Origin of the sequence: uncultured Phocaeicola sp. (genome assembly GCF_948499155.1) — a bacterium.
GTDB classification, from domain to species: Bacteria; Bacteroidota; Bacteroidia; order Bacteroidales; family Bacteroidaceae; genus Phocaeicola; species Phocaeicola faecalis.
The window spans coordinates 134,285-229,327 of the sequence record NZ_CAOOSE010000004.1 but is presented as its reverse complement, the minus strand read 5'-3'; the positions used below and the strand labels follow the sequence as shown (position 1 = coordinate 229,327).

The window sequence follows — 95,043 nt, the reverse complement described above, 5'->3', positions numbered from 1 at the left end:
TATAATATATATTCTCCGAAGGAGATCCCCCGGAAGGGGGAAACCATCCGGATGGGTATACATTCGCGTTGCAAAATTTGCAACTGGAATTGCTGATTCAGCAACTGAATTTGCTGAATCGGCAACTGAATTTGCAGCTGTTTTTTATTCTTCGTTCGCAAACATCGGGTCCCATGCCGGCAGACGAATCGGTTTTTGCTTGAGAATATCCAGCACTTTGGCAGGGACATATTTCTTTTCAGCCACCACACGGAACATATATTCATCAAACCATTTATCCGTCATGATGAGATGGCCTTTGTATCCGTTGGTGCTCCCCCAACTGTTTTCCACCATCCATTTTTTCGGTTTCCCGGCTTTGTCCAAGTCCACTGCCATCAGCGTCATGGCATGGCTGCTGCCACTGGCAAATGTCTGGATACGTTGTTTCTTATCCATGCCGAAAGTCGTCCCCATCAATGACTCGTAATCATAATTGTCGGGGTCCAACAGTCCGCGTTTACTGTCCAAAAACTTACCCACATCGCAAGAGAAATACATCATCGTGCTGTCTTTGATGGAAGCGACAGCTATCTCTTTGATATCTTCTATGGGCAGATTGACATAGGTCCAGTTCTTTCCGTCATAGCGGTGGCGGTCATAGTCTATCTCGTAGCATTTGTAAAACTCACGGCTGGGGTCATTCATCAGCATCACGTAGTTGTCGGTCAGGTCATTGCCCAGAAATTCCTTGTAGAACGACAGCGGAGTATATTCTTTCGCTTCGCCTCCCTTCAAGCTCCAAGTGAATGTAGACACCGGTTCGCCGAGTGTCAGCACCAGCATGCGATAGACCGTAGCGAGCATTTCAGTTTTTTTCTTTTCCAGTTCGGCAGGCTTGGCTCCGGCAGCGGCAGCCTCACGGAGTTGTAAGCCGAATTCTTTCAGTTTCAGTCCTATCAGATTACTCATTTTCCCGGTGTTGTCACTGCTGAAAGTCTCTGTCATCACGCTCTTCGGCACAAGTCCATACTTACCTATAATATCCGATACACCAGTAAATTGTCCTCCATCGCTCAAGGGATTCTTGAAGAGCCATTCCACCATCTTGTCGCTCATCGGTTTTTCACGCGTATCAATGATTCCCTGTAAGAAAAGATTCGATTTTTCCAACTGGTCATAGAAGAAGCAGTAATTCTGCGAGAATTCCATTTCATCCAGTCCGTATTTGGCTATCATCTGACTGCGAAGTACATTCAGCCCCGTAAACAGCCAGCAACGTCCTGACGAGCGTTGATTGGTAATGCCTTTCGATAAGACTTTATGAGAGAAATGAGTGTCAAATCCTGCCTGGTTTTCCTGATTGAGCGCCAAGGTATTGATACTTGTTCCGCCTAAGGCATTGCGGATTGCCTTGTCTGCGGGAGTGGCCTGATAACTCTGTCTGATTTGATTCAGCATCTCGCTTGAAATGCCTCCTTGTTGTGCCTGCGCGGTCAATGCTGCCGCAAAAAGCAAGGCAAAAGTGATGTGTTTCTTCATATAGAACAATATGTTTTAATGTAATTCTCTGAATATAAAGTGAATATATAGAGCTTATAAGATGCAGGTAACGATTTGGCTATGGAAGTCCTGCTTCGGGTTACACTGCTTTGCATAGTCTCCAATAACTCATGTACAAAGGTAGGCAATATTGGGAATATAGCAAATATTTTCCCCAGTTTGTCAGGATTCAATCCAAGTTCGCGGGAATAAACTATTTTATAGCGTAAAAAACACAAAGTTTGCTATTTTTCCCGCCAAATGGGAATCGATTGCCAATATTGGGGAAATCCCATATCTTTGAGTTCGAGCAAGCGGCAATCAGATTTGAGTAATTTCTTGATATTCTTTTTGAAGTCGCTTCCGGGACTAATAATGTCAAGGATATATGCAATACAAGAAAGTATGGCAAACAATTTGTTCGTGCGTATTTGTCCTATTGTAGTTCTATCCATAAATGGGTAAAGGGTATTGTACGGTAAGGTTACACTAACCATAAAACGGCGATTCCACACTCGGCTATGGTGGGCACAACAGTTGCGAAGGTTGGAAATAGCATGTAGCCAATTTTCCAATATTGCCACTTTTTTCAACCCAAATTGTTCGGTAATGTATTCTTTATGGTTATCTAACTTTAAGGCTTGGAATAAACGGCTCAATGTAGCAAACGACACAACTTCGAGTGCCATCCAACTTGGCGGCATCAAAGGATTGTCGTATTTTGAATTGTAATGCTTGATAAAATCTTCGTTGCTACGTTTGACATCAGCATTAATATGTTCCATTAAGTCAGCATATCCGAAACGATATAAAGCTTCGTCATCGTACCAATGGCTGTTACCTGTGCTTTCGGCATAGACTTGTACAATCTTCGTGCGTACTGCAACTTCAATCTTTTCAATGGCATTGAAAACGAGAGAACGCAATCTGCGGTCGAAACAATAAAGGTCGATGATGTCTTTGAAGTGAATATCTTTACGAGTGAAGTTGTGATTGGAATCCTCACCGTTCTCTTGAAACGGATAAGTGTAAGCACGAAGTCGGTAGTAGCTGACATTAAACAAATAAGCGGTTGCTTCGCTTTCATCATCAAAAACAAGCCCCCGTTGTTTTAGCCGTGCAACTTGCTCGGCGAGGTTCAACGGCTTCTTTGTATAATCAATTTTATCAGTCAATTCTATTAGAAGCTACTATATAAAAACTCGAAGACCTCCCCGGGTGCGCTGTTCTATGGGAAGCGTGGGAGGTCATATCAATTGCAAAAGTAATACTTTTATTTGGTCCTGCAATGGCTGTGCAAAGAAAATATTTGTAGCGTTACATTTTTTCTCTAATAGACAACAACAATATACGCTTAAAAACACATGTGACGAACATAAAAATCCGTCTGAAACGGATTGAAATACATCTGTCGTTTCAATGCTGACGCAATGAGGTTTTAGCCGGCTATTTTCTTCTTTATCTTATAACCGGCAACTGCCACCGTGATGCTCATCAGCGGACTAATCAGATTGAAGAATGAATACGGAAGGTAGGTGAGTGTGGGCACACTCAGAATAGTTGCCTGAGTCATGCCACAAGTATTCCAAGGAATAAGTGGCGATGTGACTGTAACGGCATCTTCGGTGGTACGGCTCAGCAACCGGCTTTCGTACCCGTTTGCCGCATAAATATCCTTAAACATATTTCCGGTCAGAATAATGGAGATGTATTGGTCGGCAGTTGCCAAATTGAGGAACAATCCCGACGCAACGGTAGAAGATACCATTCCTACACGTCTCTTGGTGAAGCGGACAAATACAGAAGTGATACTGCCCAGCATGCCTCCTGCCGTCATAGCTCCTCCAAAGCACATGGCACAGACAATCAGCCAAATGGTGTTCATCATCCCCGACATTCCGCGGGTGGCTACCAGTTCGTTTATCTCCGCACTGCCTGTCTCCAGTTGGGTGCCGCCGAAGAGCATGCCCATGCCTCCTTTGAAAAGTGCAGTAAGTCCGGCCTGCCCCTGCCCTGCTATCTCGCACAGCAAGTCCGGTTGGAAGATAAGTGCAAAGATGGCAGCCAATGTGGTGGAGATGAACAAAGTTATGACTGAAGGAACCTTGCGGGCAATCAGGACTCCCGTTACGATGGGGACAATCATCAGCCACCAGGAAATATTGAATTTGGAGTCGAGTGCCTGCATATATTCGGCAATATGGCCTGTGTCTGTCGCCTCATGGGACAGCCCGGCAACAGTGAAAATTATCAATGTGATGACCAATGACGGAATAGTGGTTATCATCAAATAGCGTATGTGTGTAAACAGCGGTGTGTCTGTCACGGAAGACGCCAAGATAGTGGTATCCGACAGCGGGGATACCTTGTCGCCGAAATAGGCACCCGAAATGATGGCGCCCGCTATCCAGCCTTCGCTGAAACCTTGTGCTTTGCCGATTCCCATCAGTGCAATGCCGATTGTGGCTATTGTGGTCCACGAGCTGCCGGTCATGACTGAGACAATGGCACAAATCACACAGGTAGACACGAGAAAAAAGTGGGGGTGTATCACCTGAATGCCATAGTAAATCAATGTGGGAACCACACCGCTAATCATCCATGCCCCCGACAAGGCACCGATAATCAGCAAAATAATCAGTGCCGTACTTACTCCGGCTATATTGTTTGTAATAGCCAGTTCAAAGTCTTTCCACGCCCTTCGATATCCGGCCATCCCTACCAATACGCAAACAGCCGTGGCCGTAAGAAGGCAAACCTGACTTCCGCCTGCCAATGCATCGCTGCCAAAGACACGGATGGTGGCAAACAATAATAGAATAAGCACAAATACAGGTAACAAAGAAATAAACGGAGAAGGAATTCTGTTATCTTTCATTCTTTTTTTATTCAGTTTTTATTCAAAATGCTAATAAAGCAAACCTTTTTGCTTTCACCGTGCAAAGTTCGGAATATTTTTTGAGTTCTAAAAGTCAGGTGCAGCTATTTAAATACTTTTTTTGTATTTATGGGCAAACATTTTCGTATAGGGGGCGTTATTAGTTGAAATTATAACCTAAAACTTAACAAATATGAATGAATTAGTTGGTGGCTTGGGCTACGCCGTAAAGAACTGGTGGATGTCCCTATTGCTGGGACTGCTTTACATTGCAGTAGCATTATGCCTTTTGTTCGCTCCCGTGAGCAGTTATGTGGCACTGAGTGTCATTTTCAGTATTTCAATTCTGGTCAGCGGTATCCTCGAAATCTTCTTTGCCGTCGGCAACAAGAAGATTATCAACAGTTGGGGATGGTATCTGGCAGGCGGTATCATTGACTTGCTGATAGGTATCTACCTGGTATTCTATCCGTTGGTAAGCATGGAACTGATTCCGTTTATCGTCGCATTCTGGCTCATGTTCAGAGGATTCACCCTTTGCGGTTACTCCACCGACCTGAAACGCTATGGCACCAAAGACTGGGGCTGGTATCTGGTCTTCGGCATTCTGGCCATTTTGTGTTCCATGGCTATCATTTGGCAACCGGGCCTCGGAGCTGTCACTGTGCTCTATATGCTGTCCATTACTTTCCTCATTATCGGTTGTTTCCGTGTCATTTTCTCGTTTGAGTTGAAAAGATTGCATAAAAACAAGTAAAAATCCAAGTTTATTTTGGGCTACTTCGGACGTATTTCGTACCTTTGTTAGCCCAAAATAAGCAATGATATCAAGTAAAAGTCTTAAATACACAGTCCGCATATTGCTAGGTATTCTCTTTGGGGTTTATCTGGGGATAATTGTGCTTCTGAACATTCCATACGTTCAGGGCAAACTGTCATTTATAGTGGGGAGAGAGTTGCGTAAGGTGCTCAATACGGAAGTTTCTGTGGGAAGAATCGACATGGGGCTGCTGAACCGTATCATTGTAGAAGATGTATTGCTGGAAGACCGCCAAGGCACGGAAATGCTGAAAGTGGCGCGTCTGTCCGCCAAATTTGAAATACTCCCCCTGCTGAAAGGGAAAATCACCATTACCAGCGTCCAGCTTTTCGGCTTCTCGGCCCACATGAAGCGGGAAACACCTCAGTCCCCCCCTAACTACCAATTTGTGCTGGATGCCTTTGCATCCAAAGACACGGTGAAGACACAGACGAATCTGGACTTGCGCATCAACTCTTTATTGATAAGGCGCGGACGTATCACGTATGATGTCTTGTCCGAACCCGAGACACCCGGACAGTTCAACACCAGTCACCTTGCCGTGAAGAATTTCGCAGCTACCGTTTCACTGAAAGCGCTTCGCAATGACTCGTTGAACGCCTCTATCCGTCGTCTGAGCTTTGAAGAACAATGCGGTTTCGCTCTACAGAAGTTCTCAATGAGAGTCACTGCCAACAATAAGCGACTGAATATAAAGGATTTCTCCCTCGAACTTTCGAATTCTGCTTTAAGCATTGACAGCCTTTCCATGCGTTACGACAGTTTGCCGAATCTTCCCAGACTGACAGCCAACGTGCAATATCAAGGGCGGGTCAACGCCTCTGTCGTGCTAAAAGATATAGCCCCTTTTGTTCCGGCTTTGGCCAAATTCGAGACTCCGTTACATTTCAACATGGATTTCTCCGGCAAAGGGAAAAATATAGACTGCCCTACCCTGCGGCTGACCGACAACCACAGCCTGATGATTAACGGAGAAGCATCCGTAGCCGACTGGGATGCGGGAAGAAATATGTATATCATGGGCAAGCTGACAAACGTAAATCTGAATAAAGAAGGCATCAGCACCGTGATGAGCAATGTGGCAGGAAAAGTGCCCCCTCTGTTTCAGCAGTTGGAGTATGTACGTTTTAGCGGTGACGCCACCGGATACCTTCATGATTTGATTGTAACGGGACTTCTGCGTACAGGTGTAGGTACAGTGAAAGCCGATGTAATGATGAGCATCGACGAACAGCAAAACCGTACCTATTCGGGAAGCATCGCCAGCGCCGACCTGAATGTGGGTAAACTGCTTGACAACGAAAAGAAATTCGGTACAGCGGACTTCAACGTGGAACTGAAAGGATTCAACTACAAAAACCACTATCCCGAATCTTATATCAAAGGAACTATTTCTTCGTTCGAATACAGCCAATATAAATATGAGAATATAGCCCTGGACGGCGTGTATAAAGACGGAGGGTTCAATGGTAAGCTGGCAATGGATGATGACAACGGCTCCGTTCAGATAGACGGTAGCTTCAATGTGGCATGTGCCATACCCGAATTCAACTTGAAGGCCGCCCTCAGAAACTTCAGGCCGAACAACCTTCATTTATCCGATAAATATAAAGATACGGACATTTCCCTGAACCTGACAGCAGACTTTACCGGAAAGTCCATCGACGATATGAACGGAAGAATCCGTTTGGACAGCTTGCTAATGAACGCTCCCGAAGGGAATAACTACTTCCTTGACAACCTTACCATTACAGCAGGACAGGTAGAAGGACAAAAGGAATTGCAAGTACTTTCCTCGTTCATGACGGCCGTCATACGCGGAGATTATTCTTATAACACAATTCCGGCCAGTATATTACAAACCGTTCAACGCTACATCCCTTCCCTGCTCACGCTGAACGAAAATATGCCGGTTCCTCACAATAACTTCAATTTCGACATCAGAGTAGACAATACGGAATTCTTTCAAAAGCTCTTTCAGCTACCGTTGGAACTAGAATTCCCCGCCTCCGTCAGAGGATATTTCAACGACCGTGAAGAAAAGCTGCGCGTCGAAGGGCATTTCCCGGCTTTCAAATATAACGGCACCCATTATGACTCGGGGGTACTCATCTGCGAAAATCCGTCAGACTGGTTCAAATGTTCCCTCAGAACCGGTATGCTGATGAACAGTGGTGCAATGGTAAACCTTACCGTCGACACCCAAGCCAAAAACGACCGGCTGGAGACAACCGTCAATTGGGGAAATAACACAAACGTCACTTATGGAGGTAAATTCGCTGCAGTGACCCAATTCTATAAGACAGAAGGAAAACACCCCATCTTACAGGCTGACATCAATATCAAGCCCACAAAGGTAGTGTTGAACGATACGATTTGGAATATACATCCTTCGCATATCGCCGTAGACTCCGGACGTGTCTATATTGACAACTTTTTGTTTGAGCATAAAGACCAGCATTTACGTATTGACGGCAAATTGACAAAGAGCAAGGAAGACTCCTGCCGTATCGATTTAAAGAATATCAATTTGGAATATGTACTGGATATAGTGCATTTTGACGATGTAGCATTCAACGGCCTGGTCACCGGAATGGTCAACCTGAAAGGGGTGATGAAAGAACCTGCCATGCACACCAGGCTCAATGTACATAATTTCTGCCTGAATAAAGCACTATTGGGTGAAGCTGATATCACAGGTGTATGGGATGCGGAGCTGGGTGGAGTGCGTCTTGATGCAAAGATTGCGGAAGAAGGCATCTCGGCTACGCATGTCACAGGATATGTATCTCCGAAAATGAAAGGGCTGGACCTGATGATTAAAGCGGACAGTACCAACATCGGACTCATCCAACCCTTTGTAGAAGGCATATTCAGCGATTTAACCGGACGTGTCAACGGTCATATCAGACTCTATGGAGACTTCAAGCATCTGGATTTGGAAGGAGAGGCACGTGCCAATATAGATACCAAGATTGATGTACTGAATACCTATTTCCAAATACGCAATGATTCGGTGCATATCTCCTCCGGGCAACTACTGTTTACCGACGTACACGTGTACGACCGTGAAGGAAACAGTGGAATAGTCAATGGCTATCTGCATCACACCAAACTAAAGAACCTGATGTATCATTTTAATATCAGCGGCAATAATCTGTTGATGTATGACACCCACGAAGCCGGCGATATGCCCTTCTACGGCAGAGTGTACGGTTCGGGAAGCGTCATATTGGACGGAGGAAACAACGCCATGACCGTAGATGCCTCACTGACAACAGGACGCAACACCTCTTTTACTTATATCACAGGTATCACGACAGAGGCTACCAATACCCAGTTCATCACCTTTGTGGACAAGACCCCCAAACGTATCCATGATAATGTGGAAACCAATCTGTATCATCACTCGAACGTGCAGAAAGAAAAAGAGGAAGAAGGCCCTCCCATGGATTTGCGCATCAATATGCTGATTAACGCTACTCCCAATGCTACCATGAAAATCGTGATGGACCCGGTGGCAGGAGACAATATTACAGCGACAGGCAACGGAAATCTGCAGGTGAACTACTTTAATAAAGGAGACTTTAAGATGTTCGGCAACTACATTATCGACCAGGGAATGTATAAGCTCAGCATGCAGGAAGTGATTCGCAAAGATTTTACATTGAAGTCTGGCGGCACAGTCACTTTCACGGGTGACCCCTATCAGGCCAATCTGGACCTCCAGGCAATCTATACAGTAAACTCCGCCTCATTGAGTGATTTAGGTATCGACACTTCTCTTTCACAGGGACAAAGCACCGTGAAAGTCAATTGCCTGATGAACCTGACCGGAAACTTGTCCAGTCCCGATATTAAATTTGACTTGGACTTACCGACTGTCAAGGAAGAGGACCGCGATGTGGTGCGCAGCATCACCAGCACAGAAGAGCAAATGAATACACAAATCATTTATCTGTTGGGGATCGGTAAGTTCTACACCTACGATTATGCCAACAACGACCAGTCCTCCAATGCCACCAGTTCATTAGCTTTCAGCACATTATCCGGTCAGCTCAATAATATGCTCTCCCAATGGATGGACAATAAGAACTGGAATATCGGCGCCAACCTGAGCACAGGAGACAAAGGATGGACAGACGTAGAAGCCGAAGCTGTCCTTTCCGGCAGATTATTGAATAACCGACTGATTATCAACGGCAATTTTGGTTATAAGGACAATGCAATGGCAAACACCAACTTCGTGGGTGATTTTGAAGCCATTTGGCTGCTGACCAAAAACGGCGACTTCCGTTTACGAGGATACAATCAGACCAACGACCGCTATTTCACTAAATCAACCCTGACCACACAAGGTATCGGTATCATGTATAAAAAAGATTTCGATAAGTGGAATGACCTGTTCCGTTGGTTCTTGTGGAAAAGAGCCCATAAAAAAGAGGAAAAAGAAGACACCTCCTCTTCCTCCCCAGCTTCGCAAACAAAGCGAAACGACCACTAATTAAATTAAAGAATATGAAGAAAACTTATTTGCCGGCAGAATGGCACAAACAAAGCTTGATACAATTGACATGGCCCCATATAGACACTGATTGGGCCTATATGTTGGAAGAAGTAGATACTTGCTTCCTTAATATAGCTTACGAAATTTTGGAACGTCAGCCTTTGCTGGTAGTAGCCCCGGAGCCTCATCGAATCGGGGACAGAATCTATGAACACGGATGCAATGTGAAGAATCTCACCGTTTCGGCCGTGAAGACTAACGATACATGGGCACGCGACCACGCCTTTATTACCATGCTGAAAGAAAACGGAGAACCGCTCTTGTTGGATTTCTGCTTTAACGGTTGGGGAATGAAGTTTGCCGCCAATTATGATAATATGATAAACTCCAATCTATATTATCGCTGCAAGACATTGACCGGAGAATATGTCTACCAAAGAAATTTCATTTTAGAGGGAGGCTCGATAGAAAGTGATGGAAAGGGAACGCTCCTCACCACAGAGAAGTGCTTGCTGTCTCCCAACCGAAACGAGAAAACAAAAGAAGAAACGGAACAATATCTGAAAGAAATATTCAACTTGAAACAGGTGTTATGGCTGAAGCACGGTTATCTGGCCGGAGACGATACAGACAGTCATATCGACACGCTGGCACGTTTCTGTCCCGACGATACCATCGTATATGTGCAATGCACAGACAAAAAAGACGAGCATTATGAAGAGCTGGCGGCAATGGAGGAAGAGCTGAAAGCTTTCCGGACACCGGAGGGAAATCCCTACCGCTTACTCCCCCTCCCTATGGCCGATGCCATTTATGATATAAATGAAGAACGGCTGCCGGCAACCTATGCCAATTTCCTGATTATGAATGAAGCCGTTCTGCTTCCCACATACAATCAGCCCAAGAACGATACTCGTGCTAAAAAAGTGTTGGAAAAAGCTTTTCCAGGAAGAGAGATTGTCTGTGTGAATTGCACGGCACTGATTAAACAACATGGCTCACTTCATTGTGTCACCATGCAATATCCTGAAGGTGTATATTAATAAGATGTTTACAATATGAGAAGAACAATTAAAGTAGGACTCATTCAGCAGTGTTGTACAGGCAGCCCGGCTGAAAACATGGATAAACTGAAACGCAGTATAGAGGATGTAGCATCCAAGGGCGCAGAACTAGTGGTGTTGCAGGAATTGCATAACACGCTTTATTTCTGTCAGACAGAAGACACCTCCCTGTTTAATCTGGCAGAAACGATTCCCGGCCCTTCCACCGAATTCTACAGTGGGATTGCATCCGCCAACGGCATCGTACTAGTCACTTCTTTATTTGAGAAACGTGCTCCGGGAGTCTATCATAACACAGCCGTTGTATTTGATAAAGACGGCAGCATGGCCGGAAAGTACAGAAAAATGCATATCCCGGACGATCCTGCATATTATGAGAAATTCTATTTCACTCCGGGAGACTTGGGGTTCGAGCCTATCCAAACCTCAATAGGAAAATTGGGCGTACAAGTTTGTTGGGACCAATGGTATCCTGAAGGAGCACGTCTGATGGCTCTGAAAGGTGCTGAAATTCTAATCTATCCCACTGCCATCGGTTGGGAAAGTACAGATACCCCGGAAGAAAAGGCCCGCCAACTGGAGGCATGGGTCATTTCCCAACGAGGACATGCCATAGCCAACGGATTACCCGTAATAGCAGTCAATCGCGTAGGACATGAACCCGACCCCTCGAAACAGACAAATGGAATTCAGTTTTGGGGAAATAGCTTTGCAGCAGGCCCTCAAGGTGAAATTCTGGCACAGGCCGGCAACATGGAAGAGCAAAACATAGTAGTGGAAGTAGACATCACGCGAAGCGAAGAAGTTCGCCGTTGGTGGCCATTCTTCAGAGACCGCAGGATAGACGAATTTGACAAATTGACCAAACGATTTATTGACTAAAAGACGAATAAGTAGAAACGTTATCGTTATATAAATTCACATATTCGTTAAACAAATTGCGATTGAAGCTGTTTTGTTATCAGATTATCTAAAAGATATATTGATTAACAAAACAGCTTTAATTATGAAAAAAGTATTATTCTTAGCAGCATTGTTACTTGTTTGCTTCAGCGGAGTAACGAATGCACAAACCAGAAAACAAAGAGAAGATGCCAAACGCGAAGCATGGAAAAAAGAACGTCAGGAAAAGAAGGCTTTGGAAGCGCAACAGGATTCCGTGTCTTTCATGAAAGCTATCGATGCCTTGAAAAACGGTTCTTTTGTTTTGGAAGCCGACAACGTAGTATTCCGTAATGGTATCATGCGTTTCGTGTCCTCAAACACCAACTATGTGGAAGTAAACGACGGACAAGGAATTATTCAGACTGCCTTCACTAACTTTGTGTATAACTGGAGTCCGAACGGCCTGGGCGGTGTCACAGTACAGGGTAGCGTAAACGGTATAAGTATGCGCCAAGATAAGGATGGTAATGTGTATTACAACTACGGCATCAACGGCATTGCTGTATCAGCCACCGTCTCCATTGTATTGACCGGTGGTACTAATCAGGCCAGTGTAACCGTCAACCCGAATTTCTCCGGAAATACGTTGACCATGAACGGTTATTTGGTTCCTTACAATGAAAGCGACGTGTTCCAGGGAACAACCTGGTAATGCTTACCGAAAGACAATATAAAAAAACTCCTGAGAGCTATCTTTCAGGAGTTTTTTATGTATCTGTTACTTTTATTCTTTAATATCGACAACCAGATTCAACTCATCCAACTGTTTTTGGTCCAAAGCAGCAGGAGCATCCAACATCACATCACGTCCACTGTTATTCTTCGGGAATGCAATGCAGTCACGGATACTGTCAAGACCGGCAAACAACGATACCCAACGGTCGAGGCCGTATGCCAAACCACCATGAGGAGGAGCACCATATTTAAATGCATTCATCAGGAAGCCAAACTGCTCTTGTGCCTTTTCAGGAGTAAAGCCCAGAATCTCGAACATCTTGGCCTGCAGCTGAGAGTCATGGATACGGATAGACCCCCCTCCTACTTCTACACCATTTACAACCATATCGTATGCATCGGCACGAACAGCCGCCGGGTCTGTATCCAACAAGGGAATGTCTTCATCTTTCGGATGAGTAAACGGATGGTGCATTGCCATCAAGCGGTTTTCTTCTTCGCTCCACTCAAACATCGGGAAGTCAACAACCCACAGGCAAGCAAACTTATTCTTGTCACGCAAGCCCAATTGACGGCCCATCTCCAGACGAAGTTCACACAACTGCTTGCGAGTCTTCATGGCATCGTCACCACTCAGAATCAGAATCAAATCACCCGGTTTAGCACCAAAAGCTTCTTTCATCTGTTGCAGCACCTCTTGTGAGTAGAATTTATCTACGCTTGATTTTACATTTCCATCAGCTTCTACGCGAGCATACACCATACCCTTTGCACCAATCTGCGGTCTCTTAACGAAATCAGTCAACTGGTCAAGCTGCTTGCGGGTATAAACGGCAGCACCCTCTGCACAAATACCGCCAATATATGCAGCATCATCAAACACAGAGAAGCCGTGACCTTTCAGAATATCCATCAGTTCAACAAACTTCATTCCGAAACGCAAATCAGGTTTGTCGCTACCATAATATTTCATAGCATCCGCCCACGGCATACGAATGAACGGCTCAGTGAGTTCAACGCCACGCAATTCCTTGAACAAATGTTTGGCCATTCCTTCAAAGGTAGAAATGATATCTTCCTGCTCCACAAAGCTCATCTCACAGTCTATCTGAGTAAACTCAGGCTGGCGGTCAGCACGAAGGTCTTCATCACGAAAACATTTCACGATTTGGAAATAGCGATCCATGCCCGACACCATCAATAACTGTTTCAATGTTTGCGGTGACTGAGGCAATGCATAGAACTGTCCCGGATTCATGCGTGAAGGAACTACAAAGTCGCGGGCCCCTTCAGGAGTAGAACCGACCAACATAGGTGTTTCTATCTCGAGGAACCCTTTGCTGTCCAGATAACGACGTACTTCCATCGTCATTCTATGGCGTAATTCCAAATTCTGACGGACACAACCGCGTCGCAAATCCAAATAACGGTATTTCATGCGGATATCGTCACCGCCGTCACTATTGTCTTCAATAGTGAAAGGAGGAGTAAGTGCGCTGTTGAGGACATTCAGTTCCGATACGATAATTTCTATTTCACCGGTAGGAATATTCGTATTTTTATTTGAACGCTCATTCACTTCACCGGTCACCTGAATCACAAATTCACGTCCCAAATGATTAGCGCGTTCGCAAAGTTCGGCATTCACTTCTGTATTGAATACCAGCTGAGTAATACCATAACGGTCGCGAAGGTCGACGAAGGTCATTCCTCCCATTTTACGTGCACGCTGTACCCAGCCGGCCAACGTTACACTTTTGCCTGCATCGGAGAGTCGCAACTCTCCGCAAGTATGACTTCTGAACATATATTCTTTAATTTTAATCAATTATCGTGCAAAGGTACGACATGTTTTTCATTTATGCAATTTTATTGATTGGCTTCTAATGTCAATAATTACATATTATTATTCATAAAAAAAGTCCCGTTACACGAATGGTTACGGAACTTCTTTCCTGATAAGCAAATTATCGGTTATCAACCTTTAAACATTTCTATTATCTCTTTCAACTCTCCGGGAAACACCTCCCCTGTCTTTTGCCAAAGAATGGAATTATTCTTCATGAGAATAAAACTTGGAACAGTATCGACGTCGAATTCCTTAGCTACCTTCTCGTCTCCTTCGGTATTAACACGAATGATATTTATAGGATTTTCAAATTCATGTATCACAGGGTCTATCCATTCATAATGCGGCGACCAGTCGGCATAAAAAATCAGCAATGTCAAGTTTCCCGATTGCCCGGCATCTTCTATTTGTTTTGCAAGATTCATATTTATTCAGCTTTTAAGTTTTTATACAATCATTGTTATCCCCTGCTCCCCAAACTATCCGTATCCGGATTCAGTTCTTTTACGGCAGCTTTCACTTGCTTTTTGGTAGGTTTACCGGTATTGGCCACTTGTTCCACCGGATATCTCTTTTCCTCTTTGAGCAAATTTACTTTTTGCTCTTCTTCTTGCTTTTTATTCTCTGTGATATGCATACTCATTATCTTTTTAGGATTCATGCTAATGGAACAATACAAATTAATAGATGGTTCATTATTCCCTTTAAAATTTGCTTCCACCTCCCCCCCTCCATTATTCTTTTTTCGGATAACACTGCAATGCGAAGTCTGTCGCCTCCACATTGCGGGCAGTAATATGGGAAAAGGAAGAAAAAAAGTTTTGCTTTTAACAATCTAATATTCAACCATATAAAAAGAAACAATGAAAATACAAGATAAAAAAGATGCGCAAAAGTTTGCAGATATAAAAATAACTCGTACCTTTGCATCGCTTTTGAAAAACAAAGCAACACTAAAATAAAGATTCGGGGTGTAGCGCAGTCCGGTTAGCGCACCTGCTTTGGGAGCAGGGGGTCGTGGGTTCGAATCCCGCTACCCCGACACAATGAAAATCAAGGAGTTACGATAAAAAGTAGCTCCTTTTTTATTGCAAGAATCTATCATCGGCATAAAAACTTCAAAGAGAAACAACTACCCTTCCCTATTTCACTCGAAACAGAGATACTTCCTCCATGCAGATTCATTATTTGTTTGCATAAACTAAGCCCGATGCCGGAGCCTGTCGGTTTGGTGGTAAAGAACGGAACAAATATCTTATCCAGTACATCGGGAAGAATACCACTGCCATTATCACTGACCGTAAGCATAAACACTTGCTTTTCTTTCTCATAATGAGTGGTAATTACCACCTCAGGGGCTTCCTGCTCCGCACAGGCTTCACCTGCATTTTTCAATAGGTTGATAAGCACTTGCTCTATTTGAGAACGATCCAACATCAATATCTTGTCTGCATCCTCTGTCTTATATATATAATGTATATCCCGACTGGGGAATAGTTTCTTTAAATCACCCAACAATTCTTCCATTCTGACCGGGGCAAGAACAGGCATCGACAGGCGGGACAATTTCCGATAGTTCTCTACAAAGCCGAGCAGCCCCTTACTTCTCCGATGAATAGTCTGCATCCCCTGCAGCATAATGCCGTAATCTTTCGCATTCATTCCATTCTGCACAGCCCGCTCACTCAATGTTTCACTCAATGAGATGATGGGGGCAATGGAGTTCATTATCTCGTGAGTCAAGACACGAATCAATTTCTGCCAAGCCTCTATCTCGTTTTCTTCGAGTACGGAATGAATGTTCTTCAGATTTATCAGACGTAAATCCACTCCTTGAGAAGAGTACCCGGTGACCGTCACTGCCAATTCCTGCATGACATCTCCACGGCAGATGCGAACCGCCTTTACTTCACCCGGTTGAAGCGATGTGACAATCACAGGAAAACTAGCGTTGAGGGAAGACAGTTCACTTAACGAATGAATGGGATAACCGCATAAATCATGAACTGCCGCACTGTTCATCCAATGCACAATTCCACTGCTGTCTGCTACCAACAAACTACTGTCTACCGTATTGAGCAGCGTTTCATAATATTGATAACGTTCTTCTTTTTCTGATAGCTTCGTCCTGAACTCGGACACCACCTTATTTATTTCTTCGGCAAGCAACTGCTCGGAACGCGACTTATGCCGGACTGAAAAACTTAAAGAAAAATCAGAATACCGAATTCCCTCTATCATGCGGGCTACCATAAGGGTGGTTTTCTGTTGCCATTGGCATAAATAAAAGATGATGCCTACCACAACCAATGATGAAAACAACAAACAAAAATAGAGTTCATGCCGGAAAAACAGATAAGCGGCAATGGACGCTACCGCCAATAACAGCATGAGCAACACGATGCGGAGTGTTTGAAATCGATTCATAACCCTAATTTTTCTAATTTACGATAAAGAGCATATCTCGTTATACCCAAATACTCGGCAGCACGGCTCAAATTGCCTTCACTGCGCTTCATGGCACGCTCTACGGCATGACGCTCCAATTGTTCCAGGTTCAGGATTTCATCAGTATCCACCTTCTTTTCGGGCTGTGGCTGCAGCATAAAATTAGACGGCTTCAACAATGGGGAATCCGACAAAATCACCGCACGTTCAATGGCATGCTGCAATTCGCGTACATTACCCGGCCAATGATAGCGCATCAGCTTTTGCTTCGCCTCACGGCTGAGTCCGTTTATCTCTTTCTTATACTTATGGATATAGCGTTGTAAAAAATAGTCTGCCAAAAGAAGGACATCCTCACCCCTGTCACGCAAAGGAGGAATATGGATTTCGATTGTATTGATACGATAGAGCAAGTCCTGGCGGAAATTTCCCTCTTCCACCATCCGGTGAATATTTACGTTGGTGGCACTAATCAGACGGACATCAATGGGAATCGTATTCGTTGCGCCCAAACGCGAAATCTGCCTCTTTTCTATCGCCGTCAACAGCTTGGACTGCATAGGCAGCGAAAGGTTTCCGATTTCATCCAAAAAGAGTGTTCCTCCCGAGGCTACTTCCATACGTCCGGCTTTTGCCTTGCGAGCATCTGTAAATGCCCCTTTCTCATAGCCGAAGAGTTCACTTTCAAAAAGGGTTTCGGGAATGCTCCCCAAGTCAATCGTAATAAACGGAGATTCCCTGCGGGGAGAATAATGGCGGAGCGAACGCGCCACCAAATCTTTTCCGGTTCCATTCTCTCCCAATATTAATATATTGGCGTCTGTATCCGACAGCTTCTGGATGGTATCAAACACACTTTGCATTGCTTCCGAACGACCAATCATGTTGGGAATCATTTCATCTTGCCCACTCAATGCCACCACCTGCTCCTTCAATTGCTTTATCTCTTTACGGGAATCCCGCAACTTGATGGCCGACGACAAAGTAGCCAGTAACTTTTCTTTCTCCCAGGGCTTGGGAATAAAATCAATCGCCCCCGCCTTAATAGCCCTCACTGCTTTGTCTGTATCTGCATAGGCCGTCATAAAGAGTACGACCGCTTGCGAATCCAACTTCAAAATCTGCTCCAGACAATCAAATCCCTCCTGTCCGCTGATGGCGTCACGGCGGAAGTTCATATCCAGAAGAATGACATCCGGCTGAAAAGTGGTCATGAAATATTCTATGCGCCCCGGTTGGGTAGTGACTTTCACCTTCTCCACATAAGGCTCCAACAAAAGATTTAGTGCGAAAAGCACATCTTCGTTATCGTCTATAATGAGTATTTTTCCTCTATTTTCCATTATCTTAATTTTAGTATGCAGGAAATATCTTTTCCTGTGAGAGCAAAGATACGGTTTTTTAAGATGCGCTGTATGTGCGTATCCGCACTATTTTTGTGCGAATGCGCACGCAGTCTTCAGCGTCCACTCATCTGCAAATTACTGAAACACAACACGATATAATTATGGCACGCATTTTGATAATTATGAAAGCATAAAACAAACAGTATGAAACGATATTATATTTTAGCTTTTTATATTCTATTCGGTGTAGGAACAGCCACAGCACAAGAAGAAACAATCAGCCTCACGTTACAGCAGGCCATTGAAATTGCACAAGAACATTCGCCACAAGCCCAAGCTGCACGACACACTTATCGTGCAGCTTACTGGAACTACCGCTTCTTCCGTGCAAACTATTTGCCGTCTGTCACTTTGAGCTCATCTCCCAACCTCAACCGGGAAATCAATAAGATTACCCAGCCGGACGGCACAAACCTATTTATCAAACAAAACCAGCTAAGTACAGACCTGAGCTTGAAAATTAATCAGAATGTGTGGTTCACCGGCGGTAGTTTCTTTGTCAAGACCACCACCCAGCGCATTGATGAATTCGAGAATGATATCACGGCATACAATACCCAACCGGTGGTTGTCGGTTATGAGCAGTCTCTCTTCGGTTACAACTCCCTGAAATGGGACCGCCGCATAGAGCCTATCCGCTATCGTGAGGCACGCAAAGCATATTCCGAAGCCTTAGAACTGGTCGCCTCACAAACCAGTAGCCTATTCTTCAACTTGGCAACGGCACAAACCAATCTGGATATAGCCACTTCCAACCATGCCTCGGCCGACACCCTGTATAGATACGCCGAAGGAAGATATAATATAGGTACTATCAATGAAAATGAAATGCTCCAACTCGAAATAAACAAACTTACGGAGGAAACCAATGTAATGAACGCCCGCATCGAGGTGGAAGATCAAACACAGACTTTACGCTCCTTTCTAGGGATAAACCGGGAAGTCAACTTGCGGGTCATCGCCGATGATGAAATTCCCAATTTCGAAATTCCCATGCAGGAAGCACTGCATCTGGCGTTCGAGAACAGCCCCGAACCTGATACCTACGAACGCCTGAGACTGGAAAGTCGCAGTGCACTGGCCTCAGCCAGAGCCAATGCCGGACTGAAAGCGGATTTATACGTTCAGTTCGGTTTGTCACAGACTGGCAATAAGCTTGCCGATTCTTACCGTGATCCGCTGAACCAACAATACGCCAGCATCGGTATCTCGCTCCCTATCCTGGACTGGGGACGAGGCAAAGGACGGGTACGGGTGGCACGCTCCAATGTAGACTTGGTAAACACACAAACAGAACAGAGAATGAAGGATTTCGAATTGAATGTTTGTAAAATGGTACGCCAATTCAATCTGCAAGCCTATCGGGTGGCCGTTGCTTTCAAAACAGACAAGACAGCCGAAAAACGGCATGAAGTGGCAAAGCGGTTGTATATTCTCGGAAAGTCTACCATATTGGACCTCAATGCTTCCATTACTGAAAAAGACAGGGCCAGGCGTGATTATATCACTGCCCTGAAAACATATTGGGGATTGTACTACGGAATAAGAAGTATGACCGGATATGATTTTCAGAACCGTTGCCCAATAGAGGAAAGAATCGGATACGAACAAAATAAATAAAAACTATGGATATTAAAATTGAAAAGAAACCGTGGTATATACGCCATCGTTATTACCTGCTGGGAGGTATCGTCTTTGTTATCTTCCTGATTTATGTTATCAGCCTTTCATTCGGTCCCCGTAAATTACGGATAGAAACCGACAACATACAGATTGCGGAAGTGAAGGATGACAAGTTCATGGAATATGTCGATGTGGAAGGATTAATTCAGCCTATTCTGACCATTAAGATAAATACCCGCGAAGCCGGAAGTGTAGAGCGCATCATCGGTGAGGAAGGAACGATGATGAAGAAAGGAGATTCTATCCTTGTGCTCAGTAATCCTGACCTGCTTCGCTCTATCGAAGACCAACGCGATGAATGGGAGAAACAGCGGATTACTTATAAAGAAAAGGAAATCGAGATGGAGCAAAAAAGCCTTACGCTGAAACAACAGACCCTGCAGACCCAATATGAAATGGACCGCTTGGCCAAAAGCTTCGGCCTGGATAAAGAGGAATATAAAATGGGGATTAAAAGTAAAGCCCAACTGGAAGTTTCGGAAGACGAATATAATTATAAGTTGCAGAACAGCGCCCTCCAGATGGAAAGCCTTCGCCATGATTCGGCTGTGACGATTATCCGGAAAGATTTATTGAAGAATGACCTCGAACGTGAACAAAAGAAATTTACGCGTTCACTGGAACGAATGAATAATCTGGTAGTCACGGCACCGGTTGCCGGCCAGCTCAGTTTCGTAAAAGTGACTCCGGGACAACAGGTAGCATCGGGTGAAAGCATAGCCGAAATCAAAGTCCTCGATCAATATAAGATTCATACCTCCCTCAGCGAATATTATATTGACCGAATCACGACCGGCTTGCCTGCCACCATAAACTACCAAGGGAAGCGTTATCCATTAAAGATTACAAAAGTAGTGCCCGAAGTTAAAGACCGCATGTTTGACGTCGACCTTGTCTTCACTGGAGATATGCCTGACAATGTGCGCGTTGGAAAGAGTTTCAGAGTACAAATTGAGCTGGGACAGCCTGAACAGGCGATTGTCATTCCACGTGGAAATTTCTACCAATCCACCGGCGGACAATGGATTTATAAAGTCAATAGCTCAAAAACCAAAGCTATAAAAGTCCCCTTGACAATAGGACGCCAAAACCCGCAGCAGTACGAGATAACAGAAGGATTACAGCCCGGAGAATTGGTAGTTGTCACAGGATATGATACCTTTGGCGACGCGGAAGAACTGATATTAAAATAAAAGCGCACAGAATGATAACACTGAAATACGCCGGACGCTTCCTGATGCGTTCAAAATCATATACAATTATCAATCTCTTGGGACTGGCGTTCAGCCTGGCCTGCTGCATCATCCTGATGCGGTATATCCACCGAGAGCTGACCGTGGACTCGCATTGCATCGACCCACAACACATCATCATCCCATTGCGGGATATAGAAGGAAACATTCATCCCGGAAATCTGGAGCAAGGCTGGTCGGACACGGATTCAACCTACATTCCGGAAAGTCAAGTCGTGGAGCGATGCCGCCTGCAAATTCAGCAAAGGGACAATGTAAAGTATGAGAACAGCAATTATGCAATGAACATAATGGCTGTCGACTCTACATTCTTTCACTTTTTCCATTACCCCGTATTGACGGGAGAGGCACGACTGACGGCTCCCGACGATGCTATTATCACCCGACAGTATGCCCACCGGCTGTTTGGGAACGAGAATCCGGTAGGGAAAGTCGTGGAGTATTATGGAAAAAACGTTATTATACGAGGAATGATAGATGAACCGAAATGTAAGACCTTACTTCGGTTTGACATGCTCGTGTCACACAACCTGATAAAGCGGTGGCAGCTAATGGACATATCATTAGAGCGTGTGCTTCCCGGAGTAGACCTGGACGAGATAAACAAGCTCAGCAACGTATTTAAGAAAGATAAAAGAGGAAACAGCATACGCTGGAAATTCATTCCTTGGAAAGACTTCTATTGGGAGAATGCCGTCGGACATAATGACGATTACGATTCTATGATGCAATTCGGAAACCATACCCACCTGTATATTCTTTCGGGCGTAGCCATCTTATTACTGATGGTGGGAATATTGAACTTCATCAATATATATATGGTATTCATGATGAAACGTTCCAAAGAATACGGAGTAAAAAAAGTATTCGGTCTGCAACGCTTGCCGCTATTTATGCAAATCTGGCTGGAAAACCAAATCTTGACCGTCGTCGCACTGCTGACGGCATGGCTGTTGGTGGAAGCCAGCCAAATTCCTGTCAGCCAACTGATGGGTGAGCGAATCGGTTACTCTGCATTCGACTGGCAGATATCATTGGGCTTCTTGGTTTTACTGCCTTTGGTTACGTCCGTCTACCCGTATATCAAATACAATTACCTGTCTCCCATTGCGTCTATCCGCTCGATTGCATCGAATCGCCACTCCATCACCATCCGCATGGCATTCCTGTTCTTGCAGTATAGCATCACCGTATTGCTGCTTGTCCTGTCGCTCTACTTTGGCAAACAGTTGAACTTTTTACTGTCTACTCCTCCCGGATACCGGACAGAAGGAATCCTCAGAGCCGAATTGTTCCATGAAAACAATAATTATCTGGTACACGATAAGGAGGAGGATCAGAACAAGCGTTCTGCCCGATATAGTTATATCAAACAGCAACTGAATGAATGTCCCTACATTGAAAGGTGGATGATTTCACACCCTTCCATATTAAGAGGAAGTTCTTTCTGCACATTGCTGAATGATAAAGATACGCATCTTAATATGCTCACTCTGTTTCCTTCGCCCAACTTTTTCCATATATATGATTTAAAGGTACTGGAGGGAGAAATTCCGCAAAAGTTCGAAAGCTGGAGTGACTATAAAATCATTCTGAATAAAGCGGCGATGAAAGCGATGGGGTATACCCGAATGGAGGATGCTTTTGTGCGGAGCGAATCACCACTCTGGGTAACTGTCAGAAATGGGAAAATGGAAGAGGGAGGAACCAAACTGATGCCCGTAGTAGCTGTGATAGACGACTATTATCCTGCACATATAACCCAAGGAGTAAAGCCGATGGCATTTGTTGTCGGAGAAGAAGGCGGTGACAGTGATTTCATAATAGCCACCAAGCCCGGTAAGGAGAAAGAAGTAACGGAGCTCCTTAAAAAGATAGAAAAAGAAATATACAATACGGAGGAGTTCAACCATTCCTGGCTTACGGATGAAGTTCACGACTTATATTCCGAAGATAGAGAAACGGCACATATTTACTCTGTTTTTGCCTTGATAGCCATAGCAATCTCTTGTCTCGGCCTGTTCGGATTATCCCTGTTCGACATCCGGCAGCGTTATCGCGAAATAGCCATCCGCAAAGTAAACGGTGCCGGCATAAAAGAGCTTTACTTATTGCTTTTCCGTAAATACATCAAGGTGATAGGCGGTGCGTTTATAGTGGCAGTGCCTCTCTCCTATTATCTCATACATATTTATACGCGAGCATTCATCATGAAAGCCCCTATCGGCATCGGCATCTATTTCATTGCTTTATTGGTGATTCTCATCATTTCGTTGGGAACTCTGATATGGCAAATACACAAAGCCACCAACATAGACCCTGCCAAAATCATGAAATCAGAATAAACTCATAAAAGAATGAAAACACTGAAATACGCCGGACGCTTCCTGATGCGTTCAAAATCATATACTATTATCAATCTCTTGGGACTGGCGTTCAGCCTGGCCTGCTGCATCATCCTGATGCGGTATATTTACCGGGAGCTGACTGTAGACACACACTGCATCGACCGTGAAAACATATATGGGGTACATGTCAATATGGAAGGCAGTGAATCATTGACCGGCATCAGGCAAATCAACTATGATACCGTCAACATAGACAAACAGTCCATTGGAGCGATAGCCACCTACATACCGCTGGAACAGGATTACATTCAATTGGAAACCAACCGCTATACAGCAAGATGCCTTGTAACGGACAGTGTGTTTTTCCAATTCTTCCACTATCCCGTGATACATGGAAACACATCGCTGAAAACTCCTCAGTCGGCATTATTGACAGAAGCTTTTGCACGCAAGATTTTTGGAAATGAAAACCCGATAGGTAAAGTTTTCCGCTATTCCAATGGCAAAAACATAACCGTGGAAGGCGTTATCGGAGAACCGAAGTGCAAAAGCAGTATCCGGTTTGACGTAGTGCTCTCATCCACTTTGTCCAACGATTGGGAACGTATGAATATCGAACTTTATCATTTCCTGCCCGGCACGGATATGGAAGCGATGAACAGACTGGGCAGCAAACCCAGATACTTAAATAATCCTCAATACGACTCACGGATGTACACTTTCTCGTTCATTCCCCTAAAGGATATTTACTGGAATGGTTCACTGACTGACGACCTCCCATCCATGTTTCTTTCGGGAAGCCGCCAACATATCACCATCCTATGCGGTGTATGTATATTACTGCTGCTCACGGGTATACTCAATTTTATTAATATCTATTTGGTAGCCATGCTCCGACGCGGAAAGGAATATGGTCTGAAAAAAGTATTCGGCGCACGCGGCAAAACCCTGTTCGCCCAAATATGGACAGAAAACTTTATACTGGTGCTTGCTTCCCTTTTGGTGGCATGGTTCATCATCGAACTGACTTCGTTGCCTATAGAACACCTGTTCGGTTATCACAGTTCATATACACTGTTTGACGGTATTCTATCGGCAGGCATTCTACTGATACTTCCGTTATTCACATCTATTTATCCTTACATAAAGTATAACTACGGTTCTCCCATTCAGTCTATTCGCTCCATCGGTTGGGGAAACCGTTCCGTACGCTCGCGGATGTTTTTCCTTTTCGTACAATACATTGTCACCTTCCTATTGGTGATACTCTCCCTTTATTTCAACCGCCAATTGGATGTACTGCTACATACCGAACCGGGATTCCGTACCAAGGATATTATGATAGCCAATTTAGTTTATGAATCGAAAGATTTCAGAAGTTATACTCCCGAAAGTATCATGCAACGACGTCAGCGTATCATGCAACTGGATAATGAACTGGCTTCCTGTCCATTCATCGAGCTTTTTGAACCTAGTCGCGAGGATATTCTCGCTCCCGTCTACAAGACGCATTTTATCAATAACAAAGGAGAAAAAAAACTGATTGCCGTCCGCTATGCCACTCCCACTTTCTTTAAGCTCTATGGCATAAAGATAATAGAAGGCAGACTGCCCGAAGCTGATTCTCAAGACCGGAGAACCTTTCTGGTAGCCAACCGCGCCGCCATGAAAGCATTGGGCTACACTTCATTGGAAGAAACCGGTGTGGTAGAAGAAAATCAAAAAAGAGCTAACGCCAATGCATCTTTGCGACCGATTGACGCCATTGTGGAAGATTATTTTGACGGACATCTCACATTAGGTACTCAACCGATTCTATACACTGTCAGTACGAGAAGCAACGGCGACCTTTACCAAATAGCATATACGCCGGGCAAAAAGAAAGAGCTGGTAGAATTTCTGCACCAGCTGGAGAACAAAGTATATGGCAGTGAAGACTTTACCTATACTTTACTGGAAGATGACGTGAAAGCCATGTATGCCGAAGATTGCCAGACCGCAATGATTTATTCTATCTTCGCATCCATCGCCATCATTGTATCGGCACTCGGTTTGTTCGGCATTTCACTATTTGACATTCGCCAACGCTATCGTGAAATTGCCATCCGAAAAGTAAACGGTGCAAGTACGCGTGAACTTTATCTGCTACTATTCCGTAAATATACCTTATCATTGATGAGCGCTTTTGCCATAGCCATCCCCCTGTCCTGCTTCCTCATCTATAAGTACACACAGGATTTTGCCGTGAAAGCTCCTGTCAGTATCAGTATCTTTATAATCGCTTTATTGCTAGTGGCAGTTATTTCGTTGGGAACTCTGACATGGCAAATACACAAAGCCGCCAACATAGACCCTGCCAAAATCATGAAATCAGAATAATCAATCATAAATTAAAATCATGCTTCAACACTATATAAAAACGGCCTTTCGCCATCTGCTAAAATATAAGACACAAAACCTGATATCCATTCTCGGATTGTCTGTAGGCATTTTATGCTTCAGTATCTGCCTCTATTGCAGCCGGTTCATCTACTCTGTCGACCAATGCTTCATCAACAAAGAACGCATTACCAATATAAATCTCTATACCCCGGACGGCGTCATATATTCGGGTATTCCTGCCAGGTTAATAGAGAGCCTGCGCCAAACACCGGTTGACGAAGCAGAAGATTACACTTTCGTCGCCTACCCCAATCAACGCAGTTACAATGTAGAAACAACCGAAGGGAAAGAAGTGCCCTATGAAGACTTATACACCATGGAAGTAGATTCTTCCTACTGCAACATATTCACGCCCCAAATAGTGCAAGGCTCATGGAAGACGGCTTCGCATACGCCCAACTCCGTGATACTGACCCGCTCACTGGCACGGAAAATATTCGGTGCGGACGAGAGCCCGATTGGAAAACGGATGATACTGGCACAACGATTATCCACCTCACCCGCCACCACCCCACGAACGGGAGGTATCGCCTATACCATACAAGCCGTGATAGAAGATATTCCACTCAATACCAGCTTGAGCTTTCTACAACAAGTTGATATGCTTGTCCTGAACGATAGTGAAGGTATATTACAGTTTGAACATAATAATAACATGACAGGCGGCTGGGGTTTCGCCCTTCTCCGTCCGGGCAAAACACCCACCCAACTAGAGGCACGTTTTCGGGCAATGAACCTGAAACATACAATGTTCAAACAAGAGAACGATGTGACAGCTTCACCTTTCGGGAAAAATTTCCGGGAAAAATCCATCGCCCCTTATTTTGCAGGAATCACATTCGTCATCGGTCTGCTGATTTTACTGACCGGCTTGCTCAACTTCTTCCAATTCCTGACAGGCAGTTACCTGAACCGTTCACATGAGTTCGGCATACGCAAAGCGACAGGAAGCGGGAACCGGCAATTATTCGGGTTGCTCTTTACTCAAGCTGTTCTAGTCTCATTGATTGCTTTCCTATTCACTTTCAGTCTGATAGAAATACTCAGTCCGTTTCTGTCATTTTCGCTTTTCGACTTCACCTTGCTGGTGGAACGAAACTTGCTACTGACACAGACCACAGAATATATGGCAGGTATTCTTCTGCTATGTCTATTACTGTGTCTGATAACCGTATGGCGGATTAAATATATTTCCATACAGACAGGCATTCGCGGCAGCAACCCCAAACGAAGTCGCCACAGTGTACGTAATGTCCTTCTGGGTATTCAATTTTTTATCTGTTGGCTATTCGTCGTGTTTACGGCAGCTCTGTATCTGCAAGCCGACAAGACCGGAAGTACCCTATTCCATACGCTGACGGAAAAAGAAAAATCCGAAATCATCAGTATCCCATTGGATTGCCGTTTTATGAAGAACGACGAAAAACTTGCTTTGATAGAACGTATCAGCCGCCATCCCTCCATTACAGACAAGTTGCCGGCAGACATAAATTATCTGAATGGTCTTTCGGGTACAGGCATGTATACAGAGAAAGGGAATCGAGACAGCTATATAGAAGTCAACATTATGAACATATCAAGCAACTTCTTCGAATTTATGAACATCCCCATCCTTAGCGGACATACTTTAAAAACAGATGAACAGATGGTGGCAGACCATAAACTGGTAGAACACATGGGAAAAGACCTATTGGGAATGACACTATACAACTATGAAGACGGATATACCGTATGCGGTATTTGTTCCGACTTCATTGCAGATACCTACAACCAGAGTCAGGGCTTCATCTTTTTGCCCTGCAAATTCAACGACTATGTAGGCCATTGCTATATGAAATGCAAACCGGGCCGTGTGGAAGAAGTAAAAAGCTTCATAGAAGCAACATTGAAAGAAAGTTTTCCCCCGAGCATACAACCCCGGATTTCTACTTTACTAGAGGATATACATCAGGCACAAGCCATTGAAAACAAAATGAAAGGCATTATTCTGTTCTTCTCCTTTGTCAGCCTGATTATCACTTTATTGGGTGTTTACTCGGCTATTACCCTGGACACGGAACGCAGACAAAAGGAAGTGGCTATCCGCAAAGTGAACGGTGCCGGACTAAAACAGATTATCTTGTTGTTTGCCCGTATGTACATTTACCTGCTGGCATTTTCTGCCATCGTAGCCTTCCCCCTCTGCTATATCATATTGCAACTATGGAAAAAGATGTATATTGTATTTTTCAATGACGGACCATTGTTTTGGATTGCAATTTTTATGGGAGTAGCCGCCATTACTATACTAACCATTATTTTCCGCATTCTGAAGATTGCAAAGAGCAATCCTGCTGAAGTAATTAAAAACGAATAAAAAACAAACACAACAATGACAATACATTATTTAAAGGTAGCATTAAGAAATCTGCTGAAATATAAAGTTCAGACAATAGTCAGTATTCTAGGATTGGCTGTAGGCTTTGGATGCTTTGCATTATCACTTTACTGGATACACTATGAAACGACTTATGATAATTTTCGGAAAGATGCAGACCGTATTTATATGGTACGTACAAATGACGAATATGCAGAAGGGAAAATATCGCCACGCGTGCCTTATGCACTCGGTGACTACTTGACAGAACATTTCCCCGAAATAGAAATTGCAGCACCTTTTCATGTCGCTCCAACAAAAGTGGCCATAAATAATCAATATCAGGATATTTCATTCTCATCAGCAGACAGCGCATGGATGAGCTTGATGAATATACAAATCATAAAAGGTAATCGCAACTTCATGCTACCGACAGACAATGCCGAAATAGCTATCACCGAGGAAGCTGCAAAGAAATGGTTCGGCAACGAGAATCCATTGGGGAAAAAAGTGAAAATGTCAACACGTGCAAAGAATATTTGTGCCGTTGTCCGTGCAGAGCACACGCATACTTGTTTTCCTTTCGAGCTGATAGGCAATCCGGAAATAGGCAGGACTTGGTGGTATATTAATTGGAATATGTTGATTAAAGTAAAGCCGAACACCAATATTCAAGAATTGGAAGCCAAGATTAATACCAATTTGCCTCCTGAATTACAACAAGTCACGTCTACGAGAAAGACCGGTATCGAACGGATTATTCTTACTCCACTTTCGCAATTGCATTATGCCAAAGATTTCCGTAACGATAAAAAAGCGGGTATCACCTTTGATTACATTATCTATTTCTCCATAGCAGGTATTCTGATTATTGCGTGTGCATTAATCAATTATCTTACATTATTCGTCAATCGCATGAGAGTACGCCAACGCGAAATGGCTCTGCGAATGATACATGGGGCCAATATACATTCACTTGTTTCCTTGCTTACAGTAGAATTTCTGCTTCTCTTGATATGTGCTGTCACCACCGGGTTTCTACTGATAGAAATATTCCTGTCGTCTTTTATCGAACTAACAGGAATAGATGCACCGAAAGTTGCCTTATATGGAGAAGCATTTCTCTTTATCTGCCTCGTCTCTTTTATCATTCTGACAGCCATCATTGGACTTTTGTATGTATTATATCATCGTTCACTACATCGCTCATTACAACATAATGCCGGAAGGAAGGCGGGTTCTTTATTGCGTAAAGGAAGTATCGTATTACAACTATTTGTTTGCTTATCTTTTATCGGATGCACGGTACAGATCAATCGGCAATTGAATTATCTGCGCCAACGCGATTTGGGTATGAATTTCCACAACATAGGAAGTTTTTCCATTTCCGGGGACATAGATTACACAGCAATATATAAAAAGATAAAAAACCTGCCCATGGTCACCGAAATTATGCAACCCGATTATTGTCCCATACTTTTAAAGTGGGTAGCAATTGCCCAGTGGAATAATTGGGAAGGACTGGATACGCCACTTGAAAGACCTATACCCGTCAATATATACTTAGGTAAAGAAGAGTTTTTCCGTTTTTATGACATCAACTTGCTTGCAGGCAAATGGCTTAATGACTTCTCGACCTTCGAGGATATCATTATCAATGAATCATTGGCACGCAAAATGGGCTGGAGTCCTCAGGAAGCTATCGGCAAACATATTAAATCCTATATAACTTATACCATTGTAGGCGTAGTGAAAGACTGTCATTATGTGGCACCTACTCTGCCTATTCCCAACACTGGTTTTGTAGTAGGCGAACAAATGGGATTGATGGAACGAAGTGCCGGTATTTTATTTAAGTATAAAGAAGGAACTTGGAACCAATGTCGGCAGGCACTCGAAACAATTTATCAAACGGAGTGTCCTACAGACAAAGACTTATATATGGGCAGCGAGCAAGAAGTATACAACAATTACCTCCGTTCTGAAGATATGCTGGCGCGTTTACTCAGTTTCGCGTCTATAATATGTGTGCTTACCGCCATGTTCGGCATTTACTCATTGGTGACTCTCACTTGTGAACAACGACGCAAAGAAATAGCCATACGTAAAGTCAATGGTGCAACGGTATGGAGTATTCTATTATTATTTTTCCGCGAATACTTAGGGATGCTTTGTCTTTCCGCACTTTTTGCGTTCCCCATAACCTACATTATCATCAAGCATTGGATAGAAAATTATGTCCGTCAGGTCAATATCAATCCATTGTCCTTCGTCCTTATTTTTATCGGACTGGCATTGATAATAATAACAGGAATAAGTTGGCGTGTATGGACAGCAGCCAATGAGAATCCTGCTGAAGTAATTAAAAACGAATAAAAAACAAGCACAACAATGACAATACATTATTTAAAGGTAGCATTAAGAAATCTGCTGAAATATAAAGTTCACAGCTTTATATCGGTTATCTGTCTGGCAATAGGTATCACCTGTTTCAGCCTGATGAATTATTTTATTGATGCCGTAACCGCGCAGACAGATCTGCCGGATTATGAGCATCGCATCAGACTGGTCTGCTGTTCGGAAGATACCGCAGCCGATATCTATTGGAAATGGGATGACATCCGTTATTTGGATGAGCAATCCATAACAGGCATGGACAGCCTTGTAACAGCTTCCTACTCTCGCGATACCGAAATCACAGTCATCGACAAAAACCAGCAGGAACTGCCTTTCCTCATCAAGTACCAATGTGTCTCATCCTCCTTCTTCCCCTATAATGCCATTCGTCCGGTCAGTGGAAAAAGTAGACTCGATGCCCCCGATGAAGTCATTATCTCTCAGGAATTCGCCCACAAAGCGTTTGGAAAAGAAGACCCGACAGGCATGATTATCCACCTTGTACCGACCTATAAAGAATATCCCGAACAGATAAGGGATTACAAGATTGTCGGTGTAGTAACCAGCCAAGACACCGATTGCTACTTTCCCTTATCCATGGACCCATATGCTTCATTCAGTGTCGGCACTTTCCTTACAGGAGAAACCACGCTGGAAACCTTGAACAAGCAACTAGAAAAAATAACCTGGCGGCATGGGGAGTGGAATGTACATGCATACGCCAGCCTGACATCGGCACGCAACGATGATTTGCAAAGAAGCATCGCCATGCTGCTTTTCCGCTTTGTCGGTTCACTTATCCTGCTGTCGGGACTTATCAATTTCCTGAAATTCATTATCCAGATGTTTTATAACCGGCAACGTGAACTGGCTCTACGCAAATGCCTCGGATCAGATATCAAGGGACTATTCTCCCTGCTCTTTGCCGAAATATTCTGGATGATGTCCGCTGCCTTCCTCCTCTCATTGGTCGTAACAGAGGTAGTGGTGTCTCTGGCGTATACTTATATCCCCCAAGAAGACATGATTCCCTTGCCTATGCCAAAGATATACGGCATGCAACTGGGCCTGTACATCGTATTGCTACTGGTATGTATGTCCGTCATAATGTACCCCATTTACCGGTTGCGACAATTGAGCATCATTCACTATATCGTGCAAAAGCGGGAACGGCACGTATTCCGCAACATCATGATAAGTGTACAGCTGGCTATCTCCATTTTCTTTGTAGGCGGCGTGTTCGGAATCACACTCATCTTTAACCAAATGTTCGATAAAATGTACAGCCCATTATCTTCCGAGGAAGAACAACAAATTGTATCCCTGTCGGTGAACAGTATCCGTATGCGGCAGAACATGGACGCCATCCTTTCAGACATCAGCCGTCTGCCTGATGTCACAGACCGGATATCCCTTTCACGCTCCTTCGACATCCAATCATTCACCTATATGAATTACATCAAAAACGGGCGTCCTCAGGGACAAGTACTCATGACTACCGGAGATCCGCACTATTTCGAATTCTTCAAGATTCCGATGGAAGGAAAGTTAGTGGACAGGAATGAGCAGGGAACAGTATACGTCAGCGAACAGTTTAAGGAACAATTACAAAAGGACAGCATAGAAGGCAGCGTCACACTGAGCGGCAATGAATATCGCATAGCCGGTACTTTTCGTGCATTATATAAGGAAGGCGGGCAAAGAAATCTGTCCGGTTCCGTGTTTTTAGTAAACCCCTATCCTTCCTCTTATTACTTCAAGACCTCCGGCTCCGACGCTACCTCAAACGTAATCAAAGCGATAACGGAAGTCTGCCGCCGCTATGTTCCTGCTACATTACCACTGGATATCCGCAATTTCAGTGACTCCAAACAAACCGTTATGGGCACTGTGAATCTGATGCGAAGTGTGTTCATGTTATTGGCTGTCGTCAGTCTGCTGCTGGTGGTGCTCAGTATTTATTCCGCCATCTCTATGGATACGGTCAGCCGACAGAAAGAAGTCGCCATCCGGAAAATAAACGGAGCTACCCCTAACGTCATCGCCCTGTTGTTTGCCAAGACTTACTTAATTATTTATATTCTCACCTTCTGTAGTGTCTATCCCATACTTAGACTGACTCTGATGGAGTTGACATCAGAAACTACTTTCGGGGATATTTACAGTTGGGATAAAGGAGCATTGCTATTCCTTGCCATCGCCCTGCTGATATTCTTAGTAACGGTTTACAAAATATATGAGATAATGCATCTGAACCCGGCCAATATCGTAAAAAAGGAATAATAGAAGCGTCCATCGTGCGCTATCGCACGCGAATAGTGCAAAAACGCACGATGGACATATACAGACAGGCCTATTATATCATTCATTATCAAGCAAATAACTCTCAGGCATAGTTATTGTATATTATCATAAAAGAACAAACACTTAAAAACCGCTTTATGATTAAACACCTCTTGACTGTTACCTTCCGTAACATGACAAAACAGAAAGGACGGAGCATCATATCTGTGCTTTGCATCACAGCAGGGCTGTTGTGTTTCAGCATCTGCCATTATTATAGCACCATTATGAGCCGAGGTAATAAACTCTTGGACACTTACGAACGTATGGCAGTCATTCGGGGCAAAAACAATCCCAACATGTACATGGGATTTAGTCTTGACAAAATAAAAGAATTGGGGAACGAAGAGATACTAGGCATGGCATTTTTCACTAATGGAACCACAAACTTTAAAACACAATCGGATGCTGTCTACCGTATATCTGCCACTTTCTGTAACCATGACTATTTTCTGGTTTTTCCTCCAAAACTCATTGAAGGAAGTCTGGAAGAGTTCGATAAACGACCGGAAATCATTGTCGTAACCAAAAACTTCATCCGGAGATACGCCGATGCCGGTACTACTATCGGTTCCTCCGTCACACTCAATAAAACAACTTATACCATAGGGGCCATCATAGAATCTTATCCGGCAGGAATGAACAACTATATCACTTCCTATGATTTGTTCATCCCATCCTCCGAATCATACGGCGATAAAGTCCTGCTACTTGGGAAGCCTTCGGATATAGAAATCATAAACAAACGTCTGGCATTACTTGATTGGGAGGGATACCAGACCACCCCCCAATGCTATTTGATGAGCCAGCTGCCTCAAACGTCAGGCCTGGAACTGTATATCAGTATCATCGGACTGATTATCCTGATTGTTGCATTGACTAATTATTTCTCATTCAGCATCAGCTCTTTTGTCAACCGCTCACACGAATTGGCTCTCAGACAATGCCTGGGAGGAAAAAGCAGCAACATCTTTGGATTGTTATTCATTGAGCAATTCATCATCCTGACGTTAAGTTGCATACTTACGCTTGCCTTGTCTGAAAGCCTGCTGCCTGCTTTCATCGACAGTCTGAGCTATAATATCCGCCGGGAACTGGAAATCGACATTCCTTTCCTGTTAATAAGCGAAATAAAATATACCGTTCTCATTTGGGGAACCTCATTCCTTTTATGCTATATCTCTGTCACCAGAATCATCCGCCACATGCACCGCAAAGGACTAAGCGGAAGAGCCGGAAAAGGAAAACATCTATTACGTAATATCTCGTTAGGATTGCAGTTTTTCTTTTCGTTCCTTTTCCTTTTCGGGATTGCAGGAATATATTTCCAAATGCAAAGTTACTCCAACAGCACCACCCCCCTACTGACAGATGAAGAAAAACAGAACCTTATTATCATTCCCACCTATTCGTATGATAATAAGTTAAATAAAGAATTAACAGAAGTCTGTGACTATTTCCGCTCTAAAAGTTGGTGCGAATCACTATCTTTATTCTGCTTTAACACTATGAATATAAAGAAAGAGTATGTCATAGTCAATCAAGTGACAGAAGAATTCCTAGACCAAATGAAAATAGAGAAATACCATAAACCGGGAGAAAAGTTCGCTTATATCACACCCACCATTGATACTGAAATAAGAAGTGACAGTAGCTTTCAAACCATCCGGTTCAGAAAGGAATTGGAATACCCCATCAAGGGACAATGCCATATATTCCCTCAACCCAAATATGGAACTTCTTATTTAACAGTGCTGCCGTTTGAGAATAAACACGAACCCGACAAAATCATCCTGCAACTGAAGCAAGGGGCAAACCGCAAGCAAGCCCTGCAGGAGATAAAGAAAAAAATAAATACTTATTACCCGGCAAATGCCACGTATGAAGCAACAACGCTTTACGATGAACAAGTAGGAGAATTGAATGTCTTGCGAAATCTTTTCATCGTCTGCGCCATCATATCACTACTCATTACCATTCTGGGAATCTATCACTCTATACAGATAGATACGGAGCGCCGACAAAAAGAAGTAGCTATCCGAAAAGTGAATGGAGCCCACATCAGCGATATCTATTGGTTGTTTGGCAAAAGCTATGTGACACTTTATCTGATAGCAATGATATTGGCCATACCAATCTGTCTCTTTCTGATGATTATGGCAGACAGTATGATAAAGTTCGACTATGGACATCCGATGTTATGGAGTATCCCAATGTTTGTTGCCGCTATGGTAATCATACTGACCATCAGTTGGCGCATTTATAGGATAGCCCGCATCAATCCGGCAGAGATTATCAAAAACGAATGATATAATAACATTTAAAAATAGAACAATTATGATTAAGACAGTAAACTTACAAAAAATCTTCAAGACAGAAGAAGTTGAAACATGGGCACTGAATAATGTCAGTCTGGAAATTAAAGAAGGTGAATTCGTAGCCATTATGGGCCCTTCAGGTTGTGGCAAATCTACCTTATTGAATATTCTCGGATTATTGGACAACCCCTCGGGAGGCGAATATTACCTGAACGGCACAGATGTGTCTAAATTTACCGAAGCACAACGTACCAACCTCCGCAAAGGTGTCATCGGTTTCGTTTTTCAAAGTTTCAACCTGATAGACGAATTAAACGTTTACGAAAATATTGAGCTACCCCTGCTTTACATGGGTATTCCGGCTTCCGAACGCAAACAAAGAGTAGAAGAAGCCATGAACCGTATGGCTATCGCCCACCGTGTAAAACATTTCCCACAACAACTCTCCGGAGGTCAGCAACAGCGTGTAGCCATTGCCCGCGCAGTAGTGGCAAATCCTAAATTGATTCTTGCCGATGAGCCTACCGGTAACTTGGATTCAAAAAACGGTAAAGAGGTTATGGAGCTTCTGACAGAACTGAACAAGGAAGGAACAACCATCGTCATGGTAACCCACTCCCAGCATGATTCAGGTTATGCGGGAAGAACAATCAACCTGTTTGACGGACAGGTGGTCAATGAAGTAAAAATCTAAGTTGTGTCTTTAAGGTACAGATAGCACGGAAATCACGGAATAAAAGAGTATTCATATTTCCGTGTAATTCTGTATCTAAAAAGAAACTCCTGACAGTTAAATTATCAGCCTATGAAAAAATATTATCTATTAATATTGCTCGGAATCTGTTTTATCAGTTGTAAAAATCAGAATCCATTGCCCGATATGCAATTAGGCGCTCTGACAGATTATGATATAGAGGCATTTGATACATCCCCAAGGTATTTTAAAGATTATCAGACTTACTATCTGGAAGGTACTGCAAATTTATCTTCTCGTGAGGCTGTCCGAGAATTAACTCGTCATCATGACCGTATCTATAGCCTGGCAGACGGACGACTATATGTCCATCACCATAAAACCGGAAAGAGACTGCATATATTCGACTCTGTCCCCACCTCTTTCCGTTCATTTGATATAGACACTATCCGGCAACGAATCTATGCTTTAGACCATAAACAGATTGTTTGCTATGACACTATTGGCAACAGACTTTCCACATTCTCCTTGAAAAACCATTCAAAGAACGAACGGCTGGCCGTCATCGGCAACGGTGGTCATCTTTTGCTCACCACCATGACATACCCACAGCCTGAAATATACCACATAGACTACGAGAACCGGAAACAAATTCCGCTGCGCAGCCCCAATAAGAAAACAGAGATTTACACTGACACACTGGATGCTCCCCTCTCCATCATCGGACACAGCAAAAGAGGCACCTATTATAAATACATAAATAATGACACTTTGTTCCTCGTTACTCCTCAAGGACTGATTCCCATGTATGACTGCCACATGAAGAAAGCATCAAAAAGCGATTTTAAAATGCGCTTGCTTTCTTTAGATGAAACAGATGAATACTGGATTCCCCGATATCGTACCTCAGTAGTCGTGAAAGGAAAACATTATAGATGCACTGAGGCCGGATTTATCACCAAAAGCTTTCAACCTATAGAAATTCCTTATAACTTCGGTCATATCAATCCCGAGAAACGGGGTGCCACCTGCTGGATAGGCAAATATCCTTTCTTCATGAGCAAAGATTGCCGTGACATTCTGCAAATCAACTCTACTGAATTGGACAGCATCTACTTTTTGCCGGAGGAACTACAGACAAGAAAAGCCTCCAATGATTTAATCTTAAATGTTCTGAACCTAAAAGATAAAAAGAAATGAACACCATTGCCACATTTAAAATCATCTTCCGCAGTTGGTGGAGAAATAAACTGTTTATTCTCATCTCTCTCATCAGCCTGACAGTGGGGCTCGGATGTACCAACCTGCTTGTCACTTTCTTTATTCACGAGTATAACATCGAACAGCAGACACCCGACCGGCAGCTCATCTTCGCACTGCGGCAAGACTCTCCGATGGAAGAAGGTGTAAAGGTATCCTACGTCGATGCGAACACTGCCGAACAGATAAAGGAAAAGTATGCAGAAATAACAGATATACTCCGTCTGAACGGAATGAATGCGAATGTCTGTAAATACAATGAAATAAAATATGAACACCCGTTATTTATATGTGCAGACTCTACATTAAATAAGTTTTTTCATTACACCGCTTTGGAAGGCAATCTTAGCACAGTATTGACAACCCCGGACAAAATAGCCATCAGCGAGACCTTTGCCCGTAAACTATTTCACGGTCATAGCGGCATAGGAGAAATGATTGAGATTATTGACGCGAATGGTGAGATACAAAAATATGAAGTAGGTGCTATTCTGAAAGAACGCCCACAATCATTCCTGCATTTCGACTTGTTAACCGGCATAACAGGAGAGTTTTGGGGAGGCCCAACTCTTCTAAAGCTACACCCCGGTGCTTCCGCATCGCTCTTACAAGAGAAAATAAGAGAGGATAAAATACCGACTCTCACTTCCGGAAACACACAGTATTACGTAGATGCTCTCAAAAGCCTGTATTTTAATACCAACAAAAACAGCAGGCAACAAGAGCTGTCCTATTTCCAGCAAAGCGATGTACCTTTACTCTACATCGGCCTGATATCAGCTCTGCTGGTACTTGCCATCGCCTGTTTCAACTATACCAACCTGAGCCTGTCACGCACCCTGCAACAGATAAAAATGATACATATCGAGAAACTGATGGGAGCTCAACTGAAAGAAATCCGCAAACAGTTATTCTACGATGCAACGCTCACCGTATTATTGGCATTTCTGTTTTCCTTGTTACTTATCAATGACTTACTACCGTGGTTCAATGAATTACTGTCGGCGCATCTGTCCCTTTCCTTCTTCTTCAGCTGGCAGGTCTTGCCATTGCTTTTAGCATTTGTTTCTGCCATGGCAGTGATACCCGGATTATATATCAGCCGGAAACTTTCCCGCCAAACCTTGAGTGAGTACAGCCACAATTACACCGGAAGAAAAAAGCAACAACAGATATGGATACTAGTCACCTTGCAGTTCATCTTTTCCATCGGATTAGTTTACGCCACAACAATGGCACAAGCCCAAATGGATTTGTTGAAGTCTCGTGCCCACCTCTATGAAAATACCATCGAACTAAATGGGAAAAGCCCCTTCTATAAGGAACTGAAAAAAATCAACGGAATAGAATCAATATCTTTATCCAGAAGCTCTGTACTGAATGCGTGGATGCGCGAACTTCCCATACAACAGCCGGATGGCAGCGTGAAACATTATTATATAATACAAATTCCAACGGACACAACATTCCTTTCAACCATGCACATACGCCAACTGGCGGGTGTGTCACCGGCTAAAGCATATCAGGAATACTCCCATCCGGTATTTATCAACGAGAGCTATGCCCACATATTGAACATTGATGCTTCAAAAATAGGACATAACCTCCGTGAATTTGACGCATTTGCCGATAGCCTGAGCGTATTGGCCGGTATCATAGAAAGTTTCCCTTTCAATTCGCTGAAAGAAGAAATTGCAGGACAAACAATATCTTTTGTACCCGAAAGTAACCTGACCAGATACGGCATGTTTATACAGGCCAGACTACATCCTGAAACACGCCGGGAAACGCTGGCACAAATAAATAAGCTATGGGAGAAAATGTGCGACGGAAGAGAGTTTCAGTATACAGACATGCACCAAAAGTTTATGCAACGGAACAAGATGATTATAACTCTGTCAAAAATTCTGATAAGCTACTCACTCATAGCACTGGTGCTTACCTGCTTCGGGCTGTTCGGTATCTCATGGTATGCAGTCCGTCACCGCACCCGTGAAATAGCCATCCGCAAAGTGCATGGTGCCTTAAACCGACAGATAGTGTGGGCGTTGAACCGTTCTTTTCTATGGCAGATTTTGATAGCATACGCCATCGCCATTCCCCTCGTGTGGTGGCTTATGGAGCATTGGTTGGAACAGTTTGCCTACCGGACTTCCGCTACGTGGTGGAGTTTTATCTTCCCGCTTATTCTAGTTATGGTTATCACAGGCATTACGGTGACCATACACAGTTATCGCGCTGCCCGCAGCAACCCTGTCGAAAGCCTCAAAACCGAATGATGCATCTATGGGTGTTACATCAGGCCTGCTTCCGTTTCTCCTGAAAGACCACAAGAGACACGGAAGCAACCACCAGTGTAACACCCATCGCACTATAAACGGTAAATAATTCTTTAAATACAAACACACCTATCAGTACTGCCGTCAGCGGTTCCAATGCTCCCAAAAGAGAAGTAAGCGTAGGGCCGGCCAGTTTTATGGCCTTCACTAGTGTGATATTTGATATGGCTGTCGCCGGAAGTGCCAATCCTAGTATATAAAGCCAGGCAATCCCATCGGTTTCCAAGCGAATACCACCTTCCCGACAAAGACCTCCCAGAAAGAAAAACAAAGCCCCCAGTCCCATCACATAGCAAGTTAAGGCTGTGGAATCAATATGTACCGCACGGCTTTTCCTTACTCCTATGATATAGCCCGCATACGAAAATACAGAGACACAAGCGGCTATCAACCCTACCCCGGTATCTCCTCCACTAAACTCAATATCACCCGATGACAATAATGAGGCTCCTATCAATGAAAGCAATATGGCAGTAAATGTAACGACGGACTTCTTTTCTCCATAAAAAGTAATCATGACAATAGCCACGGCCAAGGGATACATGAAGTGGATAATAGATGCCACTCCGCTTGCTATATTCTGATAAGCAATGACCAGACTGAATGAGGTTATCGCCCTAAACAGGCTCAATACGAAAACGGTCATAAAGTCCTTAGTGCCCAACCGGAAGTTACATCCCGAAAGCAATCCGAACAATACCAATACTACTGTAGCTACTCCCCAACGGTAAGTCAGCACCTCAAAAGAAGAAAAGCCGATAGCTAATAAACTAATAGAAAAAAAAGGCGCCAGCCCGAAAGTAGCCGACGACACTGCTGCATATATAATTCCTTTTAACTGATTCATTCTGTCACTGTCTATCTAGAAACAGACACAAAGATACGAAAAACAGCTCATGCACAAAAGTCCGTGAGCGTAAATATTCACTCAGATGGACCCTGACACAATGACATATATACGTGTGGGCTTATGCGGACGTACGTGTGGACCTATGCGGACGTACGTATCGGCTTATGCGGACGTACGTATCGGCTCATGCGTATATACGTGTGAATTGTACTGGCCGATGCCCTTTAGAGATAACCGAACCGGACATCTTCTAAAAAAACAGATGCGGCTCAACAAAAGATTGTCAAGCCGCACCGTTGAAACAAATTCTTTTATTTCAATATGCCTAATTTCTTAAAGCATTGAGTCAGTTTGTCTACTGCATAGTCAACCTGCTCTTTGGTATGGGTAGCCATCAAAGCAACACGAACCAATGTATCTTGAGGTGCACATGCAGGAGGGATAACCGGATTGATAAAGATACCTTCATCAAACGCCAATTTGGTCACCTCGAATGTCTTATCGGTATCGCGCACATAAAGCGGGATGATAGGACTCTCTGTATCACCGATTTCAAAACCAGCCTGACGGAAACGGTCTAATGCATAATTGGTAATCGTCCACAAGTTTGCCTTGCGTTCGGGTTCTGTCTTCAAGATGTGAAGTGCTTCACGTGCGGCAGCGGTTGCAGCCGGAGTGTTACTTGCAGAGAAAATATAAGAACGTGAATTATGACGCAACCAATTGATAGTATCTTTGTCTGCTGCCACAAAACCACCGATGGAAGCAAGTGACTTAGAGAAAGTACCCATAATTACATCTACCTGGTCGGTCAAGCCGAAGTGGTCGCATACCCCGCGTCCCTGATGTCCGAATACTCCCAAACCGTGAGCTTCGTCTACCATGATGCTGGCATTGTATTTTTCTTTCAGGCGGACAATTTCGGGCAAATTTGCCAAGTCTCCTTCCATAGAGAATACTCCGTCAACCACAATCAGTTTCACTGATTCGGGCTTGCACTTCTGAAGTTCTTTTTCAAGAGCTTCCATATCATTGTGCTTGTACTTTAACTGAGTAGAAAAAGAAAGACGACGTCCGTCTACGATAGAAGCATGGTCGCGGTCATCGCAGATGATATAGTCATTACGGTCTGTCAGGCATGAAACCACACCTTCGTTTACCGTAAAACCGGTGGAATAAACCAACGCATCATCCTTACCTACGAATTCTGCCAATTCTTTTTCTAACTGAACATGAAGGTCGAGTGTACCATTCAAGAAGCGTGAACCTGCACAACCTGTACCATATTTACGGGTTGCAGCAATTGCTGCTTCAATAATTCTTTCATCGTAAGTCAGCCCCATATAAGAGTTAGAGCCAAACATCAGGACTTTTTTTCCGTCCATGATAACTTCCGTATCCTGATGGCTGTCTATCTCACGGAAATAAGGATAAACACCCTGCTCCATGTATAACTGAGGCAATCTGAATTTACTTAACTTGTCTTGTAATAATCCCATATTTTATTATATGTGGCGTAAACCTCATCGGTTTACATTAAAATAAATGTATATAAACTCACTAATACATTCTGCTTTTAGGGAGTTCCCGTCAAAACAGGCTGCAAAGATAGTAATTTCTGCAAAGCATTGTTCTCTTTTTCAAAAAAAATATTTAGTAACATCAAAACTTTTATGATTTTCGATGGTTATAACTAAAATGTATTACTTTTGCATCTTATTTGAAAGCTAAACGACCTAAAGAAGTATGACCGCAAAAAAAAGAATTGTATTTGTTGTAAATCCCATCTCAGGGACGCAGGGGAAGAAGGCCATATTGAAATGGATTGACGAGCGCATAGACCGTGCGCTTTTTGATTATTCTATTGTAAAAACGCAATACGCCGGTCATGCCGTCGAAATTGCGGCGACGGCTGCCAAAGAGAATGTAGACATCGTAGTGGCCATAGGCGGCGATGGTACGATTAACGAAATCGGTCGTTCGCTGGTACACACAAACACGGCACTAGGTATCATTCCTTGCGGTTCGGGCAATGGATTGGCACGCCATTTACGTATTCCGATGGACGCCAAAGCAGCTATTGACTTGCTGAATACCGGCGAATGTACTTGTGTGGACTACGGAAAGATAAACAATATGCCGTTTTTCTGCACATGCGGTGTAGGGTTTGATGCTTTTGTGAGTCTGAAATTTGCCGATTCAGGTAAAAGAGGCTTATTGACCTATCTGGAGAATACCTTACACGAAAGTCTGACGTACGAACCCGAAACCTATGAAATAGAGAATGAAGAGGGAACAATCAAATATAAAGCATTCCTGATTGCTTGCGCCAATGCATCGCAGTATGGCAACAATGCCTATATTGCTCCTCAGGCTTCCTTGACCGACGGACTGATGGATGTCACCATCTTGGAACCTTTCACCGTGCTTGATGTGCCGTCCTTGTCCTTCCAGTTATTCAATAAAACGATTGACCAAAACAGCCGCATTAAAACCATGCGTGCAAAAAAAATAAAGATACACCGCACCAAAGAAGGGGTAATGCACTATGACGGTGACCCAGTGATGGGAGGTAAAGATATCGAAGTGGAACTTATTCCTCATGGGCTGAATGTGATAATCTCCAATAAAAAAAAAGAGGAGGAACCTTTTAGCCTCCTGCAACAGATAGCAGAGTATTTTAGCGGTTTGAAGCCTAAACATGAAGAGATGATTAAACAGAAGTACAATCACCTTTTTGTATTGAACCGCCATTTACTCAGACGGTTATCCAAAAAATAGGTTACATTTTCAAATAGAATTCTTTGGTCAGCGCTATATATTCCTCACTATATATATGGCGGGAAAGCTCCACAACCAAACAACCCTCCACACATGTTGCCGGTTGCTTCTTAAATTCCATCAATACCCGCTTGGGGGTGGCATCCGGCTTGGTTTTTATCCATGTACGGCGAGACAAATACAACCCTTCCTCTGAGGCGATTTTCATAAACTCATCCATACCGTCTGTCGGAATAATGACAGAGAAACGCCCTGATGAAGAAAGTAATCTTCCACAACTATTTATCAGCGATTCAAAATTTAAACCGACTGTGTGACGGGCCATGTTTCTTTGTCCGTCAGGACATTTCAGCGAATTGACAAAATAAGGAGGATTTGACACGATTACATCATATCGGATATCTGAATCAAAATGGCAAATATCATGGTGCTCCACCTCTATCCTATCGGGCCACGGCGAGTTCTTTACATTCTCTTCGGCCTGCTTCACAGCATCTTCATCTATGTCGACAGCCATAATATGCGCTTCACTGCGCTGGGCGAGCATCAGGGATATCAGCCCTGTCCCGGTGCCGACATCCAAAATATCGCGTGCATCAGACACCTCTGTCCATGCTCCCAACAACACCCCATCCGTGCCTACTTTCATGGCACAACGGTCATGATAAACGGTAAATTGTTTGAATGAAAAATAAGGATTCGGCATAGTAGTCATATTATTTTTCGCCAAAAATAGTCAATTCAGTCCGAATACGCCAAATATTAGGAATTATTTGATTTTAAAAACTCATTTAGTACTCACGAATTTTCCTTATTCGCCAAGGAATGATTAACTTTGTCCCCGTTTTGGGCAATAGTCCAACATTAAAAAACAGAACTAGGAAGATAGAATTATGGTTAAAAGAAAAAAGACAGAGGATATTTTGATGAATACAGATGCTGATGACATCTCTATGCTGGCTGAAATCCAAACCGATTTGGAAGACATATCTGCAATCGAATTTGAAAAAGAGATTCCCATAATGCCTTTGCGCAATATGGTCATGTTTCCATCGGTAGTCATGCCTGTAACTATCGGACGTCCCAGTACGTTGAGACTGGTCAACGCTGCCTATAAGAAAAAACAACCCATAGCCGTTATCTGCCAAATACAAGGAGATTTGGATGACCCGGGATTTGCCGACCTATACCATGTGGGAGTCATTGCAAAGATTCTCCGTGTTTTTGAAATGCCGGGCGGCAATACCACCGTTATCATGCAGTCCAATGGTCCCAAAATCCATCTGGACAACATAACCAGAGCTGTCCCTTATTTAAAAGGAACGGTTACAGCTATCCACGAGAATTATGAAGAGCAGGACAGCGACGAATTCAAAGCCCTGATAGATACCTGCAAAGACTTGACAGCCAAATTTATTGACGTTTCGGAAAAGCTCAGTCCTGATACGGTATTTGCTATAAAGAATCTGGACAACCCGGAAATTCTGGTTAACTTTATCAGTTCAAACTTCCCTTTTGCTGTTGAAGAAAAAATAGAATTGCTGAAATATGACGTATTGAAAGAGCGTATGTATCGCCTTATTCAGATATTGAACCGCGAAGTGCAGTTGGCCAATATCAAACAAAACATCCAGATACGTACCCGCGAGGATATCGACCGCCAACAACGCGAATACTTCCTGCAACAGCAAATAAAGAATATTCAGGATGAATTGGGAGGTGGACAAGAAGACGAGATTGATGAATTGCGTCAGAAAGGCCAGTCCAAGAGATGGGGAAAGGAAGTGGCAGAACTCTTTGAGAAAGAACTGTCCAAGCTGGAGCGTATCAACTCGCAATCTCCTGATTTTAATGTGCAGCTCACTTATTTGCAAACATTGCTGGCCTTGCCTTGGGAGTCATACACTACAGACAACCTGAATATCAATAATGCAGAAAAGACTTTGAACAAAGACCATTATGGATTGGAAAAGGTGAAAGAACGTATCTTGGAACATTTGGCTGTGCTGAAGTTGAGAGGCAATATGAAATCACCTATCATTTGTCTTTATGGCCCTCCGGGAGTAGGTAAAACATCTTTAGGACGTTCTATCGCATCTGCCTTAAAACGTAAATATGTGCGTATGTCATTAGGCGGCGTACATGATGAGGCTGAAATCAGAGGACACCGCAAAACTTACATCGGCGCTATGCCCGGCCGTATCATCAAAAGTTTGATTAAAGCCGAATCGTCCAATCCGGTGATTATTCTGGATGAGATAGACAAACTGGGCAGCGACCATCGCGGAGATCCCAGTTCGGCTATGCTGGAAGTACTTGACCCTGAACAAAACAACACGTTCCATGATAATTATCTGGACGTGGACTATGATTTATCCAAAGTCATGTTTATTGCCACTGCCAACAACCTCGGCACAATCCCTTCTCCATTGCTCGACCGTATGGAGTTGATTGAGGTGAGCGGATACATCACAGAGGAAAAAGTGGAAATCGCCCGCCGTCACCTCGTACCGAAAGAGCTGGAAGCCAACGGCATAAAGAAAGGATATGTAAAGTTCAGCAAACAGGCTTTGGAATATATCATCGAAAATTACACACGTGAAAGCGGTGTGCGCGAGCTCGAAAAAAAGATAAACAAAATCATGCGCAAAATTGCCTTGCAGTTTGCACGTGACGGCTTCGAGCTGGTGCATGAAATCAAGCCTGATGACGTAAGAGAATACCTGGGTACTCCCGAATACAGTCGCGACAAATATCAAGGCAATGACTATGCAGGTGTAGTAACCGGACTGGCATGGACAGCCGTAGGCGGAGAAATTTTATTCGTAGAGACCAGTTTGAGCAAAGGGAAAGGCGGAAAACTCACCTTGACCGGAAACTTAGGTGACGTGATGAAGGAGTCCGCTATGCTGGCCTTGGAATATATCAAGGCTCACACACAGCTACTCAACCTGAGGGAAGATATCTTCGACAATTGGAACATACACGTCCACGTGCCCGAAGGAGCAATTCCCAAAGACGGGCCTTCTGCCGGCATTACCATGGTCACTTCATTAGCTTCCGCCCTTACCCAGCGCAAGGTGAAAGCCAATCTTGCCATGACAGGAGAAATCACGCTACGCGGAAAGGTATTGCCCGTAGGCGGTATCAAGGAAAAGATATTGGCAGCCAAGCGTGCCGGCATCAAGGATATCATTTTATGTGAAGAGAACCGCAAGAATATCGAAGAAATACAGGCGATATACTTGGAAGGAGTAACTTTCCATTATGTAAATGACATTAAAGAAGTATTGGAACTTGCTTTGACTGACGAGAAAGTAAACGGTGCCATAGACTTTAATACTACTCATCAAACAAACGAAGAAAAGAAATAAATATGACTTTTGACTTACAATATACAGACCCCAAATCTAATGCCCGTGCCGGGATTATCACCACAGACCACGGACAGATAGAAACTCCTATTTTTATGCCGGTAGGCACGTTGGGAACAGTAAAGGGCGTGCATTTACATGAGTTGAAAGACGATATTAAGGCACAGATTATATTAGGAAACACGTACCATTTATATCTGCGGCCGGGGCTGGATATCATCGAACGTGCCGGTGGCCTGCATAAGTTTAACGGTTTCGACCGCCCTATGCTGACCGACAGTGGCGGCTTTCAGGTGTTCTCTTTGTCGGGCATCCGCAAGATGCGCGAGGAAGGTGTGGAATTTCGTTCACACATCGATGGTTCCAAGCACATGTTCACCCCTGAAAAGGTAATGGATATCGAACGTACCATCGGAGCGGATATTATGATGGCTTTTGACGAATGTACTCCGGGCACCGCCGATTACGAGTATGCAAAGAAATCGATGCAACTCACCCATCGCTGGCTGGACCGCTGCTTGAAACGTTTCAACGAAACAGAACCCAAATACGGATATAAGCAGTCATTGTTCCCTATCGTACAGGGTTGTGTATATCCCGACCTCCGCAAGCAATCGGCGGAATTTATAGCATCAAAAGGTGCTGACGGCAATGCTATCGGAGGATTGGCAGTGGGTGAACCGACCGAAAAGATGTACGAGATGATTGAGGTAGTCAACGAAATTCTGCCTAAAGACAAGCCTCGCTATCTGATGGGAGTCGGTACTCCAATAAATATATTGGAAGGAATAGAACGCGGTGTGGATATGTTTGACTGCGTGATGCCTACCCGTAACGGACGAAACGGAATGCTTTTTACCAAGGACGGAATCATGAATATGCGTAATAAGAAATGGGAAGACGATTATTCGCCCATCGAGGCCGACGGCGCATCGTATGTAGATACCATGTATAGCCGTGCTTATCTGCGCCACTTATTCCATGCACAAGAGTTGCTGGCCATGCAAATTGCTTCCATCCACAATTTGGCATTCTATCTGTGGCTGGCAGGTGAAGCACGCAAGCATATCATTGCCGGTGACTTCTCTACATGGAAACCAATGATGGTAAAGCGCTTATCCACAAGATTATAATTTATAGAAAATGAAGAATTGGTTCAAGAAGAGCACAGGTAAATTCACGAAAGATGAAGAGCAGTCGCAGACTGGCAACAAACACTTGCAAAGCAGATGGCTCAAGAGGCTGGATGTATATATCATCAAGAAGTTTCTCGGGACCTACTTCTTTGCCATTGCATTGATTATTTCCATTGCAGTAGTGTTTGACGTGAACGAGAATATCGACAGGTTTATCAATAATAAGGCACCGCTGAAAGCTATCGTCTTTGATTATTACATGAACTTTATTCCTTATTTCTCCAATCTGCTCAGCCCGCTTTTTGTCTTTATTGCCGTTATCTTCTTTACTTCCAAACTGGCGGAGAATTCAGAAATCATTGCCATGTTCTCTACAGGAATGAGTTTCAAGCGAATGATGCGGCCGTATATGATTTCAGCAGCCATTATCTCTGTAGTAGCTTATGGACTGGGTGCATACGTCATCCCCAAAGGAAATGTGACACGACTCGACTTTGAAGACCGCTATAAAAAGAAAAAGAAGGTGGAGTATGTACGCAATGTGCAGATGGAAGTCGACAGTGGTGTAATTGCTTACATTGAACGCTATGAAAATTATAACAAGACAGGCTACCGTTTCTCTTTAGACAAATTTAAGGATAAAAAATTGGTATCCCATCTCACTGCACGGAGCATCACCTATGATACAGCCAGTGTACACAAATGGATTATCAAGAACTACATGATTCGGGAAATGGACGGTATGCGTGAAAAAATCAGTAAAGGCGACCGGATGGACAGTATCATAAAAATGGAGCCGCAAGACTTCCTTATTATGAAAAATCAGCAGCAGACAATGACCAGTCCTGCCCTGAAGAGCTATATTGACAAGCAAAAGAAACGTGGTTTTGCCAATATCAAAGAGTTTGAAATTGAATACTACCAACGTATCGCCATGTCTTTTGCCGCCTTTATTCTGACTACCATCGGTGTTTCACTATCATCCCGTAAGGTTAAAGGAGGAATGGGACTGAATTTGGGTGTAGGTTTGGCCTTAAGCTTTTCTTACATTCTATTCCAAACGGTTTCCGCAACTTTTGCCATCAATGGAAATACTCCCCCGATTGTGGCAGTATGGATACCTAATATACTCTATACACTAATAGCAATCTACTTATACAGAAAAGCTCCTAAATAATTATAGGAGCTTTTCCAGTTTTTCACGCCAGTCTTCACCATTCGCGGGTTGCAACGTGACAAAGCCAAGTTCTTTGCCTACGGCTATATTCGAAGCACCGTCATCCACAAAAACAGTTTCAGAAGGATTCAGCGCAGCATCCCTTACCATATATTCAAAGATTCCCCGATTGGGCTTTACACATTTCACTTCATAAGAAGCATATATCTTATCCACATAATCGTCCAGCGGACGGCCTGCAGGTGTAAATTCCTTGCTACGCGCCCATCCCATAATATATGGATTGGTATTGCTCAATATATAAACATTGTATTTACGTTGACGAAGGGTATTCAAATAGTCCAATTTATACTGTTCCACAGCAGTAATAAATCCTCTCCATCCTAATTCCACCTCTTTGTATGTCAGTTCCTTGCCACAACTCTCACTCAGTTTCAGTCGAAAAGACTCAGCATCGATACGTCCGTCCTCCACTTCCAAAAAGATACCTTTCTGGTGATACTTGTCAAGCAGATTATCCGCATCCCTCACTCCTATTTCAATAAACTTCTTCACTGCACGGTCACGGTCAATATCAATAATAACCCCGCCAAAATCAAACACAATATTCTTTATCTGTCTCATACCTTTTTAATTAATTATTGCAAAGATAAGCATTTGAAAAAGAATAGAGAATGATGTAAATCAATAAAAAAGCACTATTTTTACCTACCAAACAGAATATCCATCCTTAAAGCAAAAACAAATGAAAATAAGAAACCTACTCACCCGAAGCCTGTTTTGCCTCTTAACCTTTATATCCAGCCCTTCCTCATCCGTCTGCCTATTCTCCCAAGGAGAGCAAAACGATAAGGAACAAACGATATTAAGAATATGGAAAGCCGGAGAAACGGTCAGTCAGAAGAGTATAGCACAGTTTGGAACAGCCAATTGTTTTAAGATACAGAAGATTGACGACGCCCTCTTCAAAAGAATCTATGGAAAGTCCTATAAAACAAACTGCACCATACCGAAGGAAGAATTACGTTATCTGAAGGTGCTCCATTATAACCTGAAAGGAGAAATATGCCTTGGTGAATTAGTCTGCAATAAAGCCATAAGCGATGATTTAATCGAAATATTCCGAGCCTTGTATAAAGCCCGATACCCCATTGAACGAATGGTATTAATTGATGAATATGACGCAGAAGACAATCGGTCCATGCAAGCCAACAATTCCTCTTGCTTCAATTTCCGTGTTGTGCCGGGCACCCGGAAACTGTCCAATCACAGCAAAGGGCTGGCAATAGATATCAACCCGCTTTATAATCCTTATGTCAGAACCGACAAGAACGGAAAGGTCATCATATCTCCCGAGAAAGGGAAGAAATATGCAGACAGAGGCCTGTCCTTTCCCTACAAAATAGACAAGAACGATTTATGCTATAAGGAATTCATTAAACACGGTTTCATTTGGGGAGGTGCTTGGAAGAGCCTGAAAGACTACCAGCACTTCGAAAAAGTACGTTAGTAATCCTTTTCGGACCGGGCCACTAACAGACATAAGAATAGAAGGAAAAAAGCATAAAAAAAGCCATGTCCTCTGTAACAGAAGTCATGGCTATTATTTTTGTTGTATTTTTGTTTTTCCTTACGGAAACTCTCTTCTTAATTTAAATAAGAAGAAAGTTGGGATGGAGTGATGTCTTTCGCTACAATGACACCGTTTTCGTCCAAAAGAAAATTCTTAAACCCTTTATTCAAACGATAAGTTTTGAATAAATCGGAAGAATTACCTGCCAGTTCAACAAAACAATTAGATGTTGAAATCCGGTCTTTTTTAATGGTTTCGTTAAATATTGATTTAAATTCATCAAACGAAACAGAAACCATTTCCACGTTATCAGCCTGCTCTATTGCATGATTCAAGGTAGCATTCTGTACTCTTGAAGGAGCATCATAGCTGGCCCAAAAACTAAGCAACACGTATTTACCTCTCAAATCTTTTAAGTCAATCAGTTGCTTCTCGCCGCAGATAGTAAAAGTCGGAGCTTTATCTCCTATCGTCAGCCCTTCTGTCGGCGTGTCTTTCCCTACAAATGAGAACGAAATCAAGGAACTAATGATTAATACAACAAAAATCCACTTTACATTTTTAATCATGTAATTCGGTTTTGGTTAATACTATCCGGGACTGCCCTTAAACAGTGATTCCTCCCCAGAACATTGTCTTTTGGCCTGATAATCAAAGCCATTATATTTGGAAATCTGCGGCAAAGGTAAGGAGTTTTTATGCGAACTCCAAGAGTTTATATCAAAAAATATGTTATATAGCATAAAATCATCCATTCCATCGAGAAAAAAGAATCTCAAAAAGATAGCTTGAAAGGATTAAATTGCGTACTTTTGCAATCTGTAAATAGCAACATTTTATGTATGGATACAAGTACTGAACTTATTTTAATTCGTATCACCGGTTTGGACAGGCCGGGACTGACGGCTTCCATTACGGAAATACTTTCAAAATATGATGTTACCATTTTGGATATAGGACAAGCCGATATTCATAGCACTCTTTCATTGGGTATTTTATTCAAAAGCCGGGAAAAAGATTCGGGTAATATCATGAAAGATTTGCTATTTAATGCATCCGCTTTAGGAATTACCATCCGCTTCTACCCCATTACGGTGGAAGAATACGAGGAGTGGGTAGGAATGCAGGGAAAGAACCGCTATATCCTGACCTTGCTGGGACGTAAACTTTCTGCCAAACAGATTGCAGCCGTCACGCGCATCATTGCGGAACAAGGTTTGAACATAGATGCCATCAAACGTTTGACAGGTCGTGTTCCTTTGGACGAGCAAAAGGCAAATGTGCGTGCCTGCATTGAGTTCTCCGTTCGCGGCACTCCCCGAGACCGGGAAGAAATGCAGCGGGAACTGATGAAACTCAGCAGCGATTTGGAAATGGATTTCTCTCTCCAATTAGACAATATGTACCGACGTATGCGTCGCCTGATTTGTTTTGATATGGATTCTACACTTATCCAGACAGAATGTATCGACGAACTGGCGGAACGTGCCGGTGTGGGTGACAAAGTAAGAGAAATAACCGAACGGGCCATGCGTGGTGAAATAGACTTTATCGAAAGTTTCACCGAACGCGTAGCTTTGTTGAAAGGTCTGGATGAGAGTGTAATGCGTGAAATAGCCGAAACCCTGCCCATTACGGAAGGGGTGGAAAGACTCATGTTCGTATTAAAACGATATGGCTATAAAATAGCTATACTTTCGGGTGGATTCACCTATTTCGGCAACTACCTGAAACAAAAATACGGCATTGATTATGTTTACGCCAATGAACTGGAAATAGTAGACGGTAAATTAACCGGCCGCTATTTGGGGGACGTAGTAGACGGAAAGCGTAAAGCGGAATTATTAAAACTGATTGCACAAGTAGAAAAAGTAGATATCGCACAAACCATAGCCGTAGGTGACGGTGCCAATGATTTGCCCATGCTGTCTACTGCCGGGCTAGGCATTGCATTCCATGCAAAGCCCAAAGTAGTGGCGAATGCCAAACAGTCCATTAATACCATCGGACTGGATGGAGTGCTTTATTTCCTTGGCTTTAAAGATTCTTATCTGGAAGAGCGCGGCAAACTGTAAGAAAGATAGTATAAAATATATATATGAAATTTTCAGAACTAAATTTAGAAGAGAGTGTGCTCCAGGCATTGGAAGCCATGAGATTTGAAGAGTGTACTCCCGTACAAGAACATACTATTCCTATCATCCTTGAAGGAAAGGACTTGATAGGAGTCGCACAAACAGGTACCGGTAAAACAGCAGCGTATCTCCTCCCCATCTTAAATCAATTAAGCAAGGGAGGTTATCCCGAAGATGCCATCAATTGTATCATCATGGCACCGACCCGCGAACTGGCACAGCAGATAGACCAGCAAATGGAAGGTTTCTCCTATTTTATGCCGGCATCCAGCGTAGCTGTATACGGTGGAAACGACGGAGTGCGTTTTGAACAAGAGAAAAAGGGGCTGACCTTGGGAGCAGAAGTAGTCATTGCCACCCCCGGCCGCTTAATCAGCCATCTTAGTTTAGGATATGTAGACCTTTCCAAAGTGTCTTTTTTCATCTTGGATGAGGCAGATCGTATGTTGGATATGGGCTTTGCAGACGACATCATGCAAATAGTAAAATATCTCCCTAAGGAACGCCAAACAATCATGTTCTCTGCCACAATGCCTGCCAAGATACAGCAGTTGGCCAAAACTATCCTGAGAAATCCGGAAGAGATTAAATTGGCAGTATCCAAACCGGCTGAAAAGATTATCCAAACAGCCTATATCTGTTATGAAAATCAAAAGCTGGGCATTATACAGTCATTATTTCAAGACCAGACGCCTGAACGCGTGATTATCTTCGCATCATCCAAAATGAAAGTAAAAGAGGTTACTCAAGCTTTCCGTCGCATGAAACTTAACGTCGGCGAAATGCACTCTGACTTGGAACAGGCACAGCGCGACCAGATTATGCATGACTTCAAGAGTGGAAAGATAAATATCCTGATTGCAACCGATATTGTTTCACGAGGCATTGACATTGATGACATACGCCTGGTTATTAATTATGATGTGCCGCACGACAGTGAAGATTATGTGCACCGCATCGGCCGTACAGCCCGCGCAAACAACGATGGGTGCGCTATAACCTTTGTCAGCGAAAAAGAACAGACACAATTTAAGTCCATCGAAAACTTTATAGGTAAGGACATTTACAAAATACCTGTACCGGAGGAATTAGGCACAGCGCCCGAATACAATCCACGCAGTAATAATAATGGTGGAAAAAGAAAAGGAAACTTTAAAGGGAAAAGAAACAGTGCCACACGCAAACCCGGAAATGGCAATAACAGTAAAAAGCAGCAGAAATCATAAAACCTGTGAGTTTACAGCCTCTCCATATTATAGGAGCTGTGTCAAAACTCCCCTTTTATCAAAATCACCCTCGCTACAGCTACCTGTGGCGAGGGTGACTTTTAGTTTATGAGAGTTTCGACACACCCTCACTCTTTTCTTTATTCAACGAGCCAATTCATAGGATAGTTTACCATTCGTATCTATCGCAATATTGACCACATAACAAGAAGCACCATCCGGTATGCAAACAGTGGCCTGATAATGATAGCCTTTTGCATCAACTCCCATAAAGTCCATATCCGAAAGAATGGCCCACTGCAAGAAATCATCGGGTATGACATCCTTGAACATCTGCCTCGTAATATCCTTCGCAAACAGACTTCGTTTACCTTCGTATACACAAATATGGATGATATTGTCATAATATACATTATCCACACTCAAGCCCTCTTCCGAGACTCCCGGACGCATCACTTTTATTTTAGACGGATTGATATAGACATAACCACGATAACGCGTATTGTTATACATCACCACCGAATCTTTCTTGATAACTTCCGTATACACAGGAACTTCTTGCTCATGAACAAAAGATAAAGAATCAGCATCGTTCTCTGCCCTGTGCAGGCGAATGACATCCCCTACCAGTGAATAAAACCAGAAAATATATTCTCCCTGTTTCTCTATCTTATAATTATTGACCTGTGCTCCATAAGTAGTCAACGTATCGCCTGTAATTTTAAAGGCGACTGGAGCAACAACAGCATCAGCATAATAAATAGTATCGCCTGCAACCTTTAGCACAGCGGTTTCCGTATTGTCGTCCAGCCAAATGCCTTGCAACTTTTCTTTCGCCTCTCTATCCTCTTCTTGCAAAGCCTCTTTTTTCAGATTAGCTCCGCAAGAAGAAAATATCGCAGCCAAAACGACAATCAAATATGATTTATACATCTTTAATGTGATTATTTGCCTATGCAGTGATAAACAAACCCTAAATCCTGAAGTTCTTTTGCGTCATAAATGTTACGCCCATCCAAGACTACAGCCTGTTTCATTGTTTTCTTAACAACTCCCCATGCCGGTAAACGGAATTCTTTCCATTCTGTCACCAACATCAATGCGTCAGCATCCAAAAGAGCATCATACATATCGCGAGCATAAAATATTGTATCTCCTATTCTTCTCTTTGATTCCTCCATCGCCGCAGGATCATAGGCACGGACCACACAACCAGCCTTTCTCAATTTCTCAATCAATACCAATGCAGGAGCTTCACGCATATCGTCCGTGCCGGGCTTGAATGCCAATCCCCACAGGGCTATGGTCTTACCTTCCAAATCACCATTGAACACCTTTTCCAATTTCTCAAAAAGAAGACTCTTCTGGGTTTCGTTCACGTCTTCCACAGCTTTCAAGACCCGCATCGGATATCCATTCTGTTCTGCCGTCTTGATTAACGCCTTTACGTCTTTTGGGAAACAGGAACCGCCATAGCCACATCCCGGATAAAGAAACTTACGACCAATGCGACTGTCAGAACCGATACCGTCGCGTACCATATTTACATCAGCTCCTACCAACTCACAAAGATTGGCTATGTCATTCATAAAACTGATACGGGTAGCAAGCATTGAATTGGCAGCATACTTAGTCATCTCGGCAGAAGGAATATCCATAAAAATAACACGTGAATTCAGCATCATAAAAGGCTTGTATAATTTGGTCATCAGTTTCTTTGCCCGTTCAGACTCAACACCGACCACCACACGGTCGGGACTCATAAAGTCGTCAATGGCATTGCCTTCTTTCAGAAATTCAGGGTTCGAAGCCACATCAAACTCTATGGCTACCCCTCTCTTATCCAATTCTGCCTGAATAGTGTCTTTCACTTTATGTGCAGTTCCCACCGGCACGGTACTCTTTGTCACCACCAACGTGTATTTTTTCATATGCGCGCCAATGGTTTTGGCAACCGCCAATACGTAACTCAAATCGGCACTTCCGTCTTCATCAGGCGGTGTACCTACAGCACTGAACACGATATCTACATTATCAAGGCAATTCTCCAGTGAAGTCGTAAAATGAAGACGGCCGGCATTGACATTGCGTTGCACCATGCCCTCCAGTCCCGGTTCATAAATGGGAATAATACCTTTCTGCAGACTCTCTATCTTCTCGGCATTTACATCCACACAAGTTACATTCACGCCGGTTTCGGCAAAACATGTACCGGTTACTAGTCCAACGTATCCGGTTCCTACAATTGCTATATTCATTTTATTATTAGTTACTCTAACTTTTTATACGCTGCAAAATTACAATAAAAATATGTGGCAAGGATATTTTCCTTCATAAAAGTTGCGCTGAAATGGAATAAAAATGCTATTTTTGCAGTATGATTGAATTGGCTAGACATATAGAAATTCTGTTACTGGAAAATGATTGCGTCATTGTTCCTGAACTAGGTGGGTTTATAGCTCATTATCAACCAGCGTATTACGCTGAATCCGATAACCTCTATTTCCCTCCTATGCGTACCATTGGCTTCAATCCCCAGTTGACAATGAATGACGGACTGTTGGTACAGTCATACATGCAAGTCCATCATACAGACTTTCCGGATGCAACACGGATGATTGAAAAAGAGGTGGAAGAACTAAAAGATACTTTATATAAAGACGGATATGTCCAATTATATGGCATAGGTGATTTGCATTACACTATTCATAATTCTTACGAATTCCGTCCCAATGAAGAGGGTATCCTTTCTCCCCATTTATATGGTTTCAGTTCTTTATCTATCAGTCCCTTAGCCGAAAAAAGTTCAATTACTTCTTCAACCAAGGAGTTGGTATTAAAGCCCCAAAAGGAAAGAGCCGCCATCCGTTTCAACCGTCGCTGGTTGGGCAACGCAGTGGCAATTGCCGCAGCTGTTATCCTGTTCTTTTTCCTTTCGGTACCTGTAGAAAACACCTATGTGGATAAAGGCAATTACGCCTCTTTGGGAACAGACGGATTATTTGAGGCCATCCGTTCACAGTCGCTGGCAACCACTTTAGTTATACCACAGCAGCCAAAGACAGTTCAGGGCACAAAGACATCGGGTACTCCACAACAGCAAGTGGGACACAAGAGTTTAAAACCGGTAGTCGTCAAAGTGGAAAAGGTCGGTTCGCCAAAAACAGAAACTCCCAAGCAAGATACAGGTAAAGAAACCCCGAAAACGGAAAAGCCTGTTGCCGGTAAGACAACTCCTGCAACGGCAACTGCATCTCCCGCTTCTGCTCCGGCACAAAATAAAGCCGAAGCTGCCACAGCAAAACCAAAATACTTTATTATAGTATCCAGTTTGGCGACAGCCGCCGATGCACAGCAAACATTAAAGGAATATAAGCAAAAAGGCTTTAAGGAAGCGAGCATCATCGAAGGAAGCGGACGTTACCGCCTTGCCCTCTGCGGGTTTGCCGACAAAAATACTGCTTATAAGAAAATGAATGAGTTAAAAAAAGACGAAGCATTCAAGAATGCATGGTTACTGAACTCTAAATAAACAGATTATCTCCCATGAAAAGAGTCTTGTGTCCTAAATGTGACAACTATATAACTTTTGACGAAACAAAATATACGGAAGGACAGTCTTTGGTCTTTATATGTGAACACTGCAAAAAGCAATTCAGTATCCGTATCGGAAAGTCAAAATTAAAAGCGACCCGCAAAGAAGAAGTTCTTGACGAACAAGCCAACAACGAAGACTTCGGAAGCATTGTGGTGGTGGAAAATGTATTTGGCTATAAACAGGTATTGCCTTTAAAAGAAGGAGACAACCTGATTGGACGTCGCAGTAAAGGTACCGATGTAGATATTTCCATTGAAACATCCGACCCAAGTATGGATCGTCGCCATTGCATAGTCAATGTAAAACGAAACAAACAGGGAGACCTCATATATACCCTGCGGGACAATCAGAGCATCACCGGAACATTTCTATTAAATGATATATTGGGAGACAAAGACCGGGTCAGAATAGAAGAAGGCGCCATCATCACTATAGGTGCCACCACTCTTATTCTGCGAGCAGCAGAAAAATAAAAGTTATGAAACGTGTTATACTCATCACAGGCGGCCAACGGTCGGGCAAAAGTTCTTATGCAGAAAAATTAGCCCTCAGTTTGTCGCCCAATCCTATTTATATGGCAACTTCCCGCATTTGGGATGAAGAGTTCCGCCAACGGGTCATCAAGCATCAGGAACGCCGGGGGCCGGAATGGACAAACATAGAAGAAGAAAAGAAATTGAGTCGTCATCAGGTAAACGGACGAGTGGTACTGATAGACTGCGTGACTTTATGGGCCACAAATTACTTTTTCGACCTGGATTCTGACGTGGATCTGTCATTGCAAGCCCTGAAACAAGAGTTCAATGCCTTCACTGCACAAGATGCCACTTTTATTTTTGTAACAAACGAAATAGGTTCAGGGGCTGTTTCCGACAACCCCATCCAACGCCGTTTTACGGATTTGCAAGGTTGGATGAATCAATATATTGCCTCCCAAGCCCATCAAGTATACTTAATGGTATCGGGTATTCCTGTATTAATAAAACAATAAGACCATGAAAACTTTCCATATCGAACTTCCTGACCGGCAAATACAGGAAGCACTGATAGACAAAATCAATAACCTGACCAAACCAAAAGGTTCTTTAGGCGTACTGGAAGAGCTGGCATTACAAATCGGGCTCATCCAACAGACGCTCTCTCCCACTCTATGCCATCCCCACAACATCCTGTTCGCTGCCGACCACGGCATCGTGGAAGAAGGAGTCAGCAAATCACCCAAAGAGATTACCTGGCAACAATTGAGTAACTTCCTCCATGGTGGTGCCGGAGTTAATTTTCTCTGCCGACAACATGGGTTCAAACTTATACTGGTAGATGCCGGGGTCGACTATAATCTTCCTTACGAAAAAGGAATTATCAACTGCAGTGTAGGCCGCGGTACCCGAAGTTTTCTCCATGGTCCGGCCATGAGCCATGAGGAGATGGAGCTATGCTTGGAACGTGGTGCACAGATGGTAGACAGCGTATATGCCGACGGTTGTAACGTAATCAGTTTCGGAGAAATGGGAATAGGCAACACATCTCCCTCTTCCATTTGGATGCATTTATTTACAGGCATCGCTTTAGAACAATGCGTGGGAGCCGGTAGCGGTTTGGATTCGGAAGGTATCCGTCATAAATACAATGTATTGAAACAGGCAGTCGACAACTACCAAGGCGACGGATCGGCAAGAGACAAGATTGCCTGGTTTGGAGGTTACGAGATGGTAATGGCTATCGGCGGTATGCTGCGGGCTGCCGAACTGAAGATGCTGATATTGGTCGACGGCTTTATCATGACCAACTGCATCCTTGCCGCTTCCCGGCTCTACCCGGAAGTCTTGCCATACGCCATCTTCGGCCATCAAGGAGACGAAATAGGACACAAACTGGTACTTGACGCTCTAAACGCACGCCCCTTATTGAATTTGGGACTCCGGCTGGGCGAAGGAACCGGTGCTATCTGTGCCTATCCCATCATTGTCTCTGCCGTAACCATGATGAATGAGATGGATAACTTTGCCCATGCATCCATCACAAAATACTTTTAATAATGAAACTGCTTGCCGCACTCATATTCTTCACCCGGCTACCTTTTTGGAGAATAGCCGAAGTTCCCGCCGCTTATTTTAAGCGTGTAGTCGATTATTGGCCTTTTGTCGGTTGGCTCACCGGAGGAATAATGGCAGGCACACTATGGCTCTCCGCCCAATTTCTTCCCATGTCCATAGCCGTTATCCTTGCTTTACTGGCACGGTTGCTCATCACCGGCGCACTGCACGAAGACGGTCTGGCAGACTTTTGCGACGGCTTTGGCGGCGGAACTTCACGCGAGAAGATTCTCTCGATTATGAAAGATTCCCATATAGGAACATACGGAATGTTAGGACTTCTATTCTACTTCGGATTACTATGGAATCTGCTCTCCACTTTATCGCTCTCTTTGGCGTGTATGGCTGTAGCAAGCGGAGATGCATGGAGTAAGTTCTGTTCCGCACAGATAATCAACGTCTTGCCATACGCACGCAAAGAAGAAGAATCAAAAGCAAAAGTCATTTATGACCGCATGGACATCCCGACATGGATAGTGGCCTTTGTAGCCGGTGGACTTCCCATGTGTCTTTTCCTGAATATGTCCTATTGGTGGGCAGCCCTTGCACCCATTGCCGTTGTTTTCCTGTTATTGCAATTGCTGCGCAAACGCTTGCAAGGATACACAGGAGACTGCTGCGGAGCCACCTTTCTGCTGTGTGAACTCTCTTTCTATTTAATAATAAACCTAATTTATACCAACTTATGGTAGTATATCTCATTCGCCACACTTCTGTAGACGTCCCTCAGGGAGTGTGCTACGGACAGACAGATGTCCCTTTGAAACCAACCTTTGAAGAAGAGGCTGCACAAACTTCCGCCCAACTCAAAGGTCTTCAGTTTGACAAAGTATATATGAGTCCGTTAACCCGCTGTGTACGCCTGGCCACGTTCTGCGGTTACCCGGATGCCGAGCGGGATGACCGCATCAAAGAAATCAACTTCGGTGATTGGGAGATGCAACGTTTTGAGGATATAACCGATAGCAACCTTCAGAAATGGTATGCCGATTATCGGAATGTGAGAGCTACCAATGGAGAGTCGTTTCAAGACCAATACCAACGTGTAGCCGACTTCCTGAATGAGCTTCGCCAAAAGCCATACAAACAAGTTGCCATATTTGCTCATGGAGGCGTATTGATTAATGCCCAGATTTATGCCGGAACAGTAAAGCCCGAAGAAGCATTCAGCGCATTGACCCCCTATGGAGGAATCATTAAGATTGAGATATAAATCTTCCCTGCAACTTATCTTTATAACGGAAGAAAAGGGTATGCTCCTATCAGACAGAGAATAACCCATATCACCATTATCCCCTCGGCAACCCGGTTTACTCGGACAGCGATACGCATATCAGACGAGTGAACCGGCCTTTCATTATTGCCTATAAATGGTTTGTAAACCATCTCACCGAAATAATGATGAGGACCACCGAAACGACAATTCAAGATTCCGGCCAAAGCCGCCTCGGGATAACCGGAGTTAGGGCTTGCATGCTGATTGCCGTATCTTTTCACAAACTTCAATAAAGAAAGACGCCCGGTGGAAAGTATCATCAAAACAGCCGTCAAACGAGCCGGAACATAGTTGGCAATATCATCGATGCGGGCTGCCCACCTGCCAAACTGCAGATATCTTTCGTTCCTATATCCCACCATAGAATCCAATGTATTTATCATTTTATATGTCAACATACCGGGAACACCCAATAACAGATACCAGAACAAAGGAGCAATTACCCCATCACTCAGATTCTCTGCCAGCGTTTCTAACGCTGCCAACCTCACCTCCTGGTTCGTCAGCTCGGAAGTATCCCGTCCCACAATGCGGGAAACCTGTTTTCTACCCTCTTCCAACGAACGGTCGGCAGCCATAAAAACCATGCGCACTTCATTGACCAGCGTAGTTCCTGCCAAGCAATAAAAGATAAGAACTGCCGAGGCCGCTACCCCTATCCAAAGATTCATGACATATAGTCCGTGTATCAATAATGCAGAAACTCCATAAATGAATACAATAAGCAAAATAGCCGTCCATGCCCCTTTCTCCACCCGGTGCTCTCCTTTGTTCCACCGCTTTTCACAAAAAGAGATGAGCTTGCCAAAACCTACTATGGGATGGGGAAGGCAGGAAGGGTCACCTATCAACTTATCCAACAGCCACCCTGCCAACAGCGGTAGTATCAATATAAGTATGTCCATTTCTTTATACCTTCTATCAGTTCATTGTTTTCTTCCGGAGTTTGTGTAGCAATGCGGAAGAAATGCTCGCTCAGGCCTTCAAAGTTGGACGCATCACGAATAAGGATGCCACACTCCTCTGCCAAGTATTCTTTTAAAGCTGCAGCCCGCCCCATCCGTAACTGTGCCAACATATAGTGTGTATCCGAAGGCCATACCTCCATTCCTCCTATTGCAAGCAACGCTTTAGCCAACCTGTCTTTTTCCTTTAGTAACAAGGACATATCTATATGATACTCCTCAGTATGCTGAAGTAAATAGTGCCCCGCTTCTATAGCAAGCTGATTGACAGACCAAGGCATGCGCTGCAAACGGATTTCGTGCAGCAAGATTTGATTGGCCGTCATAAATCCCAAACGGAGTCCGGGAACAGCAAAGCGTTTGGTCATGGAATGAAGCAGAATTACATTAGGATATCGGGCAGCTTCCTTGGCTGTCAGCAACGGCTTCAGCGTAAAGAATTCATACGATTGGTCTATCACAAAATAACATTCCGTATGTTTCACTATGAGTGCTTTCAAAGCCTCTTTATCCAGTACATTTCCTGTAGGATTATTTGGATTGCATATCCATATCAGGTTTGTTCCCGACGGTATCGTATCCAATGTATAAATGGCCTGTATCTTGTGGTGATGCAGACGGCAGGCATCAGCATATTCACTGAAAGTAGGCACCAAAATGGCGGAGCTTTTTCCTTTAAAGGTCTGGGCTATCAAATAAATGGCCTCCGTAGCGCCATTAGTCACACAAACCTCTTTCTCTTCCGACAGATGGAGAGAATGTGCCAATGCCCGTTCCAAAGAGTAAGGCTCAGGTTCGGGATAACTTCGGATGCTTTCCATCCGATGATATAGATACTCATGCAAACCATTATGATTTACATGATTATATACATTTGAGCTAAAGTTTATCCTTATCTTTTGCCCATACTTATAGGCATCATCTCCGTGTCCGTCAATCATTGTCACGCATTATTTGATATAATAGCGGCAGATTCAAGTGCTTACGCACGTGTGCCGCCAACTTATCATATTGTTCTTCTTTATAAGTTTTATAATCCAGCGTCTGCCGGTTCAGCTTGCCGGCATAAGGCTCCAGCAGAAAGTCGATGAAGACCTGATTGTCAAGGATACCGTGAATATAGCTTCCCATGCATTTTCTATCGACAAAATAGCCATCCGCTCTACCGTCCTCCAATCTATTCAATGGAGAAGCGGGAAAACCGGGCACAGGCTCTGTCTCTCCCATGTGAATTTCATATCCCCGGCAGGCCGTTTCATTATCCCGAAAATGAAAAGTCACCTGGCGAGTGACCTTTTCACCTTGCATGGTAGTTATCATGGGAAGCAATCCCAGCCCCGGCAGTTGACGGATATCTCCCTCCACCCCATCAGGATCGCGGACTTCCAATCCCATCATCTGGTAACCGCCGCAAATCCCCATGACCGAAGCCCCCTGGCGATGCGCACGCAAGATAGCCTGCGCCACACCGTTGCGGCGAAGTTCATACAGGTCATCCAATGTGCTTTTACTTCCGGGAAGCAATATAATATCCGCTTTTGCCAGTTCCTCTGTGTTATTCGTATAGTAAAGATGCACACGTTCATCACGTTCAAGCATATTGAAATCTGTGAAATTAGACAGATGACGAAGTAACACCACCGCCACATTTACCTTTCCTTCTATCGCCTGCATACGTTTATAATCCAGCACAACCGAATCTTCCTCCTCGATATGAATATCCTTATAATAAGGAATCACCCCCAAGACAGGAATACCACACAACTCTTCCATCATTTTTATACCCGATTCAAAGAGGCGTATGTCTCCCCTGAACTTATTGACAATGATGCCTTTTATACGCTGCCGGTCTTCGGGCGTTTGCAGCATGACCGAACCGTAAGCACTGGCAAACACCCCTCCACGGTCAATATCCGCCACCAGTATCACATCAGCATCAGCATAACAAGCCATCGGCATATTTACCAAGTCCGTATCCCGCAGATTTATTTCCGAAATGCTGCCGGCTCCCTCCATAACAATGGGATTATAACGGGCAGCCAAGCGGTCGAAAGCAGCATTGACTTCTTTTCTCAGTTCCTCGCGCCCCTCCTTGCGGAAGTATTCATACGCATCACGGTTGCCAATCGGCCTGCCGTTTAATACCACCTGCGAGGTGCAGTCCGAACTAGGTTTCAGCAAGAGTGGATTCATGTCTGTGTGACAAGGAACTCCGGCAGCCTCGGCTTGCACCGCCTGCGCCCGTCCTATCTCCAGTCCTTCGGGAGTGGCATAGGAATTCAATGCCATATTCTGCGCCTTGAAGGGAGCAGGCCGATAGCCGTCTTGTCTAAATATGCGGCACAGAGCGGCTGCAATGATACTTTTCCCGACATCACTGCCTGTTCCTGCCAACATGATAGGGTGTAAGTTCTTATTCATTCTTCCCAAAGCTTTAATATATCGGTTTCTCCCCAATAGAGATGGGTATATCCGGCTATTACATTCTTATATCTGTATAAAGGAGTATTTACTTCCACTCCTTTGACGGTGAACTGTTTTGCCACCGAAGGAAGTGTGTCGGGCTCTATGACACCGGAGTAATGGAACTCATGTCCCTTCAGTTCAAGTCCGCGATACTCCAACCGGCGATAACCCAAATGCAACTTTGCTCCCACCATCGTACAGTCCAACGGCAAGACACCTGCCATGGCATAGGCCGTTCCCCCCTGACGTGCCGTGAGCGAACGAGTCAGAAACATCATCCCGCCACATTCGGCCAATATCTTCCCTCCTTCCTCGGCAAAAGCCTTTATCGCTTCCATCAGTTTCTTGCGGCGGTGCAGTTGGCGGGCAAAGAGCTCCGGATACCCTCCGGGAAGATACAATAAATCCGCTTCCGACAAATCGCTGCCATACACCGGACTGAAATAAGTAATGTTTCCCACTTCCTCCAACCGAGCGATATTCTCACGATAAATGAAATTGAATGCCGGATCGCGCGCCACTGCAATCTTCAGTTTCTTTGCGCGGGGAGTAAAACTCTCCACTCCCGCTTCGGAGCTATATGGCAACATATACCGGCATGGAAAACCACGATGGCAAATATTCAGGAGTTTATCAATATCCACGTACTTCTCCACCAATGCCGCCGCCTGCTCTATTACTACGTCCATCGCACGTTTGGCCGTCAGCGTCAGCCCCAAATGGCGGGATGGAATCTTGAGCCCCTCGGTGAAAGGAAGATAACCCAAACACTCTACGCCGGCATCGACACACGCATCTTTCAGATAATTATAGTGGGGTAATGAAGATACCTGATTGAACACCACTCCGGCAATCTTCACGCCCGGATGAAAATGCTTGAATCCATAAATCAGAGGAGCAACCGAATAGGCAGTCGCACGTGCACTGACAACCAATATTACCGGGATGCCCAGCAGTTGCGCTATCTCGGCACTGCTTCCTTCCATTTTGCTGTAACCGTCAAACAGTCCCATCACCCCTTCGGCAACACACGCATCGGCCCCCTCTCCATACTTATTATAAATATGCTGCACATGTGTCTTCGATGCCATCCAAGTATCCAGATTCACCGACTCGCGGTCTGCCGCCAAGGTGTGAAACTGAGTATCAATATAGTCAGGGCCACATTTGAAAGGCTGCACCCGCATGCCTCGTTTCTTCAACGCACGCAACAGTCCCATCGTGAAAGTCGTCTTCCCGCTTCCCGAAGTAGCGGCCCCTATAAGCAATTGTGGCTTCATACTTTTAATCTATATTTTAAATCGGGTGCAAATATAAAATAAATATCTAACTTTGTGCCCGATTTAAGCGATACAATCTCTTTCACAACTTTGTTTACCTTCCCGATACATGAAAAGCTCCGATAAGTATAAGTAATGATAGCATAATCATTTAATTAATTATAGAAGAATGGAACTTTTTAGAAATCTATTTGAAGGATACCCTAACCTGTGGGGTGGCGGAGTGGCACACTCCGTGTTGATTCTTTCGCTTGTCATCGCCTTCGGCATCATGCTGGGGAAGATAAAAGTGGCAGGCATTTCATTAGGTGTGACATGGATACTTTTTGTAGGAATCGTATTCGGACATTTCAATCTGAACCTGGATGAGCATCTGCTCCATTTCCTGAAGGAGTTCGGACTGATTCTGTTCGTCTATTCTGTCGGCCTGCAAGTAGGGCCGGGCTTCTTCTCGGCTTTCAAAAAGGGAGGGTTCACGCTGAATATGCTTGCCATGATGGTCGTATTCCAGGGAGTTATCATCACGGTGGCACTGCACTTCATCACCGGAGTGCCTATTACCACGATGGTGGGTATCCTCTCGGGAGCTGTCACCAATACACCCGGACTGGGAGCCGCACAGCAGGCCAACAGCGACCTGAACGGCATCGATGCGCCCGAAATCGCACTCGGTTATGCCGTTTCATACCCACTGGGTGTAGTAGGCTGCATCCTTTCGCTGCTCGCACTGAAATATTTATTGCAGATTAAGCCGAAGCAGGAAGAAGCGGAAGCAGAACGCGGCTTGGGACATTTACAGGAACTGACCGTGCGCCCCATCTCACTGGAAATCAGGAATGAGGCGGTAGACGGAAAAACGATTAAGGATATCAAGCCGCTGGTGAACCGTGACTTCGTTATCTCGCGCATCCGCCACTGCGACGGAGACAAGCAGATGGAACTTGTCAACTCGAATACAGTCTTTCATCTGAACGACGAAATTCTTATCATCGCCAATCCGATAGACGTAGAGGCAATCACCGTTTTCTTCGGCAAGCAGGTGAATGTGGAATGGGATTTCAAGAACAAGAACTTGATTTCACGAAAGATTCTGATTACCAAACCTGAGCTGAACGGAAAGACCTTGTCGCAACTCAAAATCCGCAATGATTTCGGGGTCAGCATTACGCGCGTAAACCGTTCGGGAGTAGACCTTGTCGCCACTCCCCACCTGCAACTGCAGATGGGTGACCGTGTAAAGATTGTCGGTCATGAGCTGGGAGTGGCACAAGCCGAAAAGATATTGGGCAACTCGATGAAACGGTTGAACCATCCCAATCTGATTCCTATCTTTCTGGGTATCGCACTGGGATGTATATTGGGCAGCACTCCGTTCATGTTCCCCGGCATCCCCCAGCCGGTCAAGTTGGGACTGGCAGGAGGACCGCTTATTGTCTCCATCCTGATAAGCCGTTTCGGACCGCAATACAAACTCATTACTTACACCACCATCAGTGCGAATCTGATGGTCCGCGAGATAGGCATCTCTCTGTTTCTTGCCTGTGTGGGCCTCGGTGCAGGTAAAGGATTTATTGAAACGATTATCAATGAAGGCGGGTATGTATGGATAGGCTATGGTGCCATCATTACCGTACTGCCACTGCTGATAGTAGGATTTATCGGGCGCTATGCCTTCAAGTTGAACTACTACACCCTTATCGGAGTGTTGTCGGGAGCCACAACCAACCCGCCCGCTCTGGCTTATTCCAATGACCTCACCTCATGTGACGCACCCGCGGTGGGTTATGCCACTGTGTATCCGCTCACGATGTTTCTTCGGGTACTCACGGCTCAATTACTGATTCTGTCACTCGGATAAGCCGATACAGCAACAGTCTATTCTTTCTGAGACACGGATTCCGCAGATTGGCTTCGGCCTCATTTATCTGCGAAATCCGTGTTGTTTTCTTCCTTTTCCTTTCCAAAGCCGAAATAAATGATTGAATCCGCCCTAAGGTAGTCTGTTAATGCGCATTGCATTGAAAATAGCCAGCAGAGCCACCCCCGAATCTGCAAAAACGGCTTCCCACAGTGTCGCCACTCCCACGGTTCCCAATGCAAGGATGGCAAATTTCACTACAAAAGCCAATGTGACATTCTGCCAAATGATGCGGCGCGTGTATTTGCCTATCCTGACAGCCGTTACCAGCTTCGACAAACTGTCGTCCTGAATAATCACATCTGCTGTCTCAATCGCTACATCACTTCCCAAACCTCCCATCGCAATTCCCACATCGCTCAATGCCAATACCGGCGCATCATTGATTCCGTCTCCCACAAAAGCGACATGATGTTTCTCATCCTTCAGCTTCTGAAGCCGGGCCACCTTATCGGCCGGCAATAAATCACCATAAGCATGCCTGATATCCAGACGGCGTGCTATGTTTTGTACCAGTGCGGTCTTATCACCCGACAGGATTTCAAAATGCTTGATACCTTGTTCCTTCAATCCTCGAACGGCTTCTACCGCATCCTCCTTCAGCCCATCCGCCAAAACAACCACACCTGCATAAACACCATCGCACGCACACAGAATCAGACTTTCGGGCATTTCACGCAATCCTTCCGGATAAGTTATTCCAAACTTGTCCATCAGCCTATAGTTGCCTGCCAGTATCTGCTTGCCGTCGATGTGTGCTTCCAGTCCGTAGCCGGCCACCTCCGTCACTGTCCCCACCGGGTAAAGAGTTTCCTGTTGCTGCTTTGCATACTCCATCACGGCTTTTGCCATCGGGTGGCTGCTCTTGCTTTCTGCCGATGCAATATATTTCAGGACTTCCGCCTCCGAATATATTCCCGCAGTCTCTATCCGACAAACACGGAAGTTGCCTGTAGTCAGTGTACCTGTCTTGTCAAAAACAAACGTATCTGCTTTCGTGATGGCGTCCAAGTAATTGCCGCCTTTAAAAAGAATGCCTTTGTGTGATGCCGCACCGATACCTCCGAAGTAACCCAGTGGAATACTCACTACCAAGGCACACGGGCAGGATATCACGAGGAACACCAAAGAACGATACAGCCAGTCGCCAAACAGATAGGTAAAAGACGGCTGCACCAATGAATAAAGAAACGGAAGCGCCAAAATGAGGAATGCGACCCCGATGACTGCCGGAGTATAGTAGCGGGCAACCTTACGCATGAACAGTTCTGTCGGCGCCTTGCGTCCGGCAGCCTCCTCCACCATCTCAAGCATACGTGCCAAGGTGCTTTGGCTGTAAGGTTTCGTTACGGTCAGCCGAATAGTCTCATTTACCGGAATCATGCCTGCCAACACCTCACCGGACTGCCTCACCGAACGCGGAAGGCTTTCGCCGGTCAATGCTGCCGTGTTGAACACTCCCGCCTCATTTTGCAACACACCGTCCAAAGGGACTTTCTCGCCCACTCTAACCTCAATGGTTTCTCCTATCTCTACCGCTTCGGGCGAAACAATCGAATATTGACCTTTACGAAAGACAGAAGCTGTGCGCGGACGCATATCAAGCAGGGCACGAATATTGTCGCGTGCTTTGTCTACAGCACCATCCTGCAACTGCTCGCCTACTGCATAAAACAACATCACTGCCACCCCTTCCGGGTATTCGCCAATGCAAAAGGCACCTATTGTGGCAATCGTCATCAGCATAAACTCATTAAAATACTCTTTCTTCATAAAATGCTCCCATGCTTCCGCCATGACAGGAAAGCCAACCGGAGCGACTGCCGCCAGATACCAGGCAAGACTGACATAAGGCAGTGCAAACCATGCCGTCTGTGCATATCCCAACAGAATTCCCGCCATCAACATCAGGAACGAGAAGATTTCATTACGATACTGTTTCATATTTATTTTCTTATTTTCTTCTGACGCAAAGGTAAACGAAAAGGCATGCAAGTAAGTTGCAAAAAAAGAAAAGCAAAAAATATGTCCCGCCCTTTGCCGCTTTGTAATGGGAAATACATAACTTTGAACACTGAATATCAAACATAACGATACAATAATGGAAAATATAATAAAAAAGATAAAGCAGGACTATCCGGTCTCCGACCAAAGCATAGACTTGCTGGTCTCGTGCCTGAAGCCTCATCGCTTCCCCAAGAAGTACCAATTGATAAAAGAAGGCATCTATTGCAAGGTGGCCTACTTTATAGAAAAAGGGATGACGCGTTCCTATTGGCTGGTAGACGGAGAAGAAATCACGACGTCTTTTTCGTGCGAAGGCAATATCGTATTCAGCATGGACGAACTATATTACAACAAGCTGAGCGAAGAGTTTGTAGAGTCGCTGGAGGATATGGAGGTTTATGAAATCTCACTCAGTCATCTCACCCATCTGTTCCAGACCAATATCGAATGGGCAAACTGGGGCAGGGTTATCCATCAGGATGAATACAGACGCCTGCACCGCACTCATAAGGAACGGCTCACCCTGCCTGCCAAAGAACGGTATGAACAGATGAAAATACAATTTCCTGCCGTATGCGAACGTGCTAATTTAGGATATATCGCTTCTTATCTGGGCATCACTCTTCCCACACTCAGCCGCATCAGAAGTAATGAAAAAGAGTTCTGAAAAGAGAAAAGTTCTAAAGTTACTGTTACATTATTACTGTAGAGGCAGATTCAATCCATCTAAAAACGACTTACAGTCTGTATTCAGGAAGATTGGATTCGCCTCTATAAGACCGGTTTTCAACCTCTGCATACGTTATGAGCTCCCTAAGTCGTTTCATTAGCCGGAGCAAGCGTTTTCGTCCTTTCGATTATGCCTTTCTGTCCGTCAGATTACTACAGTCTTCGGCAATGGACTGTATAGTCCGCTACCGAAGACCGTACAGTCCATTACAGTGGACTGTACAGTCCGCCGTCGGAGACTGTAATAATCTTCCGTTAAAAAAGGCTTGGCTGACCCTAAGAAACGGCTTACCCTTCCCTTCGTTCTTCCATGTATTGGCATTGTGGCATTCCTCACTGTGTTAATCACCTACTTTGAAGTAAATTTTCTGCTCGGAGGCATGCACAGTTATGCCAATGGATAAAAAGAATGGAAAGAAGCATTGCCACAATGCCATAAAATTATAAATTTGCAACATTTAAAGCATCAACTATGATAAACTATAAAACCATAAATAAGAATGAGAACGTAATGGTCTGCTATTCTGAATTCACTCCCTCAAAAGGTGTTGTCGAATATCAGGTCATGATTCAACTGACGAAACCCGGGCAATCTTATGAAGAGCAACTGAAATTGCTGTTGGATACCTATTCAGATTTAAAAGAGAATGAATTAAAAAAGGGTACTACTATTTTCAAACGATACTTTCTGAGCGATGCTGTCAATCAGGCCGACCTGCTTTTAGCTGCGGAAACGGAACACTCGGATTGTGCCCTGTCTATCATAGAACAGCCACCCTGCAATGGTACCAAGATTGCACTATGGGCTTTTCTGCAAACGGAAGTAAGTACCAAGGTGCTTCCCGAAGGACTCTTCGAGGTGACACACAACGGCTACCGTCACCTTTGGAAAGGAAGAGACTTCAACCGTGCCTCTACTTCGGAGTACCAGACACGGCTGTTGCTGAATAACTATGTGATGCAACTCAGTGAGCAGAATTGCAAGCTGGCGGATAACTGTATCCGCACATGGTTCTTCGTACAGAATATAGACGTCAATTATTCAGGTATGGTGAAAGCACGGAATGAAGTGTTCCTCACACAAGACCTTACGGAAAAGACACACTACATAGCCAGCACCGGCATCGGCGGACGACATCCCGACCCGCAAGTGACAGTGCAGATGGATGCGTATGCCATCAACGGAATACAACCTGCCCAGATACAATTCCTGTATGCCACTACCCATCTGAATCCCACGTATGAATACGGAGTGAGTTTTGAACGCGGGACGTGTGTGAAATATGGCGACCGCAGACAGGTATTCATTTCGGGAACCGCCAGTATAAATAATAAAGGTGAAGTGGTGCACCCGGGTGATGTCCGCAAACAGACGCACCGCATGTGGGAAAATGTGGAAGCACTGCTTAAAGAAGCCGAATGCAGTTTCGACGATGTATCACAGGCCATCATCTATCTGCGTGACTCTTCGGACTATACTATCGTTAAAGAATTGTTTGACAATAAATTCCCCCAACTGCCCCGTGTCATTGTACATGCGCCGGTATGCCGCCCCACATGGCTGGTAGAGATGGAATGTATTGCTGTAAAATCCGATGAGAATGATGAATTTAAGGACTTCTGATGTATTAAAAGGAAGCTTTTGTATGATACGGCAACTGTATTAGAAAAAGATTTGAGCTATTTAGAAACAGGCTTTTAATAAAAAAACAAAAATGAAAAGACTTCTTTTATGGGCATTATCCGCCCTGTTATTAACCTTTCCGGCAACGGCTCAGGACTTTATTCCTGATGCTTCGTTCTACGGTGAAAACTACTGGACACCCGATACATTGGGCAATCATCGAGTGGTTATCTCAGTAAAAACTCCCGCCACCGTGACGGAAGCCTACATCCCCTGGCGCAGACGCGACAAAGACCCTCATCAGAAAGGGATTATCGTCATGAATGCCACAACCGGGAAAATAGTCAATAATGTGCTTCCAATGGAAATCAACCGCGAATACGGAATCATCCGCTTCGATGCCGAAGAAAATGCCGGAGAATATTATGTCTACTATCTTCCCTATCACACCTCAGGAGGCCCCTATCCCAAAGTTAACTATCCACAGCAGCCCGATAAAGCCGACCCGCAATGGAAAGCCGCGTGCAGCGCCATACCCGAAGGTAAAGCTCCCCGCGCCACACTGGTCCGCTTCGAATCATTAGGCAGTTTCAATAGTTTCTATCCGATGGAAATCATCGCCACGGAAAAGGAGAAGCAAGCATTAATGGATGCCAACAGCGATGCACCTTTCCTGTTGTTGCCCGAAGACCGTAAATATCCCATCCGAATGTTTGACGAACTCTCTTATCGCCAGGTTGCAAAAGGTGCGACAGGGGAATTCTTCGGTGAAGCAGACCTGAACGAGTACTATGTTCTGCAACTCGGTTTGTGGGCTTTCAAGCGTGCCGTAAACGGAGCCAAAGTCACCTTCACTGATTTGAAAGGAAAGGACGGAAGCATTATCCCCGCCTCTGCCATGACTTGCTTCAATACGGAAGGGGTGGACTGGCTGGGACGCCCCATGCATCCCATTGTAGACGTGAATAAAGGACGCATCCAGCCTCTCTGGATTGGCATTCAGATGCCCGAACATGCCGCTAAGGGACTTTACACCGGAACCATCACCGTCAGTGACCCGGTAGGCACTCAACAAGTGAAAATATCCATAAACCTCTCCGACAATGTTCTTGTGGATAAAGGTGACAGTGATTCATGGCGCTTGTCCCGCCTGCGCTGGTTGAACTCACAGTATGGCGTCAACGATGACTTGGTGAAGCCTTTCACCCCCATGACTGTCACCGGCCACACTATCGGAGTACTGGGCAGAAGTATAACGACCGACAATTTGGGTCTTCCTGCCTCCATCCGCAGCTATTTTACCGAAGAGATGACCTCATTGGGTAAAGATGCCAAGGAGATATTGGCACAGCCCATGCGCTTCGTTATCCGCCAGAATGGTAAGGAACTCCCCATTGTCATCACTTCTCCTTTCCGGTTCACCCGTCAAGAGAAAGGCATCGTCGGTTGGACTGCGTCCGGCAAAGCCGGCAACCTCAACGTTCTGGTAGATGCACACATGGAGTTTGACGGATTCATGAGCTATCAGATAACAGTGAAAGCCGAAGAAAATACCCAAGTGGACGATATCGCCCTGCTGACCCCAATGAATGCATCAACCGCCAAATATCGTCTGGGGATGGGATACGAAGGGTCGTTGCGCCCCAAAAGTGACAAGTGGAAATGGGACGTAGACCGAAATCAGGAAGGTTTCTGGTTCGGTGATGTAAACGCAGGGATGCAGTGCCTCTTCCGCGCAAAGAACTACCGCCGTCCGCTAAATACGAACTTCTACAAACAGCAACCGCTGAATATGCCATACTCGTGGTATAATGAAGGCAAAGGAGGCATTAGCTACAAGGAGACCGGGAAACAAGTGAATATTGAAACGTATAGCGGCAAGCGCAACATTCTGAAAGGCGAGGAACTGCATTTCAACTTCCTCGTGCTGGTGACTCCTTTCAAGCCCATCGACACGATGAAACAATGGACAGACCGCTACTACCACGGTTACCAGCCTGCCGAGAAATTGAAAGACAGCGATGCACACGCCTATCAAGCAGTCGATGTAGTGGGAGAAACAGGAGCCAATGTCATCAACCTGCATCACGGCAACGCCATCAACCCTCACATCAATTATCCGTTCTTCCGACCGGCTTTCATGAAAGAATATGTAGACCAGTCGCACGCCAAAGGATATAAAGTAAAGATTTACTATACAGTGCGCGAACTCACTAACCATGCTCCCGAACTCTTTGCCCTGAAGAGCCTCGGACACGAAATCTTCTCTCCGGGCAAAGGAGGAGGCTACACTTGGCTGCAGGAACATCTGGATGACGATTATATCGGCGCCTGGTTTGTAGACGCTTATAAAGACGCTGCTATCGTGAACACCGGCATTTCACGTTGGCACAACTTCTATGTGGAAGGGCTGAACTGGCTGACCAAGAATGTAGGCATCGACGGAGTATATATTGACGACCTTGCTTTTGACCGCAACACCATGAAACGCATCCGCAGGGTATTGGAAAACAATCGCCCCGACCCGCGTATTGACGTGCACTCTGCCAATCAGTTCAATCCCGCAGACGGATTCATCAACAGTGCCTTCCTCTACATGGAACACATGCCTTATCTGGACCGTCTTTGGTTTGGCGAATACTTCAAATATGAAAAATCTCCCGCCTACTGGCTGACCGATGTCTCGGGTATTCCGTTCGGCATGATGAGCGAGATGCTGCAAGATGGAGGAAATCCGTATCGCGGCATGCTTTATGGCATGACAGCGCGTGAACCGATGGAATCTGTTCCCTCACAATTGTGGAAAGTATGGGATATGTTTGGCATAAAAGACAGCCGCATGATGGGATACTGGGTGTCTTACAATCCCATAAAGACCGGCCGAAACGACATCCTTACCACCACCTTTGTCAAAGAAGGAAAAGTAATGATAGCCATTGCAAGTTGGGCTGACAAAGACAGTGACGTAACCCTGCAAATAGACTGGAGCAAATTAGGTATCGACCCCGGCCGCGCCAAACTGACCGCGCCTGCCATCAAAGGCTTCCAAGAGGGCTTTGTCCTCTCACCCAAAGACAAAATCAGAGTGCCTAAAGACAAAGGCTATCTCTTTATTTTGGAATAAAGACCTTTGATAGTTGCTTTCTACAACGAAAAAAGAAAGCTTTATATAAAATTGAAATCACCCTCGCTACAACTATCTGTGGCGAGGGTGACTTATAGAAAAATACTTCTATCACAAAGAAGCATAAAGTTCCGGCATCCGGGCGTGATGCCATATATAAGAAGCGGGATAAATATCTTCCTGTTCTTTATCGAGTATTTTCTTCAGAATGTTACACTTACTCTCGCCCGTCACCAGGAAACAAGTATGTTTTGCCTCTATCATCGGCTTTCCGGTCATACAGATACGAACCGTTTTATTATAAGGATTGACTGACACTGCATAAGGTTCAGCCGCTGTCAACAAATCCTTCCGGTCAGGAAAAACAGAAGAAGTATGACCGTCCTCTCCCACTCCTAACAATACAAAGTCAAAGACCGGTACTTCATCTACAGTCGGCACGGTAGCCTTCACCAAAGAAGAATACAATATAGCTTCTTCAGCGGGAGCTCCCTCGCCCACTATCCGATAGTAATGCGAAGGAGGTAGTTTTATTTTACTAAACAAAAGACGATTGGCAAGACCAAAGTTGCTTTGCGCATCGTCAGGCGGCACGCAACGCTCGTCCACCCAGTAAAAATAAAGACGTGTCCACGGCGTGTATGCCGCAAACTCACTCTCCCACACCTCAAACAATACCGCCGGAGTCGTTCCACCGGAAAGGGCAATGGTAAAAGGACGCTCAGAATCCTTCTCCATAGCCTCCAATATACGAGTAATGAGGGTTTGTGATGCCTGCCGGGGCGATATATATAAATATTTATCGGGTATCATAACAAACAATATAGTTTAGAATGTGTCAGATTCTTACAAGGATTAGTCCATTCGGCATGGCTGCGCTCTATAAGTACGTCCGCCTCTTTCGGTCCCCATGTTCCGGCAGGATAACCATAAAGAGGAGTTTCCGGATGTTTCTTCCAATATTCCAGAATCTTATCAAAATACGTCCAACTCTCTTCTACAGCATCCGAACGGGTAAACAAGGTAGGGTCGCCTGCCAAACTGTCTTCCAACAGACGGACATAGGCATCACCTGTCTCCTGTGCGTTTTGGTCATAACTATAATCCATCTCCATTGTTCCCATGTAGAATCCCGAGCCTGGTGCTTTCATGGCAATACGCTGCAAGATACCCTCATCAGGCTGGATGCGGAGAATCAGCTCTTCACCGCGATAGAGCCCCTCCTTCATCTGAAACATCTGCATGGGAGCAGGTTTGAAGTGGACAACAATCTCGGTCACTTTTGTCGGCATCTGCTTGCCGGTACGAATATAAAAAGGTACGCCCTGCCAACGCCAATTGTCTATTTTAAGACACATGGCAACATAAGTATCCGTGCGCGAGTCGGGATTGACATTCTTTTCTTCCCGATAACCCACTTGTGTCTCACCGGCCATGTATTGTCCACGAACAACATTCTCGCGAATGTACTCATCAGTCAACGGATGAAGCGATTGATAAACCTTGATAACCTCATTTCGGAATCCGTTCTTATCAAACTTGGCAGGCGGTTCCATCGCAGTAATGGCAAGTAACTGCATCAGATGATTCTGCACCATATCGCGCAATGCGCCTGAGCCGTCATAATACCCTCCACGAGTCCCGATGCCCATATTCTCGACAGCGGTTATCTCAACATAATCAATATAGTTACGATTCCAAATAGGCTCATAGATTGTACTTCCGAAACGTGTCACCATGATATTCTGCACCGTCTCTTTCCCAAGGAAATGATCGATGCGGTAGATATCCTCCTCCTTGAAGTAAGTGGAATAAATCTTATTCAGCTTACGTGCCGATGCAAGGTCATAACCGAAAGGCTTCTCGACAATGATACGTTTCAGTCCGGGCTTTTTAAGGATACCGGCATCGTGAAGATATTTCGGAATCAGTTCGTAAAGCAGCGGTGGAGTGGCCAGATAGAACAAATAATTTCCATCATTCTCATATTGGGGAGACAGGGCTTTCAGCCGTTCGTTCAACAAGGAATAAGTCAAAGCATCAGCAGGATCCATTGACTGATAATAAACTGTGGCAAGAAAATCATCCACAGACGCTTTCTCCTTTTCGTCCAAAGAAGAAGATTTCATCAACTCCTCTTTCAGATAAGTACGATAGGTTTCATCCGAATAGGCAGTGCGGGCACACCCCACAATGGCAAAGTGTTCAGGGAAACGTCCCTCATTGTGAATCTTCACCAGGGCAGGCATCAGCTTACGCCGGGTGAGGTCACCCGACGCGCCGAATATAACTAAAAACAAACTATGTGGTAAACTCATAAATCAGTTCTTTTTTATCGGTTTATTTTATTTCTCTTCTTGCCATTGTTCATGGAAGAACTCGCCTCTCGGACTATCCACTCTCTCGAATGTATGCGCTCCGAAATAATCACGCATCGCCTGAATCATATTGGCTTGCGAACGATTGGTGGTCAGCCCTAGAAAATAATTCAATGCTGCAGAGAGCACAGGTACAGCCAATCCTTCTTTCAGCATAACACCCACCGACTTCTTCCATATAGGAAGAGCTTCCGCCACTTCCATACCGAAATGTTCGTCAAGCAACAGGTGCGACAATCCCGGTGCACGACGGTAAGCCTCGGCAATATCATTCAAAAAGGCAGAACGAATAATGCAGCCGGCACGCCACAGCAAGGCAATGGAGGAAAGGTTCAAATTCCATTTATAAGTGTCACTCGCTGTGCGCATCAATGCAAACCCTTGTGCATATCCTACCAGACGAGCCGCATAGAGAGTGCCCTCCAGTCCGGAAACAGTATCTTGATAATTATACACCGGATGATTCTCAATATGCATATAATGTTTGGCCATCAACACACGCAAACTCTTTTCAGCGGATAGATTACGTGCAAAAACAGCCTCGGCAATTACATCAAGAGGAGTATTGAGTTGTAGCGAATTGATAACACTCCAACGCCCTGTCCCTTTCTGTCCGGCAGCATCCAGTATACTGTCTATCAGATAACCGCCTCCACATTCCTTATGACGGAGGATGGCTGCCGTTATCTCAATCAGATAACTCTTCAAACGACCCTGGTTCCAACGTTCGAAGATATCCGCCATCTGCTCATTTTTCAGTGCCAACAGATGCTTCAGTGCATAATAAGTTTCTGCTATCAATTCCATATCACCATATTCGATACCGTTGTGCACCATCTTCACATAGTGCCCGGCACCGCCCGGACCTACCCATTCACAACATGGAGTACCATCCTCAGCACGAGCCGCAATACTCTTCAACATCGGTTGTATCACCGGCCATGCCTCCTGAGCTCCGCCCGGCATAACGGACGCACCATGCAATGCCCCCTCTTCGCCTCCTGAAATACCACAACCGACAAAATACATTCCTTTTTCATACAGTTCCTTCACCCGGCGCTCCGTATCCTCAAAATTAGAATTTCCGCCATCAATTATAATATCACCTTCATGTAACAAGGGAAGCAGATTGCCTGTCAGTTCATCTACCGCAGGGCCTGCCTGCACCATGAGAAAAACGACTTTCGGAGTCTTCAGTGCATCCACAAACTCTTCTAAAGTCTGAGTACCTACAATGTTTTTGCCTTGCGCACGCTTAGCTATGAAATTATCAACTATATGTTCTTCTTTATCGGGAACCGTGCGATTCCACACTGCTACTTTCCATCCTTTACCAGCCAGGTTCAGAGCCAGATTCTGCCCCATTACTCCCAGTCCAATCAATCCAATATCTGCCTTTTCCATAATTTAATCTTTTTATATTTAACAAATGGCAGATTTATTTGTTCAATAATTCTATCTTTGCGAACATATCAATCTTACACTATAATGAAAAAGATTAAAATAGGGTTGTTGCCCCGTATTATCCTTGCCATTGCACTAGGTATCGCATTCGGCAATATCCTCCCCGGAGGATTGGTAAGAATCTTTGTGACCTTCAACGGAATCTTCAGCGAGTTCCTGGGTTTTATCATCCCGCTGATTATCCTCGGACTGGTAACACCCGCCATTGCCGACATCGGCAAAGAAGCGGGGAAAATGCTGGTAGTTACCACGCTTGTAGCATACGGAGCAACGCTATTCTCAGGTTTCCTATCTTACTTTACAGGCATCACCTTCTTTCCGTCAATGATTACTCCCGGAGCTTCCATCGAACAAATAAGCGAAGCCCATGACATCATTCCTTTTTTCACGGTAGCCATTCCGCCTGCCATGAATGTCATGACCTCACTCATCCTTGCTTTTACGCTGGGACTGGGCATCGCCCACTTGGACACCACAGCACTCAAGAATGTATGTAATGACTTTAAGGATATTATCATCAAAACCATTCAGGTCATCATCCTACCATTACTGCCTATCTATATCTTCGGCATCTTCTTGAATATGACACATTCAGGACAAGTCATGAGTGTATTGTCGGTCTTCATAAAGATTATCGGGGTTATCTTCCTATTGCATATTTTCCTTTTGGTATTTCAATATTCTATTGCAGCATTATTTGTCCGTCGTAACCCGTTCCGGCTGTTGGGCAGAATGCTTCCGGCATATTTTACGGCATTGGGTACACAATCATCGGCTGCCACTATTCCAGTGACTCTAAGGCAAAGCATCAAGAACGGTGTGAGCGAAGACATTGCCGGTTTTGTAATTCCGCTTTGTGCCACGATTCATTTATCGGGCAGCACCCTGAAGATAGTTGCATGCGCATTGGCGCTGATGATGATGCAGGGAATGCCTTTCGATTTTCCCATGTTTGCCGGATTTATCTTTATGCTCGGCATTACAATGGTAGCCGCACCGGGCGTTCCGGGTGGTGCGATTATGGCTGCACTGGGCATCCTCTCTTCTATGCTGGGTTTCGGTGAAAGCGAACAGGCGTTGATGATTGCGCTTTATATTGCAATGGATAGTTTCGGAACAGCTTGTAATGTGACGGGCGACGGAGCGATAGCACTGATTATCGATAAGTTCTTTGGGAAAAAATAACAAATGAAAGAGAGCATGCCAAAAGCAACGCAATGTAACAGTTACATCGGACTTCTGGCATGCTCTCTCCCTTTTGCTGCACAATGCTTTAGAATACCGGCATCTGCCAAATAAAGCCTACAGAAACCCGGTTAGTGGAATAATTGTCTTCTCCCAACGCTTTAGCCCGGTCAGTAAATCGATAAGAGCGACCGGTATAAGCCAGGAAGAAATGCAAATTGGTTTCCATCGGATAATATTCAATGCCACCGACGTACCCCCATGCCGTACGGTACTTTCCTTTTTCCACCTCATCACTGCTTTTGTAAACGGAAGCAGTCTCATACATACCCTTGGCAAACAGATTCCATTTCGGAGCAAAACGATAGTTGACATGGAGCACGTATGACATATATTCGGCATTAAACACGTTGTGGTTGAGGTCACCGCCCATCATTCTCGTAATAATACCTTTGCGGTCTACTCCTTCACGAGAATACATCCAGTCAAAATAAGCATGCCATTGAGGATTGAAATTGAACTCATTACCCAAAGCATAATAATACATTTTCTCGCCTTTTGTTTCGTTCATAATAGATGCAGACCACCGGGTTTTAAATACATCCATGAAATTACCATTCCAGTTCAAGGTGTAAACCAACGGAAGTTTTGTCCGTTCCAAGTCGCCATACATCTCTTTGGAAGGCCCGTTCAAACTGTTCAATACCTGAAACTGTATCTGCTGGTAAGGATTATAATTATAAGCTATATTCAAACCGGTCATGAAATTATTCATGTTCTCTATCATATCACTGTATTCGTAGATTTCAATGGGGTTTACATCAAACTCGATTCCTCCGTAAGCAGCGCATTGCTTGCCGGCAAAGAATGAAAACTTATCCAGTTTGACACCGATGCCTGCATAGTCGATACTGGTCGGAACATTGTCGATGTTTCCCGAACCGTCGTTGCCTCGGTTGAGTCGCTGGCGATAGCGATAACTGAGCCAGTCATTAATGTTGCCTTTCATTTCAATACGGAGTTGTTTCATCTCGAATGCACCTTGGTCAAAGCCGGATTCATTCCATTTCATGTTGAAATCACCATGCATATTGAGATACAGATTGAACTTGTCGGTCTTCTTTTTGATACCGGTCACCTCCTCAAAGAGGCTTTTATTATCCGACATGAAATCGCTTTTTGAAGATTGTGCATATAGCGAGTGTGGGCCTGACATGGCAATGGCCGTCAGGCATAATAACATTATCCTTTTCATAATTAAGTATGGTTTGGGGTTTGAAAATAAATGAGAACATCCACTGTAGGAGCAGAAGCATCCTGCCTCTACAGTGGAAAAAATATCGGGCATCTGCCCTATGTAAACCGATTAATACTCGTTGAAGTATTGCTGAATCTTCTTCCAGTCATTTGTCTTTGTCAATGCAAGCATCAACAATACACGTGCCTTCTGCGGATTTAGTTCTTGAGAAGCCACAAACTGATATTTATTATCATCCACTTCTGCATCAAGAGTGGTAGGCCCTGTCGGAACACGGCTTGAACGAACGACTAAGATTCCTTGTTTACGCGCTTTTTCCAACATCGGGAACAGATTCTGATGAATGTTACCATTGCCTACACCAGCATGAACGATTCCCTGATAGCCATTATTGAGGAACGGAGTCATCACATCGGCATCCACATTAGAGTAACTATAAACAATACCCACTTTAGGCAATTTATCAAGATTTGTCACATCAAACTCCGACTTGGTAGTATGACGTTTCAAAGACTCCATATTATACGACACCTTTCCATTGAGAATGTATCCCAATGCACCCGAATTAGGAGACTGGAAAGTCTGCACATCTACCGTATTCATCTTAGTTGCTCCCTGAGCACCCAATATCAAGCCGTTCATTGCAATCACCACTCCTTTCCCTTTCGATTCTTTGGCTGCAGCAGCAACTACCGCATTATAGAGGTTCAAAGGACCGTCAGCACTCATCGCCGTAGAAGGACGCATAGCCCCGACCAATACCACCGGTTTATCGCTCTTCACAGTCAGATTCAGGAAAAATGCTGTTTCTTCCATTGTATCTGTCCCATGAGTAATCACGATACCATCCACATCGCCACGGCCGAGCAACTCATTGATACGTTTTGCCAATGTCAGCCAAACGGCGTCATTCATATCCTGAGAACCAATTTTCACAATCTGCTCACCGGTCACATTGGCAATCTTATTCACTTCGGGCACAGCATCCAGCAGTGTACTGATAGCCACTTGTCCGGCTGTATAATTCGTATTAGTAGCCGAAGCACCGGTTCCGGCAATTGTTCCTCCTGTTGCCAAAATATGAATATTAGGCTTTTGGGCAACTGCTGCAAAGGCGCCGAGCAACAACGTCACAGCCAGCAAACTGAGTTTTCTTAATCCATTCATAATCTTTTCTAGTTTAGGTAATTAATATATTGAGACTAAAATATTTGTATCAGTAACAGTCCGACAACAATCGATACAATCGTGGCTATAAGCCCCGGCATCATAAAGGAGTGGTTTAACACCCATTTACCGATTCCGGTAGTTCCTGTACGGTCAAAATTAATGGCGGCAATCACAGTCGGATAGTTGGGAATAAAGAAATAACCGTTTACTGCCGGAAACAGAGCTATCAGCATCATTGGCGAAATGCCCAAAGCAATTCCCAAAGGCACAATAGCACGTACAGTGGCCGCCTGACTGTAAAGCAAAATAGACATTACAAACAATGCCACACCGAAAAGCCACGGCATCTGGCGGACAATACCTTCAATAGAACCTGTCAGTTCTGTTATGTTACCATTAATAAAGGTATCTCCCATCCATGCGATACCGAAGATAGCAATCACTGCCTGCATCCCTGCCGGAAATACACTTCCCTGAGTTGCCTTGATACCGTCAGTACGCGAGATAATCAAAATTAGTGCGGCAGCCGACAACATCAAAATCTCAATCAGTGAAGGCATATCCAATACTTTTCCGTCAAACGAAGGCCGAAGGCTGGGAATAGAGCCGAACAATACAATCAACAAAGTGGCCACAATGAAGATAATCACAGAAAGGCGTGCCTGAAACATATTCTTCACGTCATTCAACTCCACGTGCTTATCCTCCAACAGTCCCTCCTCCACACGACGCAGATATTCAGGATCTTCCATCAACTCCTTACCTACCCTCATCGAAGCGAAAGCGCCTACCAGTACTCCTATCAAGGTAGCGGGAATGGTTATTTTCAATATATCGAACAAAGTGATATCAAAACCGGTAAGCAACCCAAGGAGTGCCACGGTAGCAGCGGAAATAGGACTCGCTGTAATAGCCTGTTGCGATGCGATTACCGCAATGCCCAAAGGACGTTCGGGACGGATTTTTGTCTCGGCAGCAACTTCGGCAATCACGGGAAGTACGGAATAAGCCACATGTCCTGTTCCCGCAACAAAAGTAAACAAGTAAGTTACCAATGGGCTCAGTATAGTAACATGTGCCGGATTACGACGCAGCAGACGTTCCGCCAATTTCACCATAAAGTCCAGTCCGCCCGCCGCCTGCATACAGGATGCGGCAGAGATAACGGCAGCAATCATCAACATCACATCAATAGGAGGCGCAGTAGGCTGAAGTCCGAAGACAAAAGTCAAAATAGCGAGGCCCACACCCCCCATCACTCCAAGTCCGATACCTCCTAAACGGGCACCCACAATAATAGCGGCAAGTACAAATAGTAGTTGTAATAACATGATTCGTTTTTATTGTTATAAAAATACAATTTTAATTCTCATAACAAAGATAGACCAATTCTGTTCTATAAACCGTAAAAAAGCGGAGAATTTTCTTTTTTTTCACTACCACACGAAGAAAAGGCGTGGTTTTACAAATAGTCACCCAAACATTTTTCCGATTCAATTGTTCAATATAAATAGTTATATAATGACAAGACAATGAATAAAATCTGTAACCTTTTTGGAATCAAATATCCTATTATCCAAGGTGGTATGGTGTGGTGTAGCGGATGGCGGTTGGCCTCTGCCGTAAGCAATGCAGGAGGACTCGGATTGATTGGTGCCGGCTCTATGCATCCTGAGACGCTCCGCGAACATATTCGGAAATGTAAAGCAGCCACCGAAAAACCTTTTGGGGTTAATATCCCGCTGATGTATCCCGAGATAGATGCAATCATCCAAATCGTAATCGATGAAGGCGTAAAGATTGTCTTTACTTCTGCCGGAAATCCGAAGACTTGGACCGAGCATCTTCATCAGCACGACATAGTGGTAGCACATGTCGTGGCAAGCAGTAAGTTTGCTGCCAAATGCGAAGAAGCAGGTGTAGATGCGATTGTTGCCGAAGGCTTTGAAGCTGGCGGTCACAACGGTCGCGAAGAGACCACGACCCTGTGTCTCCTTCCTGCTATAAAAAAGATTACAACCGTTCCGCTAATGGCAGCAGGAGGCATTGGCTCCGGTGAAAGTATTTTGGCCGCCATGACACTGGGAGCCGACGGAGTCCAAATAGGTACACGCTTTGCATTGACAGAAGAAAGTTCGGCACACTTCACATTCAAGGACCGTTGCCTCAGACTGAATGAAGGTGACACCCAGCTCACCTTAAAACAGCTCTCACCGGTAAGACTCGTCAAGAATGAGTTCTTCAAGCAGGTGGAGAAAGCAGAGACACGCGGTGCATCTGTAGAAGAATTGAGGGAATTATTGGGCAGGGGGCGTGCCAAGAAAGGTATTTTTGAAGGAGATATTTACGAAGGTGAAGTAGAAATAGGACAAATAGCCTCTTCTGTACATAGTCTCCAAACAGCCGAAGAAGTAATCAAGGAACTGATAAATGACTTTAATACAGCATTAAAGCGGACAAAAGAGTTTTCCTCTTTTATCCTATAAATCAATAACTTGTATCGGTTAATCTTTTTCTTCAATAGTTATTCATTTCTTGTCAGATGCAATGAATTGGTAATACACATCGGCAACTCTTCCTGATAGTGTGTCACCATTATCATTGTTTTATCTTTTCGTTGGCAGAAAGTCTCAATAATATCTTTTACCAAACGACGGTTTATCAAATCGAGCCCATGCAACGGTTCATCCAGTATCAGTAATTCCGGGTCTTTAACAAATGCACGCGCCAATAACACCAGACGTTGTTCTCCACTGGAGAGCTGCAAGAAACTACGCTCTTTCAGATTGGCAATACCAAAAATATCCATCCACCACTCACAAACCTCCATCTGTTCAGGACGCGGACGCTTATAGAGTCCCACCGAGTCATGCAGTCCGCTTGCCACAATATCAATGGCCGGCAGATTCTTTAAATAAGCACGATGCATCTCCGGGCTGACATACCCGATGTGCTTCTTTATTTCCCAAATGCTCTCTCCCGATCCGCGCTTACGCCCGAACAATGTTATATCGCAGGCATAACTCTGCGGATTATCGGCACAGACCAAACTAAGCAATGTCGATTTTCCGGATCCATTGTCTCCGCTGAGCGCCCACTTCTCACCACATTTCACACTCCAATCCAACTCTTTCAGGATAGTCCGTTCACCATAACGAATACTTACCTTATTCAAGTCCACCACATGGTCGGTATGATAAAGGTCATCACTATAAGGAAGTGCCAAAATACGTTCTTCTTTTTCTTTCGAGAGCACACGCTCAGGTGCAGGCTTACAACCGGCAAGGTAAGTCTCCAACGTAATTTTATCACCGCATAAACGATTTTCCACCGGAATCACATGCGTAATAAAAGAAGGTATATCATCTGTTTTTGAAAGTATCAGAATCACTTGCAGAGCGGTCACGCGTGTGAGTTCACGAAGCAATGCATGGAGTTGGTCACGCGTCTTGGCATCGAGACCGATGAAAGGATTATCCATTATCAGCACACGCGGATTACTCAACAAGGTCTTAGTCAACTGAAATTTACGCAGTTCTCCACTCGACAGCAGAATAATGTGTTTGTCCAGCATCGTTTCCATGCCGAACAAATCATACAAGGCTGTTTTCAGTTTGGCATTAGTAGCTTCCGGCAAAAGGTCGCGAACAATAGGAGTTTCATCCAAATCATGCGCATTCCAACGCTGCTGATAATAATAGTTCCCATCTGCATCACCATAAGAATCACGGAAGGCAATGTATTTTATATTGTCATACGCCATCTTTGAGGGCGAAGGCGAGAAATCATATTTCACTTCATTCATCAATAGTGGCCAACGTCCGGTCAGCGTATCTACCAATATACTTTTTCCCGCCCCATTCGGACCTACAATAGCAATGTGCTCACCTTCTGCAAGTGTCATGTTTATCGGCTCTTTCATCCGATAAAGCGGATGACGGGTAACCCCATTCTCAATAGCAATAATATTCTGCATTTCAGTATCTCATTTCAGTCTTAAACAGACTGCAAAGGTAGATAAAATTTAATAGAAAACATCCGCCCGGATGCAGGAAAATATGCTTTTTAGCATATAAAACTAGGTTTTTTCAACCTTTTGTCATAACTTCGTGCACTTTTTTGGAGAAAAACTTATGTATATATTCCGTTCCATTTACGAAATCATAAATACCGTTTCCACAGCAAAAACATTGCTAACGGAAATGTTCGAAAAGAGAAAAACCGTCAGTTTCAGATACATAGATGCCCTAGAATTATTAAAAGATGATGAAAATCGTCTCAAAATATTGATTGAGAAAGAAGTGATCCATCAAAATGGCAATTTCTTGGAGCTGGACGTGCGTTTTCTCGATTTCTTTGAAACGCTGCTCGAAGCTAATGAAGAAATTGATACCGCAACGATTGACGAAAACATCGAGTACTTGCATGAATTGATGGATTATTACTTGAAAGAAAAGATACAGTCGCGCAAAGAGAGTTATGTAAGGAACATCAAACTGACGTTTCAGAAAATAGCCCGCGTAACGATACGCAATATCATGAATTTGCAAAACAGTATCGATAACACTTTCAAGCATGAACCGACGTACCAGATCAAAATCGCCAAGCTGAAAAACCTGGACAAGAAGCGCATCAACATACAAAGCCTGATTGACTCTACCGAGCACCTGATTCTGCACGAAGAACGTCTTTTTTTCCAGCAGGCCACCGATGAGGAATTGGGACGCATCTTGCTGGAATTGCGTCAGGAGCTGCAATTGTCTGCCCATAGCCTTATACGGGCGCAACAGGACATTATCAACTATCTGAACCAGATAAAGAACCAAGTGATACTGGTGGAGAAGATTCGAAAAGTAAAATATCTGCAAGACCAGTTTGAATTGCGTGCCCGGAGCAATCTGGCGGAAGTGATGGAAAGTGAACACTCCATTTTATTGGAAGGCAGTGCACAGACTTCATTCAAACTATCGCCCGAATATCTGGCAAGTGATGAAGTACGCCCCATTATCCTTAGAATCCTGAGCAACCAGAAGACCCGTGAGCGCATTCGCAAGAATGAAGCAGGGGCTTTTAGTGAGGAAGATATGGAGGCGCAAGCCATGTATGAGGAAGTGGTAAACTTGGAAGAAGTAGTTAAGAACTTTTTACAGGCTGGTGCAGAGGCGCGATGGAAAGAGGAGCAGCCGCAAGACTTATTTACCTTCTTGCTACACTATTCCTTTCAGCGTGAAGTAAACGAGAAAGAATGTACCACACTGTTTTGCCAAATAGTGTCGCTCTACGAAGACAAATTCGAAATAAGCGATGCTTTCGGACAATACAAACAATATGAATATGCTAAAATATATCCTTTATAGATTATGAATTTGAATATACAAATACCAGACAATACAGCATCAATATTCGAGTACATGCAGAAAGGGCAGTTTATCTGTTCCAACAGCACGGATATCGACCTGCGTGATATGTATAATACGATTGATGAAAACTACGAATCTTTGTACCAATACTTTTCACAAATAAACTATACATTAGAAAGGGGAAACGAGTATTTCTACTTCTCGCGCACGGAATCAAAAACCACATTGGAACAAAAGATACTCCGTGCCTACTATTGGATAGATGTACTCGATTTCTTTAAGACCTATGATGAAACATTCGGTGCAGGCTTCCGTTTCCAACCGGAACAGATCTTGGTAGAAGCCAACATCAATGTTTTGCTACAGAATAAGTTAGACGGCATTCGCAAACATTTCTCGGACAAAGATATCCGTAAGGACGTGCTCGACAATATGATACGCTTATTGGTAAAAGAGTCGTTCATCGAACTGGAAAATGAGAAGACCAACACTTATAAAGTGCTGACTTCATGGCATTATCTGGAGAAATTAGTCGATAGTATCAACATTTTTGAAGACATTGAAGATGAGAAACCTGAGTAGAATAATCTTTATCAACAGTGCGAATATTCCTTATTCGGACGACATACATCTGGATGGGAACATCCACTTTATCGGTACACAAGGGGTAGGAAAAAGTACCATTCTGCGTGCAGTCTTATTTTTCTACAATGCGGACACACAAAAACTGGGTATTCCGGTTGAAAAACAAAATTACACGGACTACTATTTCCCCTTTGCCAACTCATATATCATTTACGAAGTGGCAACAGAGCACGGGGCATTCTGCATCCTGAGCTTCAAAGCCATGAACCGGGTATGTTACCGTTTTATAGATTCGCCCTATCGCAAAGAATTCTTTATTGACGAGAACCGAACCGCTTACAGTGGCACAGACCGCATCCGTGCTGTGCTCGACCAATATGAAGTGGCGTATTCGCGCATCATTTATACTTACGATGAATATCGTAATATCCTGTATGGTAATGCAACGAGTACTGAGTTCCGCCGTTATTCACTGATGGAAAGCAAACAATATCAAAACATTCCGCGCACCATCCAGAATGTATTACTGAACTCAAAACTTGATGCCGAATTTATCAAGAAAACCATTATCTCTTCTCTAAACGAAGAAGAAACCTCTATCGACCTGAACAGTTACAAAGAGCACCTGAAAGATTTTGAAACGCGTCTGAGGGACATTAGTGAATTTCAAAGGAAAGAGACGCAGAAACAGGCAACGGAGATTACTCAACTATCACAACAAACGACCCGTCTGCAAAGTGATATCATGCAAAATTGCCGCGAACTGGTGATTGCCCGCCAGAAGGCATCCGAAGTGTTGCCCGAATGGAAAGAAAAGCGTGACAAAGCTACCAATGACATACAAATACAGGAAAAGCAGAAGGCGGAATTGCAAAACGAATCACGGCAACGTTGCGAAAAGATACAGGAAGAACTGACCATCGTCAGCAATGACTTGAAGAAAGCCGTTCTGAAGGAAAAGGAATATGAAGAACATCATATACAAGAAGTGATGGAGCGTTCTGCCAAAGAAACGGAATGGAAAAACAAACGCCTCGGTTTGCAGGAAGAACAACGCATATTGACTTCGCAATATACGGAAATCTCTTCTAAATATAAATTGCTCATTCAAAATCTGGATAACCAGTGGAATAAAATACACGAAGAGAAAATTCATCAGCTAGATACATTAAATACTGTTTACAACGCTCGTTTGGAAGAAGCCCGCAAAGAAAACCAAAACCAGACGGAAGCTTTATATCAGGAGTATGAGAACCTGTCACAAAAATTGCATCCGTTAAAAGCCGAAAAACAGACAAAGCTGGGCGAAATGGATTATCGTATTCGTTCGTGCCGCAAAGAAATCTTCTTCGAAAAGGAACAAGAGGAATTAAAGGTGCGCATTCAGTCGTACACCTCTACCCACTTGGAGCGAAAGACACGTATCAATGAGGCACAAATCACCATCAAAGACTTGATGATGAAATGGGAACACGAAGTTCAAAAGTTGGAAAAAGGAATAGATGATGAACTGTCCCTGTTGCAGATGGAATTGCAACAGTTGCACGTCCGCATAGAGGAATTGCAGCAGTTTCTTACCCATAGCAAGAGTACTTTGCAGGGTTGGTTGAAAGAAAACCATAAAGGATGGGAAGAAACAATCGGCAAACTCTGTGATGAAGCTATATTGTGGCAAACCAACCTCTCGCCGCAAAAAGCGGAAGGCAATTCTTTTTATGGCATCCAAATTGACTTGAATGTCATAGATCGTCATATCAAATCTATTGATGATTATAGTAGGGAAAAAGAAGAAAAAGAACAACGTTCGGAAGAGATCTCTATCCGCATGCAACGTTTGCAAGCCGAAAAAGCGGAGGGACAAGAGCAAATAAAGCGAAAATACCAACCGCTGATAAAAGAACAGAAAAATCGTATCAACCAGTTAGAATATGAATTGGAAAAACTGGAACGCCAATACCAGCAAGACATGCTCGACCTTGAGGACTGGAAGAAAAAGGCAGAGGTCGCCCGCAATGAAAAGTTAGCCCGGCTGGATGAAGAGAAAAGTAAAATTGCTTTAGAGCTGGCTGCCGTCAATGAAAAGCTGGATAACTTGGGGCAAGAGAAAACAAACAAGCTCAATGCCTTAAAAGAAGCATGGGCGCATTTGCAAAAACAACTCTTTGAAGAAAAGGATATCCAGCAAGACCATATACGCAAAGAAGAAAAAGAAGAACAAAAGCGCATCAATGCCAGCAAAGCGCAGCATGAAGCGGAAATGCAAAAAGAATTGCATTCCCAAGGGGCCGATACCGAGCGTTTGCAAAACATTGCCAACCAACTGGAACAAATCGAGCAGGAGTTGTCTTTCATCAAAACGCACGCGGCACTGATTATCGAATACCAAAAGGACAAGCGTGATCTGATTGAACATATCCCTGCATGGAGGTATCAGGAAGAAGACCTGAGAAAGCAATTAAAGAAGGAACGGGATACCCTGAGAACGGAAGTCGATGCCTTACAAAAAGAGATAGACAGAATAAAGAAGATTTTACAGGAAGCAGAAGAGAACATTCGTCATCTGCAACAGAATCTGGATGCCTATGCCAATATAGAAAGCTTTGACTGGTATAAATCCCATCAGGATATTTTCAGGAATGACCCTTCTATGGCAATCATTACACAAAAGAGTTGCATGGAATTGATAGATTTGTTGAATCAATGTTACATGCAATTCATACAGGTGCAAATCAAACTGCGTAAAGCCGTAAACTTATTTACAGGACACTTTGACGAGAACAATACTTTCAAGTTTAAAACTAAATTTAATGAAGACTGGGAGTACATACGCTTTGCCGACGAGCTGCACGATTTCATAGAGGAAAACAGAATTGACGAATATGTACGCCGTATCAATAATGAGCATTGGGATACATTTAAACGTATCAGTATGGACGTTACTTCACTCTCTTCTTCCGAAAAAGACATACAAAGCATCATCGGCAAAATAAATAAAGGATTTGCAACCTGCAATTTTGTTGGTGTCATTCAGCGCATCGAGATGAAAATGGAAGAAAGCAGTAACCGGGTGGTAAATGTGCTCCATGATATTCAGAAATATTACAAAGAATATGGTTATGATCTTACCCCTGAAACAAACTTGTTCTCTTCGGAAAAAGAACCTTTGATAAAAGAAGAAGCCATCAAACTGCTGCGCGACTTTATCAAAGAAATTCATGCCTACCGTTATGATAATATCCGACTGTATGACTCCTTCGAACTGCGTTTCCGCATTGTAGAGAATGGTAATGATACGGGATTTGTAGAGAAAATTTCGAGTGTGGGTTCGGAAGGTACAGATATTTTGGTAAAGGCTATGATTAATATCATGTTAATCAATGTATTCAAAGAAGGCGCTTCGCGAAAGTTCAAAGATTTCAAGTTGCACTGCATGATGGATGAGATTGGGAAACTCCATCCGAACAATGTGGCGGGTATCTTGAAATTTGCCAACGATCGGAATATTATCCTCATCAACGGCTCTCCTACCGAGCTAAACCGGGAAGCATACAAGCATGTGTATTTATTAACAAAAGATTCGCAGAGCAAAACACGTATTGCACGGCTAATTTCAGACAGTAACATATAATGATACACCTGACGTCTTCACCCTCATAAAAAAGATATCCATACAGGGGCAGCCTTATCCGTCTGCCCCTCCCTATTTCATAGCGGATATTCATATTCAAAGATTTGGGAAGTTTTTGCATTGAATCGCTCTGCCAGATAAATTCTCCCATGTTCTTCATCCACACAAAAAGCATGACCGGCCTTGTCCAATTTCATTTTTTGAATAGGATTCCCTTCCCAGTCATACTGTTCCACATAAACCGGACTTCCCTTGTCCAACTGGTCGTACAGACTACCTGCAGCTTGCAGCACATATATATATTTCTCCCCAGCATAGCAACCCAAACAATAATTAGCGTTATAACGACCACAATCCGCCTTTTCCAATGTATTGAAATCAAACCCCTTTCCCTCTTGCCTGACTGTCTTCATCCCCCCCTTTTCCAAGTCTAAAATTCGGACGACAGGATAATAGTAGTAAGCGTATACTCCTCTTTTCCGGTCGGGACGCACGCTAAACGCTCCATGGTAAGGAACAAAGCTGTCCATAGCTTTTGTATCTAGATTCAGCGGAAAGTCCAACTCCTTCGTTTCCACCTTATTCCCTTCGTTACACGTCAGAAAAAGGTTCTTGCCATACCGTTTGGAATAACCTGCAAAGAGAATGCTGTTGCCCTTCATTTTTACAAAATCAGAAATGATTCTCTCCAAATTTCCACCAAATTCAAAATCATAAGAATAAGAACGCAGCCCGGTTTTCCGCACCACTCCCCGACGATTCACCTCATAGATAATACCTCCATCCTCAATATAACATAGCAGAGAGTCTTCTATAGGAGCAAAAAGACGAGGACTATAGAAGTCTACCTGCTCCCTGAGAGACCAGGTCCCCAGTTTGAAAACCAACTTCCTGCTCTTTACGTCAAAGACTTTTAGTTCCTCATTTTTATTTTTGAGTACAATTTTTCCATGACGGAAAAAAAGTTTTGTTTCCGGGTTATCATTAGTAGCCGTCCGACCCTTAAAATTCATCGGCTTACCTTTCAGCGACACAATACGATTAAAGGAAATAAGATTCATGCTTTTTTCTTGGGCAAAAGCATTCAGCAGAAACCCAGACAGCAAAATAAAGAAAAGGAATTGTTTTTTCATGGCAATCACAGATTAGTTGTTTTTTCAATAGGCTTATAAGGCATAGAAAACTTCACATTCTCGGAGTCTGTCCATCCTCCGCTTTTAGTTTTCATCCTGATTTTAATTCCTAACGAAGCTGCAAACTTGTAAGGAGCACTATATATCCGACTGACTGTCTCATCCACCTTTTTCCGAGAAGAATCCTGGTATTTCCCCTCATAACTCCGAATGGTTTCTCCTGATTTTGCTTTCTCTATCCGTCGACAGTCCCATTGAAAAATCTGTTCACTATCTTCCATTTTCAGTATCAGTCCGGGCAGTCCGTAAAATTTATACGGTCCTACGTTAAACGGCAATTCAGCAGAAAACCATGCCCGATAGTCCCTTCCCCTGAACTGGCACACCGCCAGCTGGCACAGATATCCTGCTACCGAGTCTGTCTCAGTCAGAATCTGCCAGTCTATACGCTCTGTCGGTTCGGTATATTTCAACACCATGTCATGCAGAAAAGGCCTGAACAGAAAAGTGGTCTCCTGCTTGTCAAAGTCCATCCGCGTTTCCACCGGCCAAACATATTGGTTGAGAGAGCGGCTTGACAATCCCTGCTTCTCACATTCCGTGTAAAGCGAGTCGCCTTGATAGAGCAGATAGCTGTGGCAACGAGTACACTTCTCCCCTATTTCTAACAAATGAACATCGTGTGCAATACCGTTTTCGTCTGTAGTGGGAGCCATACGGAACTCGTAATATACTTTATAGCGACATGTGTCTATGACGCTATATTTATCAAGGATACGTGTAAACGGACACAGTTGTGCCTGCATGCTGATGGCACACCAGCATAGAAGTACAAAAAAAAGTCTAAATCTGTTCATGACTATGAGTTTTAACTGTTATAGAACTTTAAATCTTACTTTGAATAGAATGGTTGAGGGACGTATCCTGTAACTGGAACAATAGCGGTCGAGGCCGCTCAAACGAAAATACGTATACGATTGCAAATCCAGAATATTGTCCCACTGCAGATAGAACCGTATGTTCTTCCAAGTATACTGTAAGCCGGCATTCAAGATTGAAAACGACTGCCCTCCCTCTCCGGCATCCGTGTAATAGTTATAATAAGACATACTGATTCCGATGTCTTGAGGCAGCATGAGGTCGATTCCTACCCGGTTGGACAAACTAGAAACAGCCGAAAACTTCTCGCCTCCCTTGATGCGGCTTTTCCCTGTCTCCCACATTCCTTCCCAGTCCAAATGTACAAAATCAAATGGTTCGGTGTGCAGACTCCCCGATAAGGCGACCTCATGACTAAGGTTAGTTACCATCTCATCCTGACGGAGCCGCACAAAACTTCTCTTCTGCCACATTCCTTGCAGTTTCAGTGCTTAATCTGATAAAAACAAAAAAGTTTATCAGATTAAGCATTTACAACCTATGGCATTTTATCGCCTTAAATTCATTTCTTAGTCACTTAAGTTTTCTCAGTTAGCGATAAATAGTGAGATACGGAAATATTAGGTAAAGTCTTTGATAGATAGGCAAAACGGAGAAGTTGAAAAATACTGCCGGAGGCGTTAAAAGCCAGTTGGAAGCCATGTCGTGACTTCGCTACGTTACCATTCCGTAACCATGCGAAAATCCGGGTTTCCTGCTGTTCGCAGAATGGCGAAGTTAGCTATTTTATAGTGAGTTACCAACAACTCACGCGAAAATAATCCGCCCCTGACAAAGATTGCGCCGTTCCTCCCCGTTTTGCGTATCGACAGCGGACTCTTCACCAACTAAATTTGAACCAAAAAAATTTTAGGACGATGAAGAGTACATTTTCAGTAATCTATTACCTGAAACGGCAGGTAGTGAAAAAGGACGGGACAGTTCCCGTCATGGGACGTATCACGGTGGACGGCAACCAGACACAATTCAGTTGCAAGCTGAGTGTCGATCCGAAGCTGTGGGACACCAAAGGGGGGCGTGTCACGGGCAGAAGCACGGCGGCACTCGAAACGAACCGTATGCTTG

General features: G+C 44.1%; 68 protein-coding genes, 1 tRNA gene and 1 pseudogene (1 of these 70 running past the window's edge). 40 read left to right on the top strand and 30 right to left on the bottom strand.

Annotated features, from left to right (window positions below; genetic code table 11):
* Positions 1–144: 144 nt before the first annotated feature.
* The 3 genes from QYT14_RS05545 to QYT14_RS05535 form a co-directional block, all read right to left on the bottom strand.
* Complete coding sequence (locus tag QYT14_RS05545; protein WP_237037813.1) at positions 145–1,521, bottom strand: C1 family peptidase; 1,377 nt, start codon at positions 1,519–1,521, stop codon at positions 145–147.
* A gap of 245 nt (positions 1,522–1,766) precedes the next feature.
* Positions 1,767–2,696, bottom strand: coding sequence for an Abi family protein (locus QYT14_RS05540; RefSeq protein WP_237037814.1), 930 nt, complete (start codon positions 2,694–2,696; stop codon positions 1,767–1,769).
* Positions 2,697–2,959: 263 nt separating this feature from the next.
* The gene (locus tag QYT14_RS05535) at positions 2,960–4,399 is read right to left on the bottom strand and encodes a Na+/H+ antiporter NhaC family protein (protein WP_288324395.1); all 1,440 of its coding nucleotides are present in this window, start codon (positions 4,397–4,399) and stop codon (positions 2,960–2,962) included.
* A gap of 193 nt (positions 4,400–4,592) precedes the next feature.
* On the opposite strand from QYT14_RS05535, the gene QYT14_RS05530 reads away from it, so the two are divergent.
* The 5 genes from QYT14_RS05530 (at position 4,593) to QYT14_RS05510 (ending at position 12,387) form a co-directional block, all read left to right on the top strand.
* Entirely contained in the window at positions 4,593–5,156 is a 564-nt protein-coding gene (locus QYT14_RS05530; protein ID WP_237037816.1) for a DUF308 domain-containing protein, read from the top strand.
* A 64-nt stretch (positions 5,157–5,220) separates the two neighbouring features.
* The gene (locus QYT14_RS05525) at positions 5,221–9,723 is read left to right on the top strand and encodes a translocation/assembly module TamB (RefSeq protein ID WP_288324394.1); all 4,503 of its coding nucleotides are present in this window, start codon (positions 5,221–5,223) and stop codon (positions 9,721–9,723) included.
* 14 nt (positions 9,724–9,737) lie between these two features.
* Positions 9,738–10,769, top strand: coding sequence for an agmatine deiminase family protein (locus QYT14_RS05520; RefSeq protein ID WP_237037818.1), 1,032 nt, complete (start codon positions 9,738–9,740; stop codon positions 10,767–10,769).
* Positions 10,770–10,784: 15 nt separating this feature from the next.
* Entirely contained in the window at positions 10,785–11,672 is an 888-nt protein-coding gene (locus QYT14_RS05515; protein ID WP_288324393.1) for a carbon-nitrogen hydrolase, read from the top strand.
* A gap of 124 nt (positions 11,673–11,796) precedes the next feature.
* On the top strand, positions 11,797–12,387 hold the full coding sequence (locus tag QYT14_RS05510; RefSeq protein ID WP_237037820.1) for a DUF4251 domain-containing protein: 591 nt from the start codon (positions 11,797–11,799) through the stop codon (positions 12,385–12,387).
* 72 nt (positions 12,388–12,459) lie between these two features.
* Here QYT14_RS05510 and aspS read toward each other — a convergent pair whose 3' ends face one another.
* From aspS to QYT14_RS05495, 3 genes are all read right to left on the bottom strand, one after another.
* Positions 12,460–14,217, bottom strand: coding sequence for an aspartate--tRNA ligase (gene aspS, locus QYT14_RS05505; RefSeq protein WP_237037821.1), 1,758 nt, complete (start codon positions 14,215–14,217; stop codon positions 12,460–12,462).
* A 170-nt stretch (positions 14,218–14,387) separates the two neighbouring features.
* Entirely contained in the window at positions 14,388–14,684 is a 297-nt protein-coding gene (locus tag QYT14_RS05500; RefSeq protein ID WP_237037822.1) for a thioredoxin family protein, read from the bottom strand.
* Positions 14,685–14,719: 35 nt separating this feature from the next.
* Positions 14,720–14,902 (bottom strand): hypothetical protein, encoded by a 183-nt coding sequence (locus QYT14_RS05495; protein WP_237037823.1) that lies wholly within the window; start codon positions 14,900–14,902, stop codon positions 14,720–14,722.
* A 324-nt stretch (positions 14,903–15,226) separates the two neighbouring features.
* Here QYT14_RS05495 and QYT14_RS05490 point away from each other — a divergent pair.
* Positions 15,227–15,301, top strand: a tRNA-Pro gene (locus QYT14_RS05490).
* Positions 15,302–15,360: 59 nt separating this feature from the next.
* Here the strand turns inward: QYT14_RS05490 and QYT14_RS05485 are convergent.
* Both QYT14_RS05485 and QYT14_RS05480 read right to left on the bottom strand, forming a co-directional pair.
* Complete coding sequence (locus QYT14_RS05485; RefSeq protein WP_237037831.1) at positions 15,361–16,686, bottom strand: ATP-binding protein; 1,326 nt, start codon at positions 16,684–16,686, stop codon at positions 15,361–15,363.
* On the bottom strand, positions 16,683–18,050 hold the full coding sequence (locus QYT14_RS05480; RefSeq protein WP_237037832.1) for a sigma-54 dependent transcriptional regulator: 1,368 nt from the start codon (positions 18,048–18,050) through the stop codon (positions 16,683–16,685). Before QYT14_RS05480 ends, QYT14_RS05485 begins: the two co-directional genes overlap by 4 nt.
* Before the next feature lie 207 nt (positions 18,051–18,257).
* Here QYT14_RS05480 and QYT14_RS05475 point away from each other — a divergent pair, with 207 nt between their 5' ends.
* From QYT14_RS05475 to QYT14_RS05425, 11 genes are all read left to right on the top strand, one after another.
* Entirely contained in the window at positions 18,258–19,733 is a 1,476-nt protein-coding gene (locus QYT14_RS05475) for a TolC family protein (RefSeq protein ID WP_288324391.1), read from the top strand.
* Positions 19,734–19,738: 5 nt separating this feature from the next.
* Entirely contained in the window at positions 19,739–20,989 is a 1,251-nt protein-coding gene (locus QYT14_RS05470) for an HlyD family efflux transporter periplasmic adaptor subunit (protein ID WP_288324390.1), read from the top strand.
* 11 nt (positions 20,990–21,000) lie between these two features.
* Complete coding sequence (locus QYT14_RS05465) at positions 21,001–23,394, top strand: ABC transporter permease (protein ID WP_288324389.1); 2,394 nt, start codon at positions 21,001–21,003, stop codon at positions 23,392–23,394.
* A gap of 12 nt (positions 23,395–23,406) precedes the next feature.
* Positions 23,407–25,776, top strand: coding sequence for an ABC transporter permease (locus QYT14_RS05460; protein ID WP_288324388.1), 2,370 nt, complete (start codon positions 23,407–23,409; stop codon positions 25,774–25,776).
* 19 nt (positions 25,777–25,795) lie between these two features.
* On the top strand, positions 25,796–28,195 hold the full coding sequence (locus QYT14_RS05455) for an FtsX-like permease family protein (protein WP_288324387.1): 2,400 nt from the start codon (positions 25,796–25,798) through the stop codon (positions 28,193–28,195).
* A gap of 15 nt (positions 28,196–28,210) precedes the next feature.
* A complete protein-coding gene (locus QYT14_RS05450) occupies positions 28,211–30,571 on the top strand; it encodes an ABC transporter permease (RefSeq protein ID WP_288324386.1) in 2,361 nt (786 codons plus the stop codon).
* Between the two features lie 15 nt (positions 30,572–30,586).
* Positions 30,587–32,875 carry an ABC transporter permease gene (locus QYT14_RS05445; RefSeq protein WP_288324385.1) on the top strand — a complete coding sequence of 763 codons (2,289 nt, stop codon included), beginning with the start codon at positions 30,587–30,589 and terminating at the stop codon, positions 32,873–32,875.
* Between the two features lie 158 nt (positions 32,876–33,033).
* A complete protein-coding gene (locus QYT14_RS05440; protein WP_288324384.1) occupies positions 33,034–35,244 on the top strand; it encodes an ABC transporter permease in 2,211 nt (736 codons plus the stop codon).
* 28 nt (positions 35,245–35,272) lie between these two features.
* Complete coding sequence (locus QYT14_RS05435; RefSeq protein ID WP_237037840.1) at positions 35,273–35,947, top strand: ABC transporter ATP-binding protein; 675 nt, start codon at positions 35,273–35,275, stop codon at positions 35,945–35,947.
* Positions 35,948–36,058: 111 nt separating this feature from the next.
* Positions 36,059–37,147: a hypothetical protein gene (locus tag QYT14_RS05430; RefSeq protein ID WP_288324383.1), complete on the top strand. Its 1,089-nt coding sequence runs from the start codon at positions 36,059–36,061 to the stop codon at positions 37,145–37,147.
* Positions 37,144–39,486, top strand: coding sequence for an ABC transporter permease (locus QYT14_RS05425; protein WP_288324382.1), 2,343 nt, complete (start codon positions 37,144–37,146; stop codon positions 39,484–39,486). The genes QYT14_RS05430 and QYT14_RS05425 overlap by 4 nt, the downstream gene beginning before the upstream one ends.
* A gap of 19 nt (positions 39,487–39,505) precedes the next feature.
* On the opposite strand, the gene QYT14_RS05420 is transcribed toward QYT14_RS05425, so the two are convergent.
* Together QYT14_RS05420 and QYT14_RS05415 are read right to left on the bottom strand one after the other, a co-directional pair.
* Positions 39,506–40,393, bottom strand: coding sequence for a DMT family transporter (locus QYT14_RS05420; protein WP_237037843.1), 888 nt, complete (start codon positions 40,391–40,393; stop codon positions 39,506–39,508).
* Between the two features lie 314 nt (positions 40,394–40,707).
* Positions 40,708–41,895, bottom strand: coding sequence for an aminotransferase class I/II-fold pyridoxal phosphate-dependent enzyme (locus QYT14_RS05415; RefSeq protein ID WP_237037844.1), 1,188 nt, complete (start codon positions 41,893–41,895; stop codon positions 40,708–40,710).
* A gap of 247 nt (positions 41,896–42,142) precedes the next feature.
* On the opposite strand from QYT14_RS05415, the gene QYT14_RS05410 reads away from it, so the two are divergent.
* Positions 42,143–43,177, top strand: a complete 1,035-nt coding sequence (locus tag QYT14_RS05410; RefSeq protein ID WP_237037845.1) for a diacylglycerol kinase family protein — start codon at positions 42,143–42,145, stop codon at positions 43,175–43,177.
* A gap of 1 nt (position 43,178) precedes the next feature.
* Here QYT14_RS05410 and QYT14_RS05405 read toward each other — a convergent pair whose 3' ends face one another.
* Positions 43,179–43,883: a tRNA1(Val) (adenine(37)-N6)-methyltransferase gene (locus QYT14_RS05405; protein WP_288324515.1), complete on the bottom strand. Its 705-nt coding sequence runs from the start codon at positions 43,881–43,883 to the stop codon at positions 43,179–43,181.
* 187 nt (positions 43,884–44,070) lie between these two features.
* Between QYT14_RS05405 and lon the strand changes: the two genes are divergently transcribed.
* The 3 genes from lon to QYT14_RS05390 are packed head-to-tail and all read left to right on the top strand — an operon-like array spanning position 44,071 to position 48,864.
* Positions 44,071–46,551, top strand: coding sequence for an endopeptidase La (gene lon / locus QYT14_RS05400; RefSeq protein ID WP_288324381.1), 2,481 nt, complete (start codon positions 44,071–44,073; stop codon positions 46,549–46,551).
* A gap of 2 nt (positions 46,552–46,553) precedes the next feature.
* Positions 46,554–47,684, top strand: coding sequence for a tRNA guanosine(34) transglycosylase Tgt (tgt, locus tag QYT14_RS05395; protein WP_237037847.1), 1,131 nt, complete (start codon positions 46,554–46,556; stop codon positions 47,682–47,684).
* 10 nt (positions 47,685–47,694) lie between these two features.
* Positions 47,695–48,864 carry an LptF/LptG family permease gene (locus tag QYT14_RS05390; protein ID WP_237037848.1) on the top strand — a complete coding sequence of 390 codons (1,170 nt, stop codon included), beginning with the start codon at positions 47,695–47,697 and terminating at the stop codon, positions 48,862–48,864.
* On the opposite strand, the gene QYT14_RS05385 is transcribed toward QYT14_RS05390, so the two are convergent.
* Positions 48,865–49,488: an HAD family phosphatase gene (locus QYT14_RS05385; protein WP_237037849.1), complete on the bottom strand. Its 624-nt coding sequence runs from the start codon at positions 49,486–49,488 to the stop codon at positions 48,865–48,867.
* Positions 49,489–49,609: 121 nt separating this feature from the next.
* Here QYT14_RS05385 and QYT14_RS05380 point away from each other — a divergent pair, with 121 nt between their 5' ends.
* A complete protein-coding gene (locus tag QYT14_RS05380; RefSeq protein WP_288324380.1) occupies positions 49,610–50,374 on the top strand; it encodes a M15 family metallopeptidase in 765 nt (254 codons plus the stop codon).
* 137 nt (positions 50,375–50,511) lie between these two features.
* On the opposite strand, the gene QYT14_RS05375 is transcribed toward QYT14_RS05380, so the two are convergent.
* The gene (locus QYT14_RS05375) at positions 50,512–51,006 is read right to left on the bottom strand and encodes a thioredoxin-like domain-containing protein (RefSeq protein ID WP_237037851.1); all 495 of its coding nucleotides are present in this window, start codon (positions 51,004–51,006) and stop codon (positions 50,512–50,514) included.
* 273 nt (positions 51,007–51,279) lie between these two features.
* Between QYT14_RS05375 and serB the strand changes: the two genes are divergently transcribed.
* Entirely contained in the window at positions 51,280–52,512 is a 1,233-nt protein-coding gene (gene serB / locus QYT14_RS05370) for a phosphoserine phosphatase SerB (protein WP_237037852.1), read from the top strand.
* Between the two features lie 23 nt (positions 52,513–52,535).
* Positions 52,536–53,798, top strand: coding sequence for a DEAD/DEAH box helicase (locus QYT14_RS05365; RefSeq protein ID WP_288324379.1), 1,263 nt, complete (start codon positions 52,536–52,538; stop codon positions 53,796–53,798).
* A gap of 144 nt (positions 53,799–53,942) precedes the next feature.
* On the opposite strand, the gene QYT14_RS05360 is transcribed toward QYT14_RS05365, so the two are convergent.
* Together QYT14_RS05360 and QYT14_RS05355 are read right to left on the bottom strand one after the other, a co-directional pair.
* Positions 53,943–54,731, bottom strand: a complete 789-nt coding sequence (locus tag QYT14_RS05360) for a DUF4738 domain-containing protein (RefSeq protein WP_288324378.1) — start codon at positions 54,729–54,731, stop codon at positions 53,943–53,945.
* A gap of 11 nt (positions 54,732–54,742) precedes the next feature.
* On the bottom strand, positions 54,743–56,056 hold the full coding sequence (locus QYT14_RS05355) for a UDP-glucose/GDP-mannose dehydrogenase family protein (protein ID WP_288324377.1): 1,314 nt from the start codon (positions 56,054–56,056) through the stop codon (positions 54,743–54,745).
* A 119-nt stretch (positions 56,057–56,175) separates the two neighbouring features.
* Here QYT14_RS05355 and QYT14_RS05350 point away from each other — a divergent pair, with 119 nt between their 5' ends.
* The 6 genes from QYT14_RS05350 to cobC are packed head-to-tail and all read left to right on the top strand — an operon-like array spanning position 56,176 to position 60,702.
* Positions 56,176–57,330, top strand: coding sequence for an SPOR domain-containing protein (locus tag QYT14_RS05350; RefSeq protein WP_288324376.1), 1,155 nt, complete (start codon positions 56,176–56,178; stop codon positions 57,328–57,330).
* Positions 57,331–57,344: 14 nt separating this feature from the next.
* A complete protein-coding gene (locus tag QYT14_RS05345) occupies positions 57,345–57,869 on the top strand; it encodes an FHA domain-containing protein (protein ID WP_237037857.1) in 525 nt (174 codons plus the stop codon).
* 5 nt (positions 57,870–57,874) lie between these two features.
* The gene (gene cobU, locus QYT14_RS05340) at positions 57,875–58,387 is read left to right on the top strand and encodes a bifunctional adenosylcobinamide kinase/adenosylcobinamide-phosphate guanylyltransferase (protein ID WP_288324375.1); all 513 of its coding nucleotides are present in this window, start codon (positions 57,875–57,877) and stop codon (positions 58,385–58,387) included.
* A 4-nt stretch (positions 58,388–58,391) separates the two neighbouring features.
* The gene (cobT, locus tag QYT14_RS05335; RefSeq protein WP_288324374.1) at positions 58,392–59,429 is read left to right on the top strand and encodes a nicotinate-nucleotide--dimethylbenzimidazole phosphoribosyltransferase; all 1,038 of its coding nucleotides are present in this window, start codon (positions 58,392–58,394) and stop codon (positions 59,427–59,429) included.
* A 2-nt stretch (positions 59,430–59,431) separates the two neighbouring features.
* Complete coding sequence (cobS, locus tag QYT14_RS05330) at positions 59,432–60,181, top strand: adenosylcobinamide-GDP ribazoletransferase (protein WP_288324373.1); 750 nt, start codon at positions 59,432–59,434, stop codon at positions 60,179–60,181.
* Positions 60,175–60,702, top strand: a complete 528-nt coding sequence (gene cobC, locus QYT14_RS05325; protein WP_237037861.1) for an alpha-ribazole phosphatase — start codon at positions 60,175–60,177, stop codon at positions 60,700–60,702. Before cobS ends, cobC begins: the two co-directional genes overlap by 7 nt.
* 20 nt (positions 60,703–60,722) lie before the next feature.
* Here the strand turns inward: cobC and cbiB are convergent, their stop codons facing one another.
* The 4 genes from cbiB to QYT14_RS05305 are packed head-to-tail and all read right to left on the bottom strand — an operon-like array spanning position 60,723 to position 65,476.
* Positions 60,723–61,670: an adenosylcobinamide-phosphate synthase CbiB gene (gene cbiB / locus QYT14_RS05320; RefSeq protein WP_288324372.1), complete on the bottom strand. Its 948-nt coding sequence runs from the start codon at positions 61,668–61,670 to the stop codon at positions 60,723–60,725.
* Positions 61,652–62,671: a threonine-phosphate decarboxylase gene (locus QYT14_RS05315; RefSeq protein ID WP_288324371.1), complete on the bottom strand. Its 1,020-nt coding sequence runs from the start codon at positions 62,669–62,671 to the stop codon at positions 61,652–61,654. The genes cbiB and QYT14_RS05315 overlap by 19 nt, the downstream gene beginning before the upstream one ends.
* Complete coding sequence (locus QYT14_RS05310; protein WP_288324370.1) at positions 62,664–64,151, bottom strand: cobyric acid synthase; 1,488 nt, start codon at positions 64,149–64,151, stop codon at positions 62,664–62,666. The genes QYT14_RS05315 and QYT14_RS05310 overlap by 8 nt, the downstream gene beginning before the upstream one ends.
* Complete coding sequence (locus QYT14_RS05305; protein WP_288324369.1) at positions 64,148–65,476, bottom strand: cobyrinate a,c-diamide synthase; 1,329 nt, start codon at positions 65,474–65,476, stop codon at positions 64,148–64,150. The genes QYT14_RS05310 and QYT14_RS05305 overlap by 4 nt, the downstream gene beginning before the upstream one ends.
* Before the next feature lie 169 nt (positions 65,477–65,645).
* Here QYT14_RS05305 and QYT14_RS05300 point away from each other — a divergent pair, with 169 nt between their 5' ends.
* Positions 65,646–67,334 (top strand): putative transporter, encoded by a 1,689-nt coding sequence (locus QYT14_RS05300; RefSeq protein WP_288324368.1) that lies wholly within the window; start codon positions 65,646–65,648, stop codon positions 67,332–67,334.
* 132 nt (positions 67,335–67,466) lie between these two features.
* Here the strand turns inward: QYT14_RS05300 and QYT14_RS05295 are convergent, their stop codons facing one another.
* Complete coding sequence (locus QYT14_RS05295; RefSeq protein ID WP_288324367.1) at positions 67,467–69,338, bottom strand: heavy metal translocating P-type ATPase; 1,872 nt, start codon at positions 69,336–69,338, stop codon at positions 67,467–67,469.
* Between the two features lie 157 nt (positions 69,339–69,495).
* Here QYT14_RS05295 and QYT14_RS05290 point away from each other — a divergent pair, with 157 nt between their 5' ends.
* The 3 genes from QYT14_RS05290 to QYT14_RS05280 all read left to right on the top strand — a co-directional run bounded on the left by QYT14_RS05290 (position 69,496) and on the right by QYT14_RS05280 (position 74,878).
* The gene (locus tag QYT14_RS05290; RefSeq protein ID WP_237037868.1) at positions 69,496–70,068 is read left to right on the top strand and encodes a Crp/Fnr family transcriptional regulator; all 573 of its coding nucleotides are present in this window, start codon (positions 69,496–69,498) and stop codon (positions 70,066–70,068) included.
* A gap of 573 nt (positions 70,069–70,641) precedes the next feature.
* The gene (locus QYT14_RS05285; protein ID WP_288324514.1) at positions 70,642–71,754 is read left to right on the top strand and encodes a Rid family hydrolase; all 1,113 of its coding nucleotides are present in this window, start codon (positions 70,642–70,644) and stop codon (positions 71,752–71,754) included.
* A 91-nt stretch (positions 71,755–71,845) separates the two neighbouring features.
* Positions 71,846–74,878 carry a glycoside hydrolase domain-containing protein gene (locus QYT14_RS05280; protein ID WP_288324366.1) on the top strand — a complete coding sequence of 1,011 codons (3,033 nt, stop codon included), beginning with the start codon at positions 71,846–71,848 and terminating at the stop codon, positions 74,876–74,878.
* 111 nt (positions 74,879–74,989) lie between these two features.
* Here the strand turns inward: QYT14_RS05280 and pgl are convergent, their stop codons facing one another.
* From pgl to gnd, 3 genes are read right to left on the bottom strand one after another with little or no spacing between them, the layout of a single operon-like run.
* Positions 74,990–75,691 (bottom strand): 6-phosphogluconolactonase, encoded by a 702-nt coding sequence (gene pgl, locus QYT14_RS05275; RefSeq protein ID WP_288324365.1) that lies wholly within the window; start codon positions 75,689–75,691, stop codon positions 74,990–74,992.
* Entirely contained in the window at positions 75,688–77,196 is a 1,509-nt protein-coding gene (gene zwf / locus QYT14_RS05270; protein WP_288324364.1) for a glucose-6-phosphate dehydrogenase, read from the bottom strand. Before zwf ends, pgl begins: the two co-directional genes overlap by 4 nt.
* Positions 77,197–77,223: 27 nt before the next feature.
* Complete coding sequence (gene gnd, locus QYT14_RS05265; RefSeq protein ID WP_288324363.1) at positions 77,224–78,660, bottom strand: decarboxylating NADP(+)-dependent phosphogluconate dehydrogenase; 1,437 nt, start codon at positions 78,658–78,660, stop codon at positions 77,224–77,226.
* Positions 78,661–78,744: 84 nt separating this feature from the next.
* Here gnd and QYT14_RS05260 point away from each other — a divergent pair, with 84 nt between their 5' ends.
* Positions 78,745–79,905, top strand: a complete 1,161-nt coding sequence (locus QYT14_RS05260; protein ID WP_288324362.1) for a dicarboxylate/amino acid:cation symporter — start codon at positions 78,745–78,747, stop codon at positions 79,903–79,905.
* 88 nt (positions 79,906–79,993) lie between these two features.
* Here the strand turns inward: QYT14_RS05260 and QYT14_RS05255 are convergent, their stop codons facing one another.
* The 3 genes from QYT14_RS05255 to QYT14_RS05245 form a co-directional block, all read right to left on the bottom strand.
* A complete protein-coding gene (locus QYT14_RS05255; protein WP_237037878.1) occupies positions 79,994–81,160 on the bottom strand; it encodes a porin in 1,167 nt (388 codons plus the stop codon).
* Between the two features lie 111 nt (positions 81,161–81,271).
* Complete coding sequence (gene ansB, locus QYT14_RS05250) at positions 81,272–82,330, bottom strand: L-asparaginase 2 (RefSeq protein WP_288324361.1); 1,059 nt, start codon at positions 82,328–82,330, stop codon at positions 81,272–81,274.
* 35 nt (positions 82,331–82,365) lie between these two features.
* Positions 82,366–83,664, bottom strand: a complete 1,299-nt coding sequence (locus QYT14_RS05245) for an anaerobic C4-dicarboxylate transporter (protein ID WP_237037880.1) — start codon at positions 83,662–83,664, stop codon at positions 82,366–82,368.
* 201 nt (positions 83,665–83,865) lie between these two features.
* Here QYT14_RS05245 and QYT14_RS05240 point away from each other — a divergent pair, with 201 nt between their 5' ends.
* Positions 83,866–84,819, top strand: coding sequence for a nitronate monooxygenase (locus QYT14_RS05240; RefSeq protein WP_288324360.1), 954 nt, complete (start codon positions 83,866–83,868; stop codon positions 84,817–84,819).
* 38 nt (positions 84,820–84,857) lie between these two features.
* Here the strand turns inward: QYT14_RS05240 and QYT14_RS05235 are convergent, their stop codons facing one another.
* Positions 84,858–86,309: an ATP-binding cassette domain-containing protein gene (locus QYT14_RS05235; RefSeq protein ID WP_288324359.1), complete on the bottom strand. Its 1,452-nt coding sequence runs from the start codon at positions 86,307–86,309 to the stop codon at positions 84,858–84,860.
* Between the two features lie 157 nt (positions 86,310–86,466).
* Here QYT14_RS05235 and QYT14_RS05230 point away from each other — a divergent pair, with 157 nt between their 5' ends.
* From QYT14_RS05230 to QYT14_RS05220, 3 genes are read left to right on the top strand one after another with little or no spacing between them, the layout of a single operon-like run.
* The gene (locus QYT14_RS05230) at positions 86,467–87,690 is read left to right on the top strand and encodes a hypothetical protein (protein WP_288324358.1); all 1,224 of its coding nucleotides are present in this window, start codon (positions 86,467–86,469) and stop codon (positions 87,688–87,690) included.
* A gap of 3 nt (positions 87,691–87,693) precedes the next feature.
* Positions 87,694–88,275 (top strand): hypothetical protein, encoded by a 582-nt coding sequence (locus QYT14_RS05225; RefSeq protein WP_237037884.1) that lies wholly within the window; start codon positions 87,694–87,696, stop codon positions 88,273–88,275.
* The gene (locus tag QYT14_RS05220) at positions 88,259–91,906 is read left to right on the top strand and encodes an ATP-binding protein (protein ID WP_288324357.1); all 3,648 of its coding nucleotides are present in this window, start codon (positions 88,259–88,261) and stop codon (positions 91,904–91,906) included. Before QYT14_RS05225 ends, QYT14_RS05220 begins: the two co-directional genes overlap by 17 nt.
* 77 nt (positions 91,907–91,983) lie before the next feature.
* Here QYT14_RS05220 and QYT14_RS05215 read toward each other — a convergent pair whose 3' ends face one another.
* The 3 genes from QYT14_RS05215 to QYT14_RS05205 are packed head-to-tail and all read right to left on the bottom strand — an operon-like array spanning position 91,984 to position 94,391.
* On the bottom strand, positions 91,984–93,039 hold the full coding sequence (locus QYT14_RS05215) for a BF3164 family lipoprotein (protein WP_288324356.1): 1,056 nt from the start codon (positions 93,037–93,039) through the stop codon (positions 91,984–91,986).
* A 5-nt stretch (positions 93,040–93,044) separates the two neighbouring features.
* A complete protein-coding gene (locus QYT14_RS05210; protein ID WP_288324355.1) occupies positions 93,045–93,896 on the bottom strand; it encodes a GLPGLI family protein in 852 nt (283 codons plus the stop codon).
* An 18-nt stretch (positions 93,897–93,914) separates the two neighbouring features.
* The gene (locus QYT14_RS05205) at positions 93,915–94,391 is read right to left on the bottom strand and encodes a hypothetical protein (protein WP_288324354.1); all 477 of its coding nucleotides are present in this window, start codon (positions 94,389–94,391) and stop codon (positions 93,915–93,917) included.
* Between the two features lie 444 nt (positions 94,392–94,835).
* Between QYT14_RS05205 and QYT14_RS05200 the strand changes: the two are divergent.
* A pseudogene (locus QYT14_RS05200) lies at positions 94,836–95,043 on the top strand (site-specific integrase) (its annotated part continues 842 nt past the right edge of the window); the annotation flags it as partial.

What these genes read in the sequence shown, in the direction of transcription:
- QYT14_RS05545 (WP_237037813.1), bottom strand. Translation starts at nt 1,521, where the DNA reads ATGAAGAAACACATCACTTTTGCCTTGCTTTTTGCGGCAGCATTGACC.
- QYT14_RS05535 (WP_288324395.1), bottom strand. Translation starts at nt 4,399, where the DNA reads ATGAAAGATAACAGAATTCCTTCTCCGTTTATTTCTTTGTTACCTGTA.
- QYT14_RS05530 (WP_237037816.1), top strand. Translation starts at nt 4,593, where the DNA reads ATGAATGAATTAGTTGGTGGCTTGGGCTACGCCGTAAAGAACTGGTGG.
- QYT14_RS05525 (WP_288324394.1), top strand. Translation starts at nt 5,221, where the DNA reads ATGATATCAAGTAAAAGTCTTAAATACACAGTCCGCATATTGCTAGGT.
- QYT14_RS05520 (WP_237037818.1), top strand. Translation starts at nt 9,738, where the DNA reads ATGAAGAAAACTTATTTGCCGGCAGAATGGCACAAACAAAGCTTGATA.
- QYT14_RS05515 (WP_288324393.1), top strand. Translation starts at nt 10,785, where the DNA reads ATGAGAAGAACAATTAAAGTAGGACTCATTCAGCAGTGTTGTACAGGC.
- QYT14_RS05510 (WP_237037820.1), top strand. Translation starts at nt 11,797, where the DNA reads ATGAAAAAAGTATTATTCTTAGCAGCATTGTTACTTGTTTGCTTCAGC.
- aspS (WP_237037821.1), bottom strand. Translation starts at nt 14,217, where the DNA reads ATGTTCAGAAGTCATACTTGCGGAGAGTTGCGACTCTCCGATGCAGGC.
- QYT14_RS05500 (WP_237037822.1), bottom strand. Translation starts at nt 14,684, where the DNA reads ATGAATCTTGCAAAACAAATAGAAGATGCCGGGCAATCGGGAAACTTG.
- QYT14_RS05495 (WP_237037823.1), bottom strand. Translation starts at nt 14,902, where the DNA reads ATGAGTATGCATATCACAGAGAATAAAAAGCAAGAAGAAGAGCAAAAA.
- QYT14_RS05485 (WP_237037831.1), bottom strand. Translation starts at nt 16,686, where the DNA reads ATGAATCGATTTCAAACACTCCGCATCGTGTTGCTCATGCTGTTATTG.
- QYT14_RS05480 (WP_237037832.1), bottom strand. Translation starts at nt 18,050, where the DNA reads ATGGAAAATAGAGGAAAAATACTCATTATAGACGATAACGAAGATGTG.
- QYT14_RS05475 (WP_288324391.1), top strand. Translation starts at nt 18,258, where the DNA reads ATGAAACGATATTATATTTTAGCTTTTTATATTCTATTCGGTGTAGGA.
- QYT14_RS05470 (WP_288324390.1), top strand. Translation starts at nt 19,739, where the DNA reads ATGGATATTAAAATTGAAAAGAAACCGTGGTATATACGCCATCGTTAT.
- QYT14_RS05465 (WP_288324389.1), top strand. Translation starts at nt 21,001, where the DNA reads ATGATAACACTGAAATACGCCGGACGCTTCCTGATGCGTTCAAAATCA.
- QYT14_RS05460 (WP_288324388.1), top strand. Translation starts at nt 23,407, where the DNA reads ATGAAAACACTGAAATACGCCGGACGCTTCCTGATGCGTTCAAAATCA.
- QYT14_RS05455 (WP_288324387.1), top strand. Translation starts at nt 25,796, where the DNA reads ATGCTTCAACACTATATAAAAACGGCCTTTCGCCATCTGCTAAAATAT.
- QYT14_RS05450 (WP_288324386.1), top strand. Translation starts at nt 28,211, where the DNA reads ATGACAATACATTATTTAAAGGTAGCATTAAGAAATCTGCTGAAATAT.
- QYT14_RS05445 (WP_288324385.1), top strand. Translation starts at nt 30,587, where the DNA reads ATGACAATACATTATTTAAAGGTAGCATTAAGAAATCTGCTGAAATAT.
- QYT14_RS05440 (WP_288324384.1), top strand. Translation starts at nt 33,034, where the DNA reads ATGATTAAACACCTCTTGACTGTTACCTTCCGTAACATGACAAAACAG.
- QYT14_RS05435 (WP_237037840.1), top strand. Translation starts at nt 35,273, where the DNA reads ATGATTAAGACAGTAAACTTACAAAAAATCTTCAAGACAGAAGAAGTT.
- QYT14_RS05430 (WP_288324383.1), top strand. Translation starts at nt 36,059, where the DNA reads ATGAAAAAATATTATCTATTAATATTGCTCGGAATCTGTTTTATCAGT.
- QYT14_RS05425 (WP_288324382.1), top strand. Translation starts at nt 37,144, where the DNA reads ATGAACACCATTGCCACATTTAAAATCATCTTCCGCAGTTGGTGGAGA.
- QYT14_RS05420 (WP_237037843.1), bottom strand. Translation starts at nt 40,393, where the DNA reads ATGAATCAGTTAAAAGGAATTATATATGCAGCAGTGTCGTCGGCTACT.
- QYT14_RS05415 (WP_237037844.1), bottom strand. Translation starts at nt 41,895, where the DNA reads ATGGGATTATTACAAGACAAGTTAAGTAAATTCAGATTGCCTCAGTTA.
- QYT14_RS05410 (WP_237037845.1), top strand. Translation starts at nt 42,143, where the DNA reads ATGACCGCAAAAAAAAGAATTGTATTTGTTGTAAATCCCATCTCAGGG.
- QYT14_RS05405 (WP_288324515.1), bottom strand. Translation starts at nt 43,883, where the DNA reads ATGCCGAATCCTTATTTTTCATTCAAACAATTTACCGTTTATCATGAC.
- lon (WP_288324381.1), top strand. Translation starts at nt 44,071, where the DNA reads ATGGTTAAAAGAAAAAAGACAGAGGATATTTTGATGAATACAGATGCT.
- tgt (WP_237037847.1), top strand. Translation starts at nt 46,554, where the DNA reads ATGACTTTTGACTTACAATATACAGACCCCAAATCTAATGCCCGTGCC.
- QYT14_RS05390 (WP_237037848.1), top strand. Translation starts at nt 47,695, where the DNA reads ATGAAGAATTGGTTCAAGAAGAGCACAGGTAAATTCACGAAAGATGAA.
- QYT14_RS05385 (WP_237037849.1), bottom strand. Translation starts at nt 49,488, where the DNA reads ATGAGACAGATAAAGAATATTGTGTTTGATTTTGGCGGGGTTATTATT.
- QYT14_RS05380 (WP_288324380.1), top strand. Translation starts at nt 49,610, where the DNA reads ATGAAAATAAGAAACCTACTCACCCGAAGCCTGTTTTGCCTCTTAACC.
- QYT14_RS05375 (WP_237037851.1), bottom strand. Translation starts at nt 51,006, where the DNA reads ATGATTAAAAATGTAAAGTGGATTTTTGTTGTATTAATCATTAGTTCC.
- serB (WP_237037852.1), top strand. Translation starts at nt 51,280, where the DNA reads ATGGATACAAGTACTGAACTTATTTTAATTCGTATCACCGGTTTGGAC.
- QYT14_RS05365 (WP_288324379.1), top strand. Translation starts at nt 52,536, where the DNA reads ATGAAATTTTCAGAACTAAATTTAGAAGAGAGTGTGCTCCAGGCATTG.
- QYT14_RS05360 (WP_288324378.1), bottom strand. Translation starts at nt 54,731, where the DNA reads ATGTATAAATCATATTTGATTGTCGTTTTGGCTGCGATATTTTCTTCT.
- QYT14_RS05355 (WP_288324377.1), bottom strand. Translation starts at nt 56,056, where the DNA reads ATGAATATAGCAATTGTAGGAACCGGATACGTTGGACTAGTAACCGGT.
- QYT14_RS05350 (WP_288324376.1), top strand. Translation starts at nt 56,176, where the DNA reads ATGATTGAATTGGCTAGACATATAGAAATTCTGTTACTGGAAAATGAT.
- QYT14_RS05345 (WP_237037857.1), top strand. Translation starts at nt 57,345, where the DNA reads ATGAAAAGAGTCTTGTGTCCTAAATGTGACAACTATATAACTTTTGAC.
- cobU (WP_288324375.1), top strand. Translation starts at nt 57,875, where the DNA reads ATGAAACGTGTTATACTCATCACAGGCGGCCAACGGTCGGGCAAAAGT.
- cobT (WP_288324374.1), top strand. Translation starts at nt 58,392, where the DNA reads ATGAAAACTTTCCATATCGAACTTCCTGACCGGCAAATACAGGAAGCA.
- cobS (WP_288324373.1), top strand. Translation starts at nt 59,432, where the DNA reads ATGAAACTGCTTGCCGCACTCATATTCTTCACCCGGCTACCTTTTTGG.
- cobC (WP_237037861.1), top strand. Translation starts at nt 60,175, where the DNA reads ATGGTAGTATATCTCATTCGCCACACTTCTGTAGACGTCCCTCAGGGA.
- cbiB (WP_288324372.1), bottom strand. Translation starts at nt 61,670, where the DNA reads ATGGACATACTTATATTGATACTACCGCTGTTGGCAGGGTGGCTGTTG.
- QYT14_RS05315 (WP_288324371.1), bottom strand. Translation starts at nt 62,671, where the DNA reads ATGATTGACGGACACGGAGATGATGCCTATAAGTATGGGCAAAAGATA.
- QYT14_RS05310 (WP_288324370.1), bottom strand. Translation starts at nt 64,151, where the DNA reads ATGAATAAGAACTTACACCCTATCATGTTGGCAGGAACAGGCAGTGAT.
- QYT14_RS05305 (WP_288324369.1), bottom strand. Translation starts at nt 65,476, where the DNA reads ATGAAGCCACAATTGCTTATAGGGGCCGCTACTTCGGGAAGCGGGAAG.
- QYT14_RS05300 (WP_288324368.1), top strand. Translation starts at nt 65,646, where the DNA reads ATGGAACTTTTTAGAAATCTATTTGAAGGATACCCTAACCTGTGGGGT.
- QYT14_RS05295 (WP_288324367.1), bottom strand. Translation starts at nt 69,338, where the DNA reads ATGAAACAGTATCGTAATGAAATCTTCTCGTTCCTGATGTTGATGGCG.
- QYT14_RS05290 (WP_237037868.1), top strand. Translation starts at nt 69,496, where the DNA reads ATGGAAAATATAATAAAAAAGATAAAGCAGGACTATCCGGTCTCCGAC.
- QYT14_RS05285 (WP_288324514.1), top strand. Translation starts at nt 70,642, where the DNA reads ATGGTCTGCTATTCTGAATTCACTCCCTCAAAAGGTGTTGTCGAATAT.
- QYT14_RS05280 (WP_288324366.1), top strand. Translation starts at nt 71,846, where the DNA reads ATGAAAAGACTTCTTTTATGGGCATTATCCGCCCTGTTATTAACCTTT.
- pgl (WP_288324365.1), bottom strand. Translation starts at nt 75,691, where the DNA reads ATGATACCCGATAAATATTTATATATATCGCCCCGGCAGGCATCACAA.
- zwf (WP_288324364.1), bottom strand. Translation starts at nt 77,196, where the DNA reads ATGAGTTTACCACATAGTTTGTTTTTAGTTATATTCGGCGCGTCGGGT.
- gnd (WP_288324363.1), bottom strand. Translation starts at nt 78,660, where the DNA reads ATGGAAAAGGCAGATATTGGATTGATTGGACTGGGAGTAATGGGGCAG.
- QYT14_RS05260 (WP_288324362.1), top strand. Translation starts at nt 78,745, where the DNA reads ATGAAAAAGATTAAAATAGGGTTGTTGCCCCGTATTATCCTTGCCATT.
- QYT14_RS05255 (WP_237037878.1), bottom strand. Translation starts at nt 81,160, where the DNA reads ATGAAAAGGATAATGTTATTATGCCTGACGGCCATTGCCATGTCAGGC.
- ansB (WP_288324361.1), bottom strand. Translation starts at nt 82,330, where the DNA reads ATGAATGGATTAAGAAAACTCAGTTTGCTGGCTGTGACGTTGTTGCTC.
- QYT14_RS05245 (WP_237037880.1), bottom strand. Translation starts at nt 83,664, where the DNA reads ATGTTATTACAACTACTATTTGTACTTGCCGCTATTATTGTGGGTGCC.
- QYT14_RS05240 (WP_288324360.1), top strand. Translation starts at nt 83,866, where the DNA reads ATGAATAAAATCTGTAACCTTTTTGGAATCAAATATCCTATTATCCAA.
- QYT14_RS05235 (WP_288324359.1), bottom strand. Translation starts at nt 86,309, where the DNA reads ATGCAGAATATTATTGCTATTGAGAATGGGGTTACCCGTCATCCGCTT.
- QYT14_RS05230 (WP_288324358.1), top strand. Translation starts at nt 86,467, where the DNA reads ATGTATATATTCCGTTCCATTTACGAAATCATAAATACCGTTTCCACA.
- QYT14_RS05225 (WP_237037884.1), top strand. Translation starts at nt 87,694, where the DNA reads ATGAATTTGAATATACAAATACCAGACAATACAGCATCAATATTCGAG.
- QYT14_RS05220 (WP_288324357.1), top strand. Translation starts at nt 88,259, where the DNA reads ATGAGAAACCTGAGTAGAATAATCTTTATCAACAGTGCGAATATTCCT.
- QYT14_RS05215 (WP_288324356.1), bottom strand. Translation starts at nt 93,039, where the DNA reads ATGAAAAAACAATTCCTTTTCTTTATTTTGCTGTCTGGGTTTCTGCTG.
- QYT14_RS05210 (WP_288324355.1), bottom strand. Translation starts at nt 93,896, where the DNA reads ATGAACAGATTTAGACTTTTTTTTGTACTTCTATGCTGGTGTGCCATC.
- QYT14_RS05205 (WP_288324354.1), bottom strand. Translation starts at nt 94,391, where the DNA reads ATGTGGCAGAAGAGAAGTTTTGTGCGGCTCCGTCAGGATGAGATGGTA.